Raw genomic sequence first — 115,343 nt, forward strand, 5'->3', positions numbered from 1 at the left:
CCCCCCCGGCCCCCCCCCCCGGGGGGGGGGGGGCCCCCCCGCCACGAGCGGGGTCCGGCGGCGGCGGACCGCGGTCCGGCGCCGTCAGGGACGGAGGCTCACTTCTTGTCCTCGAGGCCCTTCTGGATGAGGTCCATGACCGAGGAGTCGGCGAGGGTCTGGGTGTCGCCGATCGTGCGGTGCTCGGCGACGTCGCGCAGGAGGCGGCGCATGATCTTGCCGGAGCGGGTCTTGGGCAGCTCGGTCACCAGCAGCACCTTCTTGGGCTTGGCGATCGGACCGATCTCCGTGCCGACGTGGGCGCGGAGGATCTTCGCCGCCTCCTCCTCGCCGCCGGCGGCCTCGACATCGCCCTGCGTGCCCTCACGGAGGATCACGAAGGCGACCACGGCCTGACCGGTGGTCTCGTCGTCCGCGCCGACCACGGCGGCCTCGGCCACCCAGTCGTGGGAGACGAGCGCGGACTCGATCTCGGTGGTCGACAGGCGGTGGCCGGAGACGTTCATGACGTCGTCGACGCGGCCCAGGAGCCAGATGTCGCCGTCCGCGTCGCGCTTCGCGCCGTCGCCCGCGAAGTACTTCCCGGGGAAGCGCGACCAGTAGGTCTCCTTGAAGCGCTCCGGGTCGCCCCAGATGGTGCGGAGCATCGAGGGCCACGGCTCGGTGAGCACGAGGTAGCCCGTCTTCTCGTTCTCGATGGTCTCGCCGTCGTCGCCCACCACGTCGGCGCTGATGCCGGGCAGCGGCACCTGTGCGGAGCCGGGCTTGGCATCGGTGATGCCGGGCAGCGGGGAGATCATGATCGCGCCGGTCTCGGTCTGCCACCAGGTGTCGACGATCGGGCAGCGGTCCCCGCCGATCACGCGCCGGTACCAGAGCCAGGCCTCGGGGTTGATGGACTCGCCGACGCTGCCCAGAAGGCGCAGGGAGGAGAGGTCGAACTTCGCCGGGATGTCGTCGCCCCACTTCATGGCGGTGCGGATGGCGGTCGGCGAGGAGTAGAAGATGCTCACGCAGTACTTCTGGACGATCTCCCACCAGCGGCCCTGGTGGGGCGTGTCCGGGGTGCCCTCGTAGATGACCTGGGTGGTGCGGTTCGCCATGGGGCCGTACACGATGTACGTGTGGCCGGTGACCCAGCCGACGTCCGCCGTGCACCAGTACACGTCGGTGTCGGGCTTGAGGTCGAAGACGTCGCGGTGGGTGTAGCTCGCCTGCGTGAGGTAGCCGCCGGTGGTGTGGACGATGCCCTTGGGCTTCCCGGTGGTGCCCGAGGTGTAGAGGATGAACAGCGGGTGCTCGGCCTCGACCCAGACGGGCTCGTGATCGGGCGAGGCCTGCTCGCGCGCCTCGTGCCACCAGACGTCGCGGCCCTCGGTCCATGCCACGTCGGCCCCGGTGCGGCGCACGACGAGCACGTTCGTCACGGACTCCGCGCCGCCCGCGAGGGCCGCGTCCACCGCGTCCTTCAGCGGCAGTGCCTTGCCGCGGCGGAACTGGCCGTCGGCCGTGATGACGACCTTCGCCTCGGCGTCCTCGATGCGCGAGCGCAGGGCGTCGGAGCTGAAGCCGCCGAAGACCACGGAGTGCGGGGCGCCGATGCGGGCGCAGGCGAGCATCGCGAAGACGGCCTCGGGGATCATCGGCAGGTAGATCGCGACCCGGTCGCCGGTGGTGACGCCGAAGCCCTCGAGGACGTTCGCCATCCGGCTGATCTCGTCCTTGACCTGGGCGTACGTGAAGGCGGCATCGGAGCCGTCCTCGTACTCGGCGAGCAGTGCGACCTGCTCGCCGTGACCGGACTCCACGTGGCGGTCCACGCAGTTGTACGCGGCGTTGAGCTCGCCGTCGGCGAACCACTTCGCGAACGGCGGGTCGGACCAGTCGAGGGTCTCGGTGGGGGTCTTGTGCCAGCTCAGCGACGCGGCGCGGGACTTCCAGAAGCCCAGGCGATCGCGCGCGGCCTCCGGGTAGAGGGACGGCCGGGCATTCGCGTTCTGGACGAACGCCGAGCTCGGGGGGAAGGTGCGGTTCTCCGCGGGGTGGGTGCCGGTCGAAGTGGCGTCGTCGGACATCATCGCTCCTGCGTACGGGGTCCCGCGGCGCTGACCGCGGGGCGTTCGGTCTTCCGCCTCACCGTATCGCAGGAGACCCACGTCACGGGAATGCGCCCGCGCGTTCGGACACCGCGTGCGGACACCGGGATCGGCGCCCGCGGCGCGCGGGCGCCGAGCCGCTCACGGCAGCGGATGGATCTCGACCTCGATGCCGTCGGGGTCGGGCACGTGCACCGCGCGCACGGCGCCCTCGACGAGACGCGCGTCGTGCCCGGCGGAGCGCAGCCGCGCCGTGAGCGCCTCGAGGTCCTCCGAGGTCTCGAGACCCAGGCGCACCTGGAGCGTGGGCGGGAGGTCGGGCATCTCCGGGGAGGCGCGGCGCGTGCGCTCGCGTCCTGCCATAGGCGCGTGGAGGCCGATGATCCCCGCGCTCCCGGGCCCGTGGAGCTCGAGCCATCCGCTGCGCTCGGCGGAGGCGATCGCCTTCTCCCCGTCGACCCCGTCGGCCCCGTCGGCCCCGCCGGGTCCGCCGGCCGCTGCGGGGGCGAAGCCGAGCCGGCCGAGCCAGCGCGCGTCGCGCCCGAAGTCCTCGCTCGACAGCACCGCGCGCACGTGCAGGCGCGGATCCGGGGACGCGTCGTGCCCCTCGTAGCCGTAGAGGTCCACCTGGTCCTCGTTCAGCGAGACTCCCTCGCCGTCGGGCCCGGTGATCATGCCCTGCCTGCCATAGCTCTCGTCCCAGACCGTGACCTCGATGCCCTCGCGCTCGAGGGCCTCTGCGGCGCGATCGGCCGACGGCGTCGCCATGCACAGGTCCGTGGTGCCCGCCCGGGCACCCGTGGCGCTGGTGGAGGCGGCGTGCACCATGACGGCTCCCGCACCCGCGCGCAGCTCGCCGAAGCCGTCGTCGCCCGCGGTGATGCGGCGGGCCATGCCGAGCTCCACGAGGAAGGCGATCATCGCGCGCGGATCGGCCGTGAAGCGCAGGGGGAAGACGGTGAGCTCGGGCGCGCCGACGGCCGGCGCGGCGGGCGCCGCGTCCGTCCCGGCGGCGGATGCGGCGTTCTCAGGAGTGGTCTCGGGCGTCATCGTCGACGCTCCTTCCGAGGTGCGCGCGCAGCGCCGACTCGACGAGCGCGCTGAGGGAGGACGACTCGTCGATCGCGCGATGCTTCACGGCGACCACGAGGTCCTTGGGCAGGTAGACGTTGAACTGCACCTTGCGGTCGCCGCCGCCGGTGCCGTCCGTCGTGGGTGAGCTTCCGGACATGCGAGCATGCTAGCACTCTCGCATGCTGTCCGGCAGAGGGTCCCTGCGCCCCGTCGCCGCGCGCCCTCACTCCCACTCGAGGACGCAGGTCGCGGCGGCCACCTCGGCCATCACGCTCTGCAGCAGCGCGCCGCGCGGCAGGGAGCCCGCTTGCACCTCGTCGACGCGCCGCCCGGCGCGTCCCACGGTCGCGACGGTCCGCCGCACCGACCAGGCGCGCTCTCCCGGTGCACTCAGCTCCCCCGGCCCCTCGCGCCGAGGCAGGTGCACTTCGGTGACGGCGAGATCCGCGGGGCGCATGTGCCAGCTGACGAACCGTCCGCGCTCCATCGCCCCGGGAAGGGGGAAGGCCAGCTCGAGCACCGCCGCCTCGCCCTCGTCGAGGGGGCGCGGCAGCACGACCTCGACGAGGGTCGCGCCTCCGGGGAGCGCCACGCGCCTCCCCAGGTCGGCGCCGACCACCCGTGCGTCCGACGAATCCAGCGGGTCCGGCGGCGCCTCGAGCACCGCGAGGAGCCGGTCCGCCCCACCACGCTGGGCCGTGAGGACGACGTCGTAGTGCAGGATCGCCTCGCCGCCGGGAGCATCGAGATCCAGCGCCGTGCGCACGTACTCGCGACGCAGGCCGTCGTCCCAGCGCAGGCCCCACGCGCGACGGGCGTCCTCCGCCTCCTTCCCGCGCGGGAGCAGGCGGGCCGCCTCCGCCGCACTCCGGTAGCGCCAGGTCTCGGCGTCGATGTCCACGAGGTCCACGAGCTCGCCGTCCTCGAGGTCGAGACACTGCTCGAGAGCCTGCACGACTCCCAGGGACGAGCGGCGGCGGGGCCGGGAGCGCCCGCTCGCCCAGTACGAGAGGGTCGCGGGCGACGTCGGCGCGCCGGTGCGCGCGAGCATGCCGGCGAGCTCGGCGAAGCCGATGCCGCGCGAGATCATGGTCTCCCGCAGCCGCATCGCGAAGGCGCTGCCGGCGCCGAGCCCGCGGCGCCTGGGCACCGTGGCGGTCATGCAGCCCCCCAGGTCCACCCCAGACGCACGGAGCCCTCGTCGATCCCGTGGGCGACCACGGCCGCGATGCCGTCCCTGCCCACGTCGACCGCGTGCTCGGCGCTCGAGCGCGCGGTGGCTTCGCGCGAGCGCACGATCGACGCCGCGGAGGCGGGGAGCGCCCCGACGGGGAAGCGGCACTCGAGCACGATCGTCGAGACGGGGAACTCGGTGTGCACGATGTAACCGCCCTCGAGGTCGCCCGAGGGCGCCGGGCGCTCGAGGGGCCGGACCGTGTAGTCGAGAGCGCCGATCCTGCCGGGAGCGATCGGAACGTCCAGCAGGAGCTCGGTGAACAGCAGCCCGCGCTCGGGCCACGAGCGCTGGCGCCCCACGCGGCTGCCGTGCCCGGGCACCAGCTCGAGGGGGACGCCCTCGGTGCCGTGGGAGGCGACCCCGAGACGGGAGACGGTCTCGCGGGTCGAGCGCAGCACGCGGCGGATCCGCACCCCGATCGGACGGTGCTGCGGATCGATGTCGACGCGGTGATGGACGAGCAGCCGCTGCACGGTGTCCCCCTCGTCGAGGCCCATCTCCGCACGCACCCGCTGGACCGGGTCCTCCGTCTCCGTCCGGGCGCTCCAGTGATGGGCGGGGAGGCTGCGCACGAGGGTGTCCAGGAGGTACCCCCGCGGGGTGCGCAGCACGTTCTCGAGCTCTGCCACGGCGCGCATGGCCTCGTTGCGCCGCGGGCGGCTGCGACCGTGGCGCCACAGCGAGAGGGTCGACGGCGAGAGGGCGATCCCCGCTCCGCGCAGCCGCTCGCACACGCGCTCGAGAGCGAGACCCCGCGTGTTGATCGCCGCGTCCAGTCGCGCTCCGAAGGTGTCCTCGGGCAGAGCTCCGGGCGGGTCCGGGGTGAGGGCCGACGGCGGGGTCGCCGGGGAGCGCAGCAGCGAGGCCGCACGGGAGGTCGGCGTCGGCCGCGGAGCCGGGTTCTCCGCCCTGCTCCGCTCGCCCCCGTCCCCGCTGGATCCCATCCGCTCCCCCTTGCGATCGGGGCGCTCCCGCACGGGGCGCCCGACTCCGCCTCACCCTACCCACGCAGGCGAATAAGGAGGAATCGGACATCCCGGCGCGCGCGACGAGGACGTCGAGATGCGACGCGACTCACGCGGGAGCGGTCCTCGTCCGAGGGCCCCTCAGCACTCCCTCAGCACTCGGGCAGGGACACGGGCACCGCCGTCACGGCGAGCCCGCCCATGGCGGTCTCCTTGTAGCGCTCGGACATGTCCTTGCCGGTCTGGCGCATGGTCTCGATGACGGTGTCGAGGGAGACGAAGTGCTCTCCGGTGCCGCGCAGCGCGAAACGGGCGGCGGTGATCGCCTTCACGGCGGCCATCGCATTGCGCTCGATGCAGGGCACCTGGACCAGTCCGCCCACGGGATCGCAGGTCAGGCCCAGGTTGTGCTCCATCGCGATCTCGGCGGCGTTCTCGACCTGGCGGGGCTTCGCCCCCATCACCTCGGCCAGGCCCGCGGCGGCCATGGAGCACGCGGAGCCGACCTCGCCCTGGCAGCCCACCTCGGCGCCGGAGATCGAGGCGTGCTCCTTGTAGAGCGAGCCGATGGCCCCGGCGGTGAGCAGGAAGCGCACGGCGACGTCGTCGGGGTCGGCGTCGCGCAGATAGTGCGTCGCGTAGTAGAGGACGGCCGGGATGATGCCGGCGGCGCCGTTGGTGGGGGCGGTCACCACGCGCCCGCCGGCGGCGTTCTCCTCGTTCACGGCGAGCGCCGCGAGCGAGACCCATTCCAGGGCGGATTCGGCGCCGTGACCGGGATCCTCGGCGCTGAGGGAGTCGTACCAGGGGGCCGCGCGGCGCTGGACGTCCAGCCCGCCGGGGAGCACACCGGGGGTGCGCACGCCGCGCTCGATGCAGTCGCTCATGACGCCCCAGATGCGCAGGGCGCCCTCGCGGATCTCGTCCTCGCCGCGCCACTGCAGCTCGCGCCGCATCATCGCGGCCGACACGGAGATCCCGCGCTCCTCGCACACGCACATGAGCTCGGCGCCGGTGGTGAAGATCGCCTGCCCCGCCTCCTCGGAGGCGACCTCGGCGATCGACTGGTCCATGTCCGCGGCATCGACGACGAAGCCGCCGCCCACGGAGAACATGGGCCGGCTCGCGATCACCTCGCCGGAGGCGTCGTACGCCTCGAAGGTCATGCCGTTGGAGTGCTGGGGAAGGAAGGTCAGGGGGTGCAGCACGATCGAGGAAGGCCGCAGGGCGACGGGAAGACGGCCGGCCAGCAGGAGCCCTCCCCCTTCCTCGATCCGCGCGACCCGCTCGCGACCCGCGACGGGATCGACGGTCTCCGGGTCGGCGCCCTCGAGCCCCATCACGATCGCGTCGAGCGTCCCGTGGCCCTGGCCGGTCGCGGCGAGCGAGCCGTACAGGTGCACGCCGACGTCCGCGATGCGCGGACCGGTCTCACGGTCCTCGAGCACCTCCCGGGCGAAGAGGCTCGCGGCCCGCATGGGACCCACGGTGTGGGAGCTCGACGGTCCGATCCCGATGCTGAACAGGTCGAACAGGCTGATGCTCATCGTCCGCCCCTGCGCGGGCCCGCTCCCCCGCCGCCACGGCGACCGCCGCGGCCGCCCTGGGAGCCTCCGTGACCGCTCTGGCCGCCGCGGCCGCCCTGCGAGCCGCGACCGGACCGCCCGGAGGCGGGATCGCCGCCGGAGCGGGAGCCGCCCTGTGCACCGCCCGATCGTGCACCCCCCGTGCGGCCCTGGCCGGTGCGGCCGCTCGTGCGGCCTCCGCTGCGCTGGCCGGTCGAGCGTCCTGCGCCGGAGCGTCCGCCGGCCCCCCGTCCACCGGGGCCGCGCCCGCCGGAGCCGGCCGCTCCCCGTCGGCCGCCTCGACCGGCCGAGGGCCCGCCCTCAGCGGCTGCCTCCTCGTCCCAGGCGGCGCGGAGCTCCTCGTTCGTGCGGCGCTCCTCGGCGCGCGCGGCGTTCGCGCCCTCCCCGTTCGCCACGCCGCCGGAGAGGCGGAGCTTGCGGGGGGCGCCCTTGTGCTTGATCTTCGCCGGGTCGGGGGCCGGTTCGCCCGAGGGCGTGCGGCCGCCCAGGTCGATGAGGGCCTGGGCGTCGGCGCTGCGGGCCTCCTCCCATGCGGGCTCGACCTCGGCCGCCTCGAGCACGGCGCGGGTGCCGCGGGTCTGGTGCGGCAGGGCGAGGGTGACGACGCTGCCGGCGGCGCCCGCTCGCGCCGTGCGCCCGGAGCGGTGCACGTACTCCTTGGCGTCGGTCGCGGGATCGGCGTGCACGACCATGCTCACGTCGTCGATATGCAGCCCGCGGGCCGCGACGTCGGTCGCCACCAGCACGGGGAAGTCGCCCTCGCGGAAGCCGGCGAGGACGTTGGTGCGCAGCCCCTGCTGCTTGTTGCCGTGGAGTGCCGCCGCCTGCACGCCGACCTCGACGAGCTCGGCCGCGACGCGCTCGGCGCCCAGCTGGGTGCGCGTGAACACGAGGGTGCGCCCGGGGCGCGCGGCGAGCTGCGCGATGACCTCGCGCTTGGCCTTGGGGGAGATCGCGAGCACGTGGTGGGACATGGTCTTCACCGCGGCGGCCACGGGGGTGGTCTCGTGCTCGACGGGGTCGACGAGGAAGCTGTCGACGAGGGTCTCGACCTGTCCGTCGAGGGTCGCGGAGAACAGCATCTTCTGGGTGCCCATCGGGGTCGCGGCGAGGATCTCCCCGACCTGGTCGAGGAAGCCGAGGTCGGCCATGTGATCGGCCTCGTCCACGACGGTCGTCTCGATGCGGTCGAGGAAGAGGGCGTCGCGGGCGGCGAGGTCGATCAGACGGCCGGGGGTGGCGACGACGATCTCCGCGCCCCGGCGCAGGGCCTCGGCCTGCTTCTCGATGTTCATCCCGCCGGCGACGAGCTGCGCGCGGATGCCCACCGCCCGCGCGAACGGGTGGAAGGTGTCCACGACCTGCACGGCGAGCTCGCGGGTGGGCACCAGCACGAGGCCAAGCGGGCGACGGCGGTGGACCTTGCGCCCTCGAAAGCGGGCGCACATCGAGAGCGCGAAGGCGAGCGTCTTGCCGGAGCCGGTCTCGGCGCGGGCCATCACGTCGCGGCCCGCGAGGGCGTCGGGGAGGATCGCCTCCTGGATCTCGAAGGCGCGGGTCAGGCCCTGCTCGGCGAGCACGGCGAGCAGCTCCTCGCTGAGCGCCATGTCCTCGAAGCGGGACGTGCTGTGGGCGCTGCGGCGGCGTGCCTTGGGCATCGGGGGTCCTCCTGGGTCGGGGCGCCCCTCGGGGCCGATCGGTGTCCCGATCCGGCCGTGCATCGGGCCTGCGATCGGATCGTCGATCGGGCGGAGCGCCCGTCCATCATCGCTCACCGCGCGCTCGCGCGAGGCCGTGCGGGGCATGCGGGTGCGCAATGCCTCCCGTCGACCGGACAGGGCCGCCCGCCGTCGGCCCGACGACGCCCGGGATCCGGGGCCGACGCGGCGCTCGTCACAGGCCGCCTCACGGGGTGGTCGCGCCTCGCCGGTCCGGTGTGCCCGTGGGACAATGGCACCGATGATGCGCACACTCATGACCTCGAAGATCCACCGCGCGACCGTGACCCAGGCCGATCTGCACTACGTCGGCTCGGTGACGATCGACGCGGCGCTCATGGACGCCGCCGGGATCCTCGAGAACGAGCAGGTCTCGATCGTGGACGTCACCAACGGCGCCCGGCTCGAGACCTACGCGATCACGGGCGAGCGCGACAGCGGGGTCATCGGCATCAACGGGGCTGCCGCGCACCTGGTGGTCCCCGGCGACCTCGTCATCCTCATCGCCTACGGCCTGTTCGATGCGCAGGAGGCCGCCGATCACCACCCCCGCGTGGTGCACGTGGACGGCGCGAACCGCGTGGTGAAGGTGGGCGACGACCCCGCCGAGCCGGTGCCCGGCATGCCCGACCAGCGCACCGGCCGCTGAGCCGCGCACGGGTGCGCTGAGCCGTGACAGGGGTCCTCTCCGGGTTCTTCATCGTCTGGTGCCTGATCGCGATCGGCTGGATCGTCGGGCGCACGGGCGTGCTCGGCGAGCAGGGGCGCTTCGTCCTGAACCGCACCACGTTCTTCCTGGCCTCCCCGTGCCTCGTCCTCACCTCCCTGCTCGAGTCGGACCTGGGGCAGGTGCTGTCCACGCCCATGCTCATCGCCGGGGTCTCCGGACTCGTCTCGGGCGGGCTGCTCCTGCTGATCGTGCGCCTGCTGACGAAGCGCCGCGGAGCGGAGCTGGTGGTCACCGCGATCAGCGGCTCCGTGGTCAACGGCGCGAACATGGGCTTCCCGATCGCCGCCTACGTGCTGGGCGACACCTCGCACGCGCTGCCCGTGATCCTCTTCCAGCAGGCGATCTACACGCCGCTGTACCTGTTCGTGCTGCACGCCGTGACGACGAAGATGCGCCCCTCCCCCGCGGGCGTGCTGCGCAACATCGCCTCGAACCCGACGATCGTGGCCGCCGCGGTCGGGATCGTGCTCGTCGTGTGCGGGGTGAAGCTGCCGGAGGTGATCCTGCAGCCCTTCGGCTCGATCGCGGACATGGCGATCCCCGCCATGCTGCTGGCCTACGGGATCTCGCTGATGGGCTCGGCGCCGCTCGCCAAGGACGACGGCTACCGCGGGCTGATCGCGATCGCGACCGTTTTCAAGCTCGCCGTGATGCCGGTGATCGCGCTCGGCCTGGGCCTCCTGCTCGGGCTCGGCGGGCACGATCTCTTCGCGGTGGTGGTGATGGCCGCGCTGCCCACGGCGCAGAACGTGTTCGTCGCCGCCTCCCAGTACAAGGCGGCGGAGAACCTCGCCCGGGACACGGTGCTGCTGACGACGGTCGGCACCGTGATCACCCTGCTGATCGTCTCCGGCGTGATGAGCGCGTGACCGGGTCCTCCGTGACCCCGACGACGGGTCGCGATAGGATCGCCCCGTGGCTCGTTCGCTCCTGCTTCCGTAGCCGCGTCGGACATGCGTCCGCCCCAGCCCTCGGCCCCGGGGATCGGACACCGACGCGGCTCCCCTCGCCTGTGCGGGGGTTTTTTGTGCCGGAGCGGGCACGAGCCCCAGGACCACCACCGAGAAGGACAGACATCCATGAGCGAGGCACCCTTCCGCTACACGGCCGAGATGGCCCGGAGCATCGAGGAGCGCTGGCAGAAGCGCTGGGACGAGGACGGCACCTACGACGCCGTGAACCCCGTGGGGCCGCTCGCGGACGGCACGGCCCCTGCGGACCTGCCCGAGAAGATGTACATCATGGACATGTTCCCCTACCCCTCCGGGGTGGGGCTGCACGTGGGCCATCCGCTCGGCTACATCGCGACCGACGTGATCGCCCGGTACCAGCGCACGCTGGGCAGGAACGTGCTGTACACGATGGGCTACGACGCCTTCGGCCTGCCCGCCGAGCAGTACGCCGTGCAGACCGGCACGCACCCGCGCACCACCACCGAGGCGAACATCGCCAACATGCGCCGCCAGCTGCACCGCCTGGGTCTGAGCCACGATCCGCGACGCTCCTTCGCGACCACGGACCCGGAGTTCGTGAAGTGGACGCAGTGGATCTTCCTGCAGGTCTTCGACTCCTGGTACGACCCGTCGGCCGCGAACGCGGACGGTGTGCGCGGGCGCGCCCGCCCGATCGCCGAGCTGGTCGAGGAGCTGCGCGCGGGGACCGTCGACCCCTTCGCACTGGCCGAGCGCCAGGGCATCGCCCTGCCCGAGGACTGGGCGGGACGCAGCACCGCGGACCTGGCCGACGCGTCCGAGATGGAGATCCGCGACCTCGCGGAATCCTTCCGTCTGGCCTTCATCTCCGAGACGCCCGTGAACTGGTGCCCGGGTCTGGGCACCGTCCTGGCGAACGAGGAGGTCACCTCCGAGGGGCGCTCCGAGCGCGGCAACTTCCCCGTCTTCAGGCGCACCCTGCGCCAGTGGAACATGCGCATCACGACCTTCGCCGACCGCCTGCTCGAGGACCTGGACCGCGTCCAGTGGCCCGAGGCCGTGCGCTCCATGCAGCGCAACTGGATCGGCCGCTCCCACGGCGCCCAGATCGCCTTCGGCATCGCGGGCCGCGACGGTGACGGCGCGGGATTCGAGGTCTTCACGACCCGGGCCGACACGCTGTTCGGCGCGACCTTCTGCGTGCTGGCCCCCGAGCACTCCCTGCTGAGCGACGTCGACTCCCTGCCGGAGGCATGGCCCGAGGGCACGAAGGACGCCTGGACGGGCGGCGCCGCGAGCCCGCGCGAGGCCGTGCGCGCCTACCAGCAGCGCGCGGCCGCGGCGGGCGAGGAGGATCGCACCGCCGAGGACCGGGAGAAGACCGGCGTGTTCACCGGCCTGTTCGCCGTGAACCCCATGGACGGCCGCCGCCTGCCCGTGTTCACCGCGGACTACGTGCTCACCGGCTACGGCACCGGCGCGATCATGGCCGTCCCCGCGGAGGACGAGCGCGACTTCGCCTTCGCCGACCGCTTCGAGCTGCCGATCATCCGCACCGTCCAGCCGCCCGCCGACTTCGAGGGCGGCGCCTGGACCGGCGAGGGCGCGAAGATCAACTCGCGGAACGACGAGCTGGACCTGGACGGTCTGGACAAGGACGAGGCCAAGCGCCTGGCCACCGAGTACGCGACCGCGAAGGGCTTCGGGCGCGCCCGCACCACCTACCGTCTGCGGGACTGGCTGTTCTCCCGTCAGCGCTACTGGGGCGAGCCCTTCCCGATCGTCTACGACCTCGCCGACCCGGAGACGCCGATCGCGCTGCCCGAGAGCATGCTGCCCGTCGAGCTGCCCGAGGTCACGGACTTCTCCCCGAAGACCTTCGACCCGATGGACGCCGAGACCGAGCCGCAGACCCCGCTCTCGCGCGCGACCGAGTGGACGCACGTGACGCTGGACCTGGGCGAGGGCCCCAAGGAGTACCTGCGCGAGACGAACACGATGCCGCAGTGGGCGGGCTCGTCCTGGTACCAGCTGCGCTACATCGACCCCTCGGACGGCGCCCACGCGGTCGAGCCCGACAACGAGCGCTACTGGATGGGCCCGCGCCGCGAGGGCGACGTGGGCGGCGTCGACCTCTACGTCGGCGGCGTCGAGCACGCCGTGCTGCACCTGCTGTACGCGCGGTTCTGGCACAAGGTGCTGTTCGACCGCGGCGTCGTCTCCAGCCAGGAGCCCTTCCACCGCCTCATCAACCAGGGGTACATCCAGGCCTTCGCGTACACCGATGCGCGCGGCATGTACGTCCCGGCCGACGAGGTCGTCGAGGAGTCCGACGGGACCTTCACCCACCGGGGCGAGAAGGTCACGCAGGAGTACGGCAAGATGGGCAAGAGCCTGAAGAACGCCGTCACCCCGGACGACATGTACGACGAGTACGGGGCGGACACCTTCCGCGTGTACGAGATGTCGATGGGCCCGCTCGAGGACTCCCGTCCCTGGGAGACCCGCGCCGTCGTGGGCTCGCAGCGGTTCCTGCAGCGGCTGTGGCGCCTGATCATCGACGAGGAGAGCGGCGAGCTGCGCGTGAGCGAGGATCCGGCCGACCTGCCCACGAAGCAGGCGGTCCACCGGACGATCGACGGCGTCTCCCGCGACATGGAGACCTTCGGGTTCAACACGGCCATCGCGAAGCTCATCGAGCTGGTCAATCAGCTGACGAAGTCCGGGGGCTCCCCGCGCGAGGCCGTCGAGCCGCTGGTGATCATGCTCGCGCCCTTCGCCCCGCACCTGGCGGAGGAGCTGTGGACGCGCCTGGGGCACGAGGGCACGGTGACGCGCGAGCGCTTCCCCGCGGCCGATCCGGAGCTGGTGAAGGCCGAGGCCGTCACCTGCGTGGTCCAGATCAAGGGCAAGGTCCGCCACCGCCTCGAGGTCGATCCCGAGATCGGCGAGGACGCCCTGCAGGAGGCCGTCCTCGCCGAGGCCCGGGTCCAGGAGCTGATCGGCGACGCCGAGATCCGCAAGATCATCGTGCGCGCGCCGAAGCTCGTGAACATCGTCGTCTGATCACGGAGGGCCGACGGGGCGAGATCCCCGTCGGCCCCCGCATCTGCGCCGGGGCCCGGCGTCGTCAGCGGGGCGTCGTCAGCGGGGCGCCGTCACCGGGGCGCCGTCGCGACGCCCGCGGCGCCCTCGACGGAGGCGGAGCCGACCTCGCGCAGGTCCTTGCCCCTGGTCTCGGGCAGGCACAGGACGATGGTGAGGGTGGAGATCACGAGCAGCGCGATCGCGTAGATCCCGAAGGCGATCTGGCCGCCGGTGCCCGAGCCCGCGTGGGTCGAGACGAAGGTGTTCACGTACGGCGCGGTGCCGCCGAACACGGCGATCGCGATCGCGTAGGGGATGCCGAAGCCGCTCGTGCGCTCGGCGGTCGAGAACATCTCCGCGTACATCGCAGGGGCGTGGGAGAGGAAGCCGGCCAGGAGCGCGAGCTGCACGCAGATCGCGAGGGTCAGCTGCCAGAACTCGCCCTGGATCAGCAGCACCAGCGGGATGTAGGCGATCGCGGAGCCCAGCAGGGCGATCACCGCGCAGGTCTTCCTGCCCACCCGGTCCGAGGCGATGCCCCACAGCGGCAGGGCGATGATCAGCACGACGTTGCCGATCATCGAGGCCTCGAAGGCCTCGGAATCGGAGTAGCCGAGGTTCTGCTGGGCGAGCGAGGCCATCGACACCGACCACACGTAGTAGCAGACCGTGAGGCCCGCGGTCATGCCGATGACGATGAGCCCGGTGCGCCAGTTGCGCGCGAGCGCGAGCCAGACGTTGGCCCTGGAGCCGCTGGCCTCCTGCTGGGCCCTGTTCTCCTCGAACACCTCGGACTCGTCCATGGAGCTGCGGATCCAGAGGGCGACGAGCCCCAGGACGGCGCCGCCCGCGAACGGGATCCTCCAGCCCCACGCGCTCATCTGCGCCTCCGTGAGCACGCCGGAGAGGACCAGGCCGACGACGAGCCCCGCGAGCAGCCCCAGCGTGCCCGTGACGTAGATCGAGCTGGCCCAGAAGCCCCGCCGGTTCCGCGGTGCGTGCTCGGCCAGGTAGGTCTGGGCGCTGGGCAGCTCGCCGCCGTGGGCGAGGCCCTGCACGAGGCGCGCCACGAGCAGCAGGGCGGAGGAGGCGACGCCGATCTGGCCGTAGGTGGGCAGCAGCGCGATGAGCAGAGATCCCGCCGAGGCGCAGAGCACGGCGATGGTCAGGCCGTGCTTGCGGCCGATGCGGTCGCCGATCCAGCCGAAGACGACGCCGCCGAAGGGGCGTGCGACGAAGCCGACGGCGAAGATCGCCATGGTCGCCAGGAAGTCCGAGGCCTTGTCGTCACCGTTGAACGCCTGGGCGGAGAAGTACACCGCGAAGCTCGCGTAGATGTTCCAGTCGTACCACTCGAGGGCGTTGCCGATCCCCGTGCCGAGCAGGGTCTTCAGCGTGGACTGTGCGGGCTGCGCGGGCCGGGCGCCGGCGCCTGCCGGTGTCGTGGGGTGCGTGGTCATGCCGCCCAGGGAAGCACGGGCGACGGGCGGAGCGCGAAGGTTTCTGCCCTTCGGACCCGTGGACACGGCGCTCCGCGAGCCTCACGAGTCCTCCCCACCGCGAGTTGTCCACAACGGCGCCGCTCCCCCGGCGGGCGCAGCCTCATCTGCGTAGCGTCCGCGGCATGAGTGGATTCCTGGGATGCGACACGGTGCAGATGCAGCAGCTCGCCCGGCGGTTCGAGAGCGCCGCCACGGGCCTGGAGGCACGGGCGGGCGTGCTCGATGCCGCCGGTGGCCTGCGGTGGGAGGGGCCCGACGCGGAGGCCTTCCGCGCCGCCGCCACGGGCGCAGGACGCCAGCTCCGCGCGCGCTGCGCGACGCTGCACGGTCTCGCCGATGATCTGCGCTCCCAGGCCGATGAGCAGGAGCGGGTGAGCGGCGCCGAAGGAGCGGACGGCGCCCAGATCGACTCGGGCGGGGCGCTGATCGGTCCGGGCTCTGGGGTCGACGGCCTCGATCTCGGCGCGATGGCGCGCAACGATCTCTTCGACCTGTTCGAGGACGCGACCGGGCTCGACGAGGACGGCGTGCACGATCTCGTCGAGCCGCACCCGCTGGGATACAGGGATCCGGAGGGCATGAGCCGCTGGGTGGACGAGACCTCCTCCGAGCTCGCGAAGAAGCTCTTCGCGCTCGCCCAGCGTCCGGTCCCCGGCTGGCTGTCTCCGGGGAAGCCCTTCGCCCATCCGATCGACCCCGGTCTCGCGGAGGCGGTGCGCGAGCGCGCGGCGGCGCTCGACGCACCGGTGCGGCCCCACGATCCGTCCTCCGACCTCGATCCGGGCCATGAGCAGCAGGGATCCGAGCTGCGGCACTCGCTGCTCGCGCGCGTGCCCTATGCCGGTGAGGCCCAGGCCGCGCTGGATGCCCGGGAGCACGTCGAGTCCATGCGCGGGCGGATGGAGTCGTTCGCGACCGAGCACGGCCTCGGCGAGGAGACGGCTCCGCTGTTCGCCGCCATGCGGCTCTCCCACGCGCCCGACGAGGCGCTGTTCGGCGAGAAGTCCGCCGTCGGCTCGATGCTGTCGGGCACCGATCAGCTGCTCGGCGGCGCCCTGCAGACCAAGGACGAGGTGGGCGGCGCCCTGGGCGACGGGGATCTCCCCGGCGCCGCGCGCGCCATGGAGACCGGGGCCTACCGCGAGCTGGGGATCGCCGCGCACACCGCGACCACCACGCCGATCACGTCCTTCGGACCGATGATCTCGACGCAGCTGAAGGCGGAGGCCGACATCCTCGATTCCCCGATCTTCCGGGGCACGGGCATCGACGGCGACGAGATGCGCGCGCACCAGCGGGAGGTCGACGGATTCGTGGAGGACTTCGAGCGCCGCAGGACCAACCTCACCGACACCGAGCCGCTGCTGGAGATGCGCCGGAGGGTCGCCCCCATGCCCTGGGACGAGTGAGGAACGACGCCGGATGCCGCAGGGCCCCATCCGCCGCGATGGCGGATGGGGCCCTGCGGGCCGGGGTCTCACCGCGCGGAGGGCGGGACCTCAGCGCTGCGCCCCGTCGTCCTCGCTGCCGAGGTCGACGTCCGAGAGGTCGACCGGGGCCGCGGTGTCCTGCGGGGCGGAGGTGTCCTCGAGGATCGCGTCCTCCGCCTCGCGGGCATCGGCGTCCGACTCCCGCAGGTCGCCGTCCTCGGCGGAGCCGACCACGTGCAGCTCGAGACCCGACCCGTCGGTCGCGACGCCCGCGGAGACGTGGTCCCCGTCGTGCACCGTGCCGCGCAGGATCATGCGCGCCAGGGCGTCGCCGATCTCCTTCTGCACGAGCCTCTTGAGCGGGCGCGCCCCGTAGAGCGGGTCGAAGCCCTCGTCGGCGAGCCACTGGGTCGCGGCGTCGTCGACGTCGAGGGTGATCCGGCGCTCGGCGAGCCGCGCGGAGACCGAGGCCACCTGCAGGCGCACGATCCGGGCGAGCTGCCCGCGGTCGAGGGCGTCGAACATGATGACATCGTCCAGGCGGTTCAGGAACTCGGGCTTGAAGCTCGCCCGCACCACGTTCATGACGTTGTCGCGACGCTCCTTCTCGCTGAGCGCCTGGTCCTGCAGGAAGTGCGCCCCCAGGTTCGACGTGAGGATCAGGATCGTGTTGCGGAAGTCCACCGTGCGGCCCTGGCCGTCGGTCAGGCGGCCGTCGTCGAGGACCTGCAGCAGGATGTCGAAGACGTCCGGGTGGGCCTTCTCGATCTCGTCCAGCAGCACGACCGTGTACGGGCGGCGGCGGACCGCCTCCGTGAGCTGGCCGCCCTCCTCGTAGCCGACGTATCCCGGAGGGGCGCCGACCAGGCGAGAGACGCTGTGCTTCTCCCCGTACTCCGACATGTCGATGCGGGTCATCGCACGCTCGTCGTCGAACAGGAACTGCGCGAGCGACTTCGCCAGCTCGGTCTTGCCCACGCCCGTCGGCCCCAGGAACAGGAACGATCCGGTGGGACGGTTCGGGTCGGCGATGCCCGCACGGGCACGCCGCACGGCGTCGGAGACCTCGGTGACGGCCTGGCGCTGCCCGATGAGGCGCTCACCGATGATGTCCTCCATGTCCAGGAGCTTCTGCGTCTCGGACTGCAGCATGCGCCCGGCGGGGATGCCGGTCCAGTTGGAGACCACCTCGGCGATGTCGTCGGGACCCACGCGATCGGAGACCAGCGGGCGGGACTCCTCGGCCTCGCTCGAGGCCTCGACCTCCTCGGCGTCCACGAGCTGGCTCTTGAGCGCGGGGATGTCGCCGTACAGGATCTTCGAGGCGGCGGTGAGGTCGCCCTCGCGCTGGGCGCGATCGGCCTGCATGCGCAGCTGCTCGAGCTGCGCCTTGAGGTCGCCGACCTTGTTCAGCCCGGCCTTCTCGCGCTCCCAGCGCACCGAGAGCTCGTCCATCTTCTCCGTGCGGTCGGCCAGCTGGCCGCGCACCGATTCGAGCTGCGCCTGGCTGCCGGGATCGTCGCTGCCCTGCAGGGCCAGCTCCTCCATCTTCAGACGGTCCACCTGGCGGCGCAGGATGTCGAGCTCCACCGGCGAGGAGTCGAGCTCCATGCGCTGGCGCGACGCGGCCTCGTCGACCAGATCGATCGCCTTGTCCGGCAGCTGCCGGCCCGAGATGTACCGGTCCGAGAGCGTGGCGGCGGCGACCAGCGCGGCATCGGTGATCGAGACCTTGTGATGGGCCTCGTACTTGTCCTTGAGCCCGCGCAGGATCGTGATGGTGTCCTCGACGCTGGGCTCGCCGACGAAGACCTGCTGGAAGCGGCGCTCGAGGGCCGGGTCCTTCTCGATGTTCTCGCGGTACTCGTCCAGCGTGGTCGCGCCCACCATGCGCAGCTCGCCGCGGGCGAGCATGGGCTTGAGCATGTTGCCCGCGTCCATCGAGCCGTCACCGCCGCCGCCGGCGCCGACGACCGTGTGCAGCTCGTCGATGAACGTGATGATCTGGCCGTTGGACGTGCGGATCTCGTCGAGGACGGCCTTCATCCGCTCCTCGAACTCGCCGCGGTACTTCGAGCCGGCCACCATCGAGGACAGGTCGAGGGAGATCAGGGTCTTGTCCCGCAGGGACGCCGGGACGTCGCCCGCGACGATGCGCTGGGCGAGGCCCTCGACGACGGCGGTCTTGCCGACACCGGGCTCGCCGATCAGCACGGGGTTGTTCTTGGTGCGGCGGCTGAGCACCTGCACCACGCGGCGGATCTCGGCGTCGCGGCCGATCACGGGGTCGAGCTTGCCCTCGCGGGCCTGCTCGGTGAGGTCGAGGCCGAACTTCTCCAGGCTCTCGAAGGTCGATTCAGGGTTCTCCGTATCCATAGGGTTCTCTCCGATCAGTGCAGGAAGGGCATCGCGCAGCGTGCGGGGCGTCGCGCCGAAATCGGCGAGCAGCCGTGCGGCGTCGTCCTTGCCGAGCGCGATGCCGATCAGGAGGTGCTCGGTGGACAGATGGGTGCGGTCGGCCTCGTCGGCCTCGCGGCGCGCCGCCTCGAGGGCGTCGTAGCCGCTGCCGACGAAGGTCGGATGGGTGTCGCTGCCGCTCACGCGCGGCAGGGCGTCGATCGCCCGGGTCGAGCGCTCGACGATGCGGTCGGGGTCCGCCCCGACCTTCTCGAGCAGGGCGCGCGCGATGCCGTCCTTCTGCTGGGCGAGCGCCCACAGCAGGTGGATCGCGAGGACCTGGGGGTTGCCGAGCTCCGCCGCCCGTTCGGCGGCCTGGGCCACGGCTTCCTGGGAACGGGTGGTGAAGTGGAACTCCACAGTCGCTGCCTCCGGTTCGTGGATGGTCGATTCCGGGCCGCTGCGCGGGCCGTGACCGCACGCGCACCCTCGACGAGGCGCACGGCGGGGCACGGTCCGTCGCGACCCGTCACACGTTGCAACGTCAGGGAAGTTGAGTCTATTCCGCTCAACCCCGGCCTTCCCGTGGCCTGCATCACGATACTCGCGGAGAGCGACGGGACCGAGGCCGTCGTCCACATTCGTCGGCCCTCCCCGGACGCGGGATCACCCTCCCGGTAGCATCGGCACTCCGGCGCCTCCTCGGCTCCCGCCCGCCGTTCCCGTTCCCGTTCCCCACGAGGACCCCATGACGCATCCGCCGTCCGCACCTCAGCCCCCGCAGCAGCCTCCGCAGCGGCGCCCGCTCCAGCCTCCGCCCCGGGAGCAGCAGCAGGCGCCCGGTCGACAGCAGGCGCCCGGGCAGCAGCCGTTCACGGGCCATGGCTCCGCTCCGCAGGGCGGACCGGACCCGCAGGGCCAGGGCCAGAGCCAGAGCCAGGGCCGGCGACAGCCGGGCGGCCAGTACGTCCATTACGAGCTGCCGCGCCTGTACGACACCTCGAGCCGTCCCGCCGGACCGCTGACCCGTGCGCGCTTCGCTCCCGCACCGGTGCAGCGCCCGCAGCAGGCGCAGCCGGATTCGGCGTGGGCGTCGCAGACCCGCCGCATCCAGGAGGTCCAGCAGCAGCCGAAGGCGGGCATGCCGTTGCCGATCGTGCTGGGCTGGATCCTCGCGGTGCTCCTGGGTCTCGGGCTGCTCGTGCTCCTCACCGTGCTGTTCCTGCTGTACGTGCTGGAGGGATCGAGCCCCGGCGCCTGGGTGCTCGAGGCCGTCCTGGCCTCGTTCTCCCTCGTCGTCATCATCGGGGTGATCGTGCTCGCGGACCGCTGGGATCCGCAGCCGATCCCCCTGCTGATCAGCGCCGTGCTGTGGGGCGCAGCAGCCGCCGCGGGCACAGCGTACGTGGTCAACTCGGTCGTCTCGATCCTCGCCTACCAGGTGACCGGCGACGAGGGCGCCGCTTCGTTCGTGGGGGCCGTGATCAGCGCGCCCTTCACCGAGGAGAGCGCGAAGGGCCTCGGCCTGGTGGTGCTGTTCCTGGTGGGACGGCGCTACTTCAACGGCCCGCTCGACGGCCTCGTCTACGGGGCCCTCATCGGCGGCGGATTCGCGTTCACCGAGAACATCACGTACTACGGGACCGCCTGGGACCATGGCGCGGCCTCGGGCGTCGCGGTCTCGGTGGTGATCCGCGGGATCATCGGCATCTTCGGCCACGCCATCTACACCTCTCTGACCGGCGTGATCATGGGCCTCGTCGCACGCAAGTGGGGCACCCTGCCGGGCGCCCTCGTCTTCTTCGTGGCGACGTGGCCGGGCATGTTCCTGCACTGCATGTGGAACCTGTCCTCGTTCCTCTTCCCCGGGCCCGAGGGCCTGATCATCATGCTGCTGCTCGAATTCGCGCTCTCGGCCCTGTGGCTCGGTCTGATCGTCGTGCTGGTCTGGGACGAGTCGCGCCTGACGCGCGTGCGTCTGGGCGAGTACGCGAACCTCGGCTGGCTCACGCACGAGGAGGTCACCATGCTGGGCACCTGGAAGGGACGGAGGGAGGGCCGCTCCTGGGCGCGCACGATGGGCGCCCTGCCCGTCATGAAGCGCTTCATCCGGGAGTCCGCGGAGCTGGCCTCCACCCGTCAGCGACTGCTGGCCGACGGGGCGAGCCCGAAGGCCACGGCGAACGAGAGGGAGCTGCTGGACCGTCTCACGGTCAATCGTCGCGAGCTGCTCTCCCGGGCCTGAGGTCGTCCGAGGAGTCGCCGAAGGCGTCGAGGGGATTCATCCCGCGACCGCGCAGGCGGTCCATCTCCCGTCGGTCCTTCTTGGTGGGCCGGCCGGCACCGCGGTCGCGGCGGGGCGGCGCTGCGAGCAGCTGCGGCGCGGGCTCCGGCGAATGGTCCTCGTAGGCCTCGCGGGCGACGGGTGCGCCGACGCGCTTCTCGAGCAGGCGGGTGACCACGACGATCCGCTCGCGTCCGGGACGGCGCACCCGCAGCTCGTCCCCCACGGAGATCCGCTGCGAGGCCTTCACGAGGTCGCCGTCGCGGCGCACGTGCCCGCCGCGGCAGGCCGACGTGGCGGCCGAGCGCGTCGGGAACAGGCGCGCGCTCCACAGCCACACGTCCGCTCGCACGGCCGTCGGCCCCGTCGGGCCCGGCGCCCCCGACGCCCCGATCGGCCCCTGCCCGCCGCTCACGGGAAATCGACCTCGCGCACGAGCGGCCAGGGATCGGCCTGCTCCAGCTGGGCTGAGAGCGCGAGCAGCAGCTCCTCGTCGCCGCCGCGCACGGCGCCCAGCTGCACGCCGAAGGGGAGCTCGACCCCGTCGATCTCCTCCCTGTGCAGGGGCACCGACATCGCCGCGCGACCGGTCATGTTCCAGGTGCTCGTCCAGGGGGTGAAGGCGCACTGGGCGTCGAAATCCGCCTCGGGATCCTCCAGCTGGAGGTCGCCCGGGAATGCGGGGGGCGCGGCGAGGGACGGGGTGATCACGACGTCGAGGCCGTCGAAGGCCTCCCCCACCTCGCGGGCCAGCATCTGCATCCCCGCGAGGGCGCCGGTGACGGCGCGGCCGTCGTACTCGCGCCCGCGCTCGCGCAGCCAGCGGGTGAGCGGCAGGAGCAGGGTCTCGGCCTCGGGCGGGAGGTCCATGGCGGCGGCGCCGACGGTCCACAGGGGCATGAACGTGCGCCAGCGCGTGGTGTCGAAGGGCGCGGGCACCGTCGTGACCTCGTGACCGAGCGCGCGCAGCAGGGAGCTCGTGCGCTCGACGGCGCGCAGCGCGGCCGGGTGCACGTCGGTCGCGATCGCGAGGGGCTCGGTGAGCACGCCGATGCGCAGGCCGCTCGCGCTGCCGTCGGTGCCGGGCAGCCCGCCGGAGGCCTGCTCGAGCGGTGCGAGACAGCCATTGCGAGGGGCACGTCGGCCCCAGGCGTCGCCGGGGCGCACATGGGCGATCAGGTCGACCCCGAGGGCCGCGTCGCGCACGGTGCGGGCGAGGATCCCGTCGGTCACCAGGCCCGGCCCCTCGGCGCCGTGCGGCCCCGGGGAGACCAGCCCTCGCGAGGGCTTGATGCCGACGATGCCGCAGCACGCGGCGGGGATGCGTATGGAGCCGCCGCCGTCGGACCCCTGGGCGATCGGCACGATGCCGCTCGCGACGGCCGCGGCCGCTCCCCCGCTCGAGCCGCCGGCGGTGCGGCGCGTGTCCCAGGGCGTGCGGGCGGGCTCCGTGGTGGCCGGCTCGGTGTAGCAGGGCAGGCCGAACTCGGGGGTGGTCGTCTTCCCGATGGTCACGGTGCCCGCGTCGAGGATGTCCTGGGCGACGCCGTCGGTGACGTCCGCACGCGTGCCGGCCAGGACCGCGCTGCCCGCCTCGAAGGGCTCGCCCTGGATCCGGGTGAGGTCCTTGATGGGCAGCGGCACACCGAGCAGGGGGCGCGTGCGCGCGAGCGCATCGCGCTCGGAGTCGCTGCGCGCGGAGGCGAGCTCCTGGGCGGCCGCCTCGGCCTGGGTGCGGCTGCGATCCTCGAGCAGATGCGCGAAGGCGCCGACACGGGGGCCGACGGAGCGTGCCTGTGCGAGGACCCTCTCGGTGTGCTCGCGGACGTCGACCTCTCCGTCGCGCAGCGCGCGGGCGAGGGCGAGGGTGTCGAGGCGGAGGGGATCCGCCGCGGGCATGGTCATCGGAGGTCCTCCTGCATCGCGGGATGCCAGGATCTCACGCGGGCGCCCGGCGCGGGGCGGGCGATGTCCGGCCCGGGCGGACGCTGTGCGGCGCGGGGCGACGGGAGCTCAGCCGCGGCCCGGGAGGTGCCCGCGCACGTGCTCGACGATGCCCCGGGAGGCGGCCTCGATCTTGCGCGCGGTGTCCTCGAAGTCGCTGCTGTCGCCGTACCAGGGGTCGCGGATGCCCAGGTCATCCGGGGCCTCGGGATCGAACTCGCGCAGCATGTGCAGGCGATCGGAGACGCCGCGCCCGCCGATCCGCTCGAGCGGCCCGACGTGATCGTGGTCCAGGGCCAGCACCAGGTCCACGTCCCGCAGCTCCTCCGGGGTGACCTGGCGCGCCCGGTGGCCGGAGGGGTCGAATCCGAGCTCGCGCAGCTTCGCCCCGGCCCGAGGATCGATGGGTTCGCCGGTCTCCCAGCTCGTGGTGCCCGCGGAGGAGACCTCGACCTGGTCGGCCAGACCCTCGTCCTCGAAGGCGCCGCGCAGCATGTACTCGGCCATCGGCGAGCGGCAGATGTTGCCGGTGCACACGGTGATGATCCTGAAGGTCACGCGTCGCCCTCCCCCGGCTCGCGGCCGGCCTCATCGGTGGGACGCTGCGTCGACCGGGTCCCTTCGGGATGCCGCTCGAGGTAACCGCGGGCGAACCAGCAGGTCGCCTCGACGTCCAGGCCCTCCTCGGCGGTCTCGGCGAGAGCCTCCCGCACGAGGGCGGTGCCGATGCCCTGGCCCCCGTGCTCCGGGGAGACGACGGTCGAGCGCAGGTCCCGCACACCCTCGGCGCTGCCCGGACCGTACTGGAGGACACCCACCAGGCGGTCGTCCAGCAGCGCCTCGAATCTCTCCCGGTCCGCCGCGTGCGCGATGCGCAGTCCCTCGACGATCCGTCCCCGTGCTCCCATGGGGCATCACGGTACACTGCCGGTCATGCCCGCGCCCCTGATCTGGCACATCACCGAACGCTCCTCCTGGGACGCGGCGGTGCCCACCGGGCGCTACACGTGCTCCACCCGCGGCCGCAGCCTCGCCGAGGTCGGCTTCATCCACGCCTCCTGGCCCGAGCAGATCTCGATGGTCGCCAAGCGCGTCTACCCGGATCGGCCGACGGACCTGGTGATCCTCGAGATCGACGTGCAGCGCGTGGAGGCCGCGGGCATCGCCGTGGACGTGGAGGAGGACTCCCGCGGCACCGGCCGCTCCTATCCGCACATCCGCGGCCCCGTGCCGATCAGCGCGGTGGTCCGCCTGCGCCGCACCAAGTGGCTGGGTCGGGAGTTCGTGGTCGTCGCCTGAGCGTGGCGCGCGAGAGGGCACTCCCCCGTCGGCCCCCGCCGGACGTAGCATCGGGCATGGCCCGATATCTCGACATCCATCCCGTGGACCCGCAGCCGCGCCTGATCGAGCAGACGGTGCGCGTGCTGCGCGACGGCGGGCTGATCGCCTACCCCACCGACTCCTGCTACGCCCTGGGCTGCGCCCTCGAGGCGAACGAGGGGCTCGAGCGCATCCGCCGCATCCGGCAGGTCGGCTCCGATCACGACTTCACGCTCGTGTGCTCGGACTTCGCGCAGCTCTCGCAGTTCGTGCTGGTCTCCAACCCGACCTTCCGCCTGGTCAAGAACCTGACGCCGGGGCCCTACACGTTCATCCTGCGGGCCACCAAGGAGGTGCCCCGCAGGATGGCCCACCCCAAGAAGAAGACCGTGGGGGTGCGCATCCCCGACAGCCGCGTGGACCGGGCGCTCGTGGAGGCCCTCGGCGAGCCGATCGTCTCCTCGACGCTGCTGCTGCCCGGCGAGGAGACCCCGCCGTCGCAGGGCTGGCAGGTCCAGCAGGCGCTGGACCATCAGCTCGACGTGATCATCGACTCCGGGGACGTGGGCACCGAGCCCACGAGCGTCATCGACCTCACCGGTGACGTCGCCGAGATCCGTCGCGAGGGTGCGGGGGACCTCTCGCTCCTGCAGTGAACCGCGCACCGCGGACGTCTCAGGACTGCGCCTCGGCCTCCGTCGTCGGGGCCGGGCGGGCGGAGAGCACTCCGGAGAACACGAGGATCCCGAGCGCGTAGAGCGGCACGAGCCACAGCGCGAAGCGCAGGGTGAGCGCGTCGGCGAGGGCGCCGACGATCGGCGGCGTCACGAAGAAGCCGATGCGGGCGAACCAGCCGAGGACGGTGATGCCGAGTCCGTGCGGGACCCCCTCCATCTCGTCGGCCGCGCGGAAGGCCGCCGGGAATAGGGTCGCGATCCCCCAGCCGGCGCACGCGAAGCCGATCAGCGCCGTCGCCGGATGCGGGAAGATGAGCGCCATCGCCATGCCCGCGCCGCTGAGCAGCGCGCCGATCCGCGCGGTGAGGCGGTCGCCGAGGCGGTCCACGATGCCGTCGCCGAGGAAGCGGCCGACGGTCTGCGTGCCCTGCAGGGCGACGAAGGCGAGGCCCGCGAGGAACGGCGTCGCCGCGAAGGTGTCGCGCATGAACAGGGCGCCCCAGGTGTTGCCGGCGTCCTCGGTCGCTCCCGCGAACACGAGCACGAGTCCCAGCGCCGCGATCAGCAGCAGCCCGCGCAGGGTGCTCGCGCGCGTCACCCCGCCGGCCGTCGTCGCGCCGGTTCCCGCCGTCGCGTCATCGCCCGACGTCCCAGCTGCGCCCGACGTCGCGCCGGCCGTCTCCCCGACAAGTGCCTCCTCCGTCGCCGCCGCAGGGGCCGCGGCGGAAGCGGCCGACGGGGCGGCGAGCCCCGCCTCGAGGGCCGCGGGCCGCCGTTCGGTGGAGTCGTGGCCGGTGAGGAGGAAGCGCCTGCTGCCCAGGGCGAGTGACCCGAAGAGCACGAGGCCCACGAGGCCCTGGATCCACAGCGGCACCTCGAGCTGCGCGCAGACGGATCCGAGGATGCCGCCGGTGACGGCGCCGAGCGACCACCAGCCGTGATAGCTGTTGAGGATCGAGCGCCGGTACCGGCGCTCGACGCGCATGCCGTGGGCGTTCATCGACACGTCGGTGATCGAGTCGCTCGCGGCCGCGAGGAACAGCGCGGCCGCGAGCCACAGCCAGGTCGCCGAGGTGTAGACGAGCAGGTGGACGGTGCTCGCGACGACCTGGAAGGCGACCGCCACCCTCGCCGAGCCGAAGCGGGCCATGAGCGGGGCCGCCAGCAGACCGGCGGCGAGCCCGCCGATCGGCCCCAGGCCCACGGCCAGGCCGAAGGACCCGTTGGACAGCCCGATGGACTCCACGAGCTGCGGGTAGCGCGGGAGGATCGCGCAGAACGACGCCCCGTTGAGGAAGAAGATCAGCGAGACGGCCCAGCGCGCGCGGCGGGCGTCGGCGGCGACGGGCGCACGGGGCGGGCGGGTCTGGCGCGAGGAGCGGGACGAGGTCACGGTCACCCAGGTTTCCGGATCGGTGCGGTGCGGGGCGGGACGAGGGGGCGAAGACGGGCGGGACGAGGACGGGCCCCGCTCTCCGACGGCGGAGAGCGGGGCCCGTCGGCGCGGTGCGGGGCCCAGCTGCGGGCCATGGCCCTGCGGCGGGCGCCGCGCGCGGTCAGCGGTGGCGCGGCTGCGGACTCAGCGCAGCAGCGCGGGTATCGCCTGGAAGGCGAGGAACAGGGAGAGGATGCACATGAGCAGCCCGATCACGAAGAGGAACCACGCGATCGTGTAGAGGCTCATGACCCACAGGCCGGCGATGAACAGGCCGAACACGACGATGAACAGCACCCACGTCACCACGGGGTTGTGGGTGGAGGGCGTGCTGGCCTCCTCGCTGGGCTGCTGCGTGTGCGGGTCGGTGGCGGAGCTCATCATTCCTCCAGGGGGTACGGCGGGGACGTCCCTCATCCTAGACCAGCACGGGCCCCGTCCGCGCATGCGGGCACGCTGCCGATCGCGGTGACGAGCGCCTCGAACAGCCCGTCGCCCTCGCGGTCGAGCTCGGGGTGCCACTGGACGGCCAGCACCGAGGATCCGGCGGTCGCCTCGAGGGCGAGCGGGAGCCCGCTCGCGTGGTGGGCGACGGCGCGCAGGCCCTCGCCCACGGTGCGCACGCCCTGGTGGTGGAACGCGGTGACCTCGGGGCGGGTGCCGACGGCGAGCGCCGTGTCGCTCGCCGCATCCACCTCGACCTCGACGCGGGTGGGGCGCTCCCCGGTCACGGGGTGCTGCGGGAGGTCCGCGGGAAGGTGCTGGTGGAGGTCCCCGCCCTCGGCGACCGTGATGATCTGCAGACCGCGGCAGATGCCCAGGACCGGCAGGCCCACGCGGCGGGCCGCCTGGTAGAGCGCGGTCTCGAAGGCGTCGCGCTCCGGGGCGGGGGTCATGTCGGTGTCACGGACCTCGGCGCCGTACAGCGCGGGGTCGAGGTCGGCGCCGCCGCTGAGGACGATGCCGTCGAGCTCGGCGAGCTCCTCGTCGGTCCACGCGTCCTGCGGGGCGAGGATCACGGGCCGCGCGCCGGCACGGCGGATCGCCTCGACGTAGTGCTCGGTGAGCACCACCGCCTCGTGGCCCTCCCAGGCGCCGGACATCAGGCGGGACGTCCCAGCGGTCACGCCGATGAGCGGGCGACGAGTGCGCTCGGCCATGAGAGGTCCTTCCTGTCCGATGCCGGAGTCCGGCGATCCCGATGCTGTGGCGCCGGCCCCGGCCGGGCCGACGGAGTCCATATCACTCCCCCGCGCGGCGCCCGGTCCACGTGTGTGGCCGAATGTGACGGGCTCTGGTAGGAATCCCCCATGACGCCCGAGCATCCGGATCCCTCCTCCGTCCTGGACCGGCCCGAGGTGCTCGTCATCGAGCACGAGACGGACTGCCCTCCCGCGGTGCTCGCCGAGGTGCTCGAGGCCGAGGGCGTGACCCTGCGCCTCGTGCGCGCGCACCGCGGCGATCAGGTGCCGGACGATCTGCGCGGCGTCGAGGGGCTCGTGGTGCTCGGCGGCGGCATGGACGCCGACGACGACGCCGGCCATCCCTGGTTCCCGGCGGTGCGAGCGCTCGTGCGCACCGCGCGCGACCGCCGCGTGCCCACCCTGGGCATCTGCCTGGGTGCGCAGCAGCTCGCCCTCGCCCTCGAGGGCGCCATGGGCCGGCGCGGGGTCGCGGAGGTCGGGATCCTGCCCGTCGTGCCGACGGCCGAGGGCAGGGAGGATCCGCTGATCGCCGCGCTCGGCGACGACCCGCGGGTGCTGCAGTGGCACCAGGATCAGATCACCGCGCTGCCGCCTGCTTCCCGGCTGCTCGCCTCCGGGACCGACGGCGCCGTCCAGGCCTTCGTCACCGAGGACCTCGCGTGGGGCGTGCAGTTCCACCCCGAGGTGACGCCCGGGGTCGTGGGCCGCTGGGCGGAGACGAGCGACCTGCTGCCCGAGGGAGTGACGCCCGCGCAGGCCGCGGCGGCCGTCGAGGCGGCGCAGGGGCCGCGCGGGAGCTGGCGGGCGCTGCTCGCGGCCTTCGCCCGCATCGTCCGCGGCGACTGACGCCGCGCTGCGGCGCGGGCGCTGGACCTCGGGAGCCCGGCACCGCGCGCTCAGCCCAGGGCGAGCACTCCGGCGTTGGCGAGGATGGCCTGCTCGTAGTGGCCGCGCAGCTGGTCGGCGAGCGCGCTCCAGGAGCGCTCCCGCACGGACTCGAGCGCGGCGCGGCCCATGGCCTCGCGCTTGGCGTCGTCGAACAGCAGGTCGGCGGTGCGGGCACGCAGCTCGGCGAGGTCGCCGGGCGCGTACAGCCAGCCCGTGCGGCTGGGGTCGATGAGGTCGATCGGCCCGCCGGCGCGCGGGGCGATGGCGGGCAGGCCCGAGGCCATCGCCTCCTGGATCGTCTGGCAGAAGGTCTCGTGCTCGCCGGGGTGGATGAACAGGTCGGCGCTCGCGAGATGGGCGGCCAGGTCGGCGCCGCGGCGGAATCCCACGAAGCGGGCGCGCGGCATGGCCTGCTCGAGATCGGCGCGCTCGGGTCCGTCGCCCACGATCACCAGGCGCACCCCGGGCATGTCATGGATGACGCGCAGGTCGCGCACCTGCTTCTCGGGCGCCAGGCGCCCCACGTAGGCGACGACCCTCTCCGTGGGATCCGCGAGCTCTGCGCGGAGTGCCCGGGAGCGGGCCGTCGGACGGAACTGCTCGGTGTCCACGCCCCGGCCCCAGAGCCGGATGCGCGGGATCTGGTGGGCGGCGAGCAGATCGCGCGAGGCGGTCGACGGGGCGAGGGTCAGGGTCGCGCGCTGGTGGAGGTCGCGCAGGATCTGCCAGCAGGCGTTCTCGAGGAAGCGCAGTCCGTAGGCGGCGGCGAAGCCGGGCACGTCGGTCTGGTAGACGGCGACCACGGGCAGGTCCAGCTGGCGGGCGGCGATCACGGCGCGCCCACCCAGCACGATCGGGGAGGCGAGATGGACGACGTCGGGCGCGTGGGCGGCGATGGTGCGTCGCAGGGAGGTCGCGCTCACGGTCGCCACACGGATCCCGGGATAGCCCGGGAGCGGCAGGGACGGCACCTCGTGGATGGGCACCCTCGCGCCGCAGGCGGTGGTCAGGGAATCCGGGGCGCCCGCGTGGTGGGGGGGGCGATCACGGAGACGTCGTCCCCGCAGGCGGTCAGCTGGTCGGCCATGTGCAGGACGGAGCCGGTCACGCCGCTCATGTGCGGCAGGAACGTCTCGGCGATCACGAGTATCCTCACGCGCTCAGCGTGTCCCGCAGTGGGATACCGCAGGACACGCCGGCGTGACGTGTCGGCGACGTTCATGCGAACGTCGACCGAGGATCGGACCGGTCCGGACCGGGTCGGTGCAGACCGGACAGCGTGATCGGGCGAACCGGGTCGGGCGGCCCTCAGAGCCTCGCGGAGGCGATCGCGGCGCCCTGCACGAGGGAGTCGAGCTTGGCCCAGGCGATGTCCGGGTGGATGCGCCCGCCCAGCCCGCAGTCGGTCGAGGCGATCACGCGCTCGGGGCCGACGAGCTTCGCGAAGCGCTCGATGCGCTGGGCGACCAGCTCGGGGTGCTCGACCACGTTGGTGGAGTGGGAGACGATGCCGGGGACGATGACCTTGTCCGCGGGCAGCTCGAGGTCCTCCCACACGGTCCACTCGTGCTCGTGGCGCACGTTCGCGGCCTCGAAGCTGAAGTACTTGGCGTTGATCTCGAGCATCGTGGGCGCGAGGTGCGCGAACTCGAGGTCGGTGGTGTGGGGCCCGTGCCAGGAGCCCCAGCACAGGTGGAAGCGGACCTGCTCGGCGGGGATGCCCTCGAGGGCGCGGTTGACCGCGTCGACGCGCTTGCGGGTGAAGGCGAGGTAGTCCTCGACGGTGGGCTCGGGGTTGATCTGGTCGAAGTTCTCGGCGATCGAGGGGTCGTCGATCTGCAGCAGCAGCCCGGCGTCGGCGATGGCGCGGTACTCGGGGCGCATGACCTCGACCCATGCGTCGAGGAAGGCGTCGACGTCGCCGTAGTGGTCGTCCTGGATGCGGCTGCCCGATCCGGGCGAGAGGGTGTTGAGGAATCCCTGCTCGATGCCGTGCGCGCCGAGCGCCTCGCGCAGGTTCGCGGCGTCCTGGGCGACCAGCTCGCGTCCGAGCTCGGTGAAGGCGACCTCGCCGGTCGCCGCGGGGAACACGTGCTGCTCGCCGAGCGAGATCCCGGAGGCCGGGTCGGCGTAGGCGTCGGCGAAGCGCACCCAGTCGCGGCGGTCCGCGAAGGAGGTCAGGCGCACGTCGCCGGGCGCGGAGCGCACGGGCTCCTGGCTGCGGTGGTCCACTCCCGTGATCTGCAGTCCGCTCACGCGGTCGAAGATGTAGCTCCACCAGGTGCCGTAGTTGTAGGCCGATCCCATGGCGTGGCCGTACTCGCCGTCGTTGGGCACGGAGATGCCCACGCGCTGCTGGCGCGCGACGATGTCGTCGACCGCAGAGGCCAGGATCTGGCGGAACTCGTCGGTGATGATCGGCGTGACGCCGTCATCGGCGACCTCGCGCCGCGCATTGGCCTCGATGAGCTCGGGCGTGCGCGGGAGGGAGCCGGCGTGGGAGGTGAGGATCTCGGTCATGACCGCAGGCTACGGGTGCCCGCGCCCTCGGCCGAAACCGGATGACACGCAGGTTCATGCGGCCGCAGACGGCCGACGTCGGACGTGGGATCACGGGATCGCGGCGCCTCAGGACTCCGCGTAGGCCTCGGGGCTCTGGCAGGTGCACACGAGGTTGCGGTCGCCGTAGGCCTGGTCGACGCGGCGCACCGGCGGCCAGTACTTCGCGGCGATCCGCATCTGCACGCTGTCGTGGCGACGGCTCTGCGCGATGTCCTCCCGCGAGGCGTGCACGCCCGGGTAGACGGCGATCTCCCGCGAGTAGGGGTGCGCCCAGTCGTCCCGGGCGATCGACTGCGCGGTGTGCGGCGCGTTCACCAGCGGGTTGTCGTTTTTCGGCCAGGCGCCGGAGGCGACCTGCTCGGCCTCCTCGGCGATCATCAGCATCGCGTCGACGAAGCGGTCCAGCTCCGGAAGGTCCTCGGACTCGGTGGGCTCGACCATGAGCGTCCCCGCCACGGGGAAGGACATGGTGGGCGCGTGGAAGCCGTAGTCGATGAGGCGCTTGGCTACGTCGTCGACGGTGATCCCGGTGCGCGCGGTGAAGGGGCGCAGGTCCAGGATGCACTCGTGGGCGACGAGGCCGTTCTCCCCGCGGTAGAGGATGTCGAAGACGTCCTTCAGGCGCGCGGCGACGTAGTTCGCGGCGAGCACCGCGGAGGCCGTGGCGTGCCGCAGACCCGCCCCGCCCATCAGGCGGATGTACGCCCACGGGATCGGCAGGATCGAGGGCGAGCCGTAGGGGGCCTGGGAGACCGGCGCGCCGCCGTGGACGGTCGCGGGGTGCCCGGCCACGTAGTGCTCGGGGTTCTGCATGAGCGGATGGCCCGGCAGGAACGGCGCAAGGTGCGCCTTGGCCGCGACGGGGCCGACGCCCGGGCCGCCTCCCCCGTGGGGGATGCAGAAGGTCTTGTGGAGGTTCAGATGGGAGACGTCGCCGCCGAACTCACCGGGGCGGGCGACCTCGACCATGGCGTTCATGTTCGCGCCGTCGACGTAGACCTGTCCTCCCGCGTCGTGCACGAGCTCGCAGACGGTGCGCACCTGCTGCTCGTAGACGCCGTGGGTGGAGGGGTAGGTGATCATGATCGCGGCGAGCTCGTCGCCGTGGTCCTTGATCTTCTGCTGGAGGTCGTCGACCTCCACGTTGCCCTCGGCGTCCGAGGCCACGACCACGACCCGCAGACCCGCGAGGACCGCGGAGGCCGCGTTGGTGCCGTGGGCGCTCGCGGGCACGAGGCACACGGTGCGCTCGGAGTCACCGCGCGAGAGGTGATAGGCGCGGATCGCGAGCAGACCCGCGTACTCGCCCTGGGAGCCGGCGTTCGGCTGCAGGGACACGGTGTCGTAGCCCGTGATGTCGGCGAGGAAGCGCTCGAGGGAGTCGATGAGCTCGAGGTAGCCCTCGACGTCCTCGCGCGGGGCGAAGGGGTGCACGGCGGCGAACTCGGGCCAGGTGATCGCGCTCATCTCGACGGCCGCGTTGAGCTTCATGGTGCACGAGCCCAGCGGGATCATGCCGCGGTCCAGCGCGTAGTCCTGGTCGGAGAGGCGCCGCAGGTAGCGCATGAGAGCGGTCTCGGAATGGAAGGAGGAGAACACCGGGTCGGCGAGGTAGGCGCTCGTGCGGTGCAGCTCGGCGGGCCAGCCCCCGCCGATCTCCGGGAGCCCGTCCTCGTCGACCGCCTGCGAGGAGCCCGACCCGTCGGCCCCGATCCCGCCGGGGACCGAGGACTCCGCGGGGGCGAAGCCGTCGAGGACGCCGACGAGGGCCTCGAGATCGCCGGCGTCGGTGGTCTCGTCGAGGCTCAGGCGCAGGGTGTCCGCGTCGACGACGCGCACGAGGTAGCCGGTCTCGGCGAGCGCGGCGGCGATCTCCTCGGCGCGGCCGGCGACGCCGACGGTGAGAGTGTCGAAGAAGGCGTCGTGCGCGAGGGGGAAGCCGCTGCGGGAGAGCGCGGAGGCGAGGTCCGCGGTGCGCGCGGCGACCTGCCGGGCGATGCGGCGCAGCCCGTCGGGCCCGTGGTGGACCGCGTACATCGAGGCCATCACGGCCAGCAGCACCTGGGCGGTGCAGATGTTGCTGGTGGCCTTCTCACGGCGGATGTGCTGCTCGCGGGTCTGCAGGGCCAGGCGCAGCGCAGGATTGCCCTCGGCGTCCTGGGAGACGCCGACGAGACGGCCCGGCAGCTGGCGCTCGAGGCCCTTGGCCACGGACATGAACCCGGCGTGGGGGCCGCCGAAGCCGAGCGGCACGCCGAAGCGCTGGGAGGAGCCGATGGCGACGTCCGCGCCGAGCTCCCCGGGCGGGGTGAGCAGGGTGAGGGCGAGCAGGTCGCTCGCGAGGATCATCTTGCCGCCCGCGGCGTGGACCGCCTCGGCCAGGGGCTGCGGGTCCCACACCAGTCCCGAGGCGGCGGGGTACTGGGCGAGCACGCCGAAGGCGCCGTCCTCGAGGGCCGCGGCCGCGGAGGCCGGATCCTTGAGGTCTGCACTGACGAGTTCGATGCCCACGGCCTCGGCGCGGCCGCGGACCACGGCCTCGGTCGCGGTGAACACGTCCTCGTCGATGACGAAGCGGGCGACCTTCGCGCGGGTCGCGCGGCGCGCCAGGAGCATCGCCTCGGCGGCGCTCGTGGCCTCGTCGAGCATCGAGGAGTTCGCGATCGGCAGGCCGGTGAGGTCCGCGATCACGGTCTGGTAGTTCAGCAGCGCCTCGAGGCGGCCCTGGGAGATCTCCGGCTGGTAGGGCGTGTAGGCGGTGTACCAGGCGGGGTTCTCCAGGACGTTGCGCTGGATGGCCGCGGGGGTCACGGTGCCGTAGTAGCCCTCCCCCAGCAGCGGCGTGCGCACCGTGTTGGCGCGGGCGAGCCCGCGCAGCTCGGAGAGCACCTCCGTCTCGGTCGCACCGTCGCCGAGGGCGTCGTCGGTGCGGGGATCCAGCAGGATCGTCCCGGGCACGGCGGCCTCGAGCAGGGCGTCGAGATCGGCGACGCCGACGGCCTCGAGCATGCGGCGCTGGGCGTCGGGGTCCGTCCCGACGTGGCGGTGGACGAAGGCGTCGTGGGGGAACGTGCTGGCGGTGCTGGTCATCGACGTGGGTCGCCTCATCGGGTGTCGCGGATGGGAGGGGTGCTGCGGTGCGGGAGGACCCTGCACGGGGAGGGCCCGGCCGGGAAGGCCGACGGGCGGACCGAGGGAACGAGGGGCCCGTCGCCCGATGGTGGACGGGGCGACGCGGATGCGTCCCCGTCCGCTCGGTCACTCGCCGACGGAGTCCTTGTACTCGGCCTCGTTCATGAGGTCCGGGGGCAGGGAGAGGAAGGAGGCCTTGATGAGCCATCCGTCCTCGAACGGCGAGGAGTTCACGAGCTCGGGCGAGTCGACGACGGCCTGGTTGGCCTCGGTGACGGTGCCGTCGAGCGGGGCGAACAGGTCGGAGACGGACTTCGTGGACTCGATCTCGCCCATCTCGGTGCCGGCGCTGATGCTCGCGCCGACCTCGGGGAGATCGACGTAGACGACGTCGCCGAGCTGGCCGGCGGCGAAGTCGGTGACGCCGATGACGGCGATGCCGTCCTCGTCGACGCGGACCCATTCGTGGTCCTTGCTGTACAGGAGTTCGTTGCTCATGGTCGGTCCTTCCGGGACGGGGCGATGGTGGAGCAGGGGTCGGGAGCGGCAGTCAGGAGCGTCGGTAGAAGGGCAGGGCGGCGACGGTCGCGGGCAGGTCCTTGCCGCGCACGTCGATGATCACCTCGGTGCCCTCGGCGGCGGCCGACGGGTCGAGGTAGGCCATGGCGATGGGGTGGCCGAGCGTCGGGGAGAGCACGCCGGACGTGATCTCGCCCAGGTCCTGGCCCTGTGCGTCCCGCACGCGGGCACCCGCGCGCCCGGCCCGTCGGCCCTCGGCGACCAGGCCCACGAGCACGGGCCTCCCGCTGGGGTCCGAGGCCTCGATGGCCGCGCGGCCCACGAAGTCGCCCTTCGAGGTGAGGGCGACGACGCGTCCCATGCCCGCCTGGGCGGGGAGGGTGTCGCGACCCAGCTCGTGGCCGTACAGCGGCATCCCGGCCTCCAGGCGCAGGGTGTCGCGGCTGGCGAGGCCGCAGGGGGTGAGCTCGGCGCCGCCGGCGGCGACGACCGTGTCCCACAGGGCGCGGGCGTGGGAGGAGGGGACGTAGAGCTCGAAGCCGTCCTCGCCGGTGTACCCGGTGCGGGCGACCAGCAGCTCCTCGCCCTCGAAGGTCCCCGCGAGCACGCGGTAGTACTTGAGCTCGGCGATCTCCTGGATGTTGACGCCGGTGCGCGCCCCCACGAGGGCCCGGGTGACGATGTCGGCGCTCGCGGGGCCCTGCACGGCGATGAGGGCGACGTCGGCGGAGCGGTCCTCGACCTGGACGTCGAGCCCCGCGCTGCGCTCGCGCAGCTGCGCGGCGACGACGTCGGCGTTGGAGGCGTTGGCGACCACGAGGAAGCGCTGCTCCCCCAGGCGGTAGACGATGAGGTCGTCGACGATCCCCCCGTGCTCGGTGAGCATCAGCGAGTACTTCGCACGACCCTCCGAGATGCCGGACAGCTTGCCGGCGAGCGCCCGGTCCAGGGCCTCTCCGGCCTCCGGGCCGACGAGCTCGATCTCCCCCATGTGGCTGAGGTCGAAGATGCCCGCGTGCTCGCGCACGGCCTTGTGCTCGGCCAGATCGGAGCTGTACCGCACGGGCATCTGCCATCCCGCGAAGTCCGTGAACGTCGCGCCCAGCTCCTCGTGCACGGCGTGCAGCGGGGTGGTGCGCTCCATGGCCTCGGGCATCTGCTCTCCTGATTCGTGCGGGGCTCTCCCTCGCAGGTGGGAGGGGTGAGCCGGGAGACTCGCGACCGCGTCATCGCGGCGCGGATCTCACTGTACCGGGGCGGGACGGGTAGGCTGGCACGGTGACTCGGGAAGGTACGTGGGAATGGCCGATCACGATCCGCGGGCAGCGTGTCGTGATCCGCGCCCCGCACGACGGAGACCGGTCGGAGATGATCCGGCTGATGACCGATCCGATCACCCGCGAGTACCTCGGAGGGTCCGTCGACTACGCGTCCCGCCAGGCCCTCGAGCTGTCCCCGCTGGGGCTAAGCTGGGGGCACTGGGTGATCGACCGGGCCGACGACGAGGACCGCATGATCGGGTCCATCACCCTGGACTACGACCGCGGTGAGCTCGAGCTCTCCTATGCGCTGCTGCCCGAGGCCACCGGCCAGGGCCTGGCGGCGGCCTCGTGCCGCCAGCTGCTCGCCTGGGCGCAGGAGAACCTCGAGGACGACCACGTCATCGCCGTCACGCAGACCCGCAACAAGCGCAGCGTGTCCCTGCTGCAGCGCCTGGGCTTCACGGTGCGCCGCGGGCTCGAGGAGTTCGGCTCCCAGCAGCTGATGATGGAGCGCTCCCTGGAGACCGCCCTTCCCAGCGCCGAGGAGATCGCCGCCTTCGTTCCGCCCCACGCCCCCGCATCCTGGCGCTGAGGCCCCGGGCCTCCCCGCCGTCCGCAGCCCGCAGCTCCGCACAGCACCCGCTCCACAGCACGTCACAGCACTGCACGACCCACCGACCCACCGACCCACCGACCCAGGAGGTCCCCATGAGCACGTCGTCCGCAGCAGCCGCCCCCTCGGCCCCCACCCGCACCCTCGCCGACGGGACCGAGATCCCGCTCATCGGCTTCGGCACCTCCTCGACCAAGGGCGTCGAGGGAGCCGAGTCCATCGCCGCGGCCCTGCGCGGCGGCTACCGGCTCATCGACACCGCCGCCCAGTACGGCAACGAGGCGGCCGTGGGCGAGGGCCTGCGCACGAGCGGCCTCGCTTCGACCGACGTCTTCATCACCACGAAGGTCGCCGGCGGCGACCAGGGCCGCGAGGCCGCTCGCGGCGGGGTGCTCGAGTCCCTGCGCCGTCTGGGCCTGGACAGCGTCGACCTCGTCCTCATCCACTGGCCGAACCCCTCCCGCGGCCTGGCCCTGGACACCTGGCGCACCCTGCTGGACCTGCGCTCCGAGGGCCTGATCCGGCACGCGGGCGTCTCGAACTTCCGTCCCGATCAGCTGCAGGAGCTCTTCGACGCGACCGGCGAGTGGCCCGAGGTCAACCAGATCCAGCTCTCCCCCGCCCTCCAGCGCCGCGACGCCGTCGCCTTCCACGACGAGCACGGCATCGTCACCGAGGCCTGGGGACCGCTCGGCGGCCGCGAGGGACTCGGCGAGCAGTTCGCTATCCGGAAGGTGGCCGACAAGCACGGCGTCGCCGTCGCGCAGATCGCCCTGCGCTGGGCCGTCGACCAGGGCATCGTCGTGATCCCGAAGTCCGCGAACCCCGAGCGCCAGCGCACCAACCTCGACCTGGGCGCCGTCGCGCTGGACGACGAGGACCGCGCCCTGCTCGCCACGCTGGACCTGGGCGAGGACGCCGCCTGGGACTCGAGGACCCACGAGGAGTGGTGACCCCCCGGTTCCGTCCGGACCCCTCGCAGCGGCTCGTCGTCCTCACGGGGGCGGGGCTCAGCGCACGCACCGGGGTCGGCACCTTCCGCGGACCCGACGGGCTCTGGGCGCTCTCGCCCGACCTCGAGAGCGCCATGCACGCCGATGCCCTGCCCGGATCCCTGCCTGCGCTGTGGCGCGTGTGGGGCGGGATGACGAAGGTCGCGGCGGATCACGGTCCGACGCCCGGCCACTACGCGATCGCCCGCATGGGCGCACCCGTGATCACCCAGAACGTGGACGGCCTGCACCAGGCGGCGGGGTCCCGCGACGTGAGCGAGCTGCACGGCCGTGCGTACGCGGCAGTCTGCATCGACCCCGACTGCACGTGGGAGGCCCCGCTGACGCCGGGCGGGGGTGATCGCGCCGAGGACCACGGCGCGCCTTCCCTCTGTCCCGTGTGCGGGAGCCCGACCCGCCCCGACGTCGTGCTGTTCGACGAGATGCTCCCCGAGGCCGCGCTCTCGCGCGCGCAGGCCCTGGCGATCTCGGCCGACGTGTTCGCGGTGGTCGGCACCAGCGGCACCGTGTTCCCGGCCGCCGCGCTCGCCCCGCTCTCGCGCGAGCACGGCGCGACCACGGTGCTCATCGACATCGATCCTCCGCGGGACCCGTTCGTGCGGGCCGCCTTCGATCATGTGATCGCCGAGGACGCCCACCAGGTGCTCCCCGATTGGGAGCGGCATCGCGACGGCGCGACGAACCCCTTCCTCGACCCCTTCGGCTGAGCGCGACCGCTGGTCAGGACCGTGAGCGGGGCCGCGGGTCAGATCCAGATGGCGGGGTCGACGAGCTCCTCGGGATGGGCGCGCTCACGGCGCACCCGCGCGGGGACCCCGACGGCGGTCGCATGCGCGGGGACGTCGGCCACGACCACCGCGTTGGCGCCGACCTGCGCCTCGTCGCCGATCGCGACCGGGCCGAGGACGCGGGCGCCCGCCCCGATGACGACGCCGTCGCCCACGGTGGGGTGGCGCTTCGTGCGCTCCATGGAGCGGCCGCCCAGGGTCGCACCGTGGTAGAGCATCACGTCATCGCCCACCTCGGCGGTCTCCCCGATGACCACGCCCATGCCGTGGTCGATGAAGAAGCGCCGCCCGATGTGCGCGCCGGGATGGATCTCGACCCCGGTGACCGACCGGGTGGCCTGGGCGAGCAGCAGTGCGGGCAGTCGCCCGGCCCGCCCGGCGCCCCAGAGGCGGTGGGCGAGTCGGTGCGACCAGATCGCGTGCAGACCCGGGGAGGTCAGCAGCACCTGCAGGTCGGAGGTCGACGCGGGATCGCGGTGGCGCGCCGCGGTGACGTCCTCGCGGACGGCCGCGAGCGCGCCGCGCAGGTCCGCGGCACCGGATCGTCCGTCCAGCGACGCGGCGGTCCCGCGCACGAGCCCACCGCGTCGGCCGCTGCGGGCGCGGGAGAGGAGGCCCATGCGGACCTCAGTCCATGTACTCGGCGTACAGCGGGGTCGTGAGGTAGCGCTCGCCGAAGGAGGGCACGACCACGACGATCCGCTTGCCCGCGAGCTCCGGGCGCGAACCCACGCGCACGGCGGCCTCGATCGCGGCGCCCGAGGAGATGCCCACGAGCAGGCCCTCGCTGCGGGCGATCGAGCGGGCACGCTCCATGGCGGTCTCCGCGTCGATGTCGATGACCTCGTCGTACACGTCGGTGTCCAGCAGCGCGGGCACGAAGTTCGCGCCGAGGCCCTGGATCTTGTGGGGCCCGGGCTGGCCGCCGTTGAGGATCGGGGACTCGGCGGGCTCGACGGCGACGATCCGCACGCCGGGCTTCCGCTCCTTGAGGACCTGGCCGACGCCCGTGATGGTACCGCCGGTGCCGATGCCGGCGACGAGGACGTCGATCTCGCCGTCGGTGTCCTCCCAGATCTCCTCCGCGGTGGTGGTGCGGTGGATCTCGGCGTTGGCCTGGTTCTCGAACTGCTTGACCTGGACGCCGCCGGTCTCCTCCGCGACCTCCTGCGCCTTCTCCACGGCGCCCTTCATGCCCTTGGAGGCCTCGGTGAGCACGAGCTCGGCGCCGAAGGCGCGCAGCAGGGCGCGCCGCTCCTTGGACATGGACTCGGGCATGGTGAGGACGACCCGGTACCCGCGCGAGGTGCCGATCATGGCCAGGGCGATGCCGGTGTTGCCGCTCGTGGCCTCGACGATCGTGCCGCCCTCCTGGAGCTGGCCGGAGCGCTCGGCCGCGTCGATCATGGCCACGCCGATGCGGTCCTTGACGGAGGCGGCGGGGTTGTAGAACTCGAGCTTCGCGACGACGTCGGCGACGACCTCGTCGCCCAGGTGGTTCAGGCGCACGAGCGGAGTGCGGCCGACGAGCTCGGAGACGTTCTCGAAGATGGGCATGCGTGTTCCCTTCCGTCCGGGGCGGCGATTCCGGCGCACCGGCCACCACCCAAAGGTCTGCTTAAGGCGAGTATAAGGGCGCTCCCTGCGCAGGTGCAGGGACCGACGATCGGCGGATCCGCCGTGCGCTCGGCGCTCCGTAGCGTGGAGCCATGGACCCGCATCCCCAGGCCCCGACCGCTCCCCCGGCTCCTCCCACGCCCCGGGCGACGACCCGCGCCCTGGCACCGTCGACCCACGTGCGGAGCCTCGTCCTCGTGCTCGTCGGCGCTCTCGCGCTGCTGGCGCTGCTCGCTCCCCTGCTGGCCCCGGGCGCGCTCGCCGCTCCCCCGGGCTCCGTCGAGATCGACGACGCGCAGGGAATCATCGATGATCCGGATGCTCTCGAGGGCCGACTCCAGGACATCGACCTCCGCGAGGCCGCCGCTCCCGTCGACCTCAAGGTGGTCACCCTCGACATCTCCGGGCACGACGCCGACCCGTCGGCCGATACCGGGCTGAACGACGCGGTGCTGCACTTCGCGAGGTCCGAGCACCCCGACTGGATCGACGGGGAGAAGTGGGCCGACGGCGTCGTGATCCTCGCGATCGACCCGGACAACCGGAAGGTCGGGACGTACGCCGGGGAGGACGTCAAGCTCTCCGACGGCGACTTCGAGGACGTGCAGGACGCGATGAAGGACGACGCCTCCGACGGGGCGTGGGCGGATGCCTTCGACGCGGGCGCCCAGAAGTACGCCGACCTGTTGGGACGCCCCTGGTGGCGGAGTCCGGGCGCGATCATCGGCGCCTTCATCGCGCTCGTCGCCCTCGGCGCCGGGGCCGTGGCCGCGCTCGCCCGCGGGGCCGGCAGCCGCCGCCGGGTCCGCACCGCCCGCGAGCGCTTCGACAACGTGCGCGCGAAGCGGCAGGAGACCGATCAGGCCGCCTCCCGGATCCCGCGCGACTCCTCCTACGGGGCGACGATCCTCGCCGACGTCGAGGACTATCGCCGCGCTGTCGACGAGGCGGAGACCACCTCCTCCGCACTGCCTGCCCGCCCGGGACCGCTGTGGGGCATCGGCCCGGCGTCGGCGCGCCGGGCGAAGGAGTTCGCGACGTCGGTCGAGGTCGCCGATCGCGCCGACGACACCATCATCGGCGCGGCCCGGCTCCTCGGCCGCTCGGGAGACTTCCGGAGCGCATGGGAGGAGGAGCGGCGCCCGCTCGACGAGTCGCTGGCCGCGGTCGAGCAGACGATCGCGGAGGTCCTCGACCCCGCCGACGCTGACACCGAATTCGACTCCGACTCCGACACTCCCGGGGAGCAGGGCGCCACGACGGACTCCGACGCGGCCGCCGGCCTGCGGTCCACGGCCCGGCAGGTCTCGAGCGACCTCGAGGAGGTCTCCACCGCCTACCTCGACGGCGGCATCAGCCCGGACGACGCGCTGGAGAGGCTCGACGAGCTCACCGAGCGGCTGTCCGCGGCGAGCGAGCGCCTGCGCGACGAGGCCATCGGAGTGCGCACACAGGACGAGGACGAGGCGAAGGTGATGCGGGACGCCGAGCCCGAGCACTTCACCAGCGACTTCCCGACCTCGGTGCGCGGCCGGCAGTTCGCCCGCCACCCGCAGGACTACGTCTCGGGATACTCGCTGAGCCCCGTGCTGTGGACGGGCGCCTGGTACGGCGGCGCCACGACGGCGCTGGACACGCACCGCAATCCGCCGGCGTCCTCCGGGAGCACGAGCGGGTACTCGGGCGGCGGCTTCTCGGGAGCCGGCAGCTCGAGCAGCTTCTGAACCGTGGCCGTCGGGCGACGGGTCAGTAGACCATCCCCATGACCTCACGCACGTGGGCGAGGGTCTCGTCGGCCGCGGCGTTCGCGCGCTCGTTGCCCGCGCGCAGCACCGAGAAGAGGTAGCCGGGGTCCTTCTCGAGCTCGGCACGGCGCTCGCGCAGGGGCGCCAGGTGCTCGTTGAGGACCTCGGCGGTCATCACCTTGAGGGTGCCCGCGCCCTTGTCGCCGATCTCGGCGGCGATCTCCTCGGGGCTGCGCCCCGTGGACAGCGAGGCGATGGTCAGCAGGTTCGCGACCTCGGGACGGTTCTCGGGATCGAAGGTGATCTCCCGCTCGGAGTCGGTCTTGGCCTTCTTGATCTTCTTCGCGGTCTCCTCGGGGCTCATGCGCAGCATGACCGTGTTGCCCAGGGACTTGCTCATCTTGTGGCTGCCATCGAGCCCCAGGATCGTGGGCGCCTCGGAGAGCAGCGCGTCGGGCTCGGGGAAGTACTGCTCCCCGCCCGCGTAGCGCTCGTTGAAGCGGCGGGCGACCACACGGGTCTGCTCGATGTGGGGCAGCTGGTCCTTGCCCACGGGCACCAGGTTGCCGTGGCAGAACAGGATGTCCGCCGCCTGGTGGACGGGGTAGGTGAGCATGAGCCCGCCCATCGCCGACTTGCCGGCGGCGGCGAGCTCGGCCTTCACGGTGGGGTTGCGCTCGAGCTCGGGCTGGGTGACGAGCGAGAGGAACGGCAGCATCAGCTGGTTCAGCGCGGGCACCGCGGAGTGCGTGAAGATCGTGGCCTGCTCCGGATCGATGCCCGCGGCCAGGTAGTCGGTGATCAGCTCGCGCACCGAGCCCCGGATGTCGCCGAGCACCTCGCGGTCGGTGATGACCTGGTAGTCCGCGACGATCAGCCAGGTCTCCACGCCCGCCTGCTGCAGCCGCACCCGGTTGCGCAGGGAGCCGAAGTAGTGGCCGATGTGCAGCGCGCCCGTGGGGCGGTCCCCGGTGAGCATCCGCAGCCCGCTGGGGTTCGTGCGGATCTTCTCCCACAGCGCGTCGCTGCGGGTCTGCGCGCGGCGGTAGCTGGCGTCGCTGATGCCGGCGGCGTCGGAGTTCTCGGGGGTCTGGGCCGTCTCGGTGGTCTCGGTGGTCACCGATCCATGCTATCGGCCCGAGGCGCCGGTCCCGACGTCGGCCCCAGGCCGCCCACGAGGCCCGGGTGCTCATCGCCTCCCACGAGGACGACGCGACCGGCCTGCGAGCGCTGCCCGCGGACACGACCCTGTGGCCGCGCACCGCCGGCGCACGCTGAGATCCGTGTCCCACCTGGGAGAGAACGCGTGAGCGCCCGGTAGGATCCCACGCATGCCTTCGTCCCCCCCGACGGCCGATCCGGGCTTCGACGTCGTCGTGCTCGGAGCGGGTCTGAACACCCTGAACCTCACGATCGCGTTCCATCAGGAGTACGGGATCGTGTCCACACTCGTGTGCCGCGTGCCCGTGGCGATGAACGAGCGCACCGTGACCGCGCGCAGCATCGTGCTGGGCGCGGACGCGAGCGACGAGGAGATGCGCGACGTGCTCGTCGAGCTCGCGCAGCAGCGTCCTGCGGGTCGTCCCGCACTGCTGCTGTGCAACGCCGACTCGCTGGTCGCCTTCATCGACGCCCACCGGGCCGATCTCGAGGAGCACTACCTGCTCTCCCAGGTCGACGCCGCGCAGCTCGAGCACCTCGCCGACAAGGCCGAGTTCCAGGAGATCTGCGAGGGTCTGGGCATCGCGACCCCGCCCACGAAGGTCGTGGACTTCGCACGGGCCCGCGACGCGGACTGGGACGGAGAGGACCCGCTGCCCTGGGCCTATCCCTGCGTGGGCAAGGCCGCGAACACCGCCGAGTACGGCCGGGTGTCCTTCCCCGGCAAGCGCAAGGTGTTCTTCCTCGAGAGCGAGGAGCAGCGTCTGCGCCTGGTGCGCAGCCTGCGCGACGCGGGCTTCACGGGCCGCTTCCTGTTCCAGGACCTGGTCCCGGGCGACGACACCGCGCAGCGCTCGATCACCGCCTACCGCTCGAGCCGCGGACGCGTCACCCTGCTGTGCGCCGCACAGGTGCTGCTGGGCGAGCACACGCCGGAAGCCCTGGGCCGTCCGGCCGCGATGATCACGGGCGCCCACCCGCAGCTCGTCGAGGCCGCGTCGCGCTTCCTGGACGCGGTGGACTACGTCGGCTTCGCGAACTTCGACGTGAAGGTCGATCCGCGCACCGGCGAGCAGTGCTTCTTCGAGATCAACCCGCGGATCGGGCGCAACAACTACTACGTGACCGCCGCCGGGGAGTCCGTCGCCCGGCACATCGTCGAGGACCTCGTGCACGGGGAGGACATCGACCAGGTCGTGGTGACCCGTCCGGTGCTCTACACGATCCTGCCGGTGCGGCTCGTGCTGCGCTACGTGCGCGATGCGCATCTGCGGGCGCGCGTGAAGGACGTCGCCCGCACCGCTCTCGCGAATCCCTTCCTGTACCGTCCGGAAGGGGCCTGGATGAAGGCGTACGCGCGCACCTCCGGCCTCAACTTCGTGCGCAAGTACCTGCGCGTGTACCCGCGCCCGACCGACACCGGGTTCTGACGGGCCCGATCCCGTCGGCCCGTCGGCCCTCCATCCCGTCACCCGTTCGGCCCGTCGGCCGTCCCGCTGCCCGTCCGAAGGAGATCACCCATGGCGCCCGCCTCCTCGCGCTCCCGCGGCCCCGTCGAGCCTCGCGACGACTTCGACCTGGTGATGCTGGGCGGGGACATCGGCGTGTACGCCCTGGCCCGCGCCTTCCACGAGCAGTACGGGACGATCTCGCACGTCATCACGCGCAGCGTCTCGGGGCCGATCGCGGACTCGCGGATCCTGGTGGCCGAGGAGCTCGGCGCGAGCGCCACCGAGGACGACCTCGCTGCCGCCCTGCTGCGCCACGGCCGGGAGCGCTCCGCGCAGCGCCCGGGCGTCCCGGCGATCGCGCTCGCGAACGCCGACTGGCTGATCGCACTGCTCAGCGCCCACCGCGAGGAGCTCGAGGAGTTCTTCGTGCTGCCGGTGCTGGACGAGAAGACCCTCCGCGACGTCTCCGACAAGGCGACCTTCTCCGAGATCTGCACGACGCTCGGCGTGAGCACGCCGGAGACCGTGGTCGTGGACTTCACCGGCGAGGGGCCGACGGAGATCCCGGAGCTCCCGTTCGCCTTCCCCGTGGTCGCCAAGCCCGCCCGCTCCTCCGCCTACACGCATGTGGAGTTCACGGGGAAGAAGAAGGTCTACCACCTCACCGAGCCCGCCGAGCTCACGGACCTCGTGCACCGGCTCGACGAGGCGGGCTTCGCCGACCGCTTCGTGGTCCAGGAGATGGTCCCGGGCGACGACACCGCCATGCGCTCGATCACCGCCTACGTCGACCAGGCGGGCCGGGTGACCCTGCTCGGCGGCGCGCACGTGCTGCTCGAGGAGCACACCCCCGGCGCCCTCGGGAACCCAGCGGCGATGTTCACGGCCGACCCGGGCGAGATCGCCGCGCAGGCCGTCGCGTTCCTCGAGCACACCGGCTACCGCGGCTACGCGAACTTCGACGTGAAGGTCGACCCGCGCACGGGTGTCGCGAAGTTCTTCGAGGTCAACCCGCGCATCGGGCGGAACAACTACTACATGACCGCGGCCGGGGCGAACGTGGCGCGCGCGGTCGTCCGCGACGTCGTCGACCACGAGCGGATCGAGCGGATCGTCCCGGACGACGAGATCCTCTACTCGATCGTCCCCCGCCCCCTGCTCATGCGCTACGTGACCGAGCCCGGGCTGCGGGCCCGCGTGCGCCGCATCGCCCGCCACCGCACGGTGCACCCGCTGGCCTACGCCACCGAGGGCGCGCGCCGCCGCGCCTACATCGCCATCGCGATGGCCAACCAGGTCAAGAAGTTCCTCACGCACTACCCGCGCCCCTCCTCCAGCGGATTCTGATCCGGGGCCGACGAGCCCCGGGAACGGCACAGGAGGGACGCGCCGACGAGCTCCGGTCGATCACTGCGCCAGCCGGGGATCCTGTCGTCACCGGGCGAGCGTCCCGTAGCCTGGGAGCATGACCGACACCACGTTCTCCGTCACCTCGCAGGCCACTCCCGACGACTCCGTGGTCGCCGCCGCGCAGCTCGCCCCCGAGCTCGGCGGCACCTCGACCTCCCCGGATCTCACCTGGACCGGAGCGCCCGAGGGCACCCGGAGCTTCGCCGTCACCTGCTACGACCCTGACGCGCCGACGGGCTCGGGCTTCTGGCACTGGATCGCCTGGGACATCCCCGCCTCGGCCACCTCGCTGGACCTCGGTGTGCCCCGCGAGAGCGCCGATCTGGAGCAGGCGGCCAACGACTTCGGACGCATCGGCTACGACGGCCCCAACCCGCCCGCCGGTCCTCCGCACCGCTACGTGTTCTCCGTGCACGCGCTGCCCGTGGAGACCCTGGGCGCCGATCCGTCGGACCCCCACGTGGGCGCGCGCTTCGCGATCTTCACCCAGCAGCTCGCAAGCGCCGATCTCACCGCCACCTACCAGGTCAGCGAGTGATCACCGCCTGAACCGGTCACCGAGTGCGCGCCGGAGCGGGCACCGGAGGTGGGGAAAGCCCGACATGGGCCCCACCAGGTGGCGGGATGGGAAGGGGCGCCGCGGGTGCGCAGACCCGGAGCATGACTCCTCGACATCCCTCCGCCGCCCCGACCCGCTCCCCGTCATCAGGCCTTCCCCGGCGTGTCCCCCGCCGCACCCTCGACTCGCGGCTCCGGGACGCTATGGTCGGGACCATGCAGCGCTCACGTTCGTGCGAAGGGGGAGGCCAGGGCCGAGTGCCCGGGTCCGCCTCCGGCGCAGGATCATCCCTGGGGTGGACGCGGAGTGGACCTCCGACTGATGGGTCGGCCCCGTCTCCGGCGGAGGATGGCACCATGACACTGCTCGAGAGGTCCTCGTCCGCGCGGCACGCCGTGCGATCCGAGCGCCCGCTGAAGGTGCTGCTGACCACTGACTGGTGGGAACCCGCGGTCAACGGGGTCGTCGCCTCGGTGACCACGCTGCGTCGGCAGCTCGAAGCCCTGGGCTGCGACGTGCGGGTGCTGACCCTCGCACCCGGCCTGCGCTCCTCGTGCGAGGGCAAGGTCTATCGCCTCGGCTCGGTCTCGGCCTCGCTGTTCTACGCGAGCGCCCGCATCGGCACCATCCACCAGCGACGCATCCTCGGCGCGATCAAGCGCTGGCACCCGGACGTGGTCCACTCGAACTGCGAGTTCACCACCCATGTGTGGGCCCGCCGCATCGCCCGTGACCTCGACGTGCCCCTCGTGCACACGTACCACACGATCTACGAGGACTACACGCACTACTACTCCCCCAGCCGCACCATGGGCCGCAAGGCCGTCGCGGAGTTCTCCCGCCGGCTGCTGGAGCGGACCGACGCGGTCATCGCCCCCACCGAGAAGGTCGCGCACCTCCTCGAGGGCTACCGGGTGAGCCGACCCGTGCACGTGATCCCGACGGGCCTGGACCTCGGGCGCTTCCGTCCCGCCCAGTCCTCCGCCGAGGCGGCCGACTCCGCCGCCCTGCGCGCCTCCCTGGGGATCGGCGCCCGCCAGAAGGTGCTGCTGAGCGTCTCGCGCCTGGCCAAGGAGAAGAACCTCGACCAGGTCATCCGCGACGTGGCCGCCGCCGAGCGCGAGGACGCGGTCCTCGTGCTCGTGGGCGACGGCCCCTACCGCGAGCACCTCGAGCACCTGGTCGCCGACCTCGGCATGGAGAGGTCCGTGCGCTTCGCCGGCGCGATCGACCCGCACGAGGTCCCGCGCTGGTACCGGATGGCCGACCTGTTCGTCTCCGCGTCCCGCTCGGAGACCCAGGGCCTCACCTACATCGAGGCCCTCGCCTGCGGGCTCCCGCTGCTGTGCCGCCGCGACGACTCGGTCGCCGGCGTGCTCGTGGCCGGCGAGACCGGCTATGCCGTGGAGGACTCCGCGGAGTTCTGCGCCCGCCTCACCTCGCTGCTGGACGACGAGATCGGCATCGAGAGGATGTCGCACCGCGCCCTCCAGCATGCGCGCCGCACCTGCGGCGCGGAGGCCTTCGGCGCGAGGGTCCTCGAGGTCTACCGCACGATGCACATCGAGCGCAGCCGTGGGGCGGCCCCATCGGCGGTCTCGGCGGCGTCGTCCTCGGCCACCGGCCTCGCGCCCGGCTTCGGCGCGCACCTCGCCGAGGCACCCTCGGGAGTCCCGGCCGCCGCGGTCCCGACACCGGCCGCCCAGGGCGGTCCGCACGGCGCCCCCTCGCGCCTCCTGAACGCCTGAGGCGACCATGAGCACCACGATCCCGGGGCGCACCGCGCGCTCCGCCCGCCCCGCGCGCCCTGCCGTCGTCGGACGTCCTGCCGTCCTCGCCCGCCCCGCGGCCGGCCCGTCGGCCGGACCCTCGGCCGGACCGTCGGCCCGCACCGACTCATCGACCCCTTCGGCTCCGCCCGCCGGGACCGCCCCCGTCACCGCCTCCGGCGACGCGCCCACCAACTCCCGCCGCGATCCGCTGCGGATGGCGGTGCGCCTCGCGCCCCTGCTGGGACTGCTCGCCTGCGCGGGCGCCGTGATCTGGGGCCTGCGCGCCGGCGTCCTGGACTCCCAGGAGCACCTGCAGTCCTTCATCGACTCCCTCGGCGCGTTCGGACCCGTGGTCCTGGTGCTGCTGAGCGGGGCGAGCGTCGTCTTCCCGATCATCCCCGGCGGGATCCTCGTGCTCGCGGCGCCCGTGCTGTTCGGGCCCCTCGAGGGCACGCTGCTGAGCTACCTCGCCGTGTGCGCGGGCTCCTTCGCGAACTTCGCGATCGCCCGCCACGTGGGACTCGGACTCATCGAGCGCGCGTTCAGCGAGAGCACGGTCGAGAAGTACCTGGGGTGGACCCGCAGGCCCCGCTTCACGACCCTCTTCGCGGCCGCGATCGCCCTGCCCGTCGCGCCGGACGACCTGCTGTGCTACCTCGCGGGCACGACCCGCATGCGCTGGCGCACGTTCGCGCTGATCATCCTCGCGTGCAAGCCCTGGGCGCTGATCGCGTACGGGCTGGGCGTGAGCGCCCTGCTGATGAAGGTGGTGCCCTGGTGAACGGCGACGAGACGACACCCGCACGTCTGCGCGTGCTGATCCCCAAGGGTCTCGCGGCCCTCGCGGGCCAGTCCGGGATCGGCGAGGCCATCCGTCATCAGCGCCGTGCGGTCGAGGCCCTGGGGCACGAGGTCGTCACCTCGCCCTTCGCGGACTACGACGTCGCGCACCTGAACACCCCCTTCCCGGACACCCCGCTGCTGGCTGCGCTCTCGCACCTGCGCGGACGCCCGGTGATGATGTGGGCGCATTCGACCGAGGAGGACTTCCGGGACTCGTTCACGGGCGCGAACCGGATCGCCCCCTGGTTCCGGCGCTGGATCGCGTGGATCTACCGCCGCGGGGACGCGGTCGTCACGCCCACGCAGTACGCGTGCACCCTGATCTCCCGGCCCCGCTACAAGATCTCCCGGCGCATCCATGTGCTCTCGAACGGGGTCGACACCGGCTTCTTCGCGCGCCGCGACGGAGACCGCGAGGCGCTGCGCGACCGTCTGGGACTCGCGCCCGAGGCGCCGGTGGTGATGAGCGTGGGCATCCAGATGGTGCGCAAGGGGATCCTCGAATGGGTGGAGCTCGCCCGGTCGATGCCCGAGGTCACCTTCGTCTGGTACGGCCGCACCGACCCGCGTCTGATCACGAAGGACGTCGCGGCCGCGGTCGCCTCCGCCCCTGCCAACACCCGCTTCCCGGGGTATGTCACCCCGGACGTGCTGCGCGAGGCCTACGCCGGGTGCGACGCCTTCTGCTTCCTCACCAAGGAGGAGACCGAGGGGATCGTGCTGCTGGAGGCCCTCGCCTGCCGCGCCCCCGTGCTGCTCTCGGACATCCCGATCTACGAGGACTGGCTGCCGGACGGCGAGGTCGTCCACAAGGTGCCCGTGCCCGCCTCGAGCGCCGTGAGCGGCGGCTCGGACCAGGCGCTGCGCGCACGGCGCAGCGGTGCGCAGAAGATCGCGGAGCGTCTGCGACTGCTGCTCGACGGGGAGCTCGCGGACCTCTCCGCGGCGGGACGCGCCGCCGCCGAGGCGGTGGACATGCAGGAGGTCGCCGCCCAGCTGCAGGTCATCTACGACCGGGAGGGCGTCAGCCCGCGTCGTCCCCGCTGAGAGCGGCCGACGGGCCCACTCCGGGCGACGGGCCGGGCCCGGCCGACGGGCCGATGGGTCCGGCGCGGGCCGCTCAGCGCCCTCCGCCGGGCCTCCAGAGCACGACGGCCCCGCTGTCGGGCCGGGCAGGACGCTGGCCGCGGCGCAGGGTGCTCACGCGCCCCGCGCTGTCGGCCGCGAAGACACGCCCGGAGTTCTCGCCCCCGCCACTGCTGCGGGCGCCGGAGGCGCGTCCGCCCATCGCGGCGATCGCCTCGCGCACGGAGCCGAGCTGGGACTGCAGCTGCGTGACCTCGTCCTGCAGCTCGAGGATCCGCTTGATGCCCGCGAGGTTGATGCCCTCCTCCTGGGAGAGGCGCTGGACCTCGCGGAGCTGTGCGACGTCGCGCGCGCTGTAGCGGCGGCCGCGGCCGGAGGTGCGCTGCGGGGAGACCAGACCGAGCCTGTCGTACTGGCGCAGGGTCTGCGGGTGCATGCCCGCGAGCTCGGCCGCGACGGAGATGACGAACACGGGTGCCCGCTCGTCGATCTGCTGGAACGGGGGCATCGCCCTCGCCTCCTCTCGTCCTGCGGTCGAGCTCTGGCCGTGCACCGGGTCGTGCGGCCGGCCCGTCGCGGTCGGCCGGGGACGGCCGGCCCGTCGCGGTCGGCTGGGGACGGCCGGCCCGGCGCGCTCGGCGTCCGGGCCGGATCCGCCGCGGCCGTCAGCGGCGGGCGGCCTCGGCGAGGCCGGCGCGCGGGTTCTCGTCCCCGAGGGCGTCGCGCAGGGCCTCGACGGCCTCGCGCGCCGACTCGTCGAGGTGCTCGGGGACGGCCACCTCGATCTTCACACGCAGGTCTCCCGTGCGCTTGGACGTCTTCAGTCCCTTGCCCTTGGCGCGCAGAGTGCGGCCAGACGGCGTGCCCGCGGGGACCTTCATCCTCACATGGCCGCCCTCGAACAGGGGGACCTCGATCGTGGTGCCGAGCGCCGCCTCGTCGAAGCGGACGGGCACGGTGATGTGCAGGTCCGCGCCGTCGGCGGACCACACGGGATCGGAACCGACGTCGAGGGTGAGGATCAGGTCGCCGGCGGGGCCGCCGTTCTGACCGGGCTGACCCTTGCCGCGCAGACGGATCTTCTGCCCGTCGTGCACGCCGGCGGGGATGCGGGTGGTGACGCTGCGCCCGCCCACATCGAGCTTCGCCTCGGTGCCCAGCGCCGCGTCGCGGAAGCTGAGCGTGAGGTGGGCGCGCAGATCCTCGCCCTTGGTCTGCGTGGCGTAGCCGCCGCGGCCGAAGCCCGCGCCGCCGCCGGGCGCGCCGCCGAAGCTCGCGCCTCCGCCACCGCCGCCGAACATGCGCAGCAGGTCGTCCATGTCGATGTTCTGCCCGCCCGTGCTGTAGGCGGTGCGGCCTCCGCCGCCGCCTCCGAACATCGAGCCGAACATGTCCTCGAACCCGCCGCCGCCTCCGCCGCCGGATCCGGGGGCGAAGCGCGCGCCGCCCGCGCCCATGGCGCGGATCGCGTCGTACTGCTCGCGCTGCTCGTCGTCGCTGAGGACGGAGTAGGCCTCCCCGACCTCCTTGAAGCGGTCCTCGGCGGAGGGGTCATCGGGGTGGCGGTCGGGATGGAGGTCCCGCGCCTTCTTGCGGTATGCCTTCTTGATCTCCTGCGCGCTCGCGTCCTTCGAGACGCCGAGGACCGCGTAGAAGTCCTTCTCGAGCCAGTCCTGCTGGGACATTCGTGCGCCTCCTTTCGGGGAGCGTCGGTCTGCTGTGGATCGGTGGTGGTCTCGGTGCGGCGAGGGGTGCCGCTGAGTCCATGGTGCACGGCCCGGCTGCGGGCCGCGGAAGTCTGTGGTGCCGATGGTCCCTCATGGCAGGCGGGCCGGTGCGGAACTGATCCGCACCGGCCCGCCGCGCCGACGGGGTCGGCGTGCGATCGGACCGGCGGGAGCGCCCTCGATCATCGCGTGGGAATCACTGCGGGCCCACGGTGCCCACGCGGGCGGGGCGCAGCACGCGTTCGCCCGCCCGGTAGCCGGGCTGCATGACGAGCTTGATCCGCGTGGTGTCCGCCTCCGGGGACTCCTCGTGCATGAGGGCCTCGTGCAGGCTCGGATCGAACTCGTCGCCCGCCTCGCCGTACCGCTCGAGGCCCTGCGCGCGCAGGGTGTCCTCGAGCTTCGCGGCGATCGAGTGGAACGGGGTGCCCTCGGCGATGTCGCCGTGCTGGCGACCCAGCTCGATGTCGTCCAGGACGCTGATCAGGCTGGCCAGGACGCGGGAGGAGGCGGCCTGCTTGTCGGCCGCCGCCGTCGCCTCGATCCGTCGCCGGGAGTTGACGTACTCGGCCTGGGAGCGCTTGAGCTCCTCGAACAGGTCCGCCACCTGCGACTCGAGCTCCGCGATCCGGGCGCTCTCGCCGGAGGCCTCCCCCGCGGGGTCGCCCTCCTGCTGCGCCTGCTCGTAGAGCGCCGCCGCCTCGGCGTCCAGGGGGTCGCCCCCCTGATCGTCGGCCGTCGGGCCCGACGGGCGGACGCTGCCGTCCGCCGGGTCCACCCTGCGCTTGTCGGTGAAGGAGAACCCGGCCTCTGCCGCGTCACCCTCGGGACCGCGCGGGTCCTGGGGATCGGGCGTCTGCTGGTTCTCGGTCATCACTTCTTCTCCTCGTCCTCGTCGTCCACGATCTCGGCGTCGACCACGTCGTCGTCATCCGACGCCGCACCGGCGTCCGCGTTCGGGGCGCCCTCGGCGCCCGCGGCGCCGTCCTCGCCCTGCTGCGAGTAGATCGCCGTGCCGACGGCCTGCAGGGCCTCGTTGAGAGCATCCCGCTTGGCCTCGAGGTCGCTCGTGGAGGCGTCCTCGTTCGCGAGCAGGTCCTTGCCCTCCTTGATGGCGTCCTCGGCCTTGGTGCGGTCGGACTCGGAGATCTTGTCCTCGTTGTCCTTCAGCAGCTTCTCGCCCTGGTAGACGAGCTGCTCGAGGGTGTTGCGGGCGTCGGAGTTCTTCCGGCGCTCCTCGTCCTCGGCGGCGTGGGCCTCGGCGTCCTTGACCATGCGGTCGATGTCGTCCTCGGAGAGGGCGGACCCGCCGGTGATCTGGATGGACTGCTCGTTGCCGGTGCCGCGGTCCTTGGCGCTGACGTGCACGATGCCGTTGGAGTCGATGTCGAAGGTGACCTCGATCTGCGGGATGCCGCGCGGGGCCGGCGCGATGCCGGTCAGCTCGAAGGTGCCCAGGAGCTTGTTGTCCCGGGTGAACTGGCGCTCGCCCTGGAAGACCTGGATGGCGACCGACGGCTGGTTGTCCTCGGCGGTGGAGAAGATCTCCGATGCCTTGGTCGGGATGGCCGCGTTGCGCTCGATGAGCTTGGTCATGCGCCCGCCCTTGGTCTCGATGCCGAGGCTCAGCGGGGTGACGTCCATGAGCAGGACGTCCTTGCGGTCGCCGGTGAGGACGGCGGCCTGCAGGGCGGCGCCCACGGCGACGACCTCATCGGGGTTCACGCCCTTGTTCGGCTCCTTGCCGGTCAGGGACTTCACGAGCTCCGAGACGGCCGGCATACGGGTCGAGCCGCCGACGAGGACCACGTGGTCGATGTCGGAGACGGAGATCCCGGCGTCCTTGATGACCTGGTGGAAGGGGGCCTTCGTGCGCTCGAGGAGGTCCTGCGTCATCTCCTCGAAGTGCGAGCGGGTCAGCTTCTCGTCCAGGTGCAGCGGGCCGTTCTCGGTCATCGAGAGGTACTGCAGCGAGATGTTCGTCGACGTCGAGGAGGAGAGCTCCTTCTTCGCCTGCTCCGCGGCCTCCTTGAGGCGCTGCAGGGCGATGCGGTCCTTGCTCAGGTCCACGCCGTCCTTGGACTTCACCTGCTGGATCAGCCAGTCGACGATCTTCTGGTCCCAGTCGTCGCCGCCCAGGCGGTTGTCGCCAGCGGTGGCCTCGACCTGGATGGCCGAGCCGTCCTCGTCCTTGCTGACCTGCAGCAGGGAGACGTCGAAGGTGCCGCCGCCGAGGTCGAAGACGAGGATCTCCTCGTCGTCCTTGCCCTTCTCCAGCCCGTAGGCGAGAGCGGCCGCGGTGGGCTCGTTGATGATGCGCAGGACGTTCAGGCCCGCGATCTGGCCGGCGTCCTTGGTCGCCTGGCGCTCGGAGTCGTTGAAGTACGCGGGGACGGTGACGACGGCGTCCGTGACGGGCTCGCCGAGGTACGCCTCCGCATCGCGCTTGAGCTTGCCCAGGATGCGGGCCGAGATCTCCTGCGCGGTGTACTTCTTGTCATCGATGTCCGTGCTCCAGTCGGTGCCCATGTGGCGCTTGACCGAAGAGATGGTGCGGTCCACGTTGGTGACCGCCTGGCGCTTGGCGACCTCGCCCACGAGGACCTCTCCCTGCTTGGAGAAGGCCACGACGGACGGGGTGGTGCGCATGCCCTCCGCGTTCGCGATCACGGTGGGCTGTCCGCCCTCGATGACCGCGACGCAGGAGTTGGTGGTTCCGAGGTCGATTCCGACGACACGGGACATGGGTTCCTGCCTTTCTGCGACGCACGGTCGCAACGGGTTCGTGCACCGCCGGCGATGCCGACGGGAAGCGCTGAGTCGTACGCACTCAAGTAGAGATCCGCTCCGCAGGGCTGTCAAACCCCGCCTCATCAACCTTGAGCACACTGGACTCAACTACGGGAACCTGCCGTTCATTCCCCTGTGGGCGAGAAGTGGTCCAGTTCACGGATGCGGGGTCCGGCGTGAGCGCCACCGGCCTACCGGGGACAGTGGCGCTACCCGGAGCTGTTCCGTGCCGCAACAGAAGACCGGACCCCGATTTACGGGACCTGATCATGCACCAGACCCGGCCCAAGCAGGACTCCGGCGCCCGGAAGGACATGGACCGGTGAGCGAGCGAGCGTCAAAGCCAGACAATTTGTGCAATCTACTTGCGGACCGTCACAGCTTCGAATGCGGGCAAAGTAGGCGCCGAGCCATTCGTCCACCTGGTCAGCGTCAGCTCGAGCTGGAGAAAGCCTGCGGGACTCGGGGTGCGGGTGAGCTCAAATATTCGCTTGACCACGCTGGCGATCTCCGGAGCCGCATGGGCGGCAGCCAGACTGTTCACTTTTCGCAACGCAGGAATTAGAGAGAAGTCGCCCCCTTTCAGCAAGAACAGGCCAACGGACCCGGCTGCATATTTTAGATCGCTAATTGTCAAGAGCGAGTTCCCGTTAACCGTGCACTTGTCGCGGAACTCAATTACCGCCATCAGGTCGTCCACGGGAGCATTCGCTGCTTCTCGGGTACCCTCGAAGATATCGAACGCCGCAAATGGAACGACCAAGGTTGTCACCGCCCCAGGAACACGCACGGATACTTTTGATATGGTATCCGGAACGTGTTGCGCGAAAGCTAGAGCCAGAGCGAATACGTCGTCCCGGTCGATCGTGAGAGTGAAGTCCCACGATGTTGGGCTCTCGCTCGCCTCAACAACTGTGGAGTCCCCGCTCTCAAGCCATAGGGTTGCCAGCCGGAAGGCTGTCAGGTTCATGTATGAGGCGTCGTCTTCTTTCAACGGCACTTCGATACCCAACCGAGCCAAGTCATTCATCAAAGACCAGTTCATCGCAAGTACCGATTCCACAAAACCGAAGATGCGATCAATGACTCCCGCCCGCGATATCGTCTCTTGATATGACCGCAGTCGGAAGATGACGTGATCCCCCTCAAAAATGAAGCTGTTGCCATGTTGAGAGGCGTTGCGGAGGGAGGCCCCGTCATCCTGGAGCAGGAAAGCCGTCTGGTCCTGGCGAGTAAGACTACGCGCCAGCGCCGTCGCGTCGTCTTGGATGAGCTTTGTGTACGGTTGCGACTTGATGCCGGCCACCAGGTTGTACCAGGCAAGGATTGGGCTAGCGACGTCCTCGTAGATCTCGCCGTAGAACTTAATGATCCGCCGCATCAGCGCCTGTTCATCCTTGACGCGCGAAAGGGCGGCCTCGAACCCTTCCAAGGCTTCGTAGACGAGGCGTGAACTGGTGGCCAGCCCTTCCAATGCACCCGACTGCGATGCCACTTCGGAAATCTGAGAGCTTTCTTGACACAGTCGACTCGCCTCTCCGAGCACATGGTGAAAGCGCTTTGGGTCGAAATGGACAGACCCCAGTGCGTCCAGGATAAGAAATTGCGCCCCCTGGCCGGGTTGCGCAAGAACACCGGTCAGCCGCGCGGCTTCCTGAGCGCCTAGCCGGTCCAAATCGAGCAAATCGAGCCCAGGATACGATGAGGCCAGGGCATTGAGAGAACGCTCGAAAAGGTTAGGGATCGAGTGGTCTTCGTAAGCCCGCACGGACTCAAGGAGAGTGTAATACTTCCCCAGCTCCTCCGTAGCCACGTCAATAAGATTCTGCCCCTGACTGGCGAGGCGCTGAGCCTCGTCCAACGCTGGCGCTTGCAACGCCCGGGAATACGTCGGCCACAGTTCCAAGAAATGCTCAATTACCTTGGCAACAACCTCGTGCTGAGCAATGGACGGTCGGAGGCGAGGGTGATTTGAGCACCTACGCTCCATTCCCTGGAGCAGTCGTTCAGCTTCCACCATTCGTGCGACGGATTCGCTGGACGCTGAGTCAGCGATTAGGCCACTGAGCGCGTCAGCAAAATTATCGAGGTAGTTCCCCAACTCTTCGCATGTCGGAAGCCCGCCCTCGTCTTGCTCCGTCACCACGGATTGATCAGCCAAACCCTCTTGGACTCGCCTCGTTGCAGTACGGCGTTGCACGACGAAGGCGTTCACCTCACCCGGGCGAGGTTTCAGTTTGCATTCAGCGCAAGTCTGACCCAGGACGCGCCTTGCCCCGCAGCGGAAACAATCCATTACCTGAAAGCTCATCGCCTTTCGAGGCTTTCTTCGCATTCCCATGTGGCCCGCTCCCTCACTTACATTTTGTCACGCTTGGGGCTGCAGACAGTTTGGCGCGAGACACCCTAGCGAACTTCCGATTTTTCTTCGGTAGACCCAGCTGGATCATAGCTTCAGATTCCGGGGGCGGCGTCACGAACCTCCGAAGTGGCCTGCACGGAGCCGCCAGAGTGGCTCTAACCCTGAAGGGCGAACCCGAACTAGATACACCCGCTTGTGACCTGGACGCGTACAGGTACGCCTCGCAGGCCGTCCAAGACTTCACGGCCGTTGGTTTGACCGGTGACGGGACGCTGCAATGAGCGCCCTTGGTCCGCCTCCTCTCCCCGAAGCGGCGCGCTGACCGGCACGGCCGACGCAGGACCTCCGCAGCGTTCCATCTCGGAACTCGATTCCTGAGGATCTGACAACTTAGCCGCAATCCAGGGGGCCAATCAGTTCATAGCGGCGCAGGTCAGAGGCTCAAGCTTGCGACAGGTCCGTTAGGACCTACAACAGACTCGCCGTCGGGCCGACGCGCGCCGCGGCTGCGATGGCTCGGGCTCAGAAGGGTCGCGTGGTGACTGAACGGAGCCCGCGCAGTAGCCCTCGACACCGTCATGGCCGCTCACGACGGCGTCGGCACTCGGTCGTGCCATACCCTCGCGGGATGTCCCGGCTTCCCACTCCGATCCCGCGTCCCGACGACCACACCGACGCGCCGCCGGACTCCAGCCGCTTCCAACGCCTGGACGGCGCCGCGGTGCGGCGCTCGGCGCAGTCGCTGCAGCAGCGCATCAATTCCCGCTTCCCCGATCGCACGCTCTGGGAGGTGTGTGGCGAAGTGGTGGGGATCGTGGACGAGATCAACGCGGGATCCGGGATCAGCAGGCGCCGCGTGCGCGCGGCTCGCGTCCTCTCGCGCCTGGGCATGCTGCTGATCGCGATCTCCCTGGGCGGCGCGGTGGCGCTGGCGATCGCCCAGGTCGTCTCCTCCCCCGGTGCCGTAGGACCGCTCGACCTGCTGCCGCTGATCGAGACGATCATCAACGACCTGGTGTTCGGTGGCATCGCCGTGTTCTTCCTCTTCTCGCTGCCCGAGCGGATGGAGCGGGCGCGCGTGCTGAGGATCCTGCATCGCCTGCGCTCCCTCGCGCACGTGATCGACATGCACCAGCTCACCAAGGTCCCCGAGCGCCTCGAACGCGCCACCCGGGAGGAGGGCGGCATGGATCTGGACCGGGCCGACCTCACCCGGTACCTCGACTTCTCCACCGAGATGCTGTCGCTGGTGGGCAAGAGCGCCGCGCTGTTCGCCGAGGACACGACGGACGGGGACGTACTGGATGCGGTCCAGGGCATCGAGACCCTCACCTCGGACATGGCTCGGAAGGTCTGGCAGAAGATCGGGATCATCCAGCAGCAGTCCTGAAAGACGGCGGCAGTGCTGACGGACGGCAACGGTCCTGACGGGAGGGTCGGCACGCCCCGATCGTCGGGGGCCGGGCCTACTGTGCCGGGCATGAGGCGATTCATGGATGAGGACCTGCGCGGCGCCGAGTTCCGCGAATGCGACCTGACCGGCGCGCGGCTCGTGGGCGTGCTCCTGGAGGACGCCGTCATCGAGGGCCAGGTGACGAACCTGGTCGTGAACGGAGTCGAGGTCATGGAGTACGTCGATGCCGCGCTCGACCGCCGGCATCCGGTGCGTCGACTGCTCCGCTCCGATGACGTGCACGATCTGCGCCGCGCGGCGCGCGAGCTGCACGAGCAGTGGGGGGCGACGGCGCAGCGCCTGCGACGCTCGCCCGGCCTCGAGCATCGCAGCGTCCACGACGAGTGGTCGGCCCTGCAGACCCTGCGCCACCTGGTGTTCGTGCACGACTCATGGTTCCGTCGCTGCTGCCTCGGATCCGACGCCCCCTTCACCCCGCTGGGGCTGGGGATCGACGGGATCGTCGCGGAGGAACAGGGTCTCGACCCCGCGGCGGATCCCACGCTCGAGGACGTGCTCGCGATCAGGGCCGAGCAGACCGCCGAGCTCGAGGACTGGCTGGGCGAGGTCGGCGCGGAGCAGCTCGGACAGCCTGCGCCGATCCCCGACAACGACCTGTGGCCGCCCTATGCCCGGGGCCGCTCGGTGCGGCAGTGCCTGGGCACCGTGCTGCGCGAGACCTTCGAGCATCACGGGTTCTGCGTGCGCGATCTCGATCTGATCGAGCAGCCCGCCGCAGACTGAGCCCCGCACACCGGATATCTCCCCGCCCGGCGCGCCGCCTTCGTCTCCGGCGTACTCTCCCCGGCATGGACAGGGCCACGGGGCGGCTGACCGCAGCTGCGGGCACCGAACGCGCGGACGTTCCCGCCGGGTCGAAGGAGTGAGGCGACGATGGAACCCGAGCGCGCCTATGACGTCCGGCCGCTGACGCCCGGGACGTGGCCCGCGTTCGAGGCCCTCGTGGACCGGCACCACGGGATCTTCGGCGGCTGCTGGTGCACGCACTTCCACAAGGGCTGCTCCGCATGCGATCTGAGCCTCGAGGACGGTCGGGCGATCAAGCGGGACCTCGTCGAGAAGGGCGTCGCGCACGCCGCCCTGGTGATGGACGGCGAGGAGGCCATCGCGTGGGCCGAGTTCGGGACCGCCGAGGAGCTGCCGAACATCCACCACCGCAAGGAGTACGAGGCCACCCAGGAGGTGGTCCCGGACTTCCGGATCACGTGCGTCTTCGTCGACCGTCGGCACCGGCGCCACGGGCTGACCGAGCAGGCGATCACAGGCGCTCTCGACCTGATCGCGCAGGCCGGCGGAGGACGCGTCGAGAGCTATCCGCACGACCTCACGCAGCAGACGAAGAAGATGTCCTCCTCGTTCCTCTACAACGGCACCCGCCGTCTCTACGAACGGCTCGGCTTCGTCTACGACCGGCCCAAGGGACTGAAGAACTGCGTCATGCACACGATCGTCGCCCCCTCGTGAACGGCAGCGTCACGGACAGCAGCACCGCGCACACGTGAACCCGACCTGATCCTTTCGCGCAGAGGAGCGCGGGGAAGACCGTGGCCCTCCCGGCGCGCTCCCGCACGGATGCGGTATACACGGAGACGCCCCGCGACGATCCGAGAGGACCCCATGCACGACATCGACGTCCGCGTCCACCGCTCCGAGGAGAACCTGCCGCGCGAGGAGCAGCTGGCCTGGCAGATGGCGCAGGTCGCCGTCGACCCCGTGGCCGTCGGCCCCGAGGTCGCGGAGATGATCATCAACCGGGTCATCGACAACGCCGCGGTCGCCCTCGCGTCCCTGCGCCGCTCCCCCGTGGTCTCCGCGCGTGCGCAGGCACTCAGCCACCCGGTCTCCCGCGGAGGATCCGGCGCCGGCGTGTTCGGCACCGATGAGCGCACCTCCCCGGAGTGGGCGACCTGGGCCAACGGCGTCGCGGTGCGCGAGCTCGACTTCCACGACACCTTCCTGGCCGCCGAGTACTCCCATCCCGGCGACAACATCCCGCCGGTCCTCGCGGTCGCCGAGCACACGGGCGCCACCGGCGCGGACCTGATCCGCGGAATCGCCACCGGCTACGAGCTGCAGGTCGACCTCGCCCGGGCCATCAGCCTGCACGCCCACAAGATCGACCACGTGGCGCACCTGGGGCCGTCGGCCGCGGCCGGTATCGGCACGCTGCTCGGCCTCGACGCGGAGACGATCTTCCAGGCCATCAGCCAGGCCCTGCACACCACCACCGCCACGCGCCAGTCGCGCAAGGGAGAGATCTCGACGTGGAAGGCGCACGCCCCCGCCTTCGCCGGGAAGATGGCCGTAGAGGCCGTTGATCGCGCTATGCGCGGGCAGACCTCCCCCGTCCCGATCTACGAGGGCGATGACGGCGTGATCGCCTGGCTGCTCGACGGCCCAGATGCCCGCTACACCGTCTCCCTCCCCGACCCCGGCGAGCCCAAGCGCGCGATCCTCGACACCTTCACCAAGGAGCACTCGGCCGAGTACCAGGCGCAGGCCTGGATCGACCTGGCGCGCCGACTGCACGAGACGCATCCGGAGGTCACGGACCCCGAGCAGGTCGACTCGATCCTCATCCGCACCTCCCACCACACCCACTTCGTGATCGGCTCGGGGGCGAACGATCCGCAGAAGTACGACCCGCGCGCCTCCCGCGAGACGCTCGACCACTCGATCCCGTTCATCTTCGCCGTGGCCCTGCAGGACGGTGCTTGGCACCACGTCGACTCCTACGCCCCCGAGCGCGCCGGTCGGCCCGACACCGTCGCCCTGTGGCGGAAGGTCACCACGACCGAGGATCCCGAATGGACGCGCCGCTACCACTCGCTGGACCTCGCCGAGAAGGCCTTCGGCGGCGCCGTCGAGATCACCCTGCGCGACGGCACCGTGATCCGGGACGAGATCGCCGTGGCCGACGCGCACCCGCAGGGCGCCCGTCCCTTCGTGCGCGAGCAGTACGTCCAGAAATTCCGCTCGCTCGCCGAGGGCGTGGTCGAGGACGCCGAGGCCGATCGCTTCCTGCAGGCCGTCGAGAGTCTTCCCGAGCTCCCGGCGGGGCAGCTGCACCGGCTCTCCCTGCGTGCGTCCGAGGGCGTCATCGATCCCACGGCGGCTCCCACCGGCCTGTTCTGACCCCGGTTCCTGGAAGGACGAGCTTCGATGCTGAACTCCACGACCACCCCGTCGGCCAAGCGCCGCGCCCTGCGCGCGCTGCTGCGCCCGGGCGCCGCCGCCCCGTTCCCCGGCGCCTTCACGCCGCTGTCCACCCGCCTCATCGAGGAGCAGGGCTTCCCGGGGGTGTACATCTCCGGCGCGGTGCTCGCGAACGAGCTGGGGCTGCCGGACATCGGCCTGACCACGCTCACCGAGGTCGCCGCCCGCGGCGCCCAGATCGCCCGCACCACCGACCTGCCGTGCCTCATCGACGCGGACACCGGCTTCGGCGAGCCCATGAACGTGGCCCGCACGATCCAGGAGCTCGAGGACGCGGGTCTGGCGGGCTGCCACATCGAGGACCAGGTCAACCCCAAGCGCTGCGGCCACCTCGAGGGCAAGGCCACCGTGGACACCGCGACCGCCGTGCAGAGGATCCGCGCCGCGGTCGACGCCCGACGCGATCCGGACTTCCTGGTGATGGCACGCACGGACCTGCGCGCCGGCGCCGGGCTCGACGCCGCGATCGAGCGCATGCGCGCCCTCGTGGACGCGGGGGCCGACGCGATCTTCCCCGAGGCGATGGCGGACCTCTCCGAGTTCGAGGCCGTGTGCCGGGCGGTCGACGTGCCCGTGCTGGCCAACATGACGGAGTTCGGGAAGTCCCCGCTGTACTCCAGGGAGCAGCTCGCGCAGACCGGCGTCGCGCTGGTCATCTACCCGGTGACGCTGCTGCGCACCGCGATGGGCGAGATCGAGCGCGTCCTGCAGACCATCCGCGTCGAAGGGTCCCAGGCGTCCCACGTCGACGAGATGCTCACCCGAGCGCGGCTCTACGACCTCGTGGACTACGAGTCCTTCAGCAGCTTCGACGCCGGCATCTTCGATTTCGAGGTCCCCGGCCGGGCCGGGACCGACAGCGCGGGGGCCGCAGACGGCACAGGCGCCGCGGACAGCGCACGCACCGCAGACAGCGCCCACAGAAGCAGCACCAGCGGAACCGTGAGCACGGACGAGCAGAGGAGCGAGTCATGAGCCCGAGCAGCCAGAGCGACCCCGCCGAGAACCCGTCGGAGGGCCCGGAGATCCACCGCGGGCTCGCGGGCGTGGTCACCGACGTCACCGCGATCTCGAAGGTCAACCCCGAGACCAACTCCCTGCTCTACCGCGGCTATCCGGTGCCGCAGCTCGCCGCGACCCAGCCCTTCGAGGCCGTCGCCCATCTGCTGTGGACGGGCGAGCTGCCCACGGAGGCGGAGATCGCGGAGGACCGCGCTCACGAGCGCTCCCACCGCGCGCTCGCGCCCGAGGTGAAGGCGGCGCTGGACTCCCTGCCCAGCACCTGCCATCCGATGGACTCCGTGCGCACCGCCGTCTCGGTGCTGGGCGGTCTGGATCCCGCCGCGCAGGACGACTCGCCCGCCGCGGAGCTCGAGAAGGCCCGGCAGCTGCTCGCGCAGCTTCCCGCCGTCATCGCCTACGAGCAGCGGCGGCGGCGCGCCGGAGGGCCCACCGAGCCGATCGCCCCGCGCGAGGACCTCGACTACTCCCAGAACTTCCTGTGGATGACCTTCGGGGAGGAGGCGGCGCCCGAGGTCGTCGATGCCTTCCGCGTCTCGATGGTGCTCTACGCCGAGCACTCCTTCAACGCCTCGACCTTCACCGCGCGCGTGATCACCTCGACGCTGTCCGACCTGCATTCGGCGGTCGTGGGCGCGATCGGCGCCCTCAAGGGTCCCCTGCACGGCGGCGCCAACGAGGCGGTCATGCACACCTTCGAGGAGATCGGGATCCGCCCCGAGGAGTCCGAGTCCGCAGCGAAGGACCGCGCGAAGGCCTGGATGGACGACGCCCTCGCGCAGAAGAAGAAGGTCATGGGCTTCGGTCACCGCGTCTACAAGAACGGCGATTCGCGCGTGCCCACCATGAAGCAGGCGCTCGACGCGATGATCGACCACGTGGGCCGCCCGGAGATCCTCGGCCTCTACAACGGGCTCGAGCAGTCGATGGACGAGGCGAAGTCCATCAAGCCCAACCTGGACTACCCCGCCGGCCCGACGTACCACCTGATGGGCTTCGACACCGAGATGTTCACGCCGCTGTTCATCGCCTCGCGGATCACCGGGTGGACCGCGCACATCATGGAGCAGCGGGCCGCGAACGCCCTGATCCGCCCGCTCTCGGAGTACGTCGGCCCCGAGGAGAGGCCGGTCCCGGGTGCGTGATGCCCGCCGCGGGTCCTCGTCCGCGGCGCCCGAGCGCTTCCGGCGGGAGCTGCGCATCCGGATCCTCGGCGCAGGCGTCGCAGGGACAGCGGCGGCGGCCCTCCTCGCGGCCGCCGGCCACGAGGTCGAGCTGATCGACGAGGACTTCGCGCCGCCGGCGCTGGGGACCTCCCTCGCCCTGTTCCCGCCGGCCCAGCGGGTGCTCGCGCGGATCGGCGTCCTCGACGCCGTGAGCGCGGGAGCGACGGCCCCGCGGGAGGGGCGCCTGGTGGGCCGCGGCGGCCGAGTGCTCGCGACCCTGCCCTCGGGCGATGCAATGCTTGTGCCGCGCCCGCACCTGCTCGCCTGCCTGCGCAGGGCGCTGCCGAGCGATGTCCGACGGCGACGGATCCGCGTCCAGGACGTGCGTCCGCTGCGGCGCGGCGCCGACGTGCTCGTGGGCGCCGACGGGCTGCACTCGCTGACCCGGCTCTCCGGCTGGGGCGAGGGCGCCCGGGCCCGCGGGCACGGCATGACGATCCTGCGCGGCATCACCCCGCTGGCGCCGCCGGAGATCTCGGAGACCTGGGGCGGCGGGTGGCTGTTCGGCATCACGCCGCTCACCGGGGGCGGCACCAACTGGTTCGCGTCCGTGCCCGAGCACCGTGCACCCGATCGCGAGGGCGACCTCGCGCACCTCCGGGAGGTCGTGGGCGGCGCACGGGCGGCGATCGACACCGTCCTCGAGGCGTCGGCGCCCGCGCGCACGACGGTGCACGGCCTGTTCACCGTCCCGCCGGTGCGGCCGGTGCGCGAGGACGTGGTGCTGATCGGCGACGCCGCGCACGCGATGGCGCCGAACCTGGGACATGGGGCGAACACCGCACTCTCGGACGCGGCGGCCCTCGCCACGGCGCTCGACAGCGCGCAGCGCATCCGCCCCGCCCTGGCCCGCTACGCCGCGCGGCGGCACCTGGTGGACCAGGGCTGGAGGCTCGGCTCGGAGGCCATGCTGCGCGCCGCGATGGCCGACGGATCCTCAGGAGGGCGGGACACCGTGCTCGGCGCGGCCGGTCGGGTCCTCGCCCGATGCCCCCGAGGGGCCCGTCGAGTGGCCGGACGTGTCCCGTCGGACCCTCGTGTCGGCCCGTGAACACCCTTCGGACGCATGTCAGGTCATGGTCCTATCGTCGGCGGTGACGCATCAGCACCCACCCCTCGACATCGCAGGAGTTCCACATGACCATCGACCTCATCGGCGACCTCCCCCTCGTCCTCGGCGGGAACACCTTCGGCTGGACCAGCGACGAGGACGAGTCCTTCGCCGTGCTCGACGCCTTCCTCGCCGCCGGGGGTCGCCAGATCGACACGGCCGACGTCTACTCCGCGTGGGCACCGGGCAACGACGGCGGCGTCTCCGAGGCCGTGATCGGCCGCTGGCTCGCCGCGCGCGGCACCCGGGACCAGGCCGTGCTCGCCACGAAGGTCGGCTCGCTCGCCTCCCGCAAGGGTCTCGCACGGGAGAACGTCGAGGCCGCTCTCGAGGACTCGCTCGCCCGCCTCGGCACCGACTGTGTGGACCTCTACTACGCCCACTTCGACGACGAGACGCAGTCCCCCGCCGAGCTCGCCCGCACCTTCGACTCCCTGGTGCGCGCCGGGAAGGTGGGCGCCATCGGCATCTCGAACCTGTCCCCCGAGCGCCAGCGCTCCTGGATTGAGGCGGCCCGCGCCGAGGATCTGACCGTGCCCGTGGCCATCCAGGTGCAGTACTCCCTCGCCCATCGCGCGGACGTCGAGAGTGGCTACGGGCAGGTCGTCGAGGAGAACGACCTCGCGCTGTTCAGCTACTTCTCGCTCGCCGCCGGCCTGCTCACGGGCAAGTACCGCTCCGCGGCAGACCTCGAGGGGGTCGCCCGCGGCGCCCAGCTCACCGACTACGGCACGCCCGAGGGCTTCGCCCTCGTGGACGTCCTCGTCGACGTCGCCGAGCGCCACGACGCGGAGCCGACGGCCGTGGCCCTCGCCTGGCTGCGCGCGAAGGGCGTGACCGCTCCGGTCGCCTCCGCCCGCACCACCGCTCAGCTCCCGGCGCTGATCGCCGGCGCGGAGCTGGAGCTCACGAGCGAGGACGTCGCCGCCCTGGACGCGGCCTCCGCACCGTTCACGCGCTGACCGCAGGGCCTGCGGGGCCCGCGGCCCTCCGGGCTCGGCGGGATCTGCGGGCCGGGCGGGATCTGCAGTCTCGGCGGATGCGCCGGGTTCCTCACCGAGGGTCCCGGCGAGGAAGCGCGGCAGCCAGACGGCCTCCCAGTCGCTGACCTCCTGGGCCATGTTGCCCACACGGGCCGGCGGCGCGGCCGGCAGCCAGTAGGCGCCCACGCCGTCGCGCTCGAGATACCCGTAGTCGACGAGCTCACGGCGCAGGTAGGCGACGTCCTCGTGGACAGGCCGCAGGATGTCGCCGACCTCGGCCTCGGTGTACACCTCCCCGGGGGCGAAGCGCGCGAGCAGCTCGAGCAGCACCGAGAGGCGCGTCTTGCGCTTGGCGGGGATGCGCTCGAGCCCGCCGTCGCGCAGAAAGGGGCGGATGAGCTTCTCATGGTGTGCACGCGCCGCCGCGGGATCGGGCGTCGGGACGGCGATGCGCTCGGGTCGGGTCGCGGCCTGCGCGAGCAGCGCGGCGCGGGCCGCCGTGAAGTTCTCGCCTGTACGCTCCATGCGGGCGCGCACGAGCTTCTTGAAGTCGGAGGAGCGGGTCATCGGATCACCTCTGCCGCCATGGCATCCCCAGCCTGCGTCGGCGGCATGATGCCTCGACGATGATCGGTCCGGATCCGAGGATCTGCTCCCCTTCGCCCCGAGGGCGCGGGCTGGGGCCGACGCCGGGCTGGGCGGTGGATCGCCGCCGGGAACACCCTAACGGATCGCACCGGTCCCCCGGACGTGTGTGGCCGGGACCGTGGCAACGGCGGTGATGGTGGCGGTGGCGATGACGATGCCGAACGAGGGGCGCGGGGCGCGGGGCGCGGGGCGCGGGGCGCGGGGCGCGGGGCGATCGAACGCTCGTTCGTCCCACCCCTCTCCTAGTCTCCGAGGACCGAAGCCGCCGGCGCCGCCGGAGGCGGGAAGGAGGAGTCATGGACACCGTCGGACATCCTGGGTCCCGGGTGCGCGTCGTCCGTCCCGAGCGGACCGTGCGCCGGGAGCGCGACCGCATCCGCGCGGGGCTCCTGCTGAGGGTGCCCGGGCTCGAGCAGCGCATCGTGGAGACCTCGAGCGGATCGCTGCTGGTGCGGTTCCCCGCCGCGACGGCGGGCACAACATGCGCTGGGAGCGCCGACGGGATCGAGATCGGCAGGCTCCCCGACCGGGGAGGCGCCTCGTGGGTCGTGGTCGTGCGCCGTCAGGGGCGCGCGAGCGTGCGGCGCTGCGCGAGCGTGGAGCAGGTGGTGCGCTCGGCGCTCATCGGCCTGCGGTCGGCCCGCGCCGCGTGACGCCGCCGGCCCGGGCCTCGACCCACGGGCCGGGCCTCAGCTCAGGCGGCGGGCCAGCGTCGAGATGACGTGCCAGTGCTTCTTCGCGGAGCTGTAGGAGCGGCCGTCCTCGTTGCGGACCTCGCGGTCCAGCACGCGGAACCCGCGGAACATCTCGCCGATCTCCTGGGCGCTCAGGGTCGCGATGTCCTCGCGCTCGGCCCAGCTGTCCGACTCGCCGAACAGGTCCACGGCGATCACGCCGCCGATCTTCAGCGCTCCGGTGAGCTTCGGCCAGATCTCGCGCAGACCGTCCGGGCCCAGCATCGGCAGAGCGTAGGCGGAGTAGACGATGTCGGCCGCGGGGAACTGCTCGACGTCCCGCGCATCCATGTGATGGAAGTTGATGCGACCGGTCATGCGCTCGTTCTCGACGAGGCGCTGCGTGAGCGTGTCATCGGTGTCGTAGGCGTGGACGGTCAGTCCGCGGCGCGCGAACTCGAGCGCGTCGGCGCCACCACCGGCACCGACGTCGATCGCGACCTTCCCGGGCCCATCTCCGCCCGCGGCGTGCACAGCTTGCGTCACGACCCGCCGGGCGGGACGCGCCGCAGCACTGGCGTTGTATGCGTGCCAGTCGATCGTGGGGGCGGTGTCCATGCAGTTCAGGGTATCGACCTTCATCCAACATTCAATATGACCGAGGCCTGGCGCACACCGGTTTCGTCACCAGCGAACACCAGGGGGCCTCTGCGCCGGTTCCCAGGCGCGGATGCGGCGTGCGTCCTGCGCGATCGCGCACTCCGCAGGAGCCCTTCCACTCTTAGGATGATGTACATGTCAACCACGCCGCTGCGCCTGCTGCTCGTCTCGCTGCACACCTCCCCGCTCGCAGTCCCCGGCAGCGCCGATGCCGGCGGCATGAACGTGGTGGTCCTCGAGCAGGCGCGCGCCCTCGCCGCGGCCGGCCACCAGGTCGACATCATCACCCGCCGCAGCGATCCCGATGCGCCCGCGATCAGCTCGGTCGTGCCGCGCCTGCGTCAGGTCCTGCTGCACGGCGGTCCCGCGACGCCGCTTGCCAAGAGCGCGATGGAGCAGGCCATCGAGCCATTCTCCGCGGACCTCGAGCGCCTGGTTTCCGACGCCGAGCAGGCCGGGGAGCCGTACTCCCTGATCCACTCCCACCACTGGTTCAGCGGCGTGGCCGCGCTGCCCGTCGCCCACCGGCATCAGCTGCCGCACCTGCAGTCCTTCCACTCCGTCGCGGCCCCCGAGGGCTCGACCACGCTGGGCGCCGGAGAACCCGCCGAGTCCGCCGGTCGCATCCCCGGCGAGCGCCGCACGGCGAGGGAATCCCAGCTGGTCATCGCCGTCTCCCAGGCCGAGGCCCGCACGGTCCGCGAGCGCTACGGGGTCCCCTCGGACCGCGTGCTCGTGGTCCCGCCGGGCGTCGACACCGCACGCTTCCATCCCTCCCCTCTGAGCCCTCAGGAGCGACTGGAGGAGCCCACGATGCTGTTCGCCGCGCGGCTGCAGCCCCTCAAGGCGCCGGACCTCGCCCTCGACGTGCTCGCCCGGCTCGACGTGTCCTGCAGGGCCCGTCTGGTGCTGGTGGGCGCCGCCTCGGAGGACTTCGCGGCCTACCGCGCGGAGCTCGAGGAGTCCGCCCGCTCGCTCGGCCTCGCCGACCGCGTCGCGTTCGCCGGCTCCATGGACCAGGACGAGCTGGCCGCCCGCATGCGCGAGGCCGCCGTCCTGCTGCTGCCCAGCTGGTCGGAGACGTTCGGGCTGGTCGCCCTCGAGGCCCAGTCCAGCGGCACCCCGGTGGTCGCCTGGGACCGGGCGGGCGGCGTGCAGGAGGCCGTGGGCCCTGGCAGCCGGCTGATCGCCGGCCGCGACCCGGATGTCTGGGCCGAGGCCGTCGAGTCCCTCATCGGCGAGGAGGAGGCCTTCCAGGAGGCCTCGCGCGCCGTGCGCGCCTTCGCCGAGACCCGCACCTGGCAGGCGTGCGCCCATCATCTCGAGCGGATCTACCGGGCCGTCGTCCACGGCGGCGCCGCCCACGGCCCGTCGGACCCCTGGCACCTGGTGCGCACCGCCGGCACCGTGCTGGCCGTGCACGCCCATCCCGACGACGAATCGCTCGCCACCGGTGCGCTGCTGGCCGACCTCTCCTCGCGCGGCACCCGCGTCGTGGTCGTCACGGCGACCCGGGGTGAGGAGGGCGAGGTCGTCCCCGGCGCGATTCCCGAGGACGACGACCGCCCCCTCGAGGAGGTCCGCGCGCTGGAGGTGCGCCGCGCCCTCGGAGCGCTGGGCGTCGACGAGCACCACATGCTCGGCGAGGCCCCGGCCCTGGCCGAGGGCGCCGCGCCCCGGCGCTACCGCGACTCGGGCATGCGCTGGGTGCGCGAGGGCGTCGCCGGTCCGTCGGAGACCGCGGGCCCGACGAGCTTCACCCATCAGGATCTCGACCAGGAGATCGCCGACCTCTCCGCGCTGATCGCGCACGTGCGGCCCGACGTGGTTCTCGGCTACGACGACCAGGGCACCTACGGGCACCCCGACCATCTGCGCGCGCACGAGGCGACGGCCGGGGCGGCGCGCGCGCAGGGCGTGCCGTTCGTGGAGGTCGCGAGCGAGCCCGATCCCGAAGCCGCGGCCGACGGAGAGCCCTTCGCCTTCCGCGACCAGCCGGGCTCGGCCTCCGCCCTGGCCGCGGCGCTGCGCGCCTACCGCACCCAGCTCACGGTGATCGGCGACCTCGAGGGCGTGCCGGGCGGGGTGCGCGTGCGGCACGTCGGGGGTCAGATTCAGGACGTGCCGCTGCGCACCGGTCTGCGGATCCCGGCCGAGAGCGAGTGACCTCTCAGCCGGTTGCGTCGGACGGGCAGCGGCGATGCTCGGCCGGGGCGACCACGCGCTCGACGAGGCTCTCGAGCTCGGCGACCTCGTAGCCGGGCCAGCCGAACATCTCGCGCCGCCATTCCGGCGGCACGGCCTTGGGACCGAGCGCGGCGCCCGCCAGCGCGCCGGTGATGCACGCGACGGTGTCGGTGTCGTAGCCCGCGCGGACCGCCGAGGTGAGCGCGTCCACGAGCGCCGCACGGCGGGCGAAACGGTCCTCCGGAAGAGGCAGCACGCTGTGCACCGCCGACCATGCGGCCTGGAAGGCGGCCACCACCCAGCCGTTGCGCGGGAAGTCGACGGGGCGCGCCGACTCGGCCTCCTCGATGCGCTCCCGCCAGAGATCGCGGCGGTCCTCCGGGAGGCGGTCGAGGGCCACGCGCACGTCGATCTCGCCGCTCAGGATCGCGTGACGCACCGCGAAACCCCACAGCACGCATGCCTCGACCGCGTCGGGGTGGACGTGGGTGAGGCGGCAGATCGTGCGGATCGCGTCCTCGGTGTCCTCGTCGGAGGAGAAGAGATAGGGCAGCACGCTCGCATGGGAGCGCATGAGCGCGGCGTTGCCCGCGACCCGCGGGAGGTCGCGGTGGGCGTCCTCCGCGGCCTGCTGGAGATCGCTCGCATGGGGCATGGAGTGCCCGGCGCTGCGGGCCACGTCGGCCGCACGGCGCATGACGGTCGAGGTCAGGGCGCCGATGTCCGGGGTGCCCATCGACCACGCGTACCACTCGCGCGCGATCTGATCGAGGGCGGACGCGGTGCGGAGGTCGTGGGTGCCGGGCGTCGCGGCCGCAGCCTCGAGCACGACGATCGCCATCGAGGTGTCGTCGGTCCACTCCGCCTCGCCCCACTCCAGGACGCCGCCGCCGATCATGCCCACGTCCTCGCTCGGGGCGATGGGGCCCTGGAACTCGTACGGTGCGCCCAGGGCGTCGCCCGCGGCCGCCGCGACCACCGCGCCGATGGCGCGCTCGAGGACGTCGCCGTCCGAGGTCCGGGCGTCGTCGCAGGGCTGGTCGCGGGTCACGAGGACATGTTTCCACACGACCATGGGCCATGTCCGGGAGAATGTCCGGTCCCCGGACGCACATGGCCCCCGGTGGGGAGAACCTCACACGGACGTGACGATCGGCGGCCCGGACACGTCGCGCACCAGCGCCTCCGCGCCGACGCCTGGTGTTCCGCCCGCCTCCTCGAGGGCCCTGCCACCAGCGGAGCACCAGGCACGGCCGATACAGTGGAGCGACTTCGAAGGAGCCCCATGACCACCTCGTCCTCCCCGTCCTCCGCCGCGGATCCCGAGGTCCCCGCCGAGGCCGCCTCCTGCAGCAGCGACCCGCACGGCACGGACCCCCACGACCACACCTGGCACGACCATCCGCCCACGGGCGCGGAGATCGTCAGCGCGCTCGTGCGCGGACTGTCGATCGTCTCGCTCGTGATCCCCGCGGTCGCCGTCGTCCTCGTGCTCGTCTGCCTGCCCGCGACGCCCTCGACCCCGCTGCCCCTCGTGCTCGGCATCGCTCTCGGCGCCCTGCAGCTCGTGGTCGTCGTGGTCACCAGCATGTTCGTCTCGAAGGTGCAGAGGCGCCTCGCGGTGAACCCCGGACCGATGGCGGTGCGCTCGAGCGTCGAGGAGGTGCTGCGCCTGGCCGCGGTGCTCTTCGCGGGCCTGCTGTGGCCCTCGGAGGCCGTCGGCCCCATGGGCATCTGGCTCGGGCTCGGCACGGCGCTGGTCTGGATCGTCCTGGCCACCGCGCAGACGGTGAGCGCGCGGCGCCGGATCGCCGCGCCCTCCGCGTGGGCGACCGAGGCCGTCGGCACCTTCCTCACCGAGAAGGTGAGCGTGCCCCGCTCGATGGTGCTGCGCGTCCTGGACGTCGTGGGCACCGCGCTCTTCCAGATCGGCGCGACCGTGCTGATCGTGCTCTCCCCCGTGCTCACGATCGGCACCATCGTGCTGTCGATCGCGACGGGACTGTCCACCCTGATCCTGCAGCGCCGCAGCCCGGGCGAGCGCCCCCACACCCTGTGGGCGTACGCGCCCTTCGGGATCGGCGTGCTCACCGCGGCGCTCGCGCTGCTGGGACTGTCCACCCTCTGATCCACGAGATCGGGTCGGCCCAGGGCGCGCGGAGCGCGTCCGCCGTCGGCCCGGCCGGGGGGAGCGGCGTCGCGTCGCCGCTCCCGCGCCCGTCCCACCACCCAGCCTGACGCCGCCCTCTTCGACGAAGGAGTCACCATGACCGATGCCGTCCCCTCCGACAGCACCACGACCGCAGCACCCACCGGCTCCGAGGTCCGCTCGGGCCTGGACCGCAGCGGCGTCGAGGACTCGATCCGCGTGCAGGATGATCTCTTCGGGCACGTCAACGGCGCCTGGCTCGCGGAGCACGAGATCCCCGCCGATCGTGCGTCCGACGGCGAGTTCCGACGCCTGCGGGATCTCGCGGAGGAGCGCGTGCGCGCCATCGTCGAGGAGGCTGCCGAGGACCCCGAGCTCGCTGACCTGCTCGCGGCGGGCGATGCTCCGGAGACGGATCGCGGACGCGTGGGCCTGCTCTACCGGCTGTTCATGGACGAGGACGCGGTCGAGGCCGCCGGCGCCGCACCGCTCGCACCGATGCTCGAGGAGGTCGCGTCCACGACCTCGCTCGCGGACCTAGTGCGCCTGCTCGCCTCCCCCGTGGCCGGCACCAGCGCCCTGCACGCCTACGTGTGGACGGATGACGACGACTCCTCCCGCTACCAGGTGAAGCTGCACCAGGGCGGGCTGGGCCTGCCCGACGAGTCCTACTACCGCGAGGACTCCTACGCACCGATCCGCGAGGCGTACGTCGGCCACCTCGCACGTCTCGCCGATCTCGCCTCCCTGCCCGGCCGCGAGGGCCTCGTCGCCGGGGACTCGAGCGACCTGGCCCGCGCGGTCATGGGCTTCGAGACGCGGCTCGCGGCGTGCCATGTGGACCGGGTGCGCCTGCGCGACAGCGAGAAGTCGAACAACCCGATGGACGCGGCGCAGCGGGAGGCCCTCGCCCCCGCGTTCCCCTGGGATGCGTACGTCGAGGGCACGGGCGCGCCCGCCGGCGCCTTCGACGTGGTCTGCGTGAGCCAGCCCGAGTTCGTCGAGGCCGTCGCCCCGCTGCTCGCGGCCGAGGACCTCGCCGTGCTGCGCACCTGGGCCGCCCTGCACACCGTCGGCGCCTTCGCCCCGTACCTCTCCTCCGCCTTCGTCGAGGAGGACTTCGACTTCTCCGGGCGCACCCTCTCCGGCGCCGAGCAGCTGCGGGAGCGCTGGAAGCGCGGCATCTCGCTGGTCGAGGGTGCCGTCGGCTTCGCGATCGGACAGGACTACGTCGCCCGGCACTTCCCGCCGGACCACAAGGCGCGCATGCAGGAGCTGGTCGGCGCGCTGCTGGACGCCTACCGAGAGTCGATCTCGACGCTCGCGTGGATGACACCGGGCACCCGCGAGAAGGCCCTCGCCAAGCTCGAGCTGTTCACCCCGAAGATCGCCTACCCCGACGTGTGGCGCACCTACGAGGGCCTCGAGCTCGACCCCCACGACCTCGTCGCCTCGGTGCGCGCCGCCCGCATGCACGATGCCGCCCACGACTTCGCGAAGCTCGACGGGCCCGTCGACCGCGACGAGTGGCACATGACCCCGCAGACCGTCAACGCCTACTACAACCCGGGCGCGAACGAGATCGTCTTCCCCGCCGCGATCCTCGAGCCGCCGTTCTTCGACGCCGAGGCCGAGGACGCGGTGAACTTCGGCGGCATCGGCGCCGTCATCGGCCACGAGATCGGTCACGGCTTCGACGACCAGGGCTCGAAGTACGACGGCGAGGGGAACCTGCGCTCCTGGTGGACAGACGAGGACCGCGAGGCCTTCGAGCAGCGCACCCGTGCGCTCATCGACCAGTTCGACGCCCTCACCCCGCGCGTGCTGCGCGAGCAGGCGGAGGCTGAGGCGAAGGCGTCAGACGCGACCGGCGCGGCCGGTGCGGCACGTGCGGACGATGCGACCGGCGCGACCGGCGCGACCGGCGCGACCGACGCCAGCGGCGACGAGCTGCCCCATGTCAACGGCAGCCTCACGATCGGTGAGAACATCGGCGACCTGGGCGGGCTCACCATCGCGATCAAGGCCTACCTCGCGCGCTCCGGCGGGAACCCGCCGCGCCTGGACGACATGAGCGGACTGCAGCGCGTGTTCTGGTCCTGGGCCACGGTGTGGCGCGCGAAGTCCCGCGCGCAGGATGCGGCGCGCATGCTGGCGATCGACCCGCACTCCCCCGCCGAGTTCCGCTGCAATGCGATCGCGAGCAACCTCGACGCCTTCCACGCGGCCTTCGACGTGCGTGAGGACGATGCGATGTACCGCGCGCCCGAAGACCGCGTGAGCATCTGGTGAGGACGGCGTGAGCAGGCCCGAGGCACCCTTCCACGTGGGGCGGACGACGCCCGGCGCGGTGGGCTGGACCCGCATCGGCATGAGCGTCGTGATCGGCGTCGGCATCGCCGGGTATGCGCTCGCCTGGGCGCGGGGCGAGACGGTCGTGCTGGGTCTGGTGCTCGCCCTGGCCGTGCTCGTGTACGCCTTCTGGTCGTGGATGCGGCTCGCCACACGGTTCGTGGTCGACGGCGACGGGGTGACCGTGAGCCTCGGAGGCTTCCTGCCGCGCCCCGCCTGGCCCGTCGCCGACTTCCGCACCGTGCAGCTGCGCCGCATCCCGGGCGAGTCGCTCGGCGCGACGGTGGGCGGGCTCGGCTGGCGCCGCGGCCGCGTGATCTCGCCCGAGAGCGGGAGCATCGAGGCGCTGCCCGGCCGCAAGGTCTTCACCACCGGCGAGCAGCGGTCCTCCTACCGCCTGATGGTCTCGCGTCCCGGGACGCTCGTGGAGATCATCGGCCGCGAGGGCACCCACTTCCTGCTCTCCCCCGACGATCCCCGCGCCGCCGCCGAGGCGATCGACCAGGCCATCCGCGCCCGCCGCTGATCCGCGGGGCGGCCCGCCCCGGCCTCGCCGCCCCGTGAGAAGTACGTAACGGTTGCCAAGAGCGCTCTTGGCAACCGTTACGTACTTCTCGCGCCCGTTCGCCCCTTCGCCCGTTCGCCCGTTCGTCCGTTCGTCAGTTCGGGAGGCGGTCGGGACGGGACCGTCGGATCCCGTCGCCTCGCACGACCCGTCGGGCGTCGGCCGACCCGGGCGATCTGGCGCACATCCCGAGGGTGCACCGACCGCCCTGCGCGATATCATCGACGCTGACATCCACAGACAGGGGAGCACCGCAGAGGTGCTGAGAGTGCGCACAGAGCGCAGACCCTCGAACCTGATCCGGTTCAGACCGGCGTAGGGAGTCGGGATTCTTCTGCGATGTCCGCCGCGCCGGATGACTGCATCCGGGGCCGACGGGCCTCGCGGCCCCTTCCGCATCGGAAGGAGAACCAGATGTCGACCGGTTCCACCCCCGCCGCCTCGTCCGCGCGCGCCGAGAAGACCGCGGCGACCGGCGCATCCCCGACACCGGCACCAACACCAGCACCGGCGAGCGACGCCCTCGCACGTCGGCCGCTGCCGGCCTACCGCACCGTGGACCTCGTGCTGACGGTCGCGATCGGCGTCGTCTTCGCCTTCGTGTTCCTCGCCTGGGGCCAGGTGTACACCCTGTTCACCCCGCTGCAGGCCGTCCTGCCGCCGTCGGTGGGGCTGCTCGCGGGCGTGTGGTTCCTGCCCGCGCTGGTGGCGATGCTCATCGTGCGCCGCCCCGGCGCCGCCGTGCTGGCGGAGGTCATCGCCGCCGTCCTCGAGATGGTCCTCGGCGGACAGTGGGGCATCGGCACCGTGGTCAGCGGCCTGCTGCAGGGCGGAGGCGTCGAGATCGCGTTCCTCGTCACCGCCTACCGCCGCTTCACCCTGCCCGTGGCGATCGCCGGCGGCGCGCTCTCGGGGATCCTCGAATGGGTGTACGAGCGCTTCTCCTACTACCCCGAGTGGTCCTGGGCCTCGGCCTGGGCGCTGCTGGGCTTCTTCATCGTCTCCGGCGCGCTTCTGTGCGGGGTGCTGGGGTGGCTGATCGTGCGCGCCCTCGGCGCGACCGGCGCCCTGAGCGCCTTCCCGGCAGGGCGCCAGTGGGGACGGCGGTCGCGCGCATGAGCGCGGGGCCGACGGTGCTCGGAGTGACCGCTGGGGCCGACGGGACGCTCGGCGACGCGGCTCCCGACGGAACGGGCCCCGCCTCCCACGCCGCCGTGCCGCTCGCTCTCGACGCCGTCACCTGGACGCCGTCGACCCGCTCCCGCCCGACGATCGACGACCTCACCCTGCACATCCCCGCCGGCCAGCGTGTGCTGCTCACGGGGCCCAGCGGCGGCGGCAAGTCGACGGTGCTCCGGGCCCTCACGGGCCTGCTCGACACCAGCACGGGCGACCTCGCGGGTGATGCCACCGGCCCCACCCGGCCGGGCGAGCGCGGACTGCTCCTGCAGCAGCCGCTGCACGCCCTGATCGGCGGGAGCGTCGGCCGGGACGCGGCCTTCGGGCCCGAGAACGCGGCGCTGGACCGTGAGGAGATCCAGCGCCGTGTGACCTCCGCCCTGCACGCGGCGCGCGTCGGGCTGGACGCCGCGACCTCGCCGTGGGATCTCAGCGGCGGGCAGCAGCAGAGGCTCGCCCTCGCCGGCTCCCTGGCGCTGGATCCCGGTGCGCTGCTGCTGGACGAGCCGCTGAGCATGCTCGATCGGCCGACGGCCCGCGCGGTCCGCGCCGCGATCCTGGATGTGGTCGGCGATCGCACCCTGGTGGTCGCCGACCACGACGCTGACGGCTGGGCCCCGCACGTGGATCGCGTGATCGTGCTCGGAGCGCAGGCGCACGTGCTCGCGGACGGCGCTCCCGACGACGTCCTCGAGCAGCCCGATCCGGCAGCCACGCCCGATCCGGCCACCGCTCCCGACCCGACCGCCATGCCGGCCCCTGCGCGCGCATCCGGCACGTCCGGCACACCGGTGCTGTCGCTCTCGAGGGTCTCGATCGCGCGGCGGCGACGACGGGACGAGGCCCGAGGGAAGCGGACCATCGCCTCTCCCCTCCTCGAGGGCATCGACCTGGCCGTCCCCGCAGGATGTGTCGCGGTCCTCACCGGGCCGAGCGGCAGCGGCAAGACCACGCTGCTGCGCACGATCCTGGGCCTCGCCGATCCGGCCGGAGGACACCTCGAGCGTCCCGAGCCCTCGAGGATCGCCTTCGTCCCTCAGGAGCCCGAGCACTCCTTCGTCGCCCGCACCGTGCGCACGGAGGTCACCGCCTCGCCCTGGGCGCACGACCCCGGACTCGCCGAGAGCCTGCTGCAGCGCGCCGATCTCGGGCACCTCTCGGACGCTCAGCCCTTCGAGCTCTCCGGGGGCGAGCAGCGGCGCCTCGCGATCATCGCCGCCCTCGCCCAGGAACCCGCCCTGCTCGTGTTGGACGAGCCCACCGTGGGTCTCGACCAGGAGCGTCGCACCCAGATGTTCGCTCTGCTCGAGGAGGCGACCGCGCGCGGCTGCGCGGTGCTGGCCGCGACGCACGACCCCGATCTCATCACGCGCGCGCACGTGCGTCTGGACCTCGCGGAGCACGGGGGCACGCGCGACGACGACGCGCAGTCCGCCTCCCCGGAGCCGGCCGCGACCGGCACCGCGCTGGCACTGGCGCCGGCAACCGCACCCGCATCCGCATCCGCATCCGCATCCGACACCACCCTTCGCCCGCCCCGCCGTCCCCGTCCTGCTCCCGCCGACGTGCTCAACCCGCTGACCACCATCGCGATCGCCGTGGCAGCGGCCGTCGGCTCCTTCGCGATCGACCGCTGGCAGCTCGGTCTCCTCTCGTGCGTGCTCGTCGCGGTCCTCGCACCGCTCGCCGTGCGCGGGGTGCGCAGCACGGCGCTGCGTCTGATCCCGATCGCGCTCGCGGCGGTCGGCCTCTGCTGGTCCACGGTGCTCGCCTCTCCCCTGCCCGTGTTCTCCGGGACCACGTGGCTGCTGGGTCTCAAGGAGGCCCTGCGGATCGGATACTTCGTGGCTCCCGGCGTGCTGATCTTCGCCTCCCTCGACCCGACGCGGCTCGGAGACGCCCTCGGCGGGAGGCTGCGTCTGCCCGGCCGGCCGGTCGCGGCGAGCGTCGCGGGACTCGTACGGGCAGGGCTCACGGCCGACGTCTGGGAGCGGATCATGACCAGTCGCCGCCTGCGCGGCCTCGGGGCGCGGCGCGACCTGCGCCATCCGCTGCGCTCGGGCGCGGCGCTCGTGCGGCTGCTGGCCTCGTGCACCCTCGCCCTTCTGGTCGACGCGGTGCGGGGCACCGAGCAGCAGGCGCTCGCGATGGATGCCCGCGGCTTCGCGACCGCACAGCACCGCACCTGGGCGCTGCCCAGTCCGTTCACGAGGGGCGACCTCGTGGGGCTCGCCGCCGCCGCACTCCTGCTCGCGGCGCCCTGGGTGCTGCGGACGGTGCTGGGCGGCTGAGGAGCCGACCCCGTCGACGCGGGCAGGAGCCGGCGATCCTTCCTCCCGCCTCGCCTGCCGCCCGCCGTGCAGTCGACGACGGATGACGTTCCGTGTGGTCCCCGCGTCGTGCGGGCCTTTACCCTGGTGCGCATGACTTCCGACGCCGCGCAGCCCGATCCCCCGCAGCCCGACTCCTCTCAGTCCGCTACCGCGCAGCCCGGATCGCCGCTCACCTCCGAGGAGCAGGACGAGCAGGTGCTCGCGCTGGCCCGGAGGATGCTCGACGATGCCCGTGAAGGCCGGGGCGACGCCCTGCTGCCGCTGCTGGACCAGGGGGCGCCGGTCGCCATGCGGGACTCGCGGGGCAACACGCTGCTGATGCTCGCCGCGTACCACGGTCACGCGGACCTGGTGCGTGAGCTCGCCGCCCGCGGGGCGGACGTCGATCAGCTCAACGACCGCCAGCAGTCGCCGCTCGCGGGGGCCGTCTTCAAGGGGTACGACGACGTGGTGTCCGCGCTCCTGGATGCCGGGGCGGATCCCGATGCGGGCACCCCGAGCGGCCGCGACTCCGTCGCCTTCTTCGGCCGGGAGGAGATGGGCCGGCTCATCGAGGAGAAGGCGCCGCGCGCCTGATCGCAGCGCCTCACGGGCGTACGCCGCTCAGACCCGCCGGTTCGCCCCTCGCTCTGCCCGCGGATCAGTCCCGCGGGTGCACGTAGCGCATCGGCACGTGCTCGATGCCGGCCTCGAGGAACAGCGGCCCGGTGGTCTCGAAGCCCATGCTCCCGTACCAGCGCTCGAGGTACGCCTGGGCGCCGATCTCGACCACCGCCTCCGGTGCGATCTCGCGGGCCACGTCGAGGGCCGCGCACACGAGGCGTCGGCCGAATCCGTCGCGCCGACGGTCCGCGCGCACCACTACGCGGCCGATGTGCACGGTGCCGTCGGGGTCGCGCAGGATGCGCAGCTGGGCGACCGGCTGGCGCTCGAGCCCGCCCGTGACGGGCTCAGCGTCCGGCACCTCGATCCACAGCAGCACCGTGGAGGCCTCGAGCTCACGGCCGTCGAGGTCGGCGTCGTCGGCGTGCTGCTCGAGGGTGAAGACGTCCTGGCGGAGCTTCGCGAGCAGGTAGACGGTGCGCGGATCGATCTCATGCAGGTGGGCGCGGCGCAGCACGCCGCCCGTCTCGGGATCAGGCATGCCCATCACCGTAGCTGCCCGTCCTGCGGATCCGCCCAGGCGGCGGCGGGGTGCTCCGTGGTCCAGCTCGCGCGGCGCGAGCGTCGGGTCTGGCAGCGGGGGCACCAGAACACCGTGCGCCCGGCGAGCTCCGTCGACCGGATCGCGGTCCCGCACAGACGGCACGGCAGCGTCTGCCGGTGGTACGTGTAGAAGGACTGCTCGCGGGGCACGACGCTCGGGTCGTCGTCCCCGTTCTGCCGCGTCGCGCGGGTGCGCTCCTGGATGACCGCCTCGATCTCGCGGTGCTCGGGCTCGGTCGTGACGATGCGGCCGGTGCGCGCGCCGTACCGCATGAGGGGCACCAGATCGTCCCAGATCCCGCGCACCGTCCCCGCGGTGAGGTCCTTGCCGGGCACGAAGGGGTCCAGGCGGGCGCGGAACAGCGCCTCCGCCCGATAGATGTTGCCGACCCCGGCGATGATCTCCTGGTTCATCAGCAGCACGCCGATCGACGTGCGGGAGCGCCGCACCCTCTCGACGAATCGGTCGGGGTCCGCGTCCTGGCGCAGAGGGTCCGGACCCAGCCGCTCCAGCACGGCGGCGCGGCCCTCGGCGTCAAGGATCTCGCAGGCGGTCGGCCCAGTGAGATCGGCGAGTCCGTGGGGGCCGGCGATGCGCAGGCGCGTGGTGGGACGCGGGACCAGGCGGCGCCAGTCCTCCGTCGCGGCGTCGTGCAGGTCGTACCCGTCGGCCGCTCCCGAGCCGCCGCCCTGCCGGGTCTCCCGCTCACCGATCCGCACCCGCGGCGCGCCGATCGCGTGGGCGAGCGCGAAGCCCTCCTCGCCCGCGAAGGTCCACGAGCCGTACAGGCCCAGGTGCACGCGCACCCAGCGGGCCACCGGATCGGAGACGTCGACGGACTCCTCCGGGGTGAAGGCGATGAGGAGCTGCTTCCCGGCTGCCTCGGCCCCGGCCAGCACCCAGCCGTCGATGCTCGCGGCGTCGGGGAACCGTCCCTGCGGGCTCGAGGTGCGCACGCGGCGTCCGCCGAAGCCCGCCGTGAGGGCGGAGGCGAGCCGGTGGACCGTGTGGCCCTCGGGCATCAGGCGCCGGCGGAGCCGGAACCGGCCGCGGAGTCCCCGTCGGCCGACGGGTCGTACCCGCCCGTGCGCTCATAGAGGCCCACCAGGTCGATGCGCCGCTGGTGGCGCTCGTCGCCGCTGAAGGGCTCCGCGAGGAACAGGTCGATGAGGTGCTCGAGCTCCTCCTCGGTGTGCTGACGGGCGCCCACGGAGATCACGTTGGCGTCGTTGTGCTCGCGGGCGAGCTTCGCCGTGTCCTCGTTCCACACCAGGGCGGCGCGGACGCCGCGCACCTTGTTCGCGGCGATCTGCTCGCCGTTGCCGGAGCCGCCGATGACGACGCCCAGGCTGCCGGGCTCGGCGACGACGGCCTCGCCGACGGCGGTGCAGAACGGCGGGTAGTCGTCGAGCTTCTCGAAGGTGTGGGCGCCGTGGTCGGTGACCTCGTGGCCCTTCGCGGTGAGGGAGTCCACGAGCCGGTTCTTCAGCTCGAAGCCGGCGTGGTCGGTGCCGATGTGCACGTGCATGGAGGGGGAGCCTTTCACAGGGTCGGTCGGGTCCGGGGCGGAGCGGGCGGGAGCGCTCGGCTCCCGCCCGCCCGGTCCGGGGTCAGTCGAAGATGGGGCCGACGGTGCGGCTGCGCTTGAGCTCGAAGAAACCGTCGACGCGGCTCATCGCCTCGAGGCCGTCGAACAGGGTGCCTGCCTCCTCGCCCTTGGGGGCCGGGGAGATCACGGGGCCGAAGTAGGCGCGGCCGTCGCCGAAGGAGATCACCGGGGTGCCGACCTCGTCGCCGACGAGCTCCACCACGGCCTTCTGCTTCGTGCGCAGGGTGTCGTCCAGGGACGAGTCGTGGTAGGACTCGAGCAGCGCGGGATCCAGGCCCGCCTGCTCGAGGGCGGTCTTCGCGGCCTCGCGGCGGTCCTGCTGGCCGCCCACGTGGTAGGCCTGGCCGTACGCGGTGTAGAAGTCGGCGAGGTCCTGGTTGCCGCCGGCGTTCTCGACGGCGAGCGCCACGCGGGCCGGCCCCCAGGCGTCGTCCATGCTGCGGCGGTAGCCGGCATCGAGATCGCGGCCCTCGTTGAGCGCGGCGAGGGACATGAGCGAGAACGTGATCTCCACGTCGCGGACCTGCGAGGCGTTCAGCAGCCACCGGCTGGTCATCCACGCCCACGGGCAGATCGGATCGAAGAACAGTTCGACATGCGGTGCGGTCACGGAGTCTTCCTCTCGCGTCGGGGATCGGCCGGGCCCGAGCGGACGTCGGCCTCCCCCATTCTGTCACCAGACCGGCCTCCCGGGCTGACCCCGGACCGGCCTCCCGAGCCGACTCCGGACCGCACGCCCGAGCGGATCGGCGATCCTCGAGGATCGCGGCGCCGGACCCGCAGATCCGGAGGGCGGGACGAGGGCGCGCTCAGGGCCCTGACTGGGCAGGAAAAGACATTGCCACGGGCGCGGGGATGGGATGGGATTCACGAGTGCACGATTCCCCCTCCCCCTCCTCCGGCCGGAAGGCCGCCCCGGCCGTCGCGGACCCCGCCGCGACGGCGGTGCCGCGCGTCTCCGTCATGCGGTCGATCGTGCGCAACCACCGCCGCTCGATCCCCTGGATCATGGCGACCTCCGCGTTCGTGGAGGCCGTCGACATGCTGGTGCCGATCCTCGTGGGCATCATCATCGACGTGGGCATCGTCCGCGGCAGCCTCGCGATCACCCTGCTGGGCGCCGCGGGCATCTTCGTGATGCGCCTGATCAGCACGTGGGTGTGGACGCTCATGTTCACCGCCTCGCAGCGGGCGCGCCTGTTCGAGCGCCATCGACTGCGGGTCGCGGTCACCGGCGCCGTGCTCGACCCGCGCTCGCGGCCCATCGAGCGCCCCGCCGGCGAGGTGCTCTCGATCGCGACCTCGGACGCCGACAAGGCCTCCGACATCATGGACATGCTGCCCTGGGCCTTCCCCGCCTCCGCGGTCGTGGTGGGCAGCGGCGTCTGGCTCGCGGTGCTCGACCCCTGGCTGGGCGTGGCGACCCTCGTCGGCATCGCGGTCATGGTGCTCGTGATCCGCGTGATCAGCCCCGTCCTCTCCGCCCGCTACGACGCCCAGCAGTCCCGTGCGGCCGACGCCGCCGCGACCGCGACCGACCTCGTCCACGGCCTGCGCGTGCTGCAGGGACTGGGCGTGCAGTCCCGCGCCCGCACCCAGTACCGCCGGCGCTCCCGGATCGCCCTGGACGCGGCGCTCGTGAACGCCCGCTACTCGGGCGTCTCGAGCGGCCTGACCACCCTCGTGACCGCGGCGATGATGGCGGCCGTCGTGATCATCGCCGCCCAGCGCACCGTCGCCGGGGACATGACCATCGGCACCCTGATCGCCGTCGTGGGCGTGGCGCGCTCGAACATGGGCATGCTGCAGGGCCTCTCGGGGATCCCGATCTGGTGGGCCAGCATGTCCACTTCCGCCGACCGGGTGCGCCGACTGCTCGCGGACCTCGGCCGCACGGTCGACGATCCCGCGCTGACCATCGGCCACCTCGCCACCGCGCGCGACGAGCGCGGCGAGGCCCGCCCTGGCGAGCGCCGCGCCGGCACCGGCGGCCTGCACCTGCGGGGCGTGGGCGCCGGCAGTCTGCAGGGCCTGGACATGGAGGTGCCCGACGGGCGCGTCATCGCCCTCGCCTGCGCGGACGCGCGCGACGCCGACGCGGTCGTCGAGGCGGTCAGCGGCCGCGCCGAGCACACCGGCGTCCACCTCGGCGACACCGAGGTCACCTCCTCGACCCGCTTCGCGACCCGCGCGGACCTGCTCGTCGAACCCCACGTCGTCGACCTCTTCGACGGGACCGTGCGCGAGCAGCTCGCCACGCGGGCCCCGGCGAGCGACCCTACGGACGGCAGCGACGACTCCTGGGCCGACGCCGCCCTGCACGCCGCGGGCGCCGACGACCTGCTGCGGATCCTGCCCGAGGGCTACGACACCCGCATCCTCGATCGCGGCGCGAACCTCTCCGGTGGGCAGCGCCAGCGGATCGCGCTCGCGCGCGCCGTGGCCTCCGACGCCCCGGTGCTCGTGCTGCAGGATCCGACCACCGCGGTGGACGCCGTCACCGAGCAGCACATCGCCGAGGCGCTCGTGGCCGCCCGCCGCGTCCCCGACCGGGCGACGCTGCTGGTCACCCGGGCTCCCGCGCTCCTGCGCGAGGCCGACGAGGTGCTCTACGTGCGCGGGGGCCGGATCACCGCCCGCGCCGACCACCAGGACCTCATGGACCGCGACGACTACAGGGAGATGGTGCGCCGATGATCCCCGACATGGCAGCCGTCCGCTGGGACCACGAGGCCGAGGACGTGCTCGAGTCCGACGCGACCGCCCGCCGCCAACTCGACGAGCACGCACAGATCCTGCCGATCGCCTCGGTGGGCACGTCGTTCTCCCACGTGGGCCGGCGCCTGCTCGCGCACTGGCCCTCGACCCTGCTCACCCTGCTGGTGGTGATCGGCGGAGCCGTCGCCGCGGCGTGGATGCCGCGCCTGATCGGCGGGGCCGTCGACATCGTCCAGGACCGCGCGGGCTCCGCCGCCGTGTGGCGCCAGGGCGGGCTGATCATGCTCGCCGGCGTGCTCCAGGCCGTGCTCTCCGCGCTCGGCTGGGCCCTGGTCAGCGGCATGGGCCAGCGGGTCCTCGCCGCCATGCGCGAGGACGTGATCGACCGCGCCCTGGACCTGCCCGCGCAGACCATGGAGGTCACCGGCATCGGCGACGCCCTCTCGCGGGTCGCCGACGACGTCGACGTCACCGCGCGCGCCGTCGACAACGTGGTCCCGAACCTCATCCAGATGGGCTTCTACGTAGTGGTCACGCTGATCGGCATGGCGACGCTCTCGCCGTGGCTGCTGATCCTTGTGGTCGTGGTGGTGCCGATGTACGCGGCCACGGGCGTGTGGTACCTGCGGCGCACCGCCCCCATCTACCGTCGCGAGCGCGTCGCGATGGGCGCCCGCGCCCAGGGCCTGCTCTCGGCGATCCACGGCATCCCCACCGTCCACGCCTACGGCATCGAGCGCCGGGAGACCCGCCACGTCGCGGTGCTCTCGGAGACCGCCGCGGTGCTGGCCATGCGCGTGATGGGTCTGGTCACGAGGGTCGTGAAGATCGTCGTGTGGCCAGAGAACCTGTCGATCGCCCTGGTGCTGATCCTCGGCTACGCGATGGTGCACGTAGGCGGGGCGCCGGTGGGCCTCGTGACCGCGGCTGCCCTCTACCTCATCTCGTTGCTCTGGCCGATGATGAATCTGCTGTTCAGCCTCGACGACGTGCAGTCGGCGGTCGCCAGCCTCACCCGCATGGTGGGTGTCATCGAGTCGATCGATCCGGCGTCCTCCCCCGGCGAGGAGGTGCCGGCGGACGCCTCGATCCGACTGCGCCATGTCTCCCACGCCTATGGCGAGGACGCGGACGGCACCGAGCGGACCGTGCTGCACCCGATCGACCTGGACATCGCTCCAGGCGAGTCGATCGCCCTGGTGGGGGCATCCGGCGCCGGCAAGTCGACGCTCGCCGCGATCATCACCGGCACCCTCACCCCGCGCCATGGCACCGTGCTCCACGGCTGCGCCGACCTCGCCAGTGCGGACCTCGAGTCGGTGCGCCACCACGCGGTGATCGTCTCGCAGGACGTCCACGTGTTCCGCGGGACTCTCGCCGAGGACCTGCAGCTGGCCCGCCCCGAGGCGAGCGACGAGGAGCTCTGGGCGGCGCTGCGCGAGGTCGAGGCCGACGCCTGGGCCGAGCTGCTCCCCCGTGGCCTGGACACCGAGGTCGGGGAGAAGGGCGAGCGGCTGACGGCCGAGCAGTCCCAGCAGCTGGCGCTGGCCCGTGTCGCGCTGCGCGATCCGGCGGTGCTGGTGCTCGACGAGGCCACGGCCGACGAGGGCTCCTCCGGCGCCCGCGTGCTCGAGCGCGCCGCGACGCAGGTGGCCCGCGACCGCACCACGGTGATCGTGGCCCACCGCCTGTCCCAGGCGAAGGAGGCCGACCGGATCCTGGTGATGGCCGACGGCCGCGTCGTCGAGCAGGGCCCGCACGCGGACCTCGTGGACCACGGCGGCGTCTACGCCGAGCTCTGGGCCGCCTGGAGCGGGAACGACTGAGCGATTCCGCGCCGGTGACTGTGCCGGTGCCGGCCGGACCCGGTGTCGACCGGACCCGGTGCCGTTCGACCTCCGATCCCTGGCAGCGTGTCACCCACCGGCGTATGGCGGCGGGGGGCCCCCCCCCCCCCCCGCCGCCCCCCCCCCCCCCCCCCCCCCCCCCCCCCCCCCGCCCCCCCCCGCCGGCCCCCCCCCCCCCCCCGCCCCCCCCCCCCCCCCCCACCTCTCGGAAGCGACGCACGCCGGCGTCACCCCTGGGGACGGACACGGTCGCATCGCCTCCCCTTGGGCCGCAGGAGGGAGCGTCAACGCTCAGCGTCCCGGTCCCCGTCCCCGTCCCCGTCCGCGGTCGTGGTCGTGGTCGCGGTCGTGGTCGGGTTAGCGCACACGTCCGCCCGACCTCACCCTGCCGAGTCGTTGTACTGGTCGAGGGCGGACTGCAGGCCCTTGACGGCCTTGGTCAGCCCTTCCTTCGGGTCGTCGCCCTGGAGGATGCCCTCCCAGGCCTCCTCCACGGCCTTGCGGGCCTGGGGCATGATGCCCGCGGTGCCGCCCTGAGTGGGGGTGCTGAGCTCGGTCTCGTCGAGCTGTTGGATGGCGACGTCGAACTGCGGGAAGTCCTTGCGCCACTTCGTGTCCTCGGGCTCGTCGAGCGCCTTCTTCGAGACGGGGAAGTAGCCGGTGCCCGTGTGCCAGGTGGCCTGGTTCGCGGGCTCGTTGCAGAACTGCACGAACTTCCAGGCGGCCTCCTTCTCCGCGTCGGAGTGCTTCTCCCCCACCACGTAGAGCGAGGCGCCGCCGATGACCGGCCCGTACTCGTTCTTCTCGATGCGCGGGTAGAAGCCGACGCCCAGCTCGAAGTCCTGCTCGTCGGCCGCTTCCTTCATGCCGCCCAGCGCACCGGTGGATTCGAGGGTGATACCGATCGTGCCGGACTTGAAGGCGTCCTGCGCATCGGCCGGGGCACGCCCCGTGTTGCCGGCGATGCCGTCGTCGACGAGCTTCTTCCACCAGGTCAGGAACTCGACGGCGGCGTCGTTGTCGAAGGCGAAGGCGCTCGCGCGCTCCTTGCCGCGGCCGTTGTCGGGCGTGCAGTAGAGCTCTCCGGTGGTGGCGATGATCTGCTCGACGAACCAGCCGTAGATCGCGCCGTTGAAGCCGAACTCCGCCGGGCCGTCGTTCTTCTTCGACAGGGCCTTCGCGGCCTCGCCGACCTCGTCGAGGGTCTCGGGCGCCTTGTCGGGGTCGAGTCCGGCCTTCTCGAAGAGCTTCTTGTTGTAGTACAGGACGGGCATCGAGGTGTTGAACGGCATCGACCAGAGCTTGTCGGCGACCGTGTAGTACCCGGCGATGTTGGGCTGGATGTCGGAGACGTCGTAGGAGTCGCGGTCGATGAACGACTGCATGGGCACCACGGTCCCGGAGTCGATCATGAACTGCAGGCCCAGGTCGTAGATCTGCACGAGCGCAGGCGTGCTGCCGGACTGCACGGCGGCCTTGTACTTGGTGATGCCGTCGTCGTACTCGCCCTGGTAGACGGGCTTGATCGTGATCTTGCCGGAGTTCTTCTCGTTGAACGCCTTGACGAGCTTCTCGAGGGTGTCGCCGTTGGTGCCGTCCATCGAGTGCCAGAAGGCGACGGTGGTCTCGCCGTCGGCCTTGTCGAGAGCGCCGGAGTCCGGGGCCTTCGCCTCGGAGCCTCCTCCGCCTCCCGAGCAGCCGGCGACCAGCGGTGCCGTCACCGCCATCCCCGCCATCGAAGCCATGACTGTGCGCCGTCGGATCATCGTCGGGCCGCCTTTCGTTTCCGTGAGGTGCGGGATCGGTTCTGTGGGGATGCGGGATGCTCGAGGGAGCGCGTGCGGGTGCAGGAGTGTTTGCGGGTGCCGGGCTGTGAGCGGGCGCGGGGATGTGCGCCGTCCGCCCCGTCCGCGCCGCTCATTTGATCGCTCCGCCGGTGAGGCCGCGGACGATGAACCGCTGCCCGAAGATGAGCAGCAGCAGGGTCGGGACCACCGCGAGCACGGTGCCGGCGAGCACGAGGCCGGCGTTGAAGTTGTCGGCCGACTTGAGCTGGGTGATGCCGATCTGGATGGTCTGCATCTGCGGGGTCTGCGTGACCAGCAGGGGCCAGAAGTACATGTTCCAGGCCATGAGGAAGGACCAGAATCCGAGCGCCATCAGCGTGGGCCGCGACAGCGGGATGAGGATCCGCAGCAGGAAGCGCGGGTTCGAGCAGCCGTCGATGCGGGCGGCGTCGAACAGCTCCGCCGGGAACGACATGAACGCCTGGCGCAGCAGGAAGATCCCGAAGCCGTGCGCGAGGAACGGGAGCGTCAGCGCGGGAAGGGTGTTGATGAGGCCCGCGTCGGAGATGAAGAGGTAGTTGGGGATGATGATCGCCTCGACCGGGACCATCATCGTGCTGAGCAGCAGGAAGAACCAGAAGGTGCGCCAGCGCATCGGCAGGAACACCAGCGCGAAGCTCGCCAGCACGCTCGTGATCATCTGGCCGGCGGTGATGATGCCCGCCATCGCCACGGAGTTCCCCCACTGCCGCAGCAGCGGGATCGCGTCGAGGGCGCCCGCGAAGTTCCGCAGCACCGCACCGCTCCTGGGCCACAGGGCGGCCGGGTAGGCGTTGATGTCGCCCGGGCCCATGAGCGAGCCGGCGAAGCCGAAGTACACGGGGAACCCGATGAGCACCAGGAAGATCAGCAGCACGACATAGGTGCCGATCTTCGAGGCGAAGCCTCCGGAAGGTCGTCGTCGGCGCGCAGGGTCCGACGGCCTCGCGAGGCCCGACGGCCGCGCGGGGCCCGGCGGCGTGGTCGGCGCCGGGCGGGCCGCGGACGACGGCGCGGTCGAGGAGTGCTCGTTCACTGGTAGAACACCTTCCTCTCGACGAGCCCGAACTGCAGGGCGGTGATCACGACGACGACGATCAGCAGCACGATCGCCTGGGCGGAGGCGTATCCGAAGTTCGAGTTGCCGTAGGCGAAGGCCTGCTCGTAGATCGAGTAGACGAGGGTGGTGGTCGATCCCTGCGGACCGCCGCGGGTGAGGATGTGGATCTGGCCGAAGCTCTGGAGGGAGTTGATGGTGCCGGTGACGAGCAGGAAGAAGATCTGCGGGGTGAGCAGCGGGATGATGATCGAGCGCTGCAGGCGCAGCCCTCCGGCGCCGTCCAGGCGAGCGGCCTCGATGATGTCGTCGGGCACGGATCCCAGGCCCGCCGAGAGCACCAGCAGGTTGTAGCCCATCTGCATCCACACGGTGGTCAGCGCGATCGAGATCAGCGCGATGTGGGGGTCGGTGATCCAGCCGACGCGGCCGATGCCGAACGTCCCCAGGATGCCGTTCAGCACGCCCGTGGCCTGGTTGAACATGACCGCGAAGATCACCGAGGCGGTCGCCACGGAGAACGCGAACGGCGAGGCGAACGCGGTGCGGAAGAAGCGGATGCCGCGGATCCTCTGGTGCAGCAGCAGCGAGAGCATCAGCGAGATCGCGATCACCGGGACCACGGTGAGCACCACGAAGGCGATCGTGCGCAGCAGGACCGCGTGGAACTCGGAGTCCTGCAGCAGCTTGAGGTAGTGCTCGGCGCCGACGAAGCCCGCGGGACGGCCCAGGATGTCGTTGCCCTGGAAGGACAGCACGAACGAGCGCGCGAGCGGGAAGAACATGAAGACCGCGAACACGGCGAGCGCCGGCACCAGGTAGAGCCAGGAGCTGTACTGGCCACGTCGTGAGGGCTTGCGGCGCGGGATCTCGGATGCGTCAGGGACGGTGGATGCGTCGGTCGACGTCGTGGTCATGCGACCCCTCCTCTCCTCGTCGTCGAGGCGGTGGGCGGGCGGTCGCCCTCAGGAGCGCGACCGCGGGTGGGGAAGTCAGGGGATGGCCCGAGCACAGGTGAACGGGAGATGAACACGGTGATCCAGGTCACCGTAGCAGAGGGTGTGCGGCATATGTCGGAACCCGGCGTCGGCGACCTCATCGACCCCGGCACCGCCGTCCGGGATGCACGGACGTGTGCTCAGCGTCCGGGGTCCGACGCTCCGGGGTCGGCTCCCCTGGATCGGCTCCCCGAGGTCAGGTTCCCGCGGCGTCGGCCTTCATCCCTCGGTGCTCAGCGCCCCTCGTCCCCGTCCGCGGGGTCGATCGCGCCGTCCACGGTCTCGTCCTCCGCGTCCGTGGTGGCCCCGCCATCAGCGTCGACACCCTCTGCGTCGAGGTCCTCGGCGTCAGCATCCTCTGTGTCGAGGTCCTGCGCGTCGACATCGTCAGCGTCGGCGTCCTCGGGGTCGGCGAGGCCGCCGGCTCCCGCCTCGCGGTAGAGCGCGATGAACTCGCGCGCGGTGTCGGGGCCGATCATCAGGCGCAGCACCGGGGAGACCTCGAAGGAGTCGCCCTGCTCCTCGAGCAGGCCCGCGCGCTGGATCTTGGTGATGGAGGCGCGCACCTCCTTGGCGAAGCCGGCCTCGTCGGTCGAGGTGGAGCGGCGGTAGGCGGCGAGCGCCTGCTGGATCTCCGCCTCGGAGACCACGGCGCGCTGTCCGCGCGAGGACTGGGTGAGCAGCATCTGGCGCAGCACCAGCAGCAGCACCGAGTCCAGGCGGTTCAGGCCGGAGAGGCGGCGCAGCAGCTTGGGGGCGTCGGGGTCGGACTCGCTCTGGCGCACGAAGGCGACCTGGGCGTCGTCGTCCAGGACCAGCTCGAGGAACATGTCGGCGAGCCGGGCCTCGATGGCGGCGCGGTCGCGCAGCAGCTGGCCGTAGCGCTGGGGTTCGCGCCGGCCGTCGACGAAGGGTCCCTGCAGGAGGGCCACGAGGACGCGGCGGGACTCGTCGACGAGCGCGCCCAGTCCGGAGGTGGTGGGCGCGTCCGGGTCGTCCGGGGACGGGGCCGAGCCCGAGGGGTTCGACGGGGCCGCGGCGGGCGAGGCGGGGGATGTCATGGGAGCCACGATCATCGAGGGTACCTGCGAGACTGGCCGTCATGGACGATCTCACCGTGGAGCGGGTGCTGCGCACCGTCGAGGCCATCCCGCCCGGCCGCGTCGCGAGCTACGGCCAGGTGGGTGACGTGTGCGGGGTGGGGCCGCGCCTGGTGGGTCGGATCATGAGCCAGTGGGGCTCCGGGGTGACCTGGTGGCGGGTGACATCGGCCGACGGGGACCTGCCCGCTCCGCTCCTCGCGCGCGCCCGTGACGCGTGGGACGAGGAGGGGATCGCGCTCAAGCCCAACGGGCGCGGCTGCCGGATCGCGCGGTACCGGGCCGACCACGAGCAGCTCGTCGCGGCTGCTCGACGGGCCTGGGCGGACCTGCCCGAGGAGTGAGGACCGGCCCGCACGACCCGACATCGGTCACGCCTCGTTCGTCGGCCGTTCGCCCTGTTGTAACCTCAGGAACGGCCCGGCGAGAGCCCGACCCCTTTCCGTGCAGACCCGTGCTCCGAGCCCAGGGATCGAGCTCACCGAGGCCTGCCGTCCATCACCCCGTTCATGACCGCGCGTTCCGAGGAGGCCCCGTGCACGTCGGGACGACGCTCCAGCGCACCTCGAGCGCGGCCGCGCCCCTCTGGGAGCAGGCCTTCGCCGTGTGGGCGTGGCGCCATGCCGTCGGGGCGCGCCCGGTGCACGTCGCGATCGAGGCGCCCGGGTCCGACGGCAGCGACAGGACGGACGGGGTCGACAGGACGGCCGGAGCTGACAAGGCGGGTACGGCCGACATCCCCGTCGCTGCGCACCCCTCCGCCCGTCGCCCCCATCTCCTCGGGGCCGAGGGGGGCTCCGTGATCGACCTGGGCGAGATCGCCGCCGAGGGCCGCACCGTGGATCTCGCCGATCCCTCCACCCCCGCCTGGCTGTGGGTCGAGGGGGCGGCCGCCGGGTCCGGCGCGACCGCCGGGTCCGGCGCGACCGCCGGGTCCGGCGCGACCGGCACCGGCGTGCGCTGGTGGGTCGACGAGCAGGTCGAGCTGCCGCGCGTGAGCGCCGTCGTCCCCACGTTCCGCCGCGAGGACGACGCGACCGCGCAGGCCCGCGCCTTCGCCGCCATGCCCTTCGTCGCCCGCGTGCTCGTCATCGATCAGGGCGGCACCCTCGCGGACCACGCCCCCTTCAACCGGCTCCTCGAGGCGCAGGAGAGGGCGTCGGCCGACCTCCCCGACTCCCCCGCGCGCATCGAACTCCTCGAGCAGCCGAACCTCGGCGGCTCCGGCGGGTACGCGCGCGGCATGCTCGCCTCCCTCGAGGACCCCGCCCAGGCCGTGTTCCTCTCGGACGACGACGCCCTGATCTCCGAGGAGTCTCTGCGCCGCCTGCTGACCTTCCAGGCCCTCGCCGAGGCACCGACGATCCTGGGCACGGGGCTCCTGGACGCAGGCTCCTCCGCCGACGCCCCCACGCTGCTCACCGAGGCCGAGCACGTGGAGCGATCGACCTTCTTCTGGCGCTCGGCCGACGGCATGCACGGACCGCTCGACCTCGCCGGCACCACACCCGCCGACTGGGACGCCCTGCTGCCGCGAACCGCCGCGGACTACTCCGGCTGGTGGGGAACACTGCTCCCTCCCGGCGCCGTCGGGACGCTGGGGCTCCCCGCCCCCTTCTTCCTGAAGTGGGACGACGCCGAGTACGGGCTGCGCGCGAGCGCGCACGGGTATTCGACGATGGTGCTGCCGGGTGCCTCGGTCACCCATCCCTCCTGGGACGCGTACCGCACGCAGATGAGCTGGAGCGCGCGGATCCTGCATCGCAACCGCTTGGCGACCGCCGCCGCGCACCGCGCGGGCCGCGGAGTGCTCGCCGATTCGCTCGCCCATCAGCTCAAGCACGTGCTCTCCGGCCTGCACCTCACCGCGCGCCTGTGGGACGAGGGCGCGCGGTCCGCGCTGGCGGGCCCCGATGCATGGCTGGGCACGGACCTGCGCAGCGCGCGGGCCGACGGCCAGGCGGTGGTCGACGCCTGGCGTGAGCGCCAGCGCTCCCGCACCGAGGGACTCGAGCCCACGCGCACCTCCCCGTTCTCCCTGCCCGCGGGGGCGCTGCGGGCGCTCGCGCGCGTGCTCTCCCCCGCCCGCGCTCCGCGCAGCGTGCTGGAGATCCCCGCGCGCACGGTGTCCTGGCGCACCGTGCTCGGGGCCGACGCCGTGATCATCACCTCCGCGCAGGGCGAGAGGATCGACTCCTTCGCGATCGACGGGCACGATGATCGGTCCCTGCTCCTGCGAGCGCTGCGCACGCACGTGCGCCTGGCCCTCCGCTGGGGCTCGCTGCGCCGCCGGTATGCGCGCGCACTGCCGCGGTGGACCACGGCGAACGCCTGGCGGGAGATCCTGGACCACGCTGAGCAGACTGAGCAGGCGGAGAAGGCGGAGAAGGCGGAGAAGGCGGAACAGACCGAGCAGACCGGGCAGGCGGGGAGCACGAGCACCGAGGAGCGCAAGGACGACAGCGCTGACGCGAGCCAGGAAGGAGGCCGCTGATGGCCGCACGCGGCAACTCCCTCAAGCGCCGGCTGCGCAGCACCGGCGGCAAGCTCCTGCGCCGCTTCCGCCTGCTGCCCGGCGGCGTGCCCGACGGCCTGGGCGATGACGACCGCCTGGGCGAGACCGTCCTCGAGGGCGACGTCATCCTCTACTTCCCCGACACCCTGGAGAGCCTCTACCAGCTCGACGACTGGTTCGGGCCGCTGCGCGAGCTGCACCGCCAGCGGGGGGTGACCATCGTGTGCATGGACTCGCGGGTCGCCGCGGCGCTGCGCGAGAAGGTGGAGATGACGGTGATCACCGTCGCCCGCGACGCGACGCTGGACGCGCTGATCCTGCGCAGCGACATCAAGCTCATCCTCTACGTGAACTACAACCCGCTGAACACGGCGCCGCTGCGCAGCCGTTCGGCGCTGCACGTCTCGCTGCTGCACGGCGACTCGGACAAGGGCGTCTCCGTCTCCAACCAGATCAAGGCCTACGACTTCTCCTTCGTGGCCGGGCAGGCGGCGATCGACCGCCTCGAGCGCTACTCGACCCTGTTCGACGCGCGCACCCGCTGCATCCCCGTCGGCCGACCCAGCCTGGACACGGACCGCGCGACCGCCCCGGTGCGCTCCGAGGGCGCGCCCCGCACGGTCCTCTACGCGCCGACGTGGGAGGGCGGGCAGGCGAGCGTCGCCTACTCCTCGCTGCTCACGCAGTCGGAGATGATCGTGCGCTCGCTGGTCGCCGCCGGTCTGCACGTCATCTACCGGCCGCACCCGCTGACGGGCGTGCGCGTGCCCGCCTTCGGGGAGGCCGACGCGCAGCTGCGCGAACTGCTCGCCGAGCGCGGACAGGAGGTCGCCGAGCGACACGGGATCCAGCAGGACTTCGCCCGCGCCGACCTCATGATCTGCGACGTCTCCGCCGTCGCGACGGACTGGCTGGCCACCGGCAAGCCGCTCATCGTCACCGAGCCCGACCGCGCCGAGGGCGGGCCCCGCGAGGCCGCCACGCGTCTGCTGCAGACCACCCCGCGCCTCACCCCGGAGCGGGCTCCGCGCGCCGGAGAGCTCGCCCTCGAGCAGATCACCGAGGACCCGCTGCGGGACCAGCGCCGCGACCTCACCGAGTACTACCTGGGCGACACGAGCCCAGGGGCATCGCTGCAGCGCTTCCTGGGCGCCTGCACCGACCTCACCGTGCTGCGCGATCAGCTGTGGGCGTCGATCCAGGAGGAGGGGAGCGCGTCGTGAACAACATGGTCGTCGGTTTCGATGCGCTCTCAACAGGGAGATGTACACCGCACGGCAGCGACCGTGCCCACCAGAGCGGCGTGTGAGCAGCGAGCACCGCCGACGAGTCCGAGGGGGACGCATCCGATGACGCAGAGCGAGTCCACGAATCCTTCCGCCGAGAGACACCGCATGGTGATGCCTTGGCAGCGCATGGCCGGCCTGCGCCGCCGCCTCACCCAGACCGTCTTCGCGATCGCCCCGCTCGTGCTGCTCGCGATCGGGGTGCACCCGGCGATCGCGGTGGTCCCAGCGATCTACCCGTTCTTCATCCTCCTCCGCCGCGGGTACCGCCGCCTGCGGAAGCATGTGGGCCGCACGGCGCTCAGCGGCGAGCACGGCATTCGTCTGCTGCTCGGTCTGCTGCCGCTCGGGATCTGCTGGGCGCAGGGCACGACGGGGCCCGTCGGCTGGATCACCGCGGCCCTGTTCGCCCTCGTCCCGCTCTCCGAGCCCGTCGTCACGCGTGTGGCCCCCGGGCGCAAGCTGCGCGTCGCGAACCTGCCCGGGATCCCTGATCACCGCAGCGCCGTGTTCCCCGCGAACGTGGTGCTGGCCGTGGACCTCGCGCTCACCGCGCTCGCCTCGCTGCTGCTGCTGGTGCGCGTCCCCGCGGGCGCGCTGCTCGCGCTGCCCCTGATCGCCCTCGCAGTGGCCGGCTACCACGCCCTGGATTCGTTCCGCCGCGTGCGGGACTCCGTGAACGCCGACAACAACCTCTACGCGGCGGTCGAGTCCTTTGCACCGACGTTCGTGCTCTACTACGGCGTCCCCGCCGGCTCCGCCTACCAGGTGGGCATGTGGATCGAGTACCTCGAGCGGATCGGCGAGCCCTTCATCGTGGTGCTGCGCAAGACCTCGGCCTTCGGCGAGATCCGGCGCCTGACCGACGCACCGGTGGTGGTGCGCACGAACATCTGGCAGCTCGACGACGTGATCGTCCCGTCGATCACCACCGCCTTCTACGTCAACAACTCCGCGCCGAACGTGCACCTGGTGCGCTACCCGCAGATCACCCACGTGCAGCTGCTCCACGGCGACAGCGACAAGGCATCGAGCTTCAACCCGGTCACTGCGCTGTACGACAAGATCTTCGTGGCGGGCCAGGCCGCGATCGACCGCTACACGAACAACGGCGTGGAGATCCCGCAGGAGAAGTTCACGATCGTCGGCCGCCCGCAGGTCGAGACCGTCGAGCAGCAGGGGCCGGACAACGTGCCGGTGCGCACGGTCCTGTATGCGCCGACATGGGAGGGCCACTACGCGGACACGAACTACGGGTCGCTGCCCGTGGGCCCCCAGATCATCCGCGCCCTGCTCGAGCGCGGGATGACCGTCGTGTTCCGCCCGCACCCGTTCAGCTACCGCAACCCCGCGGCGGCGCGGAACATCAGCGAGATCAAGCGCCTGCTGCGCGAGGACCGCGAGGCCAGCGGCCGCGAGCACCTCTGGGGCCGCGATGCGGAGAAGGACCTCGACGCCTTCGACTGCTTCAATGCGGCCGACGCGATGATCTCCGACGTCTCCTCCGTGGTCCCGGACTTCCTCTACTCCGGCAAGCCCTACGGCCTGGTGACCATGTCGTACTCGATCGAGGCGTTCGAGCGGATGTTCCCGCTCGCACTCTCGGCCTACGTGATCGCCGAGGACCTCTCGAACCTCGACGAGATGCTCGAGCAGCTCCTGGTCACCGACCCCAAGGCCTCCCGCCGCACGCAGACCCGCGTGAACTACCTGGGGCCGTTCCCCGCCGAGAACTATGCCGACGCCTTCGTGAGCGCAGCTCGTCACGTGGTGCTTCACGAGCGCAAGCCGGTGGCCGCACTCAATGCGCGCACGGAGGGCGCCGATGAGGGCCTCGAGGATGTGCCGGCCGCCGGCACCGATGAGGGGGGATCCGGTGCGGAGGACGAGCTCGAAGAGGGCGCGGACTTCGCAGACGAGGAACGCCACGCCGCCGAATGATGCGTAGGCGCAGGTGGGCGCTCAGGGCTGGGACCCGGCCATGCGACGCAGGCTGAGGTGCCCTGCGACCGTGGTGTACAGCTCGACACCTGCGAATGCGGACGGCATCGCAAGCCCTGACGATGCGATGCGCCTGCGGACCGGTGCTCCCGGGCCGTGGAGGTCCACATAGATGTCCAGGACTGCCTTCGGCGGCAGGTCCTGCAGCGCGTCCGCCCCGATGTCCGCGGAGAGACGCACCCCGTGCAGGGTTCTCCTCAGCTTCCCGAGCACGCGGCCGTAGGCATCGCGTGAGCGTCCCAGCCAGGTCACACGTGCGCTCATCCCAGAGGCCGAGAGGTCCTCTCCCCGCATGTCGATCTCCAGATGGATACCCTCGACGTCGATCTCGCAGGACACGAGACGGGCACCGGAGAACCGCACGGAGGGGGTTGTGGACTTCCGCGCGCGTGCGCGCCTGAGCGACCTGCCCCACGAACGGGTGACCGCCTGCGCAGTGAACGCTCTGGAGCGCCGGATCGCCGCCCTCCTCATCTTCGCGAGATGACGCTCGTCGAGCGTCATGACCCGCTCGATCGCGGCCGCCAGAGCCTCGATATCCCCTTCGGGGACCAGGAGCCCGTCGACCCCGTCGGTGATGATGTCGGCCGGACCGTACTCCACGTCGTACGCGATGGGGATGCACCCGGCCCCCATGGCCTCGAGCAGGATCATGGGCTGTCCCTCGTACCTGCTGCTGAGCACGGTGAAGGACGCCGTCTCGAAAGCGTCCTTCGCACGCGGGTCGTACCCTCTGAACGTGACTCGGCGCTCGAGGTCGTGCGAGCCGACGAGACGCTCGAGCGCCTTCTCCTTGGGGCCGTTGCCGTAGATGTCGACGCGGACGTCGTTCCCGCGCATCGCGACGAGGCGCAGAGCCTCGATCGCGTGGTCCAGCCGCTTCTGCCGCACCAGGCGGCCGACGATTGCGCCCCTGCGCGGATCTCGAGCCCCGGATGGCGCCGACGGCAGATCGCGGAGCATGTTCGAGCCGACGAAGCTGTTGCCTCCGAGGACGCCGCGCTCGAGGAGGTCCTGCTGCTGGCCGGGTGTGAGGACGGAGACCGCATCGAACCAGTCGAGGTGGGTGAACATCTGCCAGACATCCGAGGAGAGCTCGCCCCTCTCCTCTGCCGACATCTGCAGCACGTGGTGGTTGTGGATGACTTGGACCGTGGTGACGTGGTCGCGCCTGTAGTCGTAGAAGAGTCCACCTGTCGGCGCAGAGTCGACCACGAGGATCGCCTCCTGGCCGCCGATCACCCAGTCGACCCACGCGTGGTAGAGCGCCCGCAGCCGGTCCCATTGCGCCAGCGGATGGCCGTCACGCGCGAAGAACGTGATCAGTCGCCCTCCGCGCTCGCCCGGCACAGCCACGTCCAGGCGGTCGCTGACCGCCAGGGTCCCGTCCTCGCGATAGCGATCGGTCTGCAGGACCTCGCCCGACGCGGACGTGCGCGTGAGGACGACGGGCCCTATGGACACCGGGTCGCCGCCGTGGTCGGGAGCCAGAAGGTACGCGCCGACGTCCTCGAGCTCGGACTTCTGCGATGGCAGCGCCCGCAGCTCGTCGTCGGAGGCACCCAGGAGATCCGTCCAGATGTTGCGGATGGTCACCCGCGAGCTGAGGCGGCCGGCCTCCTGCAGCTCGCGCGTGCGCACTGCGGGGTCGTCCATGTCTGCCGACTTGGTGAGGATCTGGATCTGGCGTCGATCGAGGTCGGCGAAGGCCGAGCTGCGCTGGAGGGCAACGGTCACCATGCCGCCGAAGGACTCTGGGACCACGCTCAGCAGGAAGTAGATCGGGACGTCAGGCAGAGACCCTCGACGTGTGAACACGCTTCTCCCCTCGGCGCTGCGTTCTACGCGTTCGGCCGGCATCGATGACGGGGCCGGGACGCCCACCGCGATCCCCGCCGCCGCGACGCCGCACACGCCTCATCCTATCGACCGCACCGTCGCGGCGCCGAGAGCTGGATGAGCCACTGATTCCCTGGCATGGAGACGGCTTGGAGATCCCGTGGAGATGCGCACGCTGTGCGCGAGGACACCGCGAGCGCCGATCCCCGGCTGGGTAGGATGTGGGGTGCTTCGGCCCGCTGACGGCCGCTCCACGTTCCCGGCCCCGGAGATAGGTACGGCCTGTTGACTGCTAGCGAACCCGCGACACCCACGGTTCCTCCTCCCCTGGAGCGCACCTACGACCCCGCCTGGGTCGAGGAGACCGCACGCAGCAACGGTCTCGAGCGCATGGGCGTGCGCCCGCGCCTGGGCGAGTACCTCGGTGAGCTCTGGCGCCGCCGCACCTTCATCCGGGTGCTCGCCGTCTCCAAGTCTCAGGCCTCGAATCAGAACACCTACCTCGGGCAGGTGTGGGCGCTGCTCACCCCGATCCTCAATGCCGCTGTCTACATCCTCATCTTCGGCTTCATCCTGAAGGTGGGGCGCGCCGGCATCGAGAACACCATCGCGTTCATCGTGGTGGGCGTGTTCTTCTTCCGCTTCTTCGAGCGCTCGATCCACGCCGGGTCGAAAGCCATCCGCTCCAACCTGAACCTCGTGCGGTCGGTGCACTTCCCCCGGGCAGTGCTGCCGGTGTCGGGGGTCTTGGCGGAGCTCACGACGCTCCTGCCCGCGCTGGTCGTGATGTGCCTCATCGCCTACTTCTCGGGTCTGCTCCCGAACGAGGGAGATGTGCCCCTCGCCTGGCGCTGGTTCCTGCTGATCCCGGCCGTGATTCTCACCTGGGCGTTCTCGACCGGATGCGCGTTCATCATGGCGCGCCTCGTCGCACAGACCCCCGATATCGACAACCTGATCCCGTTCGGCACTCGACTTCTCATGTACGCCTCCGGCGTGATCTTCTCGATCGACCACTTCCTCGGCTCCTTCTCCTGGGGATGGATCATGAAGTACCAGCCGGTCGCTGTGTACCTGGAGCTCGCCCGCTCGGCGATCCTGAACGAGCCCTCAGCGCCGCTCGACCCGACGATGTGGCTCATCGGCCTGGGATGGGCGATCGTGTTCCTGGTGGGCGGATTCCTGTTCTTCTGGCAGGGGGAAGAGACCTATGGCCGCAATTGAGACGGACGAGGACGATTTTGAGATCGACGCGGAGGATCTGGATGACTCTCCCGTCACCGGATCGGTCTCCGAGCAGCTCTCGCTGCTCGTCAACGACCTCCACATCACCTACAGGGTGTTCGGTGCCAAGAAGGTGGGTCACGGACCAGCCAAGGAGCAGAGCGCGCTGCAGAAGTTCCTCAGCCGGGGCGCCTCCTCCCAGCAGGGCGTGCGTGAGGTCCACGCCGTGCGCGGCATCTCCTTCAGTGCGCGCCACGGGGAGTCGATCGGCATCATCGGCGTCAACGGCTCCGGCAAGTCGACGCTGCTGCGGGCCATCGCGGGCCTGATTCCGCCGGCTCAGGGATCCGTGTACGTCGCCGGCGATCCGGCGCTGCTGGGTGTGAACGCCGTGCTCATGGGTGACCTGACCGGCGAGCGGAACATCATGATCGGCGGCCTCGCGCTCGGTCTGACCCCGCAGCAGGTCAAGGACCGCTACCAGGACGTCGTGGACTTCGCGGAGATCGGCGAGTTCGTGAACCTGCCGATGAAGTCGTACTCCTCGGGCATGGGCCAGCGCCTGCGCTTCGCGATCTCCGCGAGCGCGGTGCCGGACATCCTCATGATCGACGAGGCACTGTCCACGGGCGACGCCGGTTTCCGTGCGAAGAGCAAGGCGCGCATCAACGAGGTACGCGAGGCGGCGGGGACCGTGTTCCTGGTCAGCCACTCGCTCGCGACCGTGAAGAGCATGTGCGAGCGCGTGCTGTGGGTCCACCAGGGCCAGCTGGTCATGGACGGTCCGGCCGAGGAGGTCTGCAAGCACTACCGGCGGTTCGTCGTCGCATCGAGGGAGGCTGCGAAGGCGAAGGCCGACGCGGAGAAATGACCTGTGGGCGCTGCCGGACGCGCGGCGTGTCCGGTGCCGAGGCATCCTCGGCTCCAGGTGCGCACTCCATCTCGTTCCGTCGTACGTTCTGAAGGAGATTCACATGCGGCCCATCCTCATCGTCCTGCACCGTCTTGGTTCCGGAGGCGTCACCCAGGCCGTGCTCGATCAGGCGCGCATGTTCTCCGAGGCAGGCAGGGACGTCGCCATCGCCACCCTCGATGACAACCCCCATTTCGCGGCCTCGATCGAGGATCTGAGGAATTCCGGACGCCTCGCCGCCTCGGTGCCCGTCCACAACATCTACGAGGATTCGGCTCGTGCCGCCGGAGATGCGCGCCCTGCACGTCGGGCGATGTCGAAGGCCCGGCGAACGCTCGGACGCCTTGCCGAGCCGCTCGCACAGGTCCGCACGAGCCAGGATCTGATCGAAACGGGCACCGACGCGCACGGCGCGTACCGACGTCACTTCACCGCCGCCGGCGAGTACTACGCCTTCGATCGTCTGGACGAGGACGGCGGGATCAAGCACACGAACTTCTTCGAGAATCGCTTCCTGATCCGGCGTGACGAGATGGCGGGCGAACATGTGGCCCGCCGAACGTGGTTCACCACGGACGGCGGCGCCAACCGCGTCGAGTTCCTGACGGCCGAGGGATTCATCTACGCCCAACGCTGGATGAATCCCGAGAACGGCCGAGGCGTCGGCGTCTACGTGGCCGAACCCTCCACGCGCAGGATGCGCCGGTTCAATGGGCTCCCCGACTGGCACGTCGCCTGGCTGCAGGACCTCGTGGACCGCTCGTCGACGGCGCCGTACGTCATCGCCGAGACCGCCTCCACGATCGCGAAGACCCTCCGGCTGCGCCGTTCGAGCGCCGTGCGGATCGCCATGATGCACAACAGTCAAGTCGGCGAGCCGTTCGCCGTGGACAGTCCGCTGCGCACCGACTATGACGACGTCTTCGCGCAGCTCGACCAGCTGGACGCCTTCGTCGTGCTGAGCGAGCGCCAGCGAGCCGACATGGCGGAGAGGCTCGGCAACGAGGACGGCTTCACCGTCGTCCCCAACGCTCTGCGCCTCCCGCCGCGGCCCGACGTCGAGCGCGATCCCCGGTTGGTGTCCGTCGTGTCCCGTCTCGCGCCGCAGAAGGCTCTGCACGAGGCGATCCACGCCTTCTCCCATGTGCTCGAGGACGTCCCCGACGCCCGTCTCGAGATCTATGGGCGGGGTCCCTCGAAGAAGGAGCTCGAGGATCTGGTTGCGGAGCTCGGGCTCTCCGGGAGCATCCGCTTCATGGGGCGCACGAGCGAGCCGAACGCAGCGATGGCGCGCAGCGTGTGCACGGTGTCGACCTCCGATTGGGAAGCTCTTCCCCTGTCGATCGCCGAGTCCCTGGCGGTCGGCACGCCCGTCGTCTCCTACGACTGCCTGTACGGCCCCTCGACGCTCATCCGCGACGGGGAGACGGGGATCATCGTGCCGCGCGGAGCCAGGGAGCAGCTCGCCGAGGGCGTCGTTCGTCTGCTGCACTCACCCTCGGAAACGAACGCGATGGGCGCCGCGGGGCGAGCCGACATCTCCTCGCGCCTGTCGTTCGAGACCGTCCTGCGTGAGTGGGACCATACGTTCCGCCACGCGGATCGGCGCAGCGAGCTGCCCTCTCCCCGCTGACGGGAGGAGCGCTGCCCGCTGCGCCGATGGTGTCAGCGTCGACGTCGAGCCTCAGCCGCGCGCGTGGGCCTTCCAGTGCTCCGCACCCGTGACGTACGAGGACGACCACGGCTTGACGCCGTCCGCCCAGTGGCGGATCTTCGGGTCCTCGACGACCTCCCGGTCCGGGACGTGCGCCCACTCGCGCGGCAGGTCGAGCCTGCGCGGACCGGCCGCGTAGTGCAGTGCGCTGCGATCGTCCAGACGGTAGTGCGCCATCGCCGGCAGCACCTGGTCGCTGAGGCCCTCGGAGCGCATCCCGGCGAGGTCGAGCACCATCACATCGGTGTCGAACGCCTCGAAGTCGAAGACGTGCCGACCGTGGATGTCGCGGTAGAACTCGTAGGCGGTCTGCGGAACAGCGTCCATGCGACGGGCTGCGCTGTAGAGCACGGCGAACCCGCTCGGCTCCGGCCGCGAGGTGCGGCGCGCGGCGAACAGGGCGTCTCCGAGATCCTGATCGGCGAGCTCGGAGAGGTCGGCGGAGACGACGGCGTCCACAGGCAGCAGGATCGCGCGGTCCACGGGCACCAGGTCCGCCAGCAGCACTCTGTCCAGTGCCCTCGGGTCGATCCCTGCCTCGACGCGCGCGGCATCGATCGACGAGGCGTCGATCCAGTGGAGATCCACATGCTCGACGGCCAGCCCCGCCGGCTGGGCCCCGCGCGCGACGACCCAGGCACGGATGGGCCGCGCCGAATGGGCCGCCGCCGACGCGAGCACGCCCTGCAGACGCCCCAGCTGCTTCGGCGTGGGCGTCAGCACGACGTCGATCGCGTTGTCCTGGCCGGACGCCGCCGGAGTCTTCACCGACGACGTCAGCTGCGAAGCCGACGCGCGGGCCGCGGGGATCGCGACCTTCCGGGCGTGCCGCGCACGCGCGGCCTCGACCTCCGGTTCGACGGTCCGGCGCCACACCTCGTAGACCTCGTCGCGGCTCTTCTGCTCGAAGATTGCGGTGACCACGGGCTCGAGCCGGTCGCGCATGTTCGAGCGCATGGCGCCGAAGTCCTTCGAGGACAGCCGGAACAGGCCGTTGAAGCGCACGTCGGCGTTGTTCTTCGGCTCGAAGTCGACCTTCAGCCCCAGGGAGGTCGTCGGCAGGTAGCAGTGCAGGCGCGTGGTGACGACGTCGGTGTACTCCCGGCGATAGCGCTCGAGCACCTGCACGGCGTCCCACATGTTCGCGGTGAAGTCGCGCTTCTTCACCTCGGGATACGACTGCTTGACGTTCTCATGCCCCGTGGGAACAGGGCTGCGAGCGACGTCGACGTAGACCGTCGCCTGCTCGGGCTTCTGCTCGAGATCCGGGAACACGGTATTCACCGTCGTGGTCAGGCACCCGGAGAAGAACGCGGGGACATCCAGCGAGAGCAGCAGATCGACCGTCGTCCAATCGCGGCACCCGATGGGACCGTGCTCCCGCAGGTAGGCGAGCGACTCCTCGGAGAGGAGAGCGCGCTTGCTGCAGTGGAACGAGACGAAGATCGGGTTGAGGTTCGGGTGCAGCGGGAAGTCGTACGCCTCCAGACCGAACAGCGAGTGCATGTGCCATCCGAACTCCAGGAGCCAAGTATTCGGAGGGATCGCCTGGTACGTCGTGGAGTCGCGGTCGATCGTCATGACATCGACGTCCGCGGAGACTCCCTCGCGGCGCAGCTCCGGCCGCACTCGCTCCTGCATGGAGCGGACGAAGTCCACGACACCGTCATCACCGTGGAAGCGCAGGTCCTGGTGACGCACCACGTGCCCCAAAGACGCTAGCGTCTGGATCTGGTCGCCGATGTTCTGCGAGGCGCGGGCGCGACCGGGCTGCAGATAGTCGATGAGACCGAAGGAGACGTGACCCTCGGGGGCCGCGGGCGCATCCTGGTTGCGGCGTGCGCCGACCCAGCGCCGGCCCCAGGTGAGATCGTCCTGGCCGGTCTTCCACGCGTCCCGCTGCTTCGGGGTGGTGTAGGCGGCCGACGACTTCGCGAAGGCCTCGTCGGCGAGCTCGAGCTCGTCGGTGACGAAGAGGTTGCGGTAGACCTCGAACCAGTTGCGGGCGCTGAACGGACGATCCTCGACGAGCCAGGTCCGCGCCAGTTCAGCGCCCCTGCGCGGATCCTCCGCGAAGAGCGTCTGGATCCTCTCGAGCGGCGCATAGCGCAGCGCGGCCTCGTGATCCGACTTGTCGAAGTGGTGCAGCGCGAGCGCCGGATGGTTCCGGGAGGCGGCGACGATCCCGGCCGCGAGGTGCCCGGCGGCAGCCGTCGACTCGTCCCGCACGAGGGCGTCGGCGACCGACTGCGCCTCGTTCGTCCTCTTCTCCTTCAGGAGCGCACGGACACGCTCGGCGACGGCCCGGTCAAGGCCCTTGCCCTGCATGATCGCGCGCATGAGCGGATCGGCGGACTGCTTCTCCACGCTCTTGCGGACGCGATCCGCGACCGCCTGGGAGGGAACCGCCTTCGGAGCGGCACCGGCATCGCGCCCCTCGGCGGCAGCGAGGAGCTGCTCGTACGCATCCGCCCAGTCCTCCGATCGGGAGGCGGCTCGCACCTGATCCTTGGTGGCGATGGGCAGTCGGGATGCGGCCAGGCGGCGGAGCCGTAGTAGTCTCGGCACAGGGAGCTCCAGACGAAAGTGAACGGTAGATGACGGCGGGGAGTCTACAAGTCGTCGCCCTGCAGCGCTGTCAGCAATCGTGCGGACGCGTGGACCTCGGCAGCGGAGTGCTTCGGCTGCTCCATCCGGACACCGTCAGGGAGCGCCGGGCCCCGAGACCACATCCGTTCCGCCCTGGACCGTGATGCCCAGGTCCTCGCGGGCCACCGCCAAGAACCTCTCCGCATAGGAATCCCTGGGGATGTCCCCGAGGTAGTAGGTCGCGAAGTCCTTGCGAACCTGCGACATCGGATCGGGACCGAGCATCGTGTCGAGCACTCCGTCGATGTCGATGAGGCCTCCGTCAGCTCCCTCGATCACGTACGCCGCACGCGAGGTCGGGAACTCGCGCCGGAATTCATCGGCCGTAGCGTGCATCGATATCATCGCCATCGGCTTCTCGGAGTGGAGATAGTCACCGACCACGCTCGAGACGTCGGAGATCATCGCGTCCGAGGCGTTGAAGCAGTCGAAGACGGTCATCTCCTTCTCGGCCGCGAACCCGTGCAGGTGAGGGCGACCAGTTGACTCCCCGTCCGCGACGAGGAGTGCCTTGATCTGCTCACAGGCGTCGCGCAGCGCCTGCGTCCGGTAGCTGTACGGATGCGGGCGGAAGACGACCGTGCACCCACGCCCCAGGAGTCGTCGCACCAGATCCGGGCCCTGCAACAGGGACGAGTACTGGGCATCCTGGTGGAACCCCTGCCAGGTCGGCGCATAGAGGACCGTCGGCGCCTCGATCCCGCCGATCGGGCCCCGCGCCTCCTCGACATCCTCGACCTGGGGCCTGCCCACGATCCGGAAGATCGAATCGGGCATGGAGATCCCGCGCGCGGCGAAGCGATCGATCGCCGCCTGGCCGGCGACATAGTCGCGGTCGAACATCCTCGTGACGGGATTCGAGCTCGCAGCCTTGTCCGACTCACCGTGCAGGAGCTGGATGTGGAGGAGCTCGGAGTACCGGATCATGTGATTGTTGAGCACTGCGTTGTTCACGTAGAACGTGGCCCGAGCGCTCGGCACGATCACGGAGTCGAGGTCCGCGAGCGTTCTGCGCAGGATCAGGGGTGCATCCACCACGCCTTCGAGGTCCCGGAAGTTCGCGTCGCTGCGCACGATGATCGCGAACGGCACGCCGAGCCTCTCGAGATGGGGAAGCCACATCGTGATCTGGAACGCCGAGCCGCGCTGGGCACTCCAGTAGACGAAGAACCGGGGCTCGAGCTGCTCGACGATCTCGGGCATCTCGCGCAGGGTGGAGCTGCGTCGCGCGATCCGCCGCACGATGTCGACGAGCGCCGCGAGCGCCACGAGCACTGCGAGCACGGCGACGACGAGCAGAGCCCAGGCGCCGGCCGTGCCGATCACAGGCGCGAGCACGAGAAGCACGAGCCCCAGTACGCCCAGGGAGTAGAGATAGCCGTAGGCGAAGCGCGGCCGGTGCTCCGTATCACGGTCAGGGAGATGGGCGGCATAGGGACGGATGCGCCGATGCATGCGCAGTTCGAAGCGCTCCGCTTCCAGGGCGAGCGCGAGCAGGATGCCGGCGACTGTCCACAGCGCAGTCGGGATGCCGTGATGAGCCGCCTGGACGATCCCCACGATCAGCAGCAGGTACCGGCCGATCAGGTACTCCCCCAGTCCGCCTACCGACTTCAGACGGCGTGTGAGCGAACGGCGCGTGCGCCACATCATCACGAGCAGCGGGACGGCGAGCATGATGACGGTCCACGTCGCGTCCGGGTTCAGCAGGACAGCGATCGCTGCGACGACAACGAGCAGGTCGACGAGCACGGCCCAGGCTCGGAGCAGCTTGACGACCTTCTTGACGACAGGGCGAGGAGCGGGCATTCGCCTCTTCCTCTCTTGGACGAAGCGCGGATGAGGACATCAGATTCTCGCACGCACCCTCTGAATGCCCTGATGAGATAAGCCCCACCAGTTCGCGGACGCACAGGGCACGTCGGCAGCGCTCAGGAGGATCCCGCGCGAGATCTCGGCCCGGCCCCGCGGGACAGGGCTCGACGCATCAGACCGAGCGGACCGCTCGAGCTCCCGGAAGCGGGTCGCTCCGCGGGCCCGTAGTGATGCGTGTGGAGCATGCTCAGCAGGGGGAACTCCTCACCGTTGACCCGTGCGTCCCGGATGACGGTGTACTGCCCTGACGTCGTCACCTCGTCGCCTGTCACGACGTCGCCGACCTCGACCCGCTGGCGCATGTCGGTCGGCATATTCTTGGAGTGCCCCGGGTAGGCCTTGAGGAACGAATCATGCGTGCACGTCCAATGGCGCGGCACGTGTGGCAGTCTCTGGTATGTCGCGATGGCCTCGCGCAGCTTCCGCGCCCAGAGGGCCGCGGCGAGGCTGCCGTTCATGTGGTGGTCCTCGGGGTTCGGGTTTCGCATCCTCACGTCCACGACTCCTGTCCGAGGATCGAGCACGTCCTGGTCGATATCGACGTAGGGAAGGCCGCGCTCCGCGGCCCGGCGCCTGAGCTCCACGTTGTACCGAAGCGTGAGATCGGTGCGCTCCTTCTGCGTCGCCGTGATCGCGCTGCGTTTGGCGACGACCTCGCCGACCTGGTCGTCGTCGGTGATCGTGGGCAGTGTGGCGCCGGTGACGATGAGGCGGCGGAAGCCCATGTCCAGCAGCTCGTCGACGAACTCGAAGTAGGCGTCGAGCGAGTTGTCCACCTGGAGCTCGACGGGCTCGTCGTGCTTCTCGGCCCGGTACCACACCACGAAACCGCAATCGACCTCTCCGAGATGGAGCACCACGATCGACTCGCGCGACTTCTCGCGGATCCACCTGCGGAACCGGCCGATCGCATCCGTCTTCGAGTTCGGGTTTTTCATGCCGACTGCCGTGGCGCCGCCCACCTCGACGCCACTGAGCTCATGCGGCGCGAGGAGACCGATCTTCGCGGCCTTCTTGAAGTACCTGACGTGGCTGTCGCCGAGGTAGTGCACGGGAAGCGGTGAAACAGTCATCGGCCGATCGTAGATGAACGACAGATGTCGAACAGGTGAGAAGGGTCCCGCTCCCGGGCACCGACGACGGTCCAGGAGCGAGCGCAAACGGTCTTGTAGGGTGACGCCCACGTGTCCGGGAGGTGAACTCCCGGCTGACCGACGTAGCGGTCGCGTGACCACGCCGGAGCGGCAACCTCGCAACGGAGCGGAGCGCGACACCGACTGCACGAAGGAACCCATCCATGTACTCACTGATTCTGCTGAACGGAGGGATCGGGGCTCGCATCGGCGCCAACGAGCCGAAGCAGCTGCTGAAACTCCGCGGCATCCCGATCCTGGTCTACTCGCTGGTCATGGCGAACAGGGTCGAGAAGATCGACCAGATCGTCCTGAACTACCCGCCGGAGTGGAAGGAGGGCGTCGAGGAGGTCCTCCGGGACTATGCGATCTCCACCCCGGTCACGCTCGTCGAGGCCGGCGACTCCCGTCACTCCTCCGTCGCCGCGATGCTCCCTCACTGCACCAACGACGACGTGATCATCCATGAGGCCGCACGCCCGCTGGTGACGAAGAGGAACTTCGAGGACCTCATCGCCTCCGAGCACAGCAACGTCTCGCTGATGACCCCGATCTCCTTCACCGTGGCGCCGGTGGACCCCGAGACCCACGAGGTCACGGGCTCGCTGGAGCGCGACCAGCTGCGCAACGTGCAGCTGCCGCAGAAGTTCTCCAAGGCCGACCTGCAGGACGCCCACGCCAAGGCCGAACAGGACCACAAGGTCTACACGGAGGATGCGACCCTCGTCGCCGTCACCGGGCATTCCGTGCACTTCATCGAAGGGTCCGACGTGAACTTCAAGGTCACCACGCCCACCGATCTGCGCATGGCGGGCTTCCTCCTGCGCCCGGAGGAGGAAGACGATGACTAAGACAGCTCTCGTCACCGGTGCTTCGCGCGGGATCGGTCTGGAGACCACCCGCCGCTTCCTGCACAACAGCGAGGACATCACCACCGTGGTGATGTTCGCCCGCAAGTCGGACGACTTCGACGCCGCCGTCGAGGAGCTGCGCTCCTCGAGCCCCGTCGGCCGCAAGATCATCACCCGCTACGTCGACGTGGGCGACCGCGACTCGCTGCACGAGGCCCTCGAGTCCGTGCACGGCGAGGTCGGCAACATCGACATCCTCGTCAACAACGCGGGCTACACGAACCCGGTCCCCCTGCAGCAAGCGGAGATCGAGGACTTCGAGAAGACGATGAGCGTGAACGTCTATGCGCCGTTCCTCATCGTCAAGCAGCTCCTGAACCACGGGAACGAGTTCAAGCTGATCGTCAACATCGCCTCGACCGCCGGCATCAACGGGCGCTCGGGCTGGCTCACGTACTCGGCCTCCAAGGCGGCCGTGATCAACATGAGCCAGGTGATGCGTGAGGAGCTCGCGATCTACGGCACCCGCGTGGTCTGCCTCTCCCCCGGCCGCACCGCGACCGCCCTGCGCCGCACCCTGGCGCCGGAAGAGGACCCGTCCACCATCATGCAGCCGGAGCACGTCGCGCGGGTCATCGAGACCTTCGCGTCGCCCGTCGGCCGCTTCATCGACTCGGAGAATATCGTCGTGCGTCAGTGATCTCACCGGTCACTCGCACTCCCCCATTGCGACGAGGTCCGGGCGCAGCGCCAGCTGCTCCCGGACCTCGTCGCATGATCGGCGCCCGCTCCGCCAGCGTCGCCCGCCGTGGTATCAGACCTCGTCGCGGTGGCTGTCGACGGTGCGCGCCAGACCGTGCCGGAGATCGACCAGCGGACGCCATCCCAGGGAGAGCAGGCGGCCGCTGTCCAGCCCCTGCGCCTTCACGGGCGCATAGCGGCCGCCGGTGTCGGAGGGCTTGGTGTGCACCTGGAGCCCGAGCTCCGGACGCACGGTCGTGAACGCCTCTGCCAGCCCGCGGATGGACACGAGGCCATCGACGTCGGAGATGTTGTAGACCGTCTCGTCGCCCTTGAGGAGGATGACGAAGAGCCCCGCGATCGCATCGGCGACATAGGTGTACGTGCGCTGCGAGCTGCCGTCGCTGTTGAGGACGATGTCCTCCCCGGCGAGCACCTTGGCGGTGAACTCCGCCTGCACACGACCGTCGTCCAACGCCATCCCCGGGCCGTAGATGTGCCCGAAGCGGGCGATCCTGCTGGTGATCCCGTACTGCGCCGAGTAGGCCGCGCACAGGGTCTCCGCGGCCCGCTTGCCCTCGGAGTAGCACGCGCGAGGGTTGAGGATGTCGAACCCGCCGTAGCTGTCCTCGGGGATCAGCTCGAGCTCCGCGTCCTGGGCGCCGTACACCTCGGCCGAGGACATCAGCGAGAAGGTGCTGCCCTTGCGCACAGCCAGATCCAAGAGATTCATGGTCCCCAGCAGATTCGCCCGCATGGTTCCGATCGGATCCGAGCTGTGGAGCGAAGGACGCGCGGCGCTCGCCCCGTGGATGATGAGGTCGAGCCTCCCCTCGATGTCCAGGGGCTCCGCGACGTCCTGCACGATGAGGCGGAAGTCCTCACGGTCCAGGACGTCGGCCAGTGCGCGGCGCGCCTTGTCCCCGTTCCGCACGAGTCCGTGCACGGTGACTCCAGTGCCGCGCTCGTCGTTCAAGCGCAGCAGGGTCCGCACGGCGTAGGACGGCAGCATGCCGCTGGCGCCCGTGACCAGCACGGTCGATCCGGAGAGGGCGTCCCACGGGAGGTCGCGCCCGATGATCTCGGCGAGGTCGGTATCGATGACGCTCGAGGATGCGCTCATGGTCAGAACCCCGCGATCTGCTGGTTCTCGATCAGCTCGAAGTAGGTGCGGCAGATGTAGAAGTCCTCCGCGGTAGTGATCTTGATGTTGGACACCGGACCGTCGACGCGGTGCAGCGGCGCGCTACCGAAGTCCTTCATCACGGAACACGAATCGATCGTGTCATCCTCGCCACTGGCCACGGCCGCGTCATAGGCGGAGAGGATCTCACCGAGGCGGAAGCTCTGCGGTGCCCGGGCTGCGAAGAGGTTGCCGCGGGGGATGATCGACCCGACATCGCCGTGGTCGCTGGTCACGATCGTCTCGTTGACCTTGGAGCAGGTGATCGCGGAGCCGTGCTCCTCGACGCCGCGGATGTTCTTCGTGATGAGGTCCTCGTCGATCAGCGGTCGCACGCCGTCGTGGACGAGGACCACGGTGTCGCCGGGACGGTCCTCCGCGACAGCCTGCAGCGCGCGGTGGCGCGACTGCTGGCCGGTGCCGCCGCCGTCCACGATCCACTTCACCTTGGTGAGCTCGTAGCGGGAGACCAGCTTCAGGAAGTGCTCGCGCCAGGCAGGGAGGATCGCCACGGCGACCGCTTCGACCTCGGGATGGTCCTCGAAGTGCTGAAGGGTGTGGACGATGATCGGACGCCCGTTCACCTCCAGGAACTGCTTGGGCAGTGCCCGGGTGTTCATGCGGGTGCCGCTGCCTCCCGCGAAGATCACTCCGACGGTCATGATGCGTTCTCCTTCACGGTCGGGGCGTTCGTACCGGTCGTGTCTGTCGCCTCGGCAGAGGGATCGTTCAGCGCCTGCGACTCGATCACACCCTCGCCCTCGACGGGTGTGCCGATCGGACGGCCGAGGATCAGCCAGTCGATGACGCGATCGGCGGAGTGCGTGTCGACGTGGTCGAAGTTCTCGCGCACGAACTTCTCGCGGCGCCACTGCTCGTAGTCCTCGTCCCGCATCGCCGTGAGCAGCTCGTCGAAGGTCCCGCACACCTTGCCCGGGGCGGTGTCGACGTAGTCACGGTGGAAGCCGCGGGTCGTGGAGTACACGTCCTTGTCGTAGGCGAAGAACAGCATGGGCCGTTCGAGCAGCGAGTACTCATAGATGATCGACGAGTAGTCGGTGATCAGCAGGTCGACATTATGGAGAAGGTCGTTCCCGTCAGGGAAGTGCGAGAAGTCGCGCAGCCGGTCCGAGTACTCCGGAGGGATCGGGATCGACTTGCTCACGAAGTGGTGCATGCGGAACAGAACGACGGAATCGTCGCCGCAGTATTCGTAGAGCGCCTGGAAATCGATCTTGTCGAAGTCGTAGTACCCGTCCTTGATCCCGCGGCCGCGGAAGGTGGGTGCGAACAGGATGAGCCGCTTCCCCCGGAGGTCCGGGTGCTCGCGATAGAAGTCCTGTTCGACCTGCTCGGTGCGGTCGGGATCCAGGAAGGAGTCGATGCGCGGGAGTCCGGTCGGGACGACGGCTTCCTCCTCGATCCCGAAGACCTCCGCGTAGACCGGCACAAGATGCTTCGAACCCGTGATCGCGTAGGTGTACCGGCGGTGAGCATTCTGGAGCTTCGGGGAGCCGTAGTTGCCGAAGCGGCTGTAGCCCACGGCCTTGAAGCCGCTGCCCGCGTGCCACACCTGCACGATGGTGCAGTCCTTGGCCAGCTTGAGGGAGTCGAACATCGCGAAGTAGTCGTCGATGAACACGAAGTCGGCCTCGGCGAGCAGCTTCACAGCGCGCAGCGTCGAGCGCTTGTCGCTCGTGCTGGGGATGCGGAAGGACTCACTGAACTCGAAGTCCTTGTCCAGGCCGCGCTCGATCATGCGATCGCGGATCCGCAGCAGGTTGCCGCCGATGCGGGGGCGCTGCTCGGAGGCGAACAGGATCCTGGGCTTCCGCCCCTCCGGCCGATGGTTGCGCACGTACGAATAGAACGAGGAGAGCGTCTCGTTCTTGTTCTTCCTGCTCGTCAGCCGCTTGCGCAGGGCCGAGGGATACCGCTTGATGCGCGTCGAGAGCTTCGGCTTCTTCGGCTTCTTGCCCCGGCGGAACAGCTGGTAGACCCGCATCAGCAGGATCGGCGGATCTTCGGCCTCGGAGAAGCCGAAGGAGATCGTGTAGCCGGTCTTGTTCGCGTCGTACATGAAGACCCGCGAGAGAGAAGGAATGTTCTCTGCGGACGCGATGTCATACGTCGCCGCCTTGCCGCGCTGTCCGTCCACGCGAGGGATGATGCGCCACGTGCCGTCGGGGAACTGGCGACGCCCGTTGAAGCGCGTGATGTTGATGCGGATCTCGTAGTCACGGCCCCCGAGGTGGGTCGCCTCGGCGCGCTGCACGCGCTTCTTGTCCACGAAGATGAACTCGACCGCGCCGGACTCGATGTCCTCGAGCGTTGGGATGGTCGAAGGACCAGTCGCGATCTCCTGGGCCACGGGGATCTCCACGACACCCTCAGCCTCGGCCTCGGTGGACTCGACATCGACTTCGAGCGCGGTGGGGTCGTCGGACGAGTCGTCTTCCATAGCGCCATTGGCCAGCGCACCGGCCGCGTCAGCAAGTTCCTGCGGGACATCCGGCAGCCCGCTGTCCGTCGAGGCGCTGTGGGTGCCCGATTCCTTTTCGTCAGCCCGCCCGTCGACCGAAGCGACGGTCGACGGCTCCTCGATCCCGTCGAAGGTCAGCCTGAACGTCACCCAGATATGACTCCAGGTGATCTCTGCCACTCTTAAGCGCGCTGCCACTCGACAGGTGTCCTCTCCATTGCTTCTTCGAACGATGCTTCCCACCCTCGGAACCCCGGAAGGCCGACGCGGCAAGGGCTGAGCCGTGTCGGAGAAGCACCCCGGCAGTACGGGCAACAGTGCAACCGCCCCGGGGCGACGACGTCCATAGCTCAGCCGCTTCCGCGCCCAGCCAGCCGTGGGTACTGTACGTCGAGTAAACACAGGGTGGACGCCAGGTGACATCGTAACCGCAGTCGCCCCCTGTTCGGCTTGCGGCGAGCCGCTGAACACGACGAAAACGGAGCAAAAGTGTCCAAGTTCAAGGTCCTCCTGTTGACGAACAACGACTCGGACAACGTCGGCGACCAGATCATCGAGGCATCGGTGATCGCACTGATCAAGGCAGCCATGCGGAACCTGGGCCGCGGCGACGACTCGTTCGTCATCGACAGCCGCGCGGCAGGCATCATCAACAAGAAGTACCTGCAGCGCAACGATCCGAAGCACCTCGCAGCCGCACGCACGGCCATCTCGAGCGCGGACCTACTGATCTTCGGGGGTGCGCCGCTCTTCAACTACTCCTACCAGGTGTTCTACCGGAAGACGATCACGACTCTGGAGATCGCGCAGGAGTTCGGGGTGCCCGTCCTTTTCTCGAGCATCGGCGTCGAGAAGTACAACTCCCAGAACGAGAAGTCCCAGCAGCTGAAGCGGGCCCTGCAGCTGCCGGTGGTTCGCCAGATCACGACGCGCGACGACTTCGACTCGGTACGCAAGTACACCGAAGAGACGGGAATCCCCGTCGCTCACGTCGCCGACCCCGCGGTCTTCGCAGACATCGTGTTCGGGCCGATGACGGACCCGTCGGCACACAGTGCCGCAACGAACCTCGGCGCGTCCCCGGAGTCAGACGCAGGCGAGTCCGTCAACGAAAACGCGAAGCAGCCGACCGTCGCCGCGCTCTCGCGAGCGGTGTCGACGTCGCGTCGACAGATCGAGCAGATCGCCCGCCGGACGGCTCGTCGGGCACTCCCCCGTCTCGCCGCGCAGGATCGCCGACCGCAAGAGGCCACCACCAGCACGGTGAGCCCGAAGCCCGCGCCGACGACAGCTTCGGCGTCCTCGCCGAAGAAGTCCGGACGCCGGATCGGTCTCGTGGTCACCCGCGCCGGCATCTTCAAGGACAACAAAATCAACTTCTCGGAAGCAGATCAGCAGAACTTCTGGCTCGATGTAATCGCGAAGCTCAAGGCTCGAGGGGATGATTATCGACTGTTCACGACCGGACATTTTGCCGATGAAGTGTTCCTCGACAACATCGTCCGCAAGCGGGACGTCCCCATCAACAAGACGATGTTCACCGTGAACTCACCCGAAGAGCTGATCAGCGAGCTGACCGCCTGCGACGGGGTGATCGCTTACCGCCTGCACGCGAGCATCACGAGCTTTGCATACTCCGTTCCCTGCATCGGGCTTTCCTGGAACTTCAAGGTGCCCTACTTCTACGACTCGGTGGGATATGGGCACCGGGCGATTTCGTCGGAGAACTGGAACGCGGACCACGTGCTCAAGCAGTTGGACCGGGCGATGGAGGAGGGCGTGTCGAAGAAGCCGTCCGAGCTGATGGACGTCTATCGGACGCTCTTCGATGGCATCAAGGGCGTCGTCGCCCCGGAGAGCGCGGCGCGGCCCTACACCT

General features: G+C 71.3%; 93 protein-coding genes, 1 pseudogene and 1 riboswitch (1 of these 95 only partly in view). Of the genes and pseudogenes, 46 read left to right on the forward strand and 48 right to left on the reverse strand.

All coding sequences use genetic code 11. The annotated features are described in order from the left end of the window. Positions 1 to 98: 98 nt before the first annotated feature. The 7 genes from acs to I8D64_RS04360 form a co-directional block, all read right to left on the reverse strand. Positions 99 to 2,075, reverse strand: a complete 1,977-nt coding sequence (gene acs, locus I8D64_RS04330) for an acetate--CoA ligase (protein WP_200501673.1) — start codon at positions 2,073 to 2,075, stop codon at positions 99 to 101. Positions 2,076 to 2,237: 162 nt separating this feature from the next. Further along, the gene (locus I8D64_RS04335) at positions 2,238 to 3,146 is read right to left on the reverse strand and encodes a hypothetical protein (RefSeq protein ID WP_200501298.1); all 909 of its coding nucleotides are present in this window, start codon (positions 3,144 to 3,146) and stop codon (positions 2,238 to 2,240) included. Continuing rightward, positions 3,124 to 3,327 (reverse strand): ribbon-helix-helix domain-containing protein, encoded by a 204-nt coding sequence (locus I8D64_RS04340; RefSeq protein ID WP_200501299.1) that lies wholly within the window; start codon positions 3,325 to 3,327, stop codon positions 3,124 to 3,126. The genes I8D64_RS04335 and I8D64_RS04340 overlap by 23 nt, the downstream gene beginning before the upstream one ends. A 66-nt stretch (positions 3,328 to 3,393) precedes the next feature. After that, complete coding sequence (locus I8D64_RS04345; protein ID WP_200501300.1) at positions 3,394 to 4,332, reverse strand: hypothetical protein; 939 nt, start codon at positions 4,330 to 4,332, stop codon at positions 3,394 to 3,396. After that, the gene (locus I8D64_RS04350; RefSeq protein WP_200501301.1) at positions 4,329 to 5,351 is read right to left on the reverse strand and encodes a hypothetical protein; all 1,023 of its coding nucleotides are present in this window, start codon (positions 5,349 to 5,351) and stop codon (positions 4,329 to 4,331) included. The genes I8D64_RS04345 and I8D64_RS04350 overlap by 4 nt, the downstream gene beginning before the upstream one ends. Before the next feature lie 173 nt (positions 5,352 to 5,524). Next, positions 5,525 to 6,919 (reverse strand): L-serine ammonia-lyase, encoded by a 1,395-nt coding sequence (locus tag I8D64_RS04355; RefSeq protein ID WP_200501302.1) that lies wholly within the window; start codon positions 6,917 to 6,919, stop codon positions 5,525 to 5,527. Further along, a complete protein-coding gene (locus tag I8D64_RS04360; RefSeq protein WP_200501303.1) occupies positions 6,916 to 8,616 on the reverse strand; it encodes a DEAD/DEAH box helicase in 1,701 nt (566 codons plus the stop codon). Before I8D64_RS04360 ends, I8D64_RS04355 begins: the two co-directional genes overlap by 4 nt. 301 nt (positions 8,617 to 8,917) lie before the next feature. Between I8D64_RS04360 and panD the strand changes: the two genes are divergently transcribed. The 3 genes from panD (at position 8,918) to leuS (ending at position 13,404) form a co-directional block, all read left to right on the forward strand. Then, positions 8,918 to 9,325, forward strand: coding sequence for an aspartate 1-decarboxylase (gene panD, locus I8D64_RS04365; protein ID WP_200501304.1), 408 nt, complete (start codon positions 8,918 to 8,920; stop codon positions 9,323 to 9,325). Positions 9,326 to 9,348: 23 nt separating this feature from the next. Beyond that, positions 9,349 to 10,275, forward strand: coding sequence for an AEC family transporter (locus I8D64_RS04370; RefSeq protein WP_200501305.1), 927 nt, complete (start codon positions 9,349 to 9,351; stop codon positions 10,273 to 10,275). A 210-nt stretch (positions 10,276 to 10,485) separates the two neighbouring features. Then, entirely contained in the window at positions 10,486 to 13,404 is a 2,919-nt protein-coding gene (leuS, locus tag I8D64_RS04375) for a leucine--tRNA ligase (RefSeq protein ID WP_200501306.1), read from the forward strand. 92 nt (positions 13,405 to 13,496) lie between these two features. On the opposite strand, the gene I8D64_RS04380 is transcribed toward leuS, so the two are convergent. Beyond that, positions 13,497 to 14,885, reverse strand: coding sequence for an MFS transporter (locus tag I8D64_RS04380; RefSeq protein ID WP_200501307.1), 1,389 nt, complete (start codon positions 14,883 to 14,885; stop codon positions 13,497 to 13,499). A 164-nt stretch (positions 14,886 to 15,049) separates the two neighbouring features. On the opposite strand from I8D64_RS04380, the gene I8D64_RS04385 reads away from it, so the two are divergent. Further along, positions 15,050 to 16,336 (forward strand): WXG100 family type VII secretion target, encoded by a 1,287-nt coding sequence (locus I8D64_RS04385; protein ID WP_200501308.1) that lies wholly within the window; start codon positions 15,050 to 15,052, stop codon positions 16,334 to 16,336. Between the two features lie 90 nt (positions 16,337 to 16,426). Here I8D64_RS04385 and clpB read toward each other — a convergent pair whose 3' ends face one another. Beyond that, on the reverse strand, positions 16,427 to 19,174 hold the full coding sequence (gene clpB, locus I8D64_RS04390; RefSeq protein ID WP_200501309.1) for an ATP-dependent chaperone ClpB: 2,748 nt from the start codon (positions 19,172 to 19,174) through the stop codon (positions 16,427 to 16,429). Between the two features lie 328 nt (positions 19,175 to 19,502). On the opposite strand from clpB, the gene I8D64_RS04395 reads away from it, so the two are divergent. Continuing rightward, entirely contained in the window at positions 19,503 to 20,999 is a 1,497-nt protein-coding gene (locus tag I8D64_RS04395) for a PrsW family intramembrane metalloprotease (RefSeq protein WP_246482740.1), read from the forward strand. On the opposite strand, the gene I8D64_RS04400 is transcribed toward I8D64_RS04395, so the two are convergent. The 4 genes from I8D64_RS04400 to I8D64_RS04415 form a co-directional block, all read right to left on the reverse strand. Continuing rightward, a complete protein-coding gene (locus I8D64_RS04400) occupies positions 20,968 to 21,432 on the reverse strand; it encodes a S4 domain-containing protein (RefSeq protein WP_200501675.1) in 465 nt (154 codons plus the stop codon). The genes I8D64_RS04395 and I8D64_RS04400 overlap by 32 nt on opposite strands. A gap of 17 nt (positions 21,433 to 21,449) precedes the next feature. Beyond that, the gene (locus I8D64_RS04405; RefSeq protein WP_246482741.1) at positions 21,450 to 22,943 is read right to left on the reverse strand and encodes an amidase; all 1,494 of its coding nucleotides are present in this window, start codon (positions 22,941 to 22,943) and stop codon (positions 21,450 to 21,452) included. Between the two features lie 108 nt (positions 22,944 to 23,051). Next, positions 23,052 to 23,540, reverse strand: a complete 489-nt coding sequence (locus I8D64_RS04410; RefSeq protein WP_200501310.1) for a low molecular weight protein-tyrosine-phosphatase — start codon at positions 23,538 to 23,540, stop codon at positions 23,052 to 23,054. Then, complete coding sequence (locus I8D64_RS04415) at positions 23,537 to 23,890, reverse strand: GNAT family N-acetyltransferase (protein WP_200501311.1); 354 nt, start codon at positions 23,888 to 23,890, stop codon at positions 23,537 to 23,539. The genes I8D64_RS04410 and I8D64_RS04415 overlap by 4 nt, the downstream gene beginning before the upstream one ends. 25 nt (positions 23,891 to 23,915) lie before the next feature. Between I8D64_RS04415 and I8D64_RS04420 the strand changes: the two genes are divergently transcribed. Then, entirely contained in the window at positions 23,916 to 24,281 is a 366-nt protein-coding gene (locus tag I8D64_RS04420; RefSeq protein WP_152353396.1) for a DUF952 domain-containing protein, read from the forward strand. Positions 24,282 to 24,337: 56 nt separating this feature from the next. Next, positions 24,338 to 24,958, forward strand: coding sequence for an L-threonylcarbamoyladenylate synthase (locus tag I8D64_RS04425; RefSeq protein ID WP_200501312.1), 621 nt, complete (start codon positions 24,338 to 24,340; stop codon positions 24,956 to 24,958). Positions 24,959 to 24,977: 19 nt separating this feature from the next. On the opposite strand, the gene I8D64_RS04430 is transcribed toward I8D64_RS04425, so the two are convergent. The 3 genes from I8D64_RS04430 to I8D64_RS04440 all read right to left on the reverse strand — a co-directional run bounded on the left by I8D64_RS04430 (position 24,978) and on the right by I8D64_RS04440 (position 27,574). Then, positions 24,978 to 26,378, reverse strand: coding sequence for an MFS transporter (locus I8D64_RS04430; protein WP_343068427.1), 1,401 nt, complete (start codon positions 26,376 to 26,378; stop codon positions 24,978 to 24,980). Between the two features lie 180 nt (positions 26,379 to 26,558). Continuing rightward, positions 26,559 to 26,795: a hypothetical protein gene (locus tag I8D64_RS04435; protein WP_200501313.1), complete on the reverse strand. Its 237-nt coding sequence runs from the start codon at positions 26,793 to 26,795 to the stop codon at positions 26,559 to 26,561. Between the two features lie 32 nt (positions 26,796 to 26,827). Beyond that, positions 26,828 to 27,574 (reverse strand): gamma-glutamyl-gamma-aminobutyrate hydrolase family protein, encoded by a 747-nt coding sequence (locus I8D64_RS04440; RefSeq protein ID WP_200501314.1) that lies wholly within the window; start codon positions 27,572 to 27,574, stop codon positions 26,828 to 26,830. Positions 27,575 to 27,724: 150 nt separating this feature from the next. Here I8D64_RS04440 and I8D64_RS04445 point away from each other — a divergent pair, with 150 nt between their 5' ends. Further along, positions 27,725 to 28,465, forward strand: a complete 741-nt coding sequence (locus I8D64_RS04445) for a type 1 glutamine amidotransferase (protein WP_200501315.1) — start codon at positions 27,725 to 27,727, stop codon at positions 28,463 to 28,465. 50 nt (positions 28,466 to 28,515) lie between these two features. Here I8D64_RS04445 and I8D64_RS04450 read toward each other — a convergent pair whose 3' ends face one another. The 6 genes from I8D64_RS04450 to gcvT all read right to left on the reverse strand — a co-directional run bounded on the left by I8D64_RS04450 (position 28,516) and on the right by gcvT (position 35,876). Next, positions 28,516 to 29,493, reverse strand: coding sequence for a glycosyltransferase family 4 protein (locus I8D64_RS04450; RefSeq protein WP_343068428.1), 978 nt, complete (start codon positions 29,491 to 29,493; stop codon positions 28,516 to 28,518). Between the two features lie 20 nt (positions 29,494 to 29,513). Next, positions 29,514 to 29,663 (reverse strand): hypothetical protein, encoded by a 150-nt coding sequence (locus tag I8D64_RS17740; RefSeq protein WP_343068429.1) that lies wholly within the window; start codon positions 29,661 to 29,663, stop codon positions 29,514 to 29,516. Between the two features lie 152 nt (positions 29,664 to 29,815). After that, on the reverse strand, positions 29,816 to 31,027 hold the full coding sequence (locus tag I8D64_RS04455; RefSeq protein WP_200501316.1) for a cobalamin-independent methionine synthase II family protein: 1,212 nt from the start codon (positions 31,025 to 31,027) through the stop codon (positions 29,816 to 29,818). Positions 31,028 to 31,135: 108 nt separating this feature from the next. After that, positions 31,136 to 34,159, reverse strand: a complete 3,024-nt coding sequence (gcvP, locus tag I8D64_RS04460; protein WP_200501317.1) for an aminomethyl-transferring glycine dehydrogenase — start codon at positions 34,157 to 34,159, stop codon at positions 31,136 to 31,138. 168 nt (positions 34,160 to 34,327) lie between these two features. Beyond that, positions 34,328 to 34,699 carry a glycine cleavage system protein GcvH gene (gene gcvH / locus I8D64_RS04465; RefSeq protein WP_200501318.1) on the reverse strand — a complete coding sequence of 124 codons (372 nt, stop codon included), beginning with the start codon at positions 34,697 to 34,699 and terminating at the stop codon, positions 34,328 to 34,330. 52 nt (positions 34,700 to 34,751) lie between these two features. Then, positions 34,752 to 35,876, reverse strand: a complete 1,125-nt coding sequence (gene gcvT, locus I8D64_RS04470; protein ID WP_200501319.1) for a glycine cleavage system aminomethyltransferase GcvT — start codon at positions 35,874 to 35,876, stop codon at positions 34,752 to 34,754. A 176-nt stretch (positions 35,877 to 36,052) separates the two neighbouring features. Here gcvT and I8D64_RS04475 point away from each other — a divergent pair, with 176 nt between their 5' ends. The 3 genes from I8D64_RS04475 to I8D64_RS04485 all read left to right on the forward strand — a co-directional run bounded on the left by I8D64_RS04475 (position 36,053) and on the right by I8D64_RS04485 (position 38,315). Further along, positions 36,053 to 36,574, forward strand: a complete 522-nt coding sequence (locus I8D64_RS04475; RefSeq protein ID WP_228359599.1) for a GNAT family N-acetyltransferase — start codon at positions 36,053 to 36,055, stop codon at positions 36,572 to 36,574. A 116-nt stretch (positions 36,575 to 36,690) separates the two neighbouring features. Next, on the forward strand, positions 36,691 to 37,548 hold the full coding sequence (locus I8D64_RS04480; protein ID WP_200501321.1) for an aldo/keto reductase: 858 nt from the start codon (positions 36,691 to 36,693) through the stop codon (positions 37,546 to 37,548). Next, positions 37,545 to 38,315: a Sir2 family NAD-dependent protein deacetylase gene (locus I8D64_RS04485; RefSeq protein ID WP_200501322.1), complete on the forward strand. Its 771-nt coding sequence runs from the start codon at positions 37,545 to 37,547 to the stop codon at positions 38,313 to 38,315. The genes I8D64_RS04480 and I8D64_RS04485 overlap by 4 nt, the downstream gene beginning before the upstream one ends. Positions 38,316 to 38,353: 38 nt before the next feature. On the opposite strand, the gene epsC is transcribed toward I8D64_RS04485, so the two are convergent. Both epsC and cysK read right to left on the reverse strand, forming a co-directional pair. Then, complete coding sequence (epsC, locus tag I8D64_RS04490) at positions 38,354 to 39,016, reverse strand: serine O-acetyltransferase EpsC (protein WP_200501323.1); 663 nt, start codon at positions 39,014 to 39,016, stop codon at positions 38,354 to 38,356. A 7-nt stretch (positions 39,017 to 39,023) separates the two neighbouring features. Continuing rightward, entirely contained in the window at positions 39,024 to 39,953 is a 930-nt protein-coding gene (cysK, locus tag I8D64_RS04495; RefSeq protein WP_200501324.1) for a cysteine synthase A, read from the reverse strand. 152 nt (positions 39,954 to 40,105) lie between these two features. Between cysK and I8D64_RS04500 the strand changes: the two genes are divergently transcribed. Then, positions 40,106 to 41,737: a DUF5129 domain-containing protein gene (locus I8D64_RS04500; RefSeq protein WP_200501325.1), complete on the forward strand. Its 1,632-nt coding sequence runs from the start codon at positions 40,106 to 40,108 to the stop codon at positions 41,735 to 41,737. Between the two features lie 22 nt (positions 41,738 to 41,759). On the opposite strand, the gene trpS is transcribed toward I8D64_RS04500, so the two are convergent. Continuing rightward, positions 41,760 to 42,821 carry a tryptophan--tRNA ligase gene (trpS, locus tag I8D64_RS04505; protein WP_200501678.1) on the reverse strand — a complete coding sequence of 354 codons (1,062 nt, stop codon included), beginning with the start codon at positions 42,819 to 42,821 and terminating at the stop codon, positions 41,760 to 41,762. 268 nt (positions 42,822 to 43,089) lie between these two features. Between trpS and I8D64_RS04510 the strand changes: the two genes are divergently transcribed. From I8D64_RS04510 to I8D64_RS04535, 6 genes are all read left to right on the forward strand, one after another. Next, positions 43,090 to 44,349, forward strand: a complete 1,260-nt coding sequence (locus I8D64_RS04510) for a carboxylate--amine ligase (RefSeq protein WP_200501326.1) — start codon at positions 43,090 to 43,092, stop codon at positions 44,347 to 44,349. A gap of 90 nt (positions 44,350 to 44,439) precedes the next feature. Beyond that, positions 44,440 to 45,717, forward strand: a complete 1,278-nt coding sequence (locus I8D64_RS04515; RefSeq protein WP_200501327.1) for a carboxylate--amine ligase — start codon at positions 44,440 to 44,442, stop codon at positions 45,715 to 45,717. Between the two features lie 118 nt (positions 45,718 to 45,835). Beyond that, positions 45,836 to 46,318, forward strand: a complete 483-nt coding sequence (locus I8D64_RS04520) for a YbhB/YbcL family Raf kinase inhibitor-like protein (protein ID WP_200501328.1) — start codon at positions 45,836 to 45,838, stop codon at positions 46,316 to 46,318. Positions 46,319 to 46,695: 377 nt separating this feature from the next. Next, positions 46,696 to 48,087: a glycosyltransferase gene (locus I8D64_RS04525; RefSeq protein WP_200501329.1), complete on the forward strand. Its 1,392-nt coding sequence runs from the start codon at positions 46,696 to 46,698 to the stop codon at positions 48,085 to 48,087. 7 nt (positions 48,088 to 48,094) lie between these two features. Next, a complete protein-coding gene (locus I8D64_RS04530) occupies positions 48,095 to 48,892 on the forward strand; it encodes a TVP38/TMEM64 family protein (RefSeq protein WP_200501330.1) in 798 nt (265 codons plus the stop codon). Continuing rightward, positions 48,889 to 50,001 carry a glycosyltransferase family 4 protein gene (locus I8D64_RS04535; RefSeq protein WP_343068432.1) on the forward strand — a complete coding sequence of 371 codons (1,113 nt, stop codon included), beginning with the start codon at positions 48,889 to 48,891 and terminating at the stop codon, positions 49,999 to 50,001. Before I8D64_RS04530 ends, I8D64_RS04535 begins: the two co-directional genes overlap by 4 nt. 73 nt (positions 50,002 to 50,074) lie before the next feature. On the opposite strand, the gene I8D64_RS04540 is transcribed toward I8D64_RS04535, so the two are convergent. The 5 genes from I8D64_RS04540 to I8D64_RS04560 form a co-directional block, all read right to left on the reverse strand. Then, positions 50,075 to 50,548 (reverse strand): heat shock protein transcriptional repressor HspR, encoded by a 474-nt coding sequence (locus I8D64_RS04540; RefSeq protein WP_200501331.1) that lies wholly within the window; start codon positions 50,546 to 50,548, stop codon positions 50,075 to 50,077. A 157-nt stretch (positions 50,549 to 50,705) separates the two neighbouring features. Then, entirely contained in the window at positions 50,706 to 51,725 is a 1,020-nt protein-coding gene (locus I8D64_RS04545) for a DnaJ C-terminal domain-containing protein (RefSeq protein ID WP_200501332.1), read from the reverse strand. A gap of 238 nt (positions 51,726 to 51,963) precedes the next feature. Further along, a complete protein-coding gene (locus I8D64_RS04550; protein WP_200501333.1) occupies positions 51,964 to 52,641 on the reverse strand; it encodes a nucleotide exchange factor GrpE in 678 nt (225 codons plus the stop codon). Beyond that, a complete protein-coding gene (gene dnaK, locus I8D64_RS04555; protein ID WP_200501334.1) occupies positions 52,641 to 54,512 on the reverse strand; it encodes a molecular chaperone DnaK in 1,872 nt (623 codons plus the stop codon). Before dnaK ends, I8D64_RS04550 begins: the two co-directional genes overlap by 1 nt. A gap of 406 nt (positions 54,513 to 54,918) precedes the next feature. Continuing rightward, positions 54,919 to 56,772 carry a hypothetical protein gene (locus tag I8D64_RS04560; protein WP_200501335.1) on the reverse strand — a complete coding sequence of 618 codons (1,854 nt, stop codon included), beginning with the start codon at positions 56,770 to 56,772 and terminating at the stop codon, positions 54,919 to 54,921. Positions 56,773 to 57,547: 775 nt separating this feature from the next. Between I8D64_RS04560 and I8D64_RS04565 the strand changes: the two genes are divergently transcribed. From I8D64_RS04565 to I8D64_RS04600, 8 genes are all read left to right on the forward strand, one after another. After that, a complete protein-coding gene (locus tag I8D64_RS04565) occupies positions 57,548 to 58,309 on the forward strand; it encodes a hypothetical protein (protein WP_200501336.1) in 762 nt (253 codons plus the stop codon). Positions 58,310 to 58,399: 90 nt separating this feature from the next. After that, positions 58,400 to 59,116 (forward strand): DinB family protein, encoded by a 717-nt coding sequence (locus tag I8D64_RS04570; protein ID WP_200501337.1) that lies wholly within the window; start codon positions 58,400 to 58,402, stop codon positions 59,114 to 59,116. Positions 59,117 to 59,266: 150 nt separating this feature from the next. Beyond that, complete coding sequence (locus I8D64_RS04575; protein WP_200501338.1) at positions 59,267 to 59,857, forward strand: GNAT family N-acetyltransferase; 591 nt, start codon at positions 59,267 to 59,269, stop codon at positions 59,855 to 59,857. Positions 59,858 to 60,010: 153 nt separating this feature from the next. Then, positions 60,011 to 61,528, forward strand: coding sequence for an MmgE/PrpD family protein (locus I8D64_RS04580; protein WP_200501339.1), 1,518 nt, complete (start codon positions 60,011 to 60,013; stop codon positions 61,526 to 61,528). A gap of 27 nt (positions 61,529 to 61,555) precedes the next feature. Then, positions 61,556 to 62,584 (forward strand): methylisocitrate lyase, encoded by a 1,029-nt coding sequence (prpB, locus tag I8D64_RS04585; RefSeq protein WP_200501340.1) that lies wholly within the window; start codon positions 61,556 to 61,558, stop codon positions 62,582 to 62,584. Then, positions 62,581 to 63,774 (forward strand): bifunctional 2-methylcitrate synthase/citrate synthase, encoded by a 1,194-nt coding sequence (locus I8D64_RS04590; protein WP_200501341.1) that lies wholly within the window; start codon positions 62,581 to 62,583, stop codon positions 63,772 to 63,774. The genes prpB and I8D64_RS04590 overlap by 4 nt, the downstream gene beginning before the upstream one ends. Next, positions 63,767 to 64,906, forward strand: coding sequence for an FAD-dependent monooxygenase (locus I8D64_RS04595; protein WP_343068433.1), 1,140 nt, complete (start codon positions 63,767 to 63,769; stop codon positions 64,904 to 64,906). The genes I8D64_RS04590 and I8D64_RS04595 overlap by 8 nt, the downstream gene beginning before the upstream one ends. 86 nt (positions 64,907 to 64,992) lie before the next feature. Then, positions 64,993 to 65,928 carry an aldo/keto reductase gene (locus I8D64_RS04600; protein WP_200501342.1) on the forward strand — a complete coding sequence of 312 codons (936 nt, stop codon included), beginning with the start codon at positions 64,993 to 64,995 and terminating at the stop codon, positions 65,926 to 65,928. A 252-nt stretch (positions 65,929 to 66,180) separates the two neighbouring features. On the opposite strand, the pseudogene I8D64_RS17165 reads toward I8D64_RS04600, so the two are convergent. Continuing rightward, positions 66,181 to 66,516, reverse strand: a pseudogene (locus I8D64_RS17165) (DUF2087 domain-containing protein); the annotation flags it as partial. A gap of 377 nt (positions 66,517 to 66,893) precedes the next feature. On the opposite strand from I8D64_RS17165, the gene I8D64_RS04610 reads away from it, so the two are divergent. Then, complete coding sequence (locus tag I8D64_RS04610) at positions 66,894 to 67,250, forward strand: hypothetical protein (protein ID WP_200501343.1); 357 nt, start codon at positions 66,894 to 66,896, stop codon at positions 67,248 to 67,250. A 36-nt stretch (positions 67,251 to 67,286) separates the two neighbouring features. Here I8D64_RS04610 and I8D64_RS04615 read toward each other — a convergent pair whose 3' ends face one another. After that, complete coding sequence (locus I8D64_RS04615) at positions 67,287 to 67,889, reverse strand: class I SAM-dependent methyltransferase (RefSeq protein WP_200501344.1); 603 nt, start codon at positions 67,887 to 67,889, stop codon at positions 67,287 to 67,289. A 177-nt stretch (positions 67,890 to 68,066) separates the two neighbouring features. On the opposite strand from I8D64_RS04615, the gene I8D64_RS17170 reads away from it, so the two are divergent. Continuing rightward, positions 68,067 to 70,097 (forward strand): glycosyltransferase, encoded by a 2,031-nt coding sequence (locus I8D64_RS17170; RefSeq protein WP_246482742.1) that lies wholly within the window; start codon positions 68,067 to 68,069, stop codon positions 70,095 to 70,097. A 4-nt stretch (positions 70,098 to 70,101) separates the two neighbouring features. Here I8D64_RS17170 and I8D64_RS04630 read toward each other — a convergent pair whose 3' ends face one another. After that, the gene (locus I8D64_RS04630) at positions 70,102 to 71,169 is read right to left on the reverse strand and encodes an ADP-ribosylglycohydrolase family protein (RefSeq protein WP_343068434.1); all 1,068 of its coding nucleotides are present in this window, start codon (positions 71,167 to 71,169) and stop codon (positions 70,102 to 70,104) included. A gap of 234 nt (positions 71,170 to 71,403) precedes the next feature. On the opposite strand from I8D64_RS04630, the gene I8D64_RS04635 reads away from it, so the two are divergent. The 6 genes from I8D64_RS04635 to I8D64_RS04660 all read left to right on the forward strand — a co-directional run bounded on the left by I8D64_RS04635 (position 71,404) and on the right by I8D64_RS04660 (position 79,272). Then, entirely contained in the window at positions 71,404 to 72,246 is an 843-nt protein-coding gene (locus I8D64_RS04635) for a hypothetical protein (RefSeq protein WP_200501346.1), read from the forward strand. Positions 72,247 to 72,384: 138 nt separating this feature from the next. Further along, a complete protein-coding gene (locus tag I8D64_RS04640) occupies positions 72,385 to 74,559 on the forward strand; it encodes a M13 family metallopeptidase (RefSeq protein ID WP_200501347.1) in 2,175 nt (724 codons plus the stop codon). A gap of 7 nt (positions 74,560 to 74,566) precedes the next feature. Further along, complete coding sequence (locus I8D64_RS04645; RefSeq protein WP_200501348.1) at positions 74,567 to 75,145, forward strand: hypothetical protein; 579 nt, start codon at positions 74,567 to 74,569, stop codon at positions 75,143 to 75,145. Between the two features lie 271 nt (positions 75,146 to 75,416). Beyond that, a riboswitch (TPP riboswitch) is annotated at positions 75,417 to 75,523 on the forward strand. A gap of 75 nt (positions 75,524 to 75,598) precedes the next feature. Beyond that, positions 75,599 to 76,303 (forward strand): ECF transporter S component, encoded by a 705-nt coding sequence (locus I8D64_RS04650; protein ID WP_246482743.1) that lies wholly within the window; start codon positions 75,599 to 75,601, stop codon positions 76,301 to 76,303. Next, a complete protein-coding gene (locus I8D64_RS04655; RefSeq protein ID WP_200501349.1) occupies positions 76,300 to 78,654 on the forward strand; it encodes an ATP-binding cassette domain-containing protein in 2,355 nt (784 codons plus the stop codon). Before I8D64_RS04650 ends, I8D64_RS04655 begins: the two co-directional genes overlap by 4 nt. A gap of 132 nt (positions 78,655 to 78,786) precedes the next feature. Further along, a complete protein-coding gene (locus I8D64_RS04660; RefSeq protein WP_200501350.1) occupies positions 78,787 to 79,272 on the forward strand; it encodes an ankyrin repeat domain-containing protein in 486 nt (161 codons plus the stop codon). 64 nt (positions 79,273 to 79,336) lie between these two features. Here the strand turns inward: I8D64_RS04660 and I8D64_RS04665 are convergent, their stop codons facing one another. The 4 genes from I8D64_RS04665 to I8D64_RS04680 form a co-directional block, all read right to left on the reverse strand. Next, on the reverse strand, positions 79,337 to 79,840 hold the full coding sequence (locus I8D64_RS04665) for a GNAT family N-acetyltransferase (protein WP_246482744.1): 504 nt from the start codon (positions 79,838 to 79,840) through the stop codon (positions 79,337 to 79,339). A gap of 5 nt (positions 79,841 to 79,845) precedes the next feature. Then, positions 79,846 to 80,925 (reverse strand): Fpg/Nei family DNA glycosylase, encoded by a 1,080-nt coding sequence (locus tag I8D64_RS04670; protein WP_200501351.1) that lies wholly within the window; start codon positions 80,923 to 80,925, stop codon positions 79,846 to 79,848. After that, a complete protein-coding gene (locus I8D64_RS04675) occupies positions 80,925 to 81,431 on the reverse strand; it encodes a ribose-5-phosphate isomerase (protein ID WP_200501352.1) in 507 nt (168 codons plus the stop codon). The genes I8D64_RS04670 and I8D64_RS04675 overlap by 1 nt, the downstream gene beginning before the upstream one ends. 82 nt (positions 81,432 to 81,513) lie before the next feature. Next, positions 81,514 to 82,122, reverse strand: coding sequence for a mycothiol-dependent nitroreductase Rv2466c family protein (locus I8D64_RS04680; protein ID WP_200501353.1), 609 nt, complete (start codon positions 82,120 to 82,122; stop codon positions 81,514 to 81,516). 263 nt (positions 82,123 to 82,385) lie between these two features. Here I8D64_RS04680 and I8D64_RS04685 point away from each other — a divergent pair, with 263 nt between their 5' ends. Together I8D64_RS04685 and I8D64_RS04690 are read left to right on the forward strand one after the other, a co-directional pair. Next, positions 82,386 to 84,209, forward strand: a complete 1,824-nt coding sequence (locus tag I8D64_RS04685; protein WP_343068435.1) for an ABC transporter transmembrane domain-containing protein — start codon at positions 82,386 to 82,388, stop codon at positions 84,207 to 84,209. An 8-nt stretch (positions 84,210 to 84,217) separates the two neighbouring features. Beyond that, positions 84,218 to 86,056 (forward strand): ABC transporter ATP-binding protein, encoded by a 1,839-nt coding sequence (locus tag I8D64_RS04690; protein WP_200501354.1) that lies wholly within the window; start codon positions 84,218 to 84,220, stop codon positions 86,054 to 86,056. Between the two features lie 401 nt (positions 86,057 to 86,457). On the opposite strand, the gene I8D64_RS04695 is transcribed toward I8D64_RS04690, so the two are convergent. From I8D64_RS04695 to I8D64_RS04710, 4 genes are all read right to left on the reverse strand, one after another. Then, positions 86,458 to 87,822, reverse strand: a complete 1,365-nt coding sequence (locus I8D64_RS04695; RefSeq protein ID WP_200501355.1) for an ABC transporter substrate-binding protein — start codon at positions 87,820 to 87,822, stop codon at positions 86,458 to 86,460. Positions 87,823 to 87,994: 172 nt separating this feature from the next. Continuing rightward, positions 87,995 to 88,939 carry a carbohydrate ABC transporter permease gene (locus I8D64_RS17745; RefSeq protein WP_343068436.1) on the reverse strand — a complete coding sequence of 315 codons (945 nt, stop codon included), beginning with the start codon at positions 88,937 to 88,939 and terminating at the stop codon, positions 87,995 to 87,997. Continuing rightward, positions 88,936 to 89,877, reverse strand: coding sequence for a carbohydrate ABC transporter permease (locus I8D64_RS04705; RefSeq protein WP_200501356.1), 942 nt, complete (start codon positions 89,875 to 89,877; stop codon positions 88,936 to 88,938). Before I8D64_RS04705 ends, I8D64_RS17745 begins: the two co-directional genes overlap by 4 nt. Positions 89,878 to 90,191: 314 nt before the next feature. Then, on the reverse strand, positions 90,192 to 91,019 hold the full coding sequence (locus I8D64_RS04710) for a DUF4194 domain-containing protein (protein WP_200501357.1): 828 nt from the start codon (positions 91,017 to 91,019) through the stop codon (positions 90,192 to 90,194). Between the two features lie 41 nt (positions 91,020 to 91,060). Between I8D64_RS04710 and I8D64_RS04715 the strand changes: the two genes are divergently transcribed. The 4 genes from I8D64_RS04715 to I8D64_RS04730 all read left to right on the forward strand — a co-directional run bounded on the left by I8D64_RS04715 (position 91,061) and on the right by I8D64_RS04730 (position 96,800). Next, positions 91,061 to 91,402 carry an MGMT family protein gene (locus I8D64_RS04715; protein WP_200501358.1) on the forward strand — a complete coding sequence of 114 codons (342 nt, stop codon included), beginning with the start codon at positions 91,061 to 91,063 and terminating at the stop codon, positions 91,400 to 91,402. Positions 91,403 to 91,593: 191 nt separating this feature from the next. Next, positions 91,594 to 93,552, forward strand: coding sequence for a glycosyltransferase (locus I8D64_RS04720; RefSeq protein ID WP_200501359.1), 1,959 nt, complete (start codon positions 91,594 to 91,596; stop codon positions 93,550 to 93,552). After that, the gene (locus tag I8D64_RS04725; protein WP_200501360.1) at positions 93,552 to 94,796 is read left to right on the forward strand and encodes a CDP-glycerol glycerophosphotransferase family protein; all 1,245 of its coding nucleotides are present in this window, start codon (positions 93,552 to 93,554) and stop codon (positions 94,794 to 94,796) included. The genes I8D64_RS04720 and I8D64_RS04725 overlap by 1 nt, the downstream gene beginning before the upstream one ends. A 171-nt stretch (positions 94,797 to 94,967) precedes the next feature. Then, entirely contained in the window at positions 94,968 to 96,800 is a 1,833-nt protein-coding gene (locus tag I8D64_RS04730; RefSeq protein WP_200501361.1) for a CDP-glycerol glycerophosphotransferase family protein, read from the forward strand. 21 nt (positions 96,801 to 96,821) lie between these two features. Here the strand turns inward: I8D64_RS04730 and I8D64_RS17750 are convergent, their stop codons facing one another. Beyond that, complete coding sequence (locus I8D64_RS17750) at positions 96,822 to 98,678, reverse strand: glycosyltransferase (protein ID WP_200501362.1); 1,857 nt, start codon at positions 98,676 to 98,678, stop codon at positions 96,822 to 96,824. A 306-nt stretch (positions 98,679 to 98,984) separates the two neighbouring features. Here I8D64_RS17750 and I8D64_RS04740 point away from each other — a divergent pair, with 306 nt between their 5' ends. The 3 genes from I8D64_RS04740 to I8D64_RS04750 all read left to right on the forward strand — a co-directional run bounded on the left by I8D64_RS04740 (position 98,985) and on the right by I8D64_RS04750 (position 102,469). Then, on the forward strand, positions 98,985 to 99,923 hold the full coding sequence (locus I8D64_RS04740) for an ABC transporter permease (RefSeq protein WP_246482745.1): 939 nt from the start codon (positions 98,985 to 98,987) through the stop codon (positions 99,921 to 99,923). After that, entirely contained in the window at positions 99,910 to 100,794 is an 885-nt protein-coding gene (locus I8D64_RS04745; protein ID WP_200501363.1) for an ABC transporter ATP-binding protein, read from the forward strand. The genes I8D64_RS04740 and I8D64_RS04745 overlap by 14 nt, the downstream gene beginning before the upstream one ends. A gap of 103 nt (positions 100,795 to 100,897) precedes the next feature. Beyond that, positions 100,898 to 102,469 carry a glycosyltransferase gene (locus I8D64_RS04750; RefSeq protein WP_200501364.1) on the forward strand — a complete coding sequence of 524 codons (1,572 nt, stop codon included), beginning with the start codon at positions 100,898 to 100,900 and terminating at the stop codon, positions 102,467 to 102,469. Positions 102,470 to 102,520: 51 nt separating this feature from the next. On the opposite strand, the gene I8D64_RS04755 is transcribed toward I8D64_RS04750, so the two are convergent. The 3 genes from I8D64_RS04755 to I8D64_RS04765 form a co-directional block, all read right to left on the reverse strand. Next, positions 102,521 to 105,052, reverse strand: a complete 2,532-nt coding sequence (locus I8D64_RS04755) for a glycosyltransferase family protein (protein ID WP_200501365.1) — start codon at positions 105,050 to 105,052, stop codon at positions 102,521 to 102,523. Positions 105,053 to 105,253: 201 nt separating this feature from the next. Then, positions 105,254 to 107,008: a CDP-glycerol glycerophosphotransferase family protein gene (locus I8D64_RS04760; protein WP_200501366.1), complete on the reverse strand. Its 1,755-nt coding sequence runs from the start codon at positions 107,006 to 107,008 to the stop codon at positions 105,254 to 105,256. Between the two features lie 122 nt (positions 107,009 to 107,130). Further along, entirely contained in the window at positions 107,131 to 108,147 is a 1,017-nt protein-coding gene (locus I8D64_RS04765) for a hypothetical protein (protein WP_200501367.1), read from the reverse strand. A gap of 224 nt (positions 108,148 to 108,371) precedes the next feature. Here I8D64_RS04765 and I8D64_RS04770 point away from each other — a divergent pair, with 224 nt between their 5' ends. Further along, positions 108,372 to 109,058: an IspD/TarI family cytidylyltransferase gene (locus I8D64_RS04770; RefSeq protein WP_200501368.1), complete on the forward strand. Its 687-nt coding sequence runs from the start codon at positions 108,372 to 108,374 to the stop codon at positions 109,056 to 109,058. Further along, positions 109,051 to 109,758 (forward strand): SDR family NAD(P)-dependent oxidoreductase, encoded by a 708-nt coding sequence (locus tag I8D64_RS04775; RefSeq protein WP_200501369.1) that lies wholly within the window; start codon positions 109,051 to 109,053, stop codon positions 109,756 to 109,758. The genes I8D64_RS04770 and I8D64_RS04775 overlap by 8 nt, the downstream gene beginning before the upstream one ends. A gap of 114 nt (positions 109,759 to 109,872) precedes the next feature. On the opposite strand, the gene I8D64_RS04780 is transcribed toward I8D64_RS04775, so the two are convergent. Genes I8D64_RS04780 through I8D64_RS04790 form a run of 3 tightly spaced genes read right to left on the reverse strand, consistent with a single transcriptional unit; the run spans position 109,873 to position 113,443 of the window. Next, positions 109,873 to 110,922, reverse strand: coding sequence for an NAD-dependent epimerase/dehydratase family protein (locus tag I8D64_RS04780; RefSeq protein ID WP_200501370.1), 1,050 nt, complete (start codon positions 110,920 to 110,922; stop codon positions 109,873 to 109,875). A 2-nt stretch (positions 110,923 to 110,924) separates the two neighbouring features. Beyond that, on the reverse strand, positions 110,925 to 111,644 hold the full coding sequence (locus tag I8D64_RS04785) for an IspD/TarI family cytidylyltransferase (protein WP_200501371.1): 720 nt from the start codon (positions 111,642 to 111,644) through the stop codon (positions 110,925 to 110,927). Then, positions 111,641 to 113,443, reverse strand: coding sequence for a CDP-glycerol glycerophosphotransferase family protein (locus I8D64_RS04790; RefSeq protein ID WP_200501372.1), 1,803 nt, complete (start codon positions 113,441 to 113,443; stop codon positions 111,641 to 111,643). Before I8D64_RS04790 ends, I8D64_RS04785 begins: the two co-directional genes overlap by 4 nt. Positions 113,444 to 113,953: 510 nt before the next feature. On the opposite strand from I8D64_RS04790, the gene I8D64_RS04795 reads away from it, so the two are divergent. Continuing rightward, positions 113,954 to 115,343, forward strand: partial view of a polysaccharide pyruvyl transferase family protein gene (locus I8D64_RS04795; RefSeq protein ID WP_200501373.1) — the 5' portion only. Its footprint extends 197 nt past the window's final position; the window shows 1,390 of its 1,587 coding nt (coding positions 1-1,390); the start codon lies at positions 113,954 to 113,956; the stop codon falls past the right edge of the window.

It is taken from the genome of Brachybacterium halotolerans, from assembly GCF_016623465.1.
Lineage (GTDB): Bacteria > Actinomycetota > Actinomycetes > Actinomycetales > Dermabacteraceae > Brachybacterium > Brachybacterium halotolerans.

Coding starts and splice junctions, on each gene's coding strand:
- acs (WP_200501673.1), bottom strand. CDS start 2,075: ATGTCCGACGACGCCACTTCGACCGGCACCCACCCCGCGGAGAACCGC.
- I8D64_RS04335 (WP_200501298.1), bottom strand. CDS start 3,146: ATGACGCCCGAGACCACTCCTGAGAACGCCGCATCCGCCGCCGGGACG.
- I8D64_RS04340 (WP_200501299.1), bottom strand. CDS start 3,327: ATGTCCGGAAGCTCACCCACGACGGACGGCACCGGCGGCGGCGACCGC.
- I8D64_RS04345 (WP_200501300.1), bottom strand. CDS start 4,332: ATGACCGCCACGGTGCCCAGGCGCCGCGGGCTCGGCGCCGGCAGCGCC.
- I8D64_RS04350 (WP_200501301.1), bottom strand. CDS start 5,351: ATGGGATCCAGCGGGGACGGGGGCGAGCGGAGCAGGGCGGAGAACCCG.
- I8D64_RS04355 (WP_200501302.1), bottom strand. CDS start 6,919: ATGAGCATCAGCCTGTTCGACCTGTTCAGCATCGGGATCGGACCGTCG.
- I8D64_RS04360 (WP_200501303.1), bottom strand. CDS start 8,616: ATGCCCAAGGCACGCCGCCGCAGCGCCCACAGCACGTCCCGCTTCGAG.
- panD (WP_200501304.1), top strand. CDS start 8,918: ATGATGCGCACACTCATGACCTCGAAGATCCACCGCGCGACCGTGACC.
- leuS (WP_200501306.1), top strand. CDS start 10,486: ATGAGCGAGGCACCCTTCCGCTACACGGCCGAGATGGCCCGGAGCATC.
- I8D64_RS04380 (WP_200501307.1), bottom strand. CDS start 14,885: ATGACCACGCACCCCACGACACCGGCAGGCGCCGGCGCCCGGCCCGCG.
- I8D64_RS04385 (WP_200501308.1), top strand. CDS start 15,050: ATGAGTGGATTCCTGGGATGCGACACGGTGCAGATGCAGCAGCTCGCC.
- I8D64_RS04395 (WP_246482740.1), top strand. CDS start 19,503: ATGACGCATCCGCCGTCCGCACCTCAGCCCCCGCAGCAGCCTCCGCAG.
- I8D64_RS04405 (WP_246482741.1), bottom strand. CDS start 22,943: ATGACCATGCCCGCGGCGGATCCCCTCCGCCTCGACACCCTCGCCCTC.
- I8D64_RS04415 (WP_200501311.1), bottom strand. CDS start 23,890: ATGGGAGCACGGGGACGGATCGTCGAGGGACTGCGCATCGCGCACGCG.
- I8D64_RS04420 (WP_152353396.1), top strand. CDS start 23,916: ATGCCCGCGCCCCTGATCTGGCACATCACCGAACGCTCCTCCTGGGAC.
- I8D64_RS04425 (WP_200501312.1), top strand. CDS start 24,338: ATGGCCCGATATCTCGACATCCATCCCGTGGACCCGCAGCCGCGCCTG.
- I8D64_RS04435 (WP_200501313.1), bottom strand. CDS start 26,795: ATGAGCTCCGCCACCGACCCGCACACGCAGCAGCCCAGCGAGGAGGCC.
- I8D64_RS04440 (WP_200501314.1), bottom strand. CDS start 27,574: ATGGCCGAGCGCACTCGTCGCCCGCTCATCGGCGTGACCGCTGGGACG.
- I8D64_RS04445 (WP_200501315.1), top strand. CDS start 27,725: ATGACGCCCGAGCATCCGGATCCCTCCTCCGTCCTGGACCGGCCCGAG.
- I8D64_RS04455 (WP_200501316.1), bottom strand. CDS start 31,027: ATGACCGAGATCCTCACCTCCCACGCCGGCTCCCTCCCGCGCACGCCC.
- gcvP (WP_200501317.1), bottom strand. CDS start 34,159: ATGACCAGCACCGCCAGCACGTTCCCCCACGACGCCTTCGTCCACCGC.
- gcvH (WP_200501318.1), bottom strand. CDS start 34,699: ATGAGCAACGAACTCCTGTACAGCAAGGACCACGAATGGGTCCGCGTC.
- gcvT (WP_200501319.1), bottom strand. CDS start 35,876: ATGCCCGAGGCCATGGAGCGCACCACCCCGCTGCACGCCGTGCACGAG.
- I8D64_RS04480 (WP_200501321.1), top strand. CDS start 36,691: ATGAGCACGTCGTCCGCAGCAGCCGCCCCCTCGGCCCCCACCCGCACC.
- epsC (WP_200501323.1), bottom strand. CDS start 39,016: ATGGGCCTCCTCTCCCGCGCCCGCAGCGGCCGACGCGGTGGGCTCGTG.
- cysK (WP_200501324.1), bottom strand. CDS start 39,953: ATGCCCATCTTCGAGAACGTCTCCGAGCTCGTCGGCCGCACTCCGCTC.
- I8D64_RS04500 (WP_200501325.1), top strand. CDS start 40,106: ATGGACCCGCATCCCCAGGCCCCGACCGCTCCCCCGGCTCCTCCCACG.
- I8D64_RS04510 (WP_200501326.1), top strand. CDS start 43,090: ATGCCTTCGTCCCCCCCGACGGCCGATCCGGGCTTCGACGTCGTCGTG.
- I8D64_RS04515 (WP_200501327.1), top strand. CDS start 44,440: ATGGCGCCCGCCTCCTCGCGCTCCCGCGGCCCCGTCGAGCCTCGCGAC.
- I8D64_RS04520 (WP_200501328.1), top strand. CDS start 45,836: ATGACCGACACCACGTTCTCCGTCACCTCGCAGGCCACTCCCGACGAC.
- I8D64_RS04525 (WP_200501329.1), top strand. CDS start 46,696: ATGACACTGCTCGAGAGGTCCTCGTCCGCGCGGCACGCCGTGCGATCC.
- I8D64_RS04530 (WP_200501330.1), top strand. CDS start 48,095: ATGAGCACCACGATCCCGGGGCGCACCGCGCGCTCCGCCCGCCCCGCG.
- I8D64_RS04540 (WP_200501331.1), bottom strand. CDS start 50,548: ATGCCCCCGTTCCAGCAGATCGACGAGCGGGCACCCGTGTTCGTCATC.
- I8D64_RS04545 (WP_200501332.1), bottom strand. CDS start 51,725: ATGTCCCAGCAGGACTGGCTCGAGAAGGACTTCTACGCGGTCCTCGGC.
- I8D64_RS04550 (WP_200501333.1), bottom strand. CDS start 52,641: ATGACCGAGAACCAGCAGACGCCCGATCCCCAGGACCCGCGCGGTCCC.
- dnaK (WP_200501334.1), bottom strand. CDS start 54,512: ATGTCCCGTGTCGTCGGAATCGACCTCGGAACCACCAACTCCTGCGTC.
- I8D64_RS04565 (WP_200501336.1), top strand. CDS start 57,548: ATGTCCCGGCTTCCCACTCCGATCCCGCGTCCCGACGACCACACCGAC.
- I8D64_RS04570 (WP_200501337.1), top strand. CDS start 58,400: ATGAGGCGATTCATGGATGAGGACCTGCGCGGCGCCGAGTTCCGCGAA.
- I8D64_RS04575 (WP_200501338.1), top strand. CDS start 59,267: ATGGAACCCGAGCGCGCCTATGACGTCCGGCCGCTGACGCCCGGGACG.
- I8D64_RS04580 (WP_200501339.1), top strand. CDS start 60,011: ATGCACGACATCGACGTCCGCGTCCACCGCTCCGAGGAGAACCTGCCG.
- prpB (WP_200501340.1), top strand. CDS start 61,556: ATGCTGAACTCCACGACCACCCCGTCGGCCAAGCGCCGCGCCCTGCGC.
- I8D64_RS04590 (WP_200501341.1), top strand. CDS start 62,581: ATGAGCCCGAGCAGCCAGAGCGACCCCGCCGAGAACCCGTCGGAGGGC.
- I8D64_RS04600 (WP_200501342.1), top strand. CDS start 64,993: ATGACCATCGACCTCATCGGCGACCTCCCCCTCGTCCTCGGCGGGAAC.
- I8D64_RS04610 (WP_200501343.1), top strand. CDS start 66,894: ATGGACACCGTCGGACATCCTGGGTCCCGGGTGCGCGTCGTCCGTCCC.
- I8D64_RS04615 (WP_200501344.1), bottom strand. CDS start 67,889: ATGGACACCGCCCCCACGATCGACTGGCACGCATACAACGCCAGTGCT.
- I8D64_RS17170 (WP_246482742.1), top strand. CDS start 68,067: ATGTCAACCACGCCGCTGCGCCTGCTGCTCGTCTCGCTGCACACCTCC.
- I8D64_RS04635 (WP_200501346.1), top strand. CDS start 71,404: ATGACCACCTCGTCCTCCCCGTCCTCCGCCGCGGATCCCGAGGTCCCC.
- I8D64_RS04640 (WP_200501347.1), top strand. CDS start 72,385: ATGACCGATGCCGTCCCCTCCGACAGCACCACGACCGCAGCACCCACC.
- I8D64_RS04650 (WP_246482743.1), top strand. CDS start 75,599: ATGTCGACCGGTTCCACCCCCGCCGCCTCGTCCGCGCGCGCCGAGAAG.
- I8D64_RS04655 (WP_200501349.1), top strand. CDS start 76,300: ATGAGCGCGGGGCCGACGGTGCTCGGAGTGACCGCTGGGGCCGACGGG.
- I8D64_RS04660 (WP_200501350.1), top strand. CDS start 78,787: ATGACTTCCGACGCCGCGCAGCCCGATCCCCCGCAGCCCGACTCCTCT.
- I8D64_RS04665 (WP_246482744.1), bottom strand. CDS start 79,840: ATGCCTGATCCCGAGACGGGCGGCGTGCTGCGCCGCGCCCACCTGCAT.
- I8D64_RS04670 (WP_200501351.1), bottom strand. CDS start 80,925: ATGCCCGAGGGCCACACGGTCCACCGGCTCGCCTCCGCCCTCACGGCG.
- I8D64_RS04675 (WP_200501352.1), bottom strand. CDS start 81,431: ATGCACGTGCACATCGGCACCGACCACGCCGGCTTCGAGCTGAAGAAC.
- I8D64_RS04690 (WP_200501354.1), top strand. CDS start 84,218: ATGGCAGCCGTCCGCTGGGACCACGAGGCCGAGGACGTGCTCGAGTCC.
- I8D64_RS04695 (WP_200501355.1), bottom strand. CDS start 87,822: ATGGCTTCGATGGCGGGGATGGCGGTGACGGCACCGCTGGTCGCCGGC.
- I8D64_RS04705 (WP_200501356.1), bottom strand. CDS start 89,877: ATGACCACGACGTCGACCGACGCATCCACCGTCCCTGACGCATCCGAG.
- I8D64_RS04710 (WP_200501357.1), bottom strand. CDS start 91,019: ATGACATCCCCCGCCTCGCCCGCCGCGGCCCCGTCGAACCCCTCGGGC.
- I8D64_RS04715 (WP_200501358.1), top strand. CDS start 91,061: ATGGACGATCTCACCGTGGAGCGGGTGCTGCGCACCGTCGAGGCCATC.
- I8D64_RS04725 (WP_200501360.1), top strand. CDS start 93,552: ATGGCCGCACGCGGCAACTCCCTCAAGCGCCGGCTGCGCAGCACCGGC.
- I8D64_RS04730 (WP_200501361.1), top strand. CDS start 94,968: ATGGTGATGCCTTGGCAGCGCATGGCCGGCCTGCGCCGCCGCCTCACC.
- I8D64_RS04745 (WP_200501363.1), top strand. CDS start 99,910: ATGGCCGCAATTGAGACGGACGAGGACGATTTTGAGATCGACGCGGAG.
- I8D64_RS04750 (WP_200501364.1), top strand. CDS start 100,898: ATGCGGCCCATCCTCATCGTCCTGCACCGTCTTGGTTCCGGAGGCGTC.
- I8D64_RS04760 (WP_200501366.1), bottom strand. CDS start 107,008: ATGCCCGCTCCTCGCCCTGTCGTCAAGAAGGTCGTCAAGCTGCTCCGA.
- I8D64_RS04765 (WP_200501367.1), bottom strand. CDS start 108,147: ATGACTGTTTCACCGCTTCCCGTGCACTACCTCGGCGACAGCCACGTC.
- I8D64_RS04770 (WP_200501368.1), top strand. CDS start 108,372: ATGTACTCACTGATTCTGCTGAACGGAGGGATCGGGGCTCGCATCGGC.
- I8D64_RS04775 (WP_200501369.1), top strand. CDS start 109,051: ATGACTAAGACAGCTCTCGTCACCGGTGCTTCGCGCGGGATCGGTCTG.
- I8D64_RS04780 (WP_200501370.1), bottom strand. CDS start 110,922: ATGAGCGCATCCTCGAGCGTCATCGATACCGACCTCGCCGAGATCATC.
- I8D64_RS04785 (WP_200501371.1), bottom strand. CDS start 111,644: ATGACCGTCGGAGTGATCTTCGCGGGAGGCAGCGGCACCCGCATGAAC.
- I8D64_RS04790 (WP_200501372.1), bottom strand. CDS start 113,443: ATGGAAGACGACTCGTCCGACGACCCCACCGCGCTCGAAGTCGATGTC.